87 protein-coding genes and 3 rRNA genes (1 of these 90 running past the window's edge) are annotated in these 115343 nt (G+C 72.7%); 65 read left to right on the top strand and 25 right to left on the bottom strand.

Annotation, left to right across the window (positions count from 1 at the left end):
* Window positions 1-8 precede the first annotated feature (8 nt).
* The 3 genes from OG689_RS14745 (at window position 9) to OG689_RS14735 (ending at window position 5397) form a co-directional block, all read left to right on the top strand.
* Entirely contained in the window at window positions 9-1472 is a 1464-nt protein-coding gene (locus OG689_RS14745; protein WP_266320732.1) for a SidA/IucD/PvdA family monooxygenase, read from the top strand.
* Window positions 1473-1533: 61 nt separating this feature from the next.
* The gene (locus OG689_RS14740; protein WP_266327131.1) at window positions 1534-3276 is read left to right on the top strand and encodes an IucA/IucC family siderophore biosynthesis protein; all 1743 of its coding nucleotides are present in this window, start codon (window positions 1534-1536) and stop codon (window positions 3274-3276) included.
* Window positions 3277-3357: 81 nt separating this feature from the next.
* Window positions 3358-5397, top strand: coding sequence for an ATP-dependent DNA helicase (locus OG689_RS14735; protein ID WP_266327129.1), 2040 nt, complete (start codon window positions 3358-3360; stop codon window positions 5395-5397).
* A 156-nt stretch (window positions 5398-5553) separates the two neighbouring features.
* Here OG689_RS14735 and lexA read toward each other — a convergent pair whose 3' ends face one another.
* The gene (gene lexA / locus OG689_RS14730) at window positions 5554-6345 is read right to left on the bottom strand and encodes a transcriptional repressor LexA (protein WP_266327127.1); all 792 of its coding nucleotides are present in this window, start codon (window positions 6343-6345) and stop codon (window positions 5554-5556) included.
* A gap of 402 nt (window positions 6346-6747) precedes the next feature.
* Between lexA and nrdR the strand changes: the two genes are divergently transcribed.
* The 15 genes from nrdR (at window position 6748) to OG689_RS14655 (ending at window position 24057) form a co-directional block, all read left to right on the top strand.
* The gene (gene nrdR / locus OG689_RS14725) at window positions 6748-7245 is read left to right on the top strand and encodes a transcriptional regulator NrdR (RefSeq protein ID WP_266320730.1); all 498 of its coding nucleotides are present in this window, start codon (window positions 6748-6750) and stop codon (window positions 7243-7245) included.
* 243 nt (window positions 7246-7488) lie between these two features.
* Window positions 7489-10398 carry a vitamin B12-dependent ribonucleotide reductase gene (locus OG689_RS14720; protein ID WP_266320728.1) on the top strand — a complete coding sequence of 970 codons (2910 nt, stop codon included), beginning with the start codon at window positions 7489-7491 and terminating at the stop codon, window positions 10396-10398.
* Window positions 10399-10633: 235 nt separating this feature from the next.
* Entirely contained in the window at window positions 10634-11401 is a 768-nt protein-coding gene (locus OG689_RS14715; protein ID WP_266320726.1) for an NAD(P)H-binding protein, read from the top strand.
* Between the two features lie 49 nt (window positions 11402-11450).
* Complete coding sequence (locus OG689_RS14710) at window positions 11451-11690, top strand: RNA polymerase subunit sigma-70 (protein WP_190213537.1); 240 nt, start codon at window positions 11451-11453, stop codon at window positions 11688-11690.
* A 1-nt stretch (window position 11691) separates the two neighbouring features.
* Window positions 11692-12261 carry a Clp protease N-terminal domain-containing protein gene (locus OG689_RS14705; RefSeq protein WP_266320723.1) on the top strand — a complete coding sequence of 190 codons (570 nt, stop codon included), beginning with the start codon at window positions 11692-11694 and terminating at the stop codon, window positions 12259-12261.
* A gap of 350 nt (window positions 12262-12611) precedes the next feature.
* Complete coding sequence (locus tag OG689_RS14700) at window positions 12612-14249, top strand: ATP-binding protein (RefSeq protein ID WP_266320721.1); 1638 nt, start codon at window positions 12612-12614, stop codon at window positions 14247-14249.
* Entirely contained in the window at window positions 14249-14689 is a 441-nt protein-coding gene (locus tag OG689_RS14695; RefSeq protein ID WP_266320719.1) for a roadblock/LC7 domain-containing protein, read from the top strand. Before OG689_RS14700 ends, OG689_RS14695 begins: the two co-directional genes overlap by 1 nt.
* Complete coding sequence (locus OG689_RS14690) at window positions 14686-15066, top strand: DUF742 domain-containing protein (protein ID WP_266320718.1); 381 nt, start codon at window positions 14686-14688, stop codon at window positions 15064-15066. The genes OG689_RS14695 and OG689_RS14690 overlap by 4 nt, the downstream gene beginning before the upstream one ends.
* A complete protein-coding gene (locus tag OG689_RS14685; RefSeq protein ID WP_266320716.1) occupies window positions 15047-15688 on the top strand; it encodes an ATP/GTP-binding protein in 642 nt (213 codons plus the stop codon). Before OG689_RS14690 ends, OG689_RS14685 begins: the two co-directional genes overlap by 20 nt.
* Window positions 15685-16932: a cytochrome P450 gene (locus OG689_RS14680; RefSeq protein ID WP_266320714.1), complete on the top strand. Its 1248-nt coding sequence runs from the start codon at window positions 15685-15687 to the stop codon at window positions 16930-16932. Before OG689_RS14685 ends, OG689_RS14680 begins: the two co-directional genes overlap by 4 nt.
* A 46-nt stretch (window positions 16933-16978) precedes the next feature.
* Window positions 16979-18181: a cytochrome P450 gene (locus OG689_RS14675; RefSeq protein ID WP_266320713.1), complete on the top strand. Its 1203-nt coding sequence runs from the start codon at window positions 16979-16981 to the stop codon at window positions 18179-18181.
* Between the two features lie 306 nt (window positions 18182-18487).
* The gene (locus OG689_RS14670; RefSeq protein ID WP_266320712.1) at window positions 18488-19861 is read left to right on the top strand and encodes an ABC transporter substrate-binding protein; all 1374 of its coding nucleotides are present in this window, start codon (window positions 18488-18490) and stop codon (window positions 19859-19861) included.
* 230 nt (window positions 19862-20091) lie between these two features.
* Window positions 20092-21099 carry a carbohydrate ABC transporter permease gene (locus OG689_RS14665; RefSeq protein WP_266320710.1) on the top strand — a complete coding sequence of 336 codons (1008 nt, stop codon included), beginning with the start codon at window positions 20092-20094 and terminating at the stop codon, window positions 21097-21099.
* A complete protein-coding gene (locus tag OG689_RS14660; protein ID WP_266320708.1) occupies window positions 21096-22058 on the top strand; it encodes a carbohydrate ABC transporter permease in 963 nt (320 codons plus the stop codon). Before OG689_RS14665 ends, OG689_RS14660 begins: the two co-directional genes overlap by 4 nt.
* A 340-nt stretch (window positions 22059-22398) precedes the next feature.
* On the top strand, window positions 22399-24057 hold the full coding sequence (locus OG689_RS14655) for a DUF4153 domain-containing protein (protein WP_266320706.1): 1659 nt from the start codon (window positions 22399-22401) through the stop codon (window positions 24055-24057).
* A 126-nt stretch (window positions 24058-24183) separates the two neighbouring features.
* Here OG689_RS14655 and OG689_RS14650 read toward each other — a convergent pair whose 3' ends face one another.
* Window positions 24184-25698, bottom strand: coding sequence for an MFS transporter (locus OG689_RS14650; protein WP_266320704.1), 1515 nt, complete (start codon window positions 25696-25698; stop codon window positions 24184-24186).
* A 215-nt stretch (window positions 25699-25913) separates the two neighbouring features.
* Here OG689_RS14650 and OG689_RS14645 point away from each other — a divergent pair, with 215 nt between their 5' ends.
* The 3 genes from OG689_RS14645 (at window position 25914) to OG689_RS14635 (ending at window position 28327) form a co-directional block, all read left to right on the top strand.
* Window positions 25914-26600 carry a TetR/AcrR family transcriptional regulator gene (locus OG689_RS14645; protein ID WP_266320703.1) on the top strand — a complete coding sequence of 229 codons (687 nt, stop codon included), beginning with the start codon at window positions 25914-25916 and terminating at the stop codon, window positions 26598-26600.
* A gap of 238 nt (window positions 26601-26838) precedes the next feature.
* Window positions 26839-27522, top strand: a complete 684-nt coding sequence (locus OG689_RS14640; RefSeq protein WP_266320701.1) for a ribonuclease HII — start codon at window positions 26839-26841, stop codon at window positions 27520-27522.
* A gap of 124 nt (window positions 27523-27646) precedes the next feature.
* On the top strand, window positions 27647-28327 hold the full coding sequence (locus OG689_RS14635; RefSeq protein WP_266320699.1) for a hypothetical protein: 681 nt from the start codon (window positions 27647-27649) through the stop codon (window positions 28325-28327).
* Between the two features lie 132 nt (window positions 28328-28459).
* Here the strand turns inward: OG689_RS14635 and OG689_RS14630 are convergent, their stop codons facing one another.
* Window positions 28460-29095, bottom strand: a complete 636-nt coding sequence (locus OG689_RS14630) for a hypothetical protein (protein WP_266320698.1) — start codon at window positions 29093-29095, stop codon at window positions 28460-28462.
* A 443-nt stretch (window positions 29096-29538) separates the two neighbouring features.
* Window positions 29539-31827 (bottom strand): RecQ family ATP-dependent DNA helicase, encoded by a 2289-nt coding sequence (locus OG689_RS14625; RefSeq protein WP_266320696.1) that lies wholly within the window; start codon window positions 31825-31827, stop codon window positions 29539-29541.
* Window positions 31828-32056: 229 nt separating this feature from the next.
* On the opposite strand from OG689_RS14625, the gene OG689_RS14620 reads away from it, so the two are divergent.
* Window positions 32057-33505: a DUF4192 family protein gene (locus OG689_RS14620; protein WP_266320695.1), complete on the top strand. Its 1449-nt coding sequence runs from the start codon at window positions 32057-32059 to the stop codon at window positions 33503-33505.
* Between the two features lie 166 nt (window positions 33506-33671).
* Here OG689_RS14620 and OG689_RS14615 read toward each other — a convergent pair whose 3' ends face one another.
* Window positions 33672-34985: an alpha/beta fold hydrolase gene (locus OG689_RS14615; protein ID WP_266320694.1), complete on the bottom strand. Its 1314-nt coding sequence runs from the start codon at window positions 34983-34985 to the stop codon at window positions 33672-33674.
* A gap of 772 nt (window positions 34986-35757) precedes the next feature.
* Here OG689_RS14615 and OG689_RS14610 point away from each other — a divergent pair.
* The 7 genes from OG689_RS14610 to OG689_RS14580 all read left to right on the top strand — a co-directional run bounded on the left by OG689_RS14610 (window position 35758) and on the right by OG689_RS14580 (window position 46035).
* Complete coding sequence (locus tag OG689_RS14610; protein ID WP_323189289.1) at window positions 35758-37860, top strand: glycogen debranching N-terminal domain-containing protein; 2103 nt, start codon at window positions 35758-35760, stop codon at window positions 37858-37860.
* A gap of 428 nt (window positions 37861-38288) precedes the next feature.
* The gene (locus OG689_RS14605; protein WP_191291937.1) at window positions 38289-39032 is read left to right on the top strand and encodes an NUDIX domain-containing protein; all 744 of its coding nucleotides are present in this window, start codon (window positions 38289-38291) and stop codon (window positions 39030-39032) included.
* A gap of 279 nt (window positions 39033-39311) precedes the next feature.
* Window positions 39312-40901 carry an ATP-binding cassette domain-containing protein gene (locus OG689_RS14600; RefSeq protein ID WP_266320692.1) on the top strand — a complete coding sequence of 530 codons (1590 nt, stop codon included), beginning with the start codon at window positions 39312-39314 and terminating at the stop codon, window positions 40899-40901.
* On the top strand, window positions 40898-41713 hold the full coding sequence (locus tag OG689_RS14595; protein WP_266320691.1) for a hypothetical protein: 816 nt from the start codon (window positions 40898-40900) through the stop codon (window positions 41711-41713). The genes OG689_RS14600 and OG689_RS14595 overlap by 4 nt, the downstream gene beginning before the upstream one ends.
* Before the next feature lie 144 nt (window positions 41714-41857).
* Complete coding sequence (locus OG689_RS14590) at window positions 41858-42790, top strand: FadR/GntR family transcriptional regulator (protein ID WP_323189288.1); 933 nt, start codon at window positions 41858-41860, stop codon at window positions 42788-42790.
* Between the two features lie 504 nt (window positions 42791-43294).
* Window positions 43295-44893: an RNA polymerase sigma factor gene (locus OG689_RS14585; RefSeq protein WP_266320687.1), complete on the top strand. Its 1599-nt coding sequence runs from the start codon at window positions 43295-43297 to the stop codon at window positions 44891-44893.
* A gap of 227 nt (window positions 44894-45120) precedes the next feature.
* Entirely contained in the window at window positions 45121-46035 is a 915-nt protein-coding gene (locus tag OG689_RS14580) for a serine protease (protein WP_266320685.1), read from the top strand.
* A gap of 285 nt (window positions 46036-46320) precedes the next feature.
* On the opposite strand, the gene OG689_RS14575 is transcribed toward OG689_RS14580, so the two are convergent.
* On the bottom strand, window positions 46321-46554 hold the full coding sequence (locus tag OG689_RS14575) for a hypothetical protein (RefSeq protein ID WP_073924858.1): 234 nt from the start codon (window positions 46552-46554) through the stop codon (window positions 46321-46323).
* A gap of 623 nt (window positions 46555-47177) precedes the next feature.
* Here OG689_RS14575 and OG689_RS14570 point away from each other — a divergent pair.
* The 6 genes from OG689_RS14570 (at window position 47178) to OG689_RS14545 (ending at window position 54547) form a co-directional block, all read left to right on the top strand.
* Entirely contained in the window at window positions 47178-49289 is a 2112-nt protein-coding gene (locus tag OG689_RS14570) for a DNA topoisomerase IV subunit B (RefSeq protein WP_266320683.1), read from the top strand.
* Between the two features lie 199 nt (window positions 49290-49488).
* A complete protein-coding gene (locus OG689_RS14565; RefSeq protein ID WP_266320681.1) occupies window positions 49489-49959 on the top strand; it encodes a CcdC protein domain-containing protein in 471 nt (156 codons plus the stop codon).
* A gap of 91 nt (window positions 49960-50050) precedes the next feature.
* Window positions 50051-51301: a histidine kinase gene (locus OG689_RS14560; RefSeq protein WP_266320680.1), complete on the top strand. Its 1251-nt coding sequence runs from the start codon at window positions 50051-50053 to the stop codon at window positions 51299-51301.
* Entirely contained in the window at window positions 51298-52047 is a 750-nt protein-coding gene (locus tag OG689_RS14555) for a response regulator transcription factor (protein WP_266320679.1), read from the top strand. Before OG689_RS14560 ends, OG689_RS14555 begins: the two co-directional genes overlap by 4 nt.
* A 377-nt stretch (window positions 52048-52424) precedes the next feature.
* A complete protein-coding gene (locus tag OG689_RS14550) occupies window positions 52425-52877 on the top strand; it encodes a DUF485 domain-containing protein (RefSeq protein ID WP_266320678.1) in 453 nt (150 codons plus the stop codon).
* A complete protein-coding gene (locus OG689_RS14545; protein WP_266320676.1) occupies window positions 52874-54547 on the top strand; it encodes a cation acetate symporter in 1674 nt (557 codons plus the stop codon). Before OG689_RS14550 ends, OG689_RS14545 begins: the two co-directional genes overlap by 4 nt.
* 54 nt (window positions 54548-54601) lie before the next feature.
* Here OG689_RS14545 and OG689_RS14540 read toward each other — a convergent pair whose 3' ends face one another.
* The gene (locus tag OG689_RS14540; RefSeq protein ID WP_073924864.1) at window positions 54602-55294 is read right to left on the bottom strand and encodes a response regulator; all 693 of its coding nucleotides are present in this window, start codon (window positions 55292-55294) and stop codon (window positions 54602-54604) included.
* Complete coding sequence (locus tag OG689_RS14535) at window positions 55291-56925, bottom strand: sensor histidine kinase (protein ID WP_266320673.1); 1635 nt, start codon at window positions 56923-56925, stop codon at window positions 55291-55293. The genes OG689_RS14540 and OG689_RS14535 overlap by 4 nt, the downstream gene beginning before the upstream one ends.
* Window positions 56926-57244: 319 nt before the next feature.
* On the opposite strand from OG689_RS14535, the gene OG689_RS14530 reads away from it, so the two are divergent.
* The 3 genes from OG689_RS14530 to OG689_RS14520 all read left to right on the top strand — a co-directional run bounded on the left by OG689_RS14530 (window position 57245) and on the right by OG689_RS14520 (window position 60170).
* Window positions 57245-58132, top strand: a complete 888-nt coding sequence (locus OG689_RS14530) for an ABC transporter ATP-binding protein (protein ID WP_266320671.1) — start codon at window positions 57245-57247, stop codon at window positions 58130-58132.
* Window positions 58122-59003 (top strand): ABC transporter permease, encoded by an 882-nt coding sequence (locus OG689_RS14525; RefSeq protein ID WP_266320669.1) that lies wholly within the window; start codon window positions 58122-58124, stop codon window positions 59001-59003. The genes OG689_RS14530 and OG689_RS14525 overlap by 11 nt, the downstream gene beginning before the upstream one ends.
* Before the next feature lie 105 nt (window positions 59004-59108).
* The gene (locus OG689_RS14520; RefSeq protein WP_266320668.1) at window positions 59109-60170 is read left to right on the top strand and encodes an ABC transporter substrate-binding protein; all 1062 of its coding nucleotides are present in this window, start codon (window positions 59109-59111) and stop codon (window positions 60168-60170) included.
* Window positions 60171-60342: 172 nt separating this feature from the next.
* On the opposite strand, the gene OG689_RS14515 is transcribed toward OG689_RS14520, so the two are convergent.
* Window positions 60343-61245 carry a sucrase ferredoxin gene (locus OG689_RS14515; protein ID WP_266320666.1) on the bottom strand — a complete coding sequence of 301 codons (903 nt, stop codon included), beginning with the start codon at window positions 61243-61245 and terminating at the stop codon, window positions 60343-60345.
* A gap of 142 nt (window positions 61246-61387) precedes the next feature.
* Window positions 61388-63838: a DNA topoisomerase IV subunit A gene (locus tag OG689_RS14510; protein ID WP_266320664.1), complete on the bottom strand. Its 2451-nt coding sequence runs from the start codon at window positions 63836-63838 to the stop codon at window positions 61388-61390.
* A 395-nt stretch (window positions 63839-64233) separates the two neighbouring features.
* On the opposite strand from OG689_RS14510, the gene OG689_RS14505 reads away from it, so the two are divergent.
* From OG689_RS14505 to OG689_RS14495, 3 genes are all read left to right on the top strand, one after another.
* Complete coding sequence (locus OG689_RS14505; protein WP_266320662.1) at window positions 64234-65595, top strand: pitrilysin family protein; 1362 nt, start codon at window positions 64234-64236, stop codon at window positions 65593-65595.
* A gap of 20 nt (window positions 65596-65615) precedes the next feature.
* A complete protein-coding gene (locus OG689_RS14500; protein WP_266327123.1) occupies window positions 65616-66983 on the top strand; it encodes a pitrilysin family protein in 1368 nt (455 codons plus the stop codon).
* Between the two features lie 397 nt (window positions 66984-67380).
* On the top strand, window positions 67381-68592 hold the full coding sequence (locus OG689_RS14495; protein WP_266320660.1) for an RtcB family protein: 1212 nt from the start codon (window positions 67381-67383) through the stop codon (window positions 68590-68592).
* 114 nt (window positions 68593-68706) lie between these two features.
* Here OG689_RS14495 and OG689_RS14490 read toward each other — a convergent pair whose 3' ends face one another.
* The gene (locus tag OG689_RS14490) at window positions 68707-68985 is read right to left on the bottom strand and encodes an HPr family phosphocarrier protein (RefSeq protein WP_266320658.1); all 279 of its coding nucleotides are present in this window, start codon (window positions 68983-68985) and stop codon (window positions 68707-68709) included.
* Window positions 68986-69269: 284 nt separating this feature from the next.
* Here OG689_RS14490 and OG689_RS14485 point away from each other — a divergent pair, with 284 nt between their 5' ends.
* From OG689_RS14485 to OG689_RS14470, 4 genes are all read left to right on the top strand, one after another.
* Window positions 69270-72074 carry a GNAT family N-acetyltransferase gene (locus OG689_RS14485; protein WP_266320657.1) on the top strand — a complete coding sequence of 935 codons (2805 nt, stop codon included), beginning with the start codon at window positions 69270-69272 and terminating at the stop codon, window positions 72072-72074.
* Window positions 72075-72168: 94 nt separating this feature from the next.
* The gene (locus OG689_RS14480) at window positions 72169-72759 is read left to right on the top strand and encodes a DUF5998 family protein (protein ID WP_266320656.1); all 591 of its coding nucleotides are present in this window, start codon (window positions 72169-72171) and stop codon (window positions 72757-72759) included.
* A gap of 41 nt (window positions 72760-72800) precedes the next feature.
* A complete protein-coding gene (locus OG689_RS14475; protein WP_266320654.1) occupies window positions 72801-73988 on the top strand; it encodes a nucleotide pyrophosphatase/phosphodiesterase family protein in 1188 nt (395 codons plus the stop codon).
* A 46-nt stretch (window positions 73989-74034) separates the two neighbouring features.
* Window positions 74035-74688, top strand: a complete 654-nt coding sequence (locus tag OG689_RS14470) for a thymidine kinase (RefSeq protein ID WP_266320653.1) — start codon at window positions 74035-74037, stop codon at window positions 74686-74688.
* 49 nt (window positions 74689-74737) lie between these two features.
* On the opposite strand, the gene OG689_RS14465 is transcribed toward OG689_RS14470, so the two are convergent.
* Window positions 74738-75574, bottom strand: coding sequence for a VOC family protein (locus tag OG689_RS14465; RefSeq protein WP_266320651.1), 837 nt, complete (start codon window positions 75572-75574; stop codon window positions 74738-74740).
* A 180-nt stretch (window positions 75575-75754) separates the two neighbouring features.
* On the opposite strand from OG689_RS14465, the gene OG689_RS14460 reads away from it, so the two are divergent.
* Window positions 75755-76603 carry a sulfurtransferase gene (locus OG689_RS14460; RefSeq protein WP_266320650.1) on the top strand — a complete coding sequence of 283 codons (849 nt, stop codon included), beginning with the start codon at window positions 75755-75757 and terminating at the stop codon, window positions 76601-76603.
* A gap of 86 nt (window positions 76604-76689) precedes the next feature.
* Here OG689_RS14460 and sepH read toward each other — a convergent pair whose 3' ends face one another.
* Window positions 76690-77766 (bottom strand): septation protein SepH, encoded by a 1077-nt coding sequence (gene sepH / locus OG689_RS14455; protein WP_266320649.1) that lies wholly within the window; start codon window positions 77764-77766, stop codon window positions 76690-76692.
* A 515-nt stretch (window positions 77767-78281) separates the two neighbouring features.
* Between sepH and OG689_RS14450 the strand changes: the two genes are divergently transcribed.
* Window positions 78282-79109: a hypothetical protein gene (locus OG689_RS14450; protein ID WP_266320647.1), complete on the top strand. Its 828-nt coding sequence runs from the start codon at window positions 78282-78284 to the stop codon at window positions 79107-79109.
* A 10-nt stretch (window positions 79110-79119) separates the two neighbouring features.
* Here OG689_RS14450 and OG689_RS14445 read toward each other — a convergent pair whose 3' ends face one another.
* Both OG689_RS14445 and OG689_RS14440 read right to left on the bottom strand, forming a co-directional pair.
* A complete protein-coding gene (locus OG689_RS14445; RefSeq protein ID WP_266320646.1) occupies window positions 79120-80436 on the bottom strand; it encodes a D-arabinono-1,4-lactone oxidase in 1317 nt (438 codons plus the stop codon).
* A 103-nt stretch (window positions 80437-80539) separates the two neighbouring features.
* Window positions 80540-81796 carry an MFS transporter gene (locus OG689_RS14440; protein ID WP_266320645.1) on the bottom strand — a complete coding sequence of 419 codons (1257 nt, stop codon included), beginning with the start codon at window positions 81794-81796 and terminating at the stop codon, window positions 80540-80542.
* A 130-nt stretch (window positions 81797-81926) separates the two neighbouring features.
* Here OG689_RS14440 and OG689_RS14435 point away from each other — a divergent pair, with 130 nt between their 5' ends.
* Both OG689_RS14435 and OG689_RS14430 read left to right on the top strand, forming a co-directional pair.
* Window positions 81927-83147, top strand: coding sequence for a ferrochelatase (locus OG689_RS14435; protein ID WP_266320643.1), 1221 nt, complete (start codon window positions 81927-81929; stop codon window positions 83145-83147).
* Between the two features lie 32 nt (window positions 83148-83179).
* Window positions 83180-83995 (top strand): inositol monophosphatase family protein, encoded by an 816-nt coding sequence (locus OG689_RS14430; protein ID WP_266320641.1) that lies wholly within the window; start codon window positions 83180-83182, stop codon window positions 83993-83995.
* A gap of 177 nt (window positions 83996-84172) precedes the next feature.
* Here the strand turns inward: OG689_RS14430 and OG689_RS14425 are convergent, their stop codons facing one another.
* The gene (locus OG689_RS14425; protein ID WP_073924886.1) at window positions 84173-84358 is read right to left on the bottom strand and encodes a hypothetical protein; all 186 of its coding nucleotides are present in this window, start codon (window positions 84356-84358) and stop codon (window positions 84173-84175) included.
* Window positions 84359-84810: 452 nt separating this feature from the next.
* Here OG689_RS14425 and OG689_RS14420 point away from each other — a divergent pair, with 452 nt between their 5' ends.
* The 4 genes from OG689_RS14420 (at window position 84811) to OG689_RS14405 (ending at window position 88847) form a co-directional block, all read left to right on the top strand.
* Window positions 84811-85464, top strand: a complete 654-nt coding sequence (locus OG689_RS14420) for a response regulator transcription factor (RefSeq protein WP_073924887.1) — start codon at window positions 84811-84813, stop codon at window positions 85462-85464.
* Between the two features lie 93 nt (window positions 85465-85557).
* Window positions 85558-86871 (top strand): HAMP domain-containing sensor histidine kinase, encoded by a 1314-nt coding sequence (locus OG689_RS14415; protein WP_266320638.1) that lies wholly within the window; start codon window positions 85558-85560, stop codon window positions 86869-86871.
* 211 nt (window positions 86872-87082) lie between these two features.
* Window positions 87083-88066: an acyl-ACP desaturase gene (locus OG689_RS14410; RefSeq protein ID WP_266320636.1), complete on the top strand. Its 984-nt coding sequence runs from the start codon at window positions 87083-87085 to the stop codon at window positions 88064-88066.
* 481 nt (window positions 88067-88547) lie between these two features.
* Entirely contained in the window at window positions 88548-88847 is a 300-nt protein-coding gene (locus OG689_RS14405) for a DUF4193 domain-containing protein (RefSeq protein ID WP_073924890.1), read from the top strand.
* A gap of 388 nt (window positions 88848-89235) precedes the next feature.
* Here the strand turns inward: OG689_RS14405 and OG689_RS14400 are convergent, their stop codons facing one another.
* Window positions 89236-89682: a DUF3093 domain-containing protein gene (locus tag OG689_RS14400; protein WP_073924891.1), complete on the bottom strand. Its 447-nt coding sequence runs from the start codon at window positions 89680-89682 to the stop codon at window positions 89236-89238.
* Between the two features lie 185 nt (window positions 89683-89867).
* On the opposite strand from OG689_RS14400, the gene OG689_RS14395 reads away from it, so the two are divergent.
* The 6 genes from OG689_RS14395 to rrf all read left to right on the top strand — a co-directional run bounded on the left by OG689_RS14395 (window position 89868) and on the right by rrf (window position 97404).
* Complete coding sequence (locus OG689_RS14395) at window positions 89868-90410, top strand: PaaI family thioesterase (RefSeq protein WP_266327121.1); 543 nt, start codon at window positions 89868-89870, stop codon at window positions 90408-90410.
* The gene (dut, locus tag OG689_RS14390) at window positions 90407-90874 is read left to right on the top strand and encodes a dUTP diphosphatase (protein WP_073924892.1); all 468 of its coding nucleotides are present in this window, start codon (window positions 90407-90409) and stop codon (window positions 90872-90874) included. The genes OG689_RS14395 and dut overlap by 4 nt, the downstream gene beginning before the upstream one ends.
* Before the next feature lie 57 nt (window positions 90875-90931).
* A complete protein-coding gene (locus OG689_RS14385; RefSeq protein WP_266320632.1) occupies window positions 90932-91738 on the top strand; it encodes a DUF3710 domain-containing protein in 807 nt (268 codons plus the stop codon).
* 528 nt (window positions 91739-92266) lie between these two features.
* Window positions 92267-93790, top strand: a 16S ribosomal RNA gene (locus tag OG689_RS14380).
* A gap of 286 nt (window positions 93791-94076) precedes the next feature.
* Window positions 94077-97198, top strand: a 23S ribosomal RNA gene (locus OG689_RS14375).
* 89 nt (window positions 97199-97287) lie between these two features.
* Window positions 97288-97404, top strand: a 5S ribosomal RNA gene (rrf, locus tag OG689_RS14370).
* Together the 16S, 23S and 5S rRNA genes form the textbook arrangement of a ribosomal RNA operon.
* A 179-nt stretch (window positions 97405-97583) precedes the next feature.
* Here the strand turns inward: rrf and OG689_RS14365 are convergent.
* Window positions 97584-98036, bottom strand: coding sequence for a GNAT family N-acetyltransferase (locus OG689_RS14365; RefSeq protein WP_266320630.1), 453 nt, complete (start codon window positions 98034-98036; stop codon window positions 97584-97586).
* A 187-nt stretch (window positions 98037-98223) separates the two neighbouring features.
* Complete coding sequence (locus OG689_RS14360) at window positions 98224-99015, bottom strand: VOC family protein (protein WP_266320628.1); 792 nt, start codon at window positions 99013-99015, stop codon at window positions 98224-98226.
* 259 nt (window positions 99016-99274) lie between these two features.
* On the opposite strand from OG689_RS14360, the gene OG689_RS14355 reads away from it, so the two are divergent.
* From OG689_RS14355 to OG689_RS14345, 3 genes are all read left to right on the top strand, one after another.
* Window positions 99275-101503, top strand: coding sequence for an ATP-dependent RecD-like DNA helicase (locus OG689_RS14355; RefSeq protein WP_266320627.1), 2229 nt, complete (start codon window positions 99275-99277; stop codon window positions 101501-101503).
* A gap of 226 nt (window positions 101504-101729) precedes the next feature.
* Window positions 101730-103028, top strand: a complete 1299-nt coding sequence (locus OG689_RS14350) for a citrate synthase (protein WP_266320625.1) — start codon at window positions 101730-101732, stop codon at window positions 103026-103028.
* 553 nt (window positions 103029-103581) lie between these two features.
* Window positions 103582-104301: an SDR family oxidoreductase gene (locus OG689_RS14345; RefSeq protein ID WP_266320624.1), complete on the top strand. Its 720-nt coding sequence runs from the start codon at window positions 103582-103584 to the stop codon at window positions 104299-104301.
* A 151-nt stretch (window positions 104302-104452) separates the two neighbouring features.
* On the opposite strand, the gene OG689_RS14340 is transcribed toward OG689_RS14345, so the two are convergent.
* Both OG689_RS14340 and OG689_RS14335 read right to left on the bottom strand, forming a co-directional pair.
* Entirely contained in the window at window positions 104453-106744 is a 2292-nt protein-coding gene (locus tag OG689_RS14340; RefSeq protein WP_266320622.1) for a heavy metal translocating P-type ATPase, read from the bottom strand.
* 65 nt (window positions 106745-106809) lie between these two features.
* Window positions 106810-107028 carry a cation transporter gene (locus tag OG689_RS14335; RefSeq protein ID WP_266320621.1) on the bottom strand — a complete coding sequence of 73 codons (219 nt, stop codon included), beginning with the start codon at window positions 107026-107028 and terminating at the stop codon, window positions 106810-106812.
* A 319-nt stretch (window positions 107029-107347) separates the two neighbouring features.
* On the opposite strand from OG689_RS14335, the gene OG689_RS14330 reads away from it, so the two are divergent.
* Entirely contained in the window at window positions 107348-108550 is a 1203-nt protein-coding gene (locus OG689_RS14330; protein WP_266320620.1) for a PP2C family protein-serine/threonine phosphatase, read from the top strand.
* Between the two features lie 107 nt (window positions 108551-108657).
* Here the strand turns inward: OG689_RS14330 and dhaL are convergent, their stop codons facing one another.
* The gene (gene dhaL, locus OG689_RS14325) at window positions 108658-109344 is read right to left on the bottom strand and encodes a dihydroxyacetone kinase subunit DhaL (protein WP_266320619.1); all 687 of its coding nucleotides are present in this window, start codon (window positions 109342-109344) and stop codon (window positions 108658-108660) included.
* A 12-nt stretch (window positions 109345-109356) separates the two neighbouring features.
* Window positions 109357-110352, bottom strand: coding sequence for a dihydroxyacetone kinase subunit DhaK (gene dhaK, locus OG689_RS14320; RefSeq protein WP_266320618.1), 996 nt, complete (start codon window positions 110350-110352; stop codon window positions 109357-109359).
* A 191-nt stretch (window positions 110353-110543) separates the two neighbouring features.
* Here dhaK and dhaM point away from each other — a divergent pair, with 191 nt between their 5' ends.
* Window positions 110544-110936 carry a dihydroxyacetone kinase phosphoryl donor subunit DhaM gene (gene dhaM, locus OG689_RS14315; RefSeq protein ID WP_266320617.1) on the top strand — a complete coding sequence of 131 codons (393 nt, stop codon included), beginning with the start codon at window positions 110544-110546 and terminating at the stop codon, window positions 110934-110936.
* 97 nt (window positions 110937-111033) lie between these two features.
* Here the strand turns inward: dhaM and OG689_RS14310 are convergent, their stop codons facing one another.
* Window positions 111034-112776, bottom strand: coding sequence for a bifunctional 3'-5' exonuclease/DNA polymerase (locus OG689_RS14310; RefSeq protein WP_266320615.1), 1743 nt, complete (start codon window positions 112774-112776; stop codon window positions 111034-111036).
* A gap of 247 nt (window positions 112777-113023) precedes the next feature.
* Here OG689_RS14310 and OG689_RS14305 point away from each other — a divergent pair, with 247 nt between their 5' ends.
* Complete coding sequence (locus OG689_RS14305) at window positions 113024-115048, top strand: M3 family metallopeptidase (protein WP_266320613.1); 2025 nt, start codon at window positions 113024-113026, stop codon at window positions 115046-115048.
* 42 nt (window positions 115049-115090) lie between these two features.
* On the opposite strand, the gene OG689_RS14300 is transcribed toward OG689_RS14305, so the two are convergent.
* A protein-coding gene (locus OG689_RS14300; protein ID WP_266320612.1) for a cellulase family glycosylhydrolase crosses the window boundary here: on the bottom strand, window positions 115091-115343 show its end. The gene runs 1214 nt beyond the window's last position; the window shows 253 of its 1467 coding nt (coding positions 1215-1467); the start codon falls outside the window, past its right edge — the gene reads right to left on this strand; it ends in the stop codon at window positions 115091-115093.

Genomic DNA, 115343 nt, shown 5'->3' with positions numbered 1-115343 from the left:
CCTCCGTCATGGAAACGCCCACCCCCGACCCCTACGACCTGCTCGGCGTCGGCATCGGCCCGTTCAACCTCTCGCTCGCCGCACTGGCGGACCGGGAGGCGGGCCTGCGCACGCTGTTCTGCGAGGCCCGGCCGGAGTTCCGCTGGCACCCGGGGATGCTGGTCGAAGGCGCCCGGATGCAGGTGCCCTTCCTCGCCGACCTGGTCTCGCTGGTCGACCCGACCAGCCCCTGGTCCTTTCTCAACTACCTGCGCGAGCAGGACCGGCTCTTCCCGTTCTACTTCGCCGAGCGCTTCCAACTGCCCCGCCGCGAGTACGACCACTACTGCCGCTGGGCCGCCGAACGCCTGCCCGCCTGCCGGTTCGGTACCGAGGTCACTGCGCTGCGCTGGTCGGACGGCCTGTTCAGGGCCGAGCTGACCGACACCGCGACCGGCGGCGGACGGACGGTACTGGCCCGCAACGTCGTCCTCGGGGTCGGCACCCGCCCGGTGCTGCCGGAGGTCTTCGCCGCACTGGCAGGGCACCCGCGGGCCTGGCACTCGGCGGACCACCTGGACCGCCGGCGCGAGCTGGACGACGCCCGGGACATCACCGTCGTCGGCTCCGGTCAGTCCGGCGCGGAGGTCTTCCTCGACCTGCTGCGCCGGCGCGGCGAGGACGGCACCCGGCTGCGCTGGCTCACCCGCACCCGGGCACTGGCCCCGATGGAGTACTCCAAGCTCGGCCTGGAGCACTTCACCCCCGACTACACCCGTTATTTCCACGGGCTGCCCGCCGGCGTCCGCGACGACCTGGTCACCGCCCAGTGGCAGTTGCACAAGGCCGCCAGCGCCGAGACGCTCGCCGAGATCCACGACCACCTGTACGAGCGGACGATCGGCCGCCCGATCGACTCGGCCGCCGTGGAGATCACCCCCGGCACCGCCGTCACCGACGCCCGGCCGGGCCCCCGCGGCGGCCTCGAACTGAGCTGCCGGCACGTCGACTCGGCCGCCGAGTACGTGCTGCGCACCGACGCCGTGGTGCTCGCCACCGGCTACCGGGCCGCCCGGCCGGCCGCGCTCGGGCCGCTGGCCGCCCTGATCGACTGGGACGAGGCCGGCCGCTACCGGGTCGACCTGGACCACCGCGTCGCCACCCTCCCGGAGTTGACCGGCGGGCTGTACGTTCAGAACGCCGAACTGCACACCCACGGCGTCGGTACCCCCGACCTCGGGCTCGGGGCCCACCGGGCCGCCGTGATCCTCAACGCCGTCGCCGGCCGGACCGTCCACCGGCTGCCCGCCCGCACCGCCTGGACCGGCTTCTCCCCGCCTGCGGCCGCCCCGCGGAGCACGGCCGGCACCTCCGACAGCCCCGGTGCCACCGACAGTCCCGGCGCCACCGACAGTCCCGGCACCACCGCCCCGACCACCACCGGCTTCCCACGACCCCAGGAGTGGCCCCGTGCCGCAGCAGCCAGCCGCTGAGCCGCCGCTGTACCTGCCCCCGCAGCTCACCCCGGAGCACTGGCAGCGGGCCCGCCGGGCGATGCTGGCCAAGATGCTGGGCGAGTTCGCGTACGAGGAACTCATCACCCCGGTCGTCGAGGACGGCGGCGGCCACCTGCTCGCCCTGCCCGGCGCGGTGACGTACCGCTTCACCGCCCGCCGCGGCGCCTACGGCAGCTGGCAGGTCGACCCGGCCTCGCTGCACTGCTCGCACGACCCGGACCTGGACCCGCTGCGCTTCGTCCAGTTCGCCCGCCACGAACTCGGACTCGGCGGCGACACCACCGGCCACCTGGTGCGCGAGCTCACCGCCACCCTGCTCGCCGACGCCCACCAGCTCGCCACCGCGCCGACCGCCGCCGAGCTGGCCGACCTCGGCCACACCGAGCTGGAGGGCCGCCAGGGCGGGCACCCCTGGATCGTCCCCAACAAGGGGAGGCTCGGCTTCTCCGCCGCCGACGCCGCCCGCTGGGCCCCGGAGGCCCGCACACCCCGGCCGCTGCCCTGGATCGCCGTGCACAAGCGGCTCGCCGCCTACCGCGGGGTGCCCGGCCTGGAGACCCCGGAGCAGCTGTACCGGGGCGAGCTGGACGACCCCGCCGCGCTGCGCGCGGTGCTCGGCGACGCGGCCGACGACTACCTGCTGCTGCCGGTGCACCCCTGGCAGTGGGACGAGACCGTGGTGCCGCTCTTCGCCCCCTGGATCGCCGCCGGGGAGATCGTGCCGCTGCCCTCCGACGGCGACCTGCGGCTTCCCCAGCAGTCCATCCGCTCCTTCTTCAACGTCAGCCGCCCGGACCGCTGCACCGTCAAACTGCCGCTCGCCATCCTCAACACCCTGGTCTGGCGGGGCCTGCCGACCGAGCGCACGCTGGTGGCGCCGGCCGTGACCGGCTGGATCCACGGGCTGCGGGACGGCGACGCGTTCCTGCGCGACGAGTGCCGGGTGATCCTGCTCGGTGAGATCGCCTCCGTCACCGTCGACCACCCGGTCTACCGGGAGCTGCCCGAGGCGCCCTACCAGTACAAGGAACTGCTCGGGGCGATCTGGCGGGAGCCGCTCGGGCCTTTCCTGGACCCGGGCGAGCGGGCCCGTACGCTGGCCTCCCTGCTGCAGAGCGGCCGGGACGGCCGGGCGCTGACCGCCGAGCTGATCACCCGCTCCGGGCTCGGCCCGCAGGAGTGGGTGGGCCGGCTGTTCGGCGCGATGCTTCCCCCGCTGCTGCACTTCCTCTACCGCTACGGCACCGTCTTCTCCCCGCACGGCGAGAACGCCATCGTGGTGTTCGACGCGGACGACGTGCCCGTCCGGCTCGCGGTCAAGGACTTCGTCGACGACGTCAACCTCAGCGACCAGGACCTGCCCGAGCTGCGCGGCATCCCCGCCGAGGTGGCCGGGGTGCTGCTGCGCGACCGGCCGGACTTCCTCTGCCAGTTCCTGCACTCCGGCCTCTTCATCGGCGTCTACCGCTACCTCGCGCCGCTGCTCGACCAGCAGCTCGGCCTGCCCGAGGCCGAGTTCTGGGCGCTGCTGCGCGAGGAGATCCTGCGCTACCAGGCCCGCTTCCCGGAGCTGCGCGAGCGGTTCGAGCTCTTCGACCTGTTCCGGCCGGCCATCGACCGGCTCTGCCTCAACCGCAACCGGCTCCTGCTCGACGGCTACCGGGACCGCCCCGAGCGGCCGCACGCGGCCGTGCACGGTCAGGTGCCCAACGCGCTGCACCCCGGTGTGCTGGCGGCGATGCCCGGTCGGCGGAGCCGGATTGTCAGTGCCGCGCCGTAGGGTGGGAGGGCGATGACGAACGACTCCCAACCCCAGCCCCTGCCCGGTGACGACGAGGCCGAGCCCGCCGCCGCACCCGAGGTGAAGCGCTCGCGCCTGCCGGATCTGCTGCACGCCGCCGTGGCCGCGGTCGGCGGCGTGGAGCGCCCCGGCCAGGTCCGGATGGCCGAGGCCGTGGCCGACGCCGTCGACCACGGCGAGCACCTGCTCGTCCAGGCCGGCACCGGCACCGGAAAGTCCCTCGCCTACCTGGTGCCGGCGCTGGCGCACGGCGACAAGGTGGTGGTCGCCACGGCCACCCTCGCGCTCCAGCGCCAGCTGGTGGAACGGGACTTGCCCCGGACGGTCGAGGCGCTGCACCCGGTGCTGCGCCGCCGCCCGCAGTTCGCCATGCTCAAGGGCCGCTCCAACTACCTCTGCCTGCACCGGGCGCACGAGGGCACCCCGAGCGAGGAGGGCGAGGGCCTGTTCGACCCGGTCGAGGCGCTCGGCGGCCCCACCGGCAAGCTCGGCCGGGACGTCCTGCGGCTGCGGGAGTGGGCCGACGAGACCGAGACCGGCGACCGTGACGACCTCACCCCCGGCGTCTCCGACAAGGCCTGGGCCCAGCTCTCGGTCACCTCCAAGGAGTGCCTGGGCGCGACCAGGTGCGCGTACGGGCAGGAGTGTTTCGCCGAGAAGGCCCGCGAGCGGGCCAAGCTGGCCGACGTCGTCGTCACCAACCACGCGATGCTGGCGATCGACGCGATCGAGGGCGCGCCGGTGCTGCCCGAGCACGCGATGCTGATCGTCGACGAGGCGCACGAGCTGGTGAACCGGGTGACCGGCGCGGCCACCGCCGAGCTCACCGTCGGCGCCGTCAACCGCGCGGTGAAGCGGGCCGCCAGGCTGGCCAACGAGAAGGCGGTGGACGCCCTGCAGGCGGCCGCCGAGAGCTACCACGGGCTGATGGAGACGGCCCAGCCCGGCCGGGTCGAGGAGCTGCCCGAGTACCTCTCCTACGCGGTCTCGGCGATCCGGGACGCCGCCCGCCAGGTGATCACCTCGCTGGGGGAGACCAGGGACAAGGCCCTCACCGACGAGGACGCCGTCCGCAAGCAGGCGATGGCCTACGCCGACACCCTGCACGAGACGGCCGAGCGGCTGCTGGCCGAGTCCGAGTACGACGTGGTCTGGATCGAGCGCTCGGACCGCTTCGGCCCGGGCACGGCCTCGCTGCGGGTGGCGCCGCTGAACGTCGCCGGGCTGCTGCGGGAGAACCTCTACAAGGAGCGCTCGGTCGTCCTCACCTCGGCCACCCTCAAGCTCGGCGGGGACTTCAACGGGGTGGCCGGCTCGCTCGGTCTGCCCGGCGAGGGCCGGCTGGCGGACGTCCGCACGCCGCAGGACCCGGAGCTGGAGTTCGGCGAGGACACCCCGCCGTACTGGCGCGGGATCGACGTCGGCTCGCCCTTCGACTACCCCAAGCAGGGCATCCTCTACGTCGCCAAGCACCTGCCGCCGCCGGGTCGCGAGCCCGACCGGCCGGAGATGCTGGCCGAGCTGGAGGAGCTGATCGGTGCGGCCGGCGGCCGTACGCTCGGGCTGTTCTCCTCGATGCGGGCGGCGCAGGCGGCGGCCGAGGCGCTGCGTGAGCGGCTGGACAACCGGATCCTGCTGCAGGGCGAGGACACCCTCGGCGAACTGATCCGCGACTTCGCCTCCGAGCCGGAGGCCTGCCTGTTCGGCACCCTCTCGCTCTGGCAGGGAGTCGACGTGCCCGGGTCCGCCTGCCAGCTGGTGGTGATGGACCGGATCCCGTTCCCGCGGCCGGACGATCCGCTGATGAGTGCCCGGCAGAAGGCGGTCGAAGAGGCGGGCGGCAACGGCTTCATGGCGGTCGCCGCCAACCACGCGGCGCTGCTGATGGCGCAGGGCGCCGGCCGGCTGGTGCGGGCCGTGGACGACCGCGGGGTGGTGGCGGTGCTGGACCCGAGGCTGGCGACCGCCCGGTACGGCAGTTACTTCCGTTCCTCCATGCCGGAGTTCTGGTACACCACCGACCGCAACCAGGTGCGGCGCTCGCTGGCCGCGATCGACGCCTCGGCCCCGGAGCCGCGCCCGGTCGCCAAGCGCGGCTGAGCGGCGGTACCGGGCCTGGTTCTCGGCCGCCGCGGCCGGGCATGACAGAGGGGGCTCCGGCTGCGACCGGAGTCCCCTTCATCTGTGGTGGGTTCAGCTGTTCCCCGCCGCGGGCCGGGTGGGCCGGGCAGCCCGGCGGTGCGCACCGCCGGTGGGTCAGAGCCGGCGCAGCACCGCCACGACCTTGCCCAGGATGGTCGCGTTGTCGCCGGGGATCGGGTCGTACGCCGAGTTGTGCGGCATCAGCCAGATCCGCCCGTCCTCGCGCTTGAGGCGCTTGACGGTGGCCTCGCCGTCGATCATGGCGGCCACGATGTCGCCGTTCTCGGCGACCGGCTGACGGCGGACGGTGACCCAGTCGCCGTCGCAGATGGCGGCCTCGATCATCGAGTCGCCGCGTACGGTGAGGGCGAAGAGCTCGCCTTCGCCGACCAGCTGACGGGGGAGCGGGAAGACGTCCTCGACGGTCTGCTCGGCGAGGATCGGGCCACCGGCGGCGATCCGGCCGACCAGCGGTACGTACGAGGTGGACGGACGGCCCGCCGTCTCGGCGGTGTTGGGCCGGGTGACCTCGACCCCGCGCACCTCGTAGGCCCGCGGGCGGTGCGGGTCGCGGCGCAGGAACCCCTTGCGTTCCAGGGCCATCAGCTGGTGGGCGACCGAGGAGGTGCTGGACAGGCCGACGGCCTGGCCGATCTCCCGCATGCTCGGCGGGTAGCCCCGGCGCTGCACGGAGTCCCTGATGACCTCGATGACGCGGCGCTGGCGTTCGGTCAGCCCGGCCTCGTCCGTGCGGATGCCGGGCGGGCGGCCGGGGAGCGAGCGGGTGGGTGCCGGGTGGCCGAGAGCGGCGTCCTGGGCGCCGGCGTGCTCGATCGGCTGGTCGGGGACGCGGCTCACGTTGGAGACGGCCGGGCCGGCGTGGCGGTGGTCTTCGCTACGGTCCATGCTGTGGTCCACACTCTGGTTCGTGGTGCGCTGCCCCACCTTGAGCTGGGTGTGTTCCTGCACCGGGATGGTGTTGCTTTCGATCGTGTTCACGGCGGCCCCTCTCGACGGATGTCCTCCCCTTTTCCAGCCCAACGGCACCACCTATCGAAAGGTTGCGCCAAACACACGTTCGAGTGAATTATTCGAGAGTTGACACACTCGATCAAGGCTTTGTTGTACATCGATTAAATGTTCGACTGCACAAGTCTAATCCGGGGCGGCGCGCCTGGGTGGCTGGATCCCCCAAAGACCTAGATCTAGTGGCTAGAGTGCTCCTCGGACCCACAAGTTGTGGTCGACCCCCTCGCATCGCGTAGACTCGTCGGGGTCCGCACGTCATGCCAGGGAGGGAATCCTCAGGTGCACTGCCCCTTCTGTAGGCACTCCGACAGTCGCGTTGTCGACAGTCGCACCACCGACGACGGCAGCTCGATCCGCCGCCGCCGCCAGTGCCCCGACTGCAGCCGCCGATTCACCACGGTGGAGACGGCCGCGCTGATGGTCGTCAAGCGCAGCGGCGTCACCGAGCCGTTCAGCCGGGAGAAGGTCATCTCCGGAGTCCGCAAGGCCTGCCAGGGCCGCCCGGTCACCGAGGACGCCCTCGCCCAGCTCGGCCAGCGGGTCGAGGAGTGCCTGCGGGCCAGCGGCAGTGCCGAGCTCTCGACACACGACGTCGGGCTCGCCATACTCGGTCCGCTCAAGGACCTCGACGTCGTCGCCTACCTGCGCTTCGCCAGCGTGTACCGGGCGTACGACGGACTCGAAGACTTCGAGGCCGCCATCGCGGAACTCCGCGCCGAGCAGGCCTTCGCCCTGGTGGACGGTGCCCCGGTGCCGGCCCCCGCCGCCGCGTCCTGACCGGCCGGCACCGCACGACCCGAACCGGCGCGTCCTTCGACGCGGCGGTGTAACACCGACGTACTACAACCGTACCGACCAGCCCTTCGGGGCTGACGCGCGCCCGAAATCTGGGCACAGAACACCACAAACCGTGCGGTAGCAGCCGGCGACCCGGCTGTCCGCACACCAGGAGAAGCGAACCAGCGGCACCCCGGAAGCAAAGGGGCGCCGAGGGCGTTTGCCCAGGAGGAGGAGCGAGAAGTGACAGACACGACGAGCGGTTCCGCACGCGGGTCCAAGTCCGAGAAGGCTGCCAAGGGCGCCGCCGGCAAGGCGACGAAGGGCGGCCTGCGGATCGAGCGCATCCACACCACCCCTGGCGTACACCCCTACGACGAGGTCACCTGGGAGCGCCGCGACGTCGTCATGACCAACTGGCGCGACGGCTCGATCAACTTCGAGCAGCGCGGCGTGGAGTTCCCCGACTCCTGGTCGGTGAACGCCGTGAACATCGTCACCTCCAAGTACTTCCGCGGCGCCGTCGGCAGCCCGCAGCGCGAGTGGAGCCTCAAGCAGATCATCGACCGCGTGGTGCTCACCTACCGCGCCGCCGGCGAGAAGAACGGTTACTTCACCGCCCCGAACGACGCCGAGATCTTCGAGCACGAGCTCACCTACGCGCTGCTCCACCAGGTCTTCAGCTTCAACTCGCCGGTCTGGTTCAACGTCGGCACCAAGCAGCCCCAGCAGGTCTCCGCCTGCTTCATCCTGGCCGTCGACGACTCCATGGAGTCGATCCTCGACTGGTACAAGGAAGAGGGCATGATCTTCAAGGGCGGCTCGGGCGCCGGCCTGAACCTCTCCCGGATCCGCTCCTCCAAGGAGCTGCTCTCCTCCGGCGGCAACGCCTCCGGCCCGGTCTCCTTCATGCGCGGCGCGGACGCCTCCGCCGGCACCATCAAGTCGGGCGGCGCCACCCGTCGCGCGGCCAAGATGGTCGTCCTGGACGTGGACCACCCGGACGTCGAGGCCTTCATCGAGACCAAGGTGAAGGAGGAGGAGAAGATCCGCGCCCTGCGCGACGCGGGCTTCGACATGGACCTCGGGGGGGACGACATCACCTCCGTCCAGTACCAGAACGCCAACAACTCGGTCCGCGTCTCCGACGAGTTCATGACCGCGGTCGAGAACGGCACCGAGTTCGGTCTGCGGGCCCGGATGACCGGCGAGGTCATCGAGACCGTCGACGCGAAGAAGCTCTTCCGCAAGATGGCCGAGGCCGCCTGGGCCTGCGCCGACCCCGGCATCCAGTACGACTCGACGATCAACCACTGGCACACCTGCCCGGAGTCCGGCCGCATCAACGCGTCCAACCCCTGCTCCGAGTACATGCACCTGGACAACTCCAGCTGCAACCTCGCCTCGCTGAACCTGATGAAGTTCCTGCGCGACGACACTGCGTCCAACGGTGGGCAGGGCTTCGACGCCGAGCGCTTCGCCAAGGTCGTCGAGCTGGTCATCACCGCGATGGACATCTCCATCTGCTTCGCCGACTTCCCCACCGAGAAGATCGGCGAGACCACCCGCGCCTACCGCCAGCTCGGCATCGGCTACGCCAACCTCGGCGCCCTGCTGATGGCCACCGGCCACGCGTACGACTCCGAGGGCGGCCGCGCGCTGGCCGGCGCCATCACCTCGCTGATGACCGGCACCGCCTACCGCCGCGGCGCCGAGCTCGCCGGCGTGGTCGGCCCGTACGACGGCTACGCCCGCAACGCGGCGCCGCACCAGCGGGTCATGAAGCAGCACGCCGACGCCAACGCCGCCGCCGTGTCGGTGGACGAGCTGGACGCCCCGGTCTGGGCCGCGGCCACCGAGACCTGGCAGGACGTGCTGCGGATCGGTGCGCAGAACGGCTTCCGCAACGCCCAGGCGTCGGTGCTCGCCCCGACCGGCACCATCGGCCTGATGATGGACTGCGACACCACCGGCGTCGAGCCCGACCTCGCCCTGGTCAAGTTCAAGAAGCTGGTCGGCGGCGGCTCGATGCAGATCGTCAACGGCACCGTGCCGCGCGCCCTGAAGCGCCTCGGCTACCAGCCCGAGCAGGTCGAGGCGGTCGTCGCCCACATCGCCGAGCACGGCAACGTGGTCGACGCCCCGAGCCTGAAGCCCGAGCACTACGAGGTCTTCGACTGCGCCATGGGCGAGCGGGTCATCTCGGCGATGGGCCACGTGCGGATGATGGCGGCGATCCAGCCGTGGATCTCCGGCGCCATCTCCAAGACGGTGAACATGCCCGAGATCGCCACCGTCGAGGAGATCGAGGAGATCTACTTCGAGGCGTGGAAGCTCGGGGTCAAGGCCCTCGCGATCTACCGCGACAACTGCAAGGTCGGCCAGCCGCTCTCCGCCAAGACCAAGACCCCCGCCGCCTTGGCCCCCAAGGCCGAGGCTGCCCCGGTGGTCGAGAAGGTCGTCGAGTACCGCCCCGTCCGCAAGCGCCTGCCCAAGGGCCGCCCGGGCATCACCACCTCCTTCACGGTGGGTGGCGCCGAGGGCTACATGACCGCCAACTCCTACCCCGACGACGGCCTCGGCGAGGTCTTCCTGAAGATGTCCAAGCAGGGCTCGACCCTCGCGGGCATGATGGACGCCTTCTCCATCGCCGTCTCGGTCGGTCTGCAGTACGGCGTCCCGCTGGAGACGTACGTCTCGAAGTTCACCAACATGCGCTTCGAGCCGGCCGGCCTCACCGACGACCCGGACGTGCGGATGGCGCAGTCGATCGTCGACTACATCTTCCGCCGCCTGGCGCTGGACTTCCTGCCCTTCGAGACCCGCTCCGCGCTGGGCATCCACTCCGTCGAGGAGCGCCAGCGGCACCTGGACACCGGCTCGTACGAGCCGCTGGAGGCCGAGGAGCTGGACGTCGAGGGCCTCGCCCAGTCCGCCCCCCGCGCCGCGGAGCCGGTGGCGGCCGCCAAGCCCGTCGCCGTCGAGGCGCCGAAGGCCGCCCCGGCCCAGGCCCACAACTCCACCGAGCTGATGGAGATCCAGCTCGGCCTCAACGCCGACGCCCCGCTCTGCTTCTCCTGCGGCACCAAGATGCGCCGCGCGGGCAGCTGCTACCTGTGCGAGGGCTGCGGCTCGACCAGCGGCTGCAGCTGATTGCGGGCGCGGCCCGGGCGCCACGGCGATGAGCACCGCTCGCCGAGGACACCGGGCCGTGCTCCCCGGCAAGCCGCAAGGTGACGAAGGGCGCCGACCATCGGGTCGGCGCCCTTCGTGCTGCCCGGGTTCCGACCTCCCCCGACCGGCCGAACAGGGCCTCGGCCGGGGGATGTCACGTTCCGGCGGGCCGTCCGGTCGTTCTCCTGATGACGGAAGAGAGAAGGGCAGACCTGTGACGAAGCCGATTCTGGTGACCGGGGGCACCGGCACGCTGGGCCGGGAGGTGGTGCGGCTGCTGCTCGCCCGGGGCTGCGAGGTGCGGGTGCTCAGCCGGCGGGAGCACTCCGGGGGCGGGCACGCCTGGGTGGTGGGGGACCTCGCGACGGGGGCGGGGGTGGACGCGGCGGTCGCCGGCGTCGCGGCGGTGGTCGACTGCGCCACCACCCAGGGGAAGGCGGACGTCACGGCGACGGCGAACCTGGTGGCGGCGGCGCGCCGGGCCATGGTGCCGCACCTGGTGTACATCTCGATCGTCGGCGTGGACCGGGTGCCGCTGGGCTACTACCGGGCGAAGCTGGCGGCCGAGCGGCTGGTCCGGGAGTCGGGGCTGGGCTGGACGGTCCTGCGGGCCACCCAGTTCCACGACCTGCTGCTGTCGGTGCTGCGGGTGACCGCGAAGTCCCCGGTGGTGCCGGTGGCGGCGGGGGTGCGGTTCCAGCCGGTGGACGTCCGGGAGGTGGCGGCCCGGCTGGTCGAGCTGGTGGGCGGGGAGCCGGCCGGGTACGCGCCGGAGCTGGGCGGGCCGAGGGTGATCGGGTACGAGGAGCTGGCGCGGGCGTACCTGCGGGCGGCGGGGCTGCGCCGGGTGCTGCTGCCGGTCCGGCTGCCGGGGGAGACCTTCCGGCGGTTGCGGGCGGGCGGGAATCTGACGCCGGAGCACGCGGACGGGCGGGGGACCTTCGAGGAGGCGCTGGCGGAGCGGTTCGGCGGGTCGGCCTGAAGTGTCAACTTGGGTTGACAGTGCCCGACTGTCAACCTAGGTTGACACTATGAGCGACACCAAGGAACTCGCGGCAGCCGCGAGCAGTCGTGACCCCGCCGTGGGCCTACGGGCGGTCCGAGCCCTGCGCGACCTGGCGGACCGGCTGGAGGACCTCCAGGTCGGCAATGCCCGCGGCCAGGGCTGGTCCTGGCAGGACATCGCGATCTGCCTCGGCGTGAGCCGGCAGGCGGTCCACAAGAAATACGGCCGACGCGGATTCGGGACGGACGAGAAGGACGGAGGCTGAGATGTTCGAACGATTCACCGTTGCCGCGCGCCAGGCGATCGTGCAGGCCAAGGAGGAGGCTTCCGAGCTCCGGCACGACCACGTGGGCACCGAGCATCTGCTGCTCGGCGTCCTCGGGCAGGCCGCGGACCCCTCCGCCCGGGTGCTCGTCGACGCCGGGCTCGACCTGGCCACCGCGCGGGCCGCCGTGGTCCGACTGCTCGGCCCCGGCGACGACGCACAGGCGCTGGCCGCGATCGGGGTGGACCTGGACGCCGTCCGGGAGGCGGTCGAGGCCGCCTTCGGCGAGGGGGCGCTGGACGGGCCGGCGAGGGAGGGGGAGCGCCGCGGCCGGAGCTGGTTCAAGGGCGGCGGCCGCAGCCCGTTCACCGGCCGGGCGAAGAAGACGCTGGAGTTGTCGCTGCGCGAATCGATCCGCCTCGACTCCGGCCACATCGCGGTCGGTCACATCCTGCTCGGCCTGCTGCGCGAGGGGCAGGGCCTGGGGGCCCGGGTGGTCGCGGAGCACGGGCTGGACCTCGCGGCCGTGCGTCGGGCGGTCGAGGTCCGGCTCGCCGAGCCGGCCGGCTGACGGGGCGGTCGCGGGCCGGCCGCGGGCAGGCCGGCCGCAGGCAGGGCGGCCCGGGTGGGGTGCGTCGCGCCCGGGGGCGGCCGGCCCGCCCGGGGTCGGCAGCCCGCCGGTGCCGCCGATCCGGTCGTCGGTCGCCTGTCGGTCGTGCCCGGGTCGGCGCGGACGCCGACCGGTCGAAGCCCGGTGTTCCCGAACCGTCCGTCAACTGGTCGGTTGAGTACATCAAATGAATGGATATGATCTTTCGATCGCGCCTGGCGCGCAACCGCCCGGAGGCCACGGCAGCGTGCCCCCGGGCGGTTGCACGCTGCCCGCCCCGCCGTCGACGCCTGCAGCCGAGGACCGGACTGATGAGAGCACGCACGAGACCCGCCGACGGGCCCCGCCTGCGACCGGCCCCGCGCACCGTCGCCCTGACGGGCGCCGCGGTGCTGCTGGCCGCGGTCGCCGGCCCGGTGGCCGTGACCCGGGCGACCGCCGCCGACCAGCCGCTGACCGCCGCCGCCGTCTGCGCCGTCGTCGTCCTGTGGTGCATAGCCGTCGGACTCGCCGCCGGCGCCACCGAACGGGCCCGCCGCCTCGCCGCCGAACTGGCCACCTGCCAGGACGAACTGGCGGACGCCCGGAACGACACGGCCGGCGCCCACACGCGGACCGCCGAGTCCACCGCCGCCGCCGAGGCCGCCCGCAAGGAGCGCGACACCGCCCTCGCCGCTCTGGCCACCGCCCAGGACGAGCTGGCCCGGGCCGAGAAGGAGGCCGAGAACCGGCACGCCGAACGCCGCGAACTCCTCCGGCTGACCGACGAGATCCTCCCCGCCGTGGTCGAACGGCTGCGAACCGGCGACTCCGTGGACACCGCGCTCGCCGAGCACCGCCGCCACCCGCAGATCGCCGTCCTGCGCACCGTCGCCGAACAGGTCGGGCGCGGCGAGCGGGAGCGGGCGGCCGCGCTCGCGGTCTGCGCCACCGCCGCCGGGCGGGTCCAGGCACTGGCCACCAGCATGCACGCCGACCTGCGCGAGATGCAGCACCGGCACGACGAGGACGTCCTCGGCGACCTGCTGCGGCTCGACCACTCCACCGCCCAGGCGGGCCGGCTGGCCGACAGCATCGCCGTCCTCACCGGCGCCCGCTCCGGCCGCCGCTGGACCAAGCCGATCGGCGTGGAGTCCGTCCTGCGCGGCGCGCTCGGCCGGATCGGCGCCTACCAGCGGGTGCGGCTGCACAACGCCAGCACCGCCGCGGTCGCCGGGTACGCCGCCGAAGGCGTGATGCACGCGCTCGCCGAACTGCTCGACAACGCGGCCAACTTCTCCGCCCCTCCGGCCGAGGTGCACGTCTACGTGGAGGAGGTGCACGCCGGCCTGGTGATCACCGTCGAGGACGGCGGGCTCGGCCTCGGCGACAGCTGGCTGCGCCGCGCGGAGCGGGCGGTCTCCGGCGAGCCCCTCGACCTCGGCGCACTGTCGGCCGGCACCCGGATCGGGCTGGCGGTGGTCGGCTCGCTGGCCCGCAAGCACGGACTGACGATCTCCTTCCGGCCGTCCGCCCGGGGCGGCACGGGCGTGGTGATGCTGATCCCGCAGCAGTTGGTCACTCACCCGCCGGCCGCCGAGCCGCCGCCCGCGGCCCCGCCGGCGCCGCCCGCCCGGCCCGTGCCGGCCGCCGTCCCCGCTCCCGCGCCGGTGCCCGAGCTGGTCGCGGCCGCCACACCCGGTGACACCGCCGGGCGGGGGAGCGGGCCGACGGTCGACGGCGGCCTGCCGCAGCGTCGCCGCGGCCAGACCCTCGCGGCCGCCACGCACGCCGCGGCGGTTCCCGGCGGGACGCTCACCGTCGCGCCGCCGGCGGCCGAGCCGCCGCGGACGGCCGCCCCCGATCGGATCGACGCCGCGCGGGCCGCCCGGTTCGGGGCGTTCCGCAAGGCCCTGCAGGGCCAGGACACATCCGACGATTCCCCCGTATCCCCGAAGGACGACTCCTGATGAGCAGCGCGACCGGCCGTGACCTCGACTGGCTGTTGGAGAACCTGCTGACCGCGACGCCCGGTGCCAGGCACGCCCTGGTGCTCTCGGCGGACGGCCTGAAGCTCTGTCACACCGCTGCCCTGAGCACCGACCAGGCGGACCAGCTCGCCGCCATCGCCTCCGGGATCCAGAGCCTGGCGCACGGCGCCTCGATCGAGTTCGGCGACCGCACCGGCGGCGTCCGGCAGTCGATGACCGAGTTCCACGGCGGCATCCTGTGCATCGTCGCGGCCGGCGAGGGCGCGCACCTGGCCCTGGTCACCGACGACGACGCGGACGTGGGCGTGGTGGGCCACAACATGCACGGCCTGATCGAGCAGATCGGCAGTCACCTGAGCGCCCCGCCGCGGGAGCAGGACGAGGGCGACGGCCGGCCGGCCGGCGTCGGCCCGGCATGAGCGCACGGCCGGTGCCGGCGGGCCGCGACGACGACCCGGACCGGCTCTACACCGTCACCCGGGGGCGCAGCCGTCCGCCGGAGAACGCCTTCGACCTGGTCACGCTGATCGTCGCGGAGTCCGGCCCGACTCCGGGCATGCAGTCCGAGCTCGCCCGGATCCTGCGGATCTGCTCGGCCCCGACGGCGGTGGTGGAGATCGCCGCCGAGCTGAGGATGCCGGTGTCCGTGGTGAAGATCCTGCTCGGCGACCTGGTGGAGGCGGGCCTGATCAGCGCCCGCCATCCGCGGTTCTCCCCGGGCCGGCGGCCGGGCGCCGCCCGGCTGCCCGACCTCGACACGTTGAAGCAGGTGCTCCATGGACTCCAGCAGCTCTGACACCGCGCTCCGCCCGGGGCGCGCGCCGCTGCGCGGGACCGCCGACAACGGCATGAAGATCGTCGTGGTGGGTGGTTTCGCCGTCGGCAAGACCACCCTGGTCGGCGCGGTCAGCGAGATCCGTCCGCTGAACACCGAGGAGACCATGACCCGGGCGGGCGTGGGCGTCGACGACACCTCCGCCGTACCGGACAAGAAGTCGACCACGGTCGCCTTCGACTTCGGCCGGATCACCCTCTCGGACGAGAACGTGCTGTACCTGTTCGGCGCGCCCGGGCAGGAGCGGTTCTGGTTCCTCTGGGACCGGCTGTTCAGCGGTGCGCTCGGCGCGGTGGTGCTGGTGGACACCCGGCGCCTGGAGGAGTCCTGGTACACGATCGACCGGCTGGAGCACCACGGCACCCCGTTCATCGTCGCCCGCAACAACTTCGGCGAGCCGACGCACGGCCTGGACGAGGTCCGCCGCGCGCTCGACCTGCCCGACGACGTCCCGCTGGTGGACTGCGACGCCCGGGACCGCGAGTCGGCCAAGCAGGTGTTGATCGCACTCGTCCGCCATCTGCACACCCGCGTCGAAGCCTCCCAGCGGGAGGGCGCGCCCGAGGAGGAGACCACCCCGTGACCGAGCCCGCCCCGACCCCGCCGCCGGGCTGCCCGGCGCACGCCGACGCGGCCCCGCTGTACGGGCCGCGGTTCCAGACCGACCCGGCCCAGGTGTACCGCGAGCTGCGCGCCGCCCACGGTCCGGTGGCACCGATCGAGCTGGCCGGGGGAGTACCGGGCTGGCTGGTCATCGGCTACCGCGAGCTGCAGCAGGTCACCGGGCAGCCGCAGCTGTTCGGCCGGGACTCGGCCCGCTGGAACGCCTGGCCGTCGATCCCGGACGACTGGCCGATGAAGCCGATGATGGCGCCGGTGCCGTCGATCCTGTACTCCGAGGGCGCCGAGCACCGGCGGCGCTCCGCCGTCGCCGGCGACGCCTTGGCCAGGGTGGACCAGTACGAGCTCAGGAAGCACTCCGAGGAGATCGCCGACCGGCTGATCGACCAGTTCGCCGGGCGCGGCGAGGCGGACCTGGTCGCCGACTACGCGCACCGGCTGCCGCTGCTGGTGCTCTGCCGGCTGTTCGGCCTCCGCGAGGAGGAGGCGCCGGCCCTGATCGAGGGCCTGCTGACGATGCTGGACGGCGGCCCCGACGCGCAGGCCGGGGCGGCGCGCCTGCTGTCCGGTATGGAGCGGCTGGTCGAGGAGAAGCGGGAGTGGCCCGGCTCCGACATCCCGTCCCGGATGATGGCGCACGAGGCCGGGCTCAGCGAGGCGGAGCTGATGCGGGACCTCCGGGTCCTGCTGATCGCGGGTCACCAGCCCACCACCTACTGGATCTCCAACGCGCTGCGGCTGATGCTCACCGACGAGCGGTTCGCGGCCTCGCTCTCGGGCGGGCGGCGCAGCGTCGGCCAGGCGCTGAACGAGGCGCTCTGGGAGGACACCCCGACGCAGATCTTCGCGGGCCGCTGGGCCACCAGGGACACCCAGCTCGGCGGGCAGCGGATCGCGGCCGGCGACCTGGTGCTGCTGGGCCTGGCCGGGGCGAACGCGGACCCGGCGGTGCGCCAGGCGGACGGTACTCCCGCGGAGGGGAACCGGGCGCACCTGAGCCACTCCCACGGCGAGCACGGCTGCCCGGCCCCGGCGCAGGAGGTGGCCGAGATGATCGCGACCACGGCGATCGAGGTGCTGCTGGACCGGCTGCCCGATCTGCGGCTGGCGGTGGCGGAGCACGCCCTGGTGTGGCGTCCCTCGCCCTGGGTCCGCGGCCTGGTGGCTCTGCCGGTCTCGTTCACCCCCGGGTACGTGGCCGGGTGAGCGGTCCTCGCGTCCCGTCGAATTCCCGAACCGAAGGAGTGCGCCGATGACCGCACCGATCGTGCTCGACCCGCTGGCGCGGGACAACGCCGCCGAGGGCGCGCTGCTGCGCGGGGCCGGTGCGGCGGCGGCCGTGGTGCTGCCCGGTGGGGTGGCCGCCTGGGCGGTGACGCGGCACGCGGCGGCGCGGGAGCTGCTGACCGACCCCCGGCTGGTGAAGGACGCCGGGCACTGGGCGGCCTTCCAGCGCGGCGAGGTGCCCCGGACCTGGCCGCTGATCGGCCTCGCGGTGCCCGGCCCGAGCATGGTGACCACCGACGGGGCGGAGCATCGCCGGCTGCGCGCGCTGGTGGCCCAGGCCTTCACGCCCCGCCGGGTGGAGCTGATGCGCCCGCAGGTGGAGGCGATCACGGCGGGACTGCTGGACACCCTGGCGGCGGGGCCGCGCGAGGTGGACCTCAAGACGGCGTTCGCCTTCCCGCTGCCGATGACGGTGATCGGCACGCTGCTGGGGGTGGACGAGGCGGACCACGCGCACCTGCGCGACCTGTACGAGCGGTTCTTCGGCAGCCGGCCCGACCCGGGCGGGATCCAGGCGACGATCGCCGCCCTGAACGCCTTTGTCGGCGGTGTGGTCGCGCAGCGCCGGGCCGCGCCCGGTGACGACCTGACCAGTGCCCTGCTGGCGGCGGACGTGGAGGGCGGCGCGCTCAGCGACGCCGAGGCGGCGGCCACCCTGCGGGTGATCATCGCGGCGGGTCACGAGACCACCGTCAACCTGATCAGCAACGCCGTCCGGGCCCTGCTCACCCATCCGGAGCAGCTGGCGCTGGTCCGGTCGGGGGAGGCGCCGTGGTCGGCGGTGGTCGAGGAGTCCCTGCGCTGGACCCCGCCGACGAGCAACTTCCTGTTCCGCTTCACCACCGAGGACGTCGAGGTGGACGGGGCGGTGATCCCGCGCGGCGAGCCGGTCCTGATCTCGTACAACGCGATCGGCCGGGACCCGGCGCAGCACGGTGTCACCGCGGAGCTGTTCGACGTCACCCGTGATCCGGCCAGGCACCTGTCGTTCGGGCACGGCCCGCATGTCTGCCCGGGTTCGCCGCTGGCCCGGCTGGAGGCGGCGGTGGCCCTGCCGGCGCTGTTCGAACGCTTCCCCGGGCTGGCGCTCGCGGTGCCGGACGGGGAGCTGTCGCCGAGCCCGTCGCTGGTGGTCAACAGTCTGAAGGAGCTGCCGGTCAGGTTCTGAGCGGGTCGGTCGGTCCGGTCACGGCGGGCGGGGCATCCTCGGAAGGGCGGGGGTGTCCCGCCCTCGCCGTCGGCGGTCGTGGCTGGTTCCAGCACAGCTCGGTCACGACTCCGACTCCACCCGATGAAGGTCGAACGGACACCTTGGCGCGAGGTTGCCATTACGTTAACGTCTTCAAGCCAGCTACCGCTGGGTACGGACAGTTCTCGTGTACAGCGCAGTGTTGCTCCGCCATATCGCCGTTGCCCGAAGCCCTGGCCTGGAGGACGCTTTGACCCTCACCCTGACCGCGACCGAGGTGTGCCGATGAACGCCCGCCGACGCCTGCTGGTGGCCCCCGCCGTTCTGGTCCTGGCCCTCACCGCAGCCTGCTCCAACAGTGCCGGCGGTTCCGGCGGCTCGGGCGGCTCGGGCGGAGGTTCGGGGTCGGCGGCCGCGCTGACCGGTGACTGCGCGAAGTTCCAGCCTTACGCGGGCCACTCGGGGACCAAGGTGACCATGTTCGCCTCGATCCTGAGCCCGGAGTCGGACAACCTGGAGAAGTCCTGGGCCGACTTCAGCAAATGTACGGGCATCAAGATCAGCTACGAGGGCTCCAACGACTTCGAGTCCCAGCTGCCCGTGCGGGTGAGCGGCGGCAACGCGCCCGACTTCGCGATCATCCCGCAGCCGGGCCTGCTGGCCCAGATGGTGAAGACCGGCAAGGTGGCGAAGCCGCCGGCCGGGACGGTCGCCAACGAGGACAAGTGGAGCCCGGTCTGGAAGACCTACGGCTCCGTCAACGGCACCTTCTACGCGGCGCCGATGAGCGCCAACATGAAGTCGCTGGTCTGGTACTCGCCGAAGACCTTCAAGGACGCCGGCATCGAGGTGCCGAAGACCTGGGCGGACCTGATGGCCGCCAGCGACAAGCTCGCCAAGGCCGGCGGCGCCAAGCCGTGGTGCGGCGGCATCGGCTCCGGCACGGCCACCGGCTGGCCCGCCACCGACTGGCTGGAGGAGATCGTCCTCGGCTCGTACGGCGGCGAGGTCTACGACCAGTGGGTCGACCACAAGGTGAAGTTCAGCGACGAGAAGATCACCACCGCGATGCAGACGCTGGCCGGCTGGATGCAGAACCCGGCCTGGGTGAACGGCGGCATCGGCGATGTGAAGTCGATCGCCACCACCACCTTCCAGGACGCGGGCGCGCCGATCCTGGCGGGCAAGTGCGCGATGCTCCAGCAGGCGTCCTTCTACCAGGCGCAGTGGCCCAAGGGCACCAAGGTCGCGGCCGACGGTGACGTGTTCGCCTTCCACCTGCCGGCCGTGAACCCGGCGGTCCCGAACCCGGTCGAGGGCGGCGGCGAGTTCCTCGCGGCCTTCTCCGACCGGCCCGAGGTGCAGGCGGTGCAGAACTACCTGTCCAGCTCCGACTGGGCCAGCAGCCGGGTGAAGACGGCCACCGGCTGGGTGTCGGCCAACCAGGGCGTGGACAAGAGCCTGTACACCGACCCGATCGACCAGCTCTCCGCCTCCAAGCTGACCGACCCGACCGCGACCTTCCGGTTCGACGCCTCCGACCTGATGCCGGCGGCCGTCGGCTCCGGACAGGAGTGGAAGTCGCTGACCGCCTGGTTCGCCGAGGGCCAGTCCATCCAGCGGGTCACCGCCGACATCGACGGCGCCTGGCCCCAGTAACCGGCGGTCCGGCAGGCAGCCAGCCGACGTCAACAGTTGAACGGTCGGCCCGCCGGTGTGCACCGGCGGGCCGACCGGCCGAGACCACCTGCCGAGGGCGGTGCGGGGCCACCCACCCGCACCGCCCGCCCCCTACGCCCCACCGGCGCCGCACCTGCCGGCCGTCACCGTCCCTCACCCCGAACGTGCCCCACCGGGGAGGAGCGGGATTCCAGGAAGGACGATCAGTCATGTCCGTCACCAGGGCGCTGCTCGCCGACGGCGCGTGGACCGACGCGAGCGTCAAACTCGGCAACATGGTGGGGGCCGTCGCGGGCTTCCTCGGCATCCTGCTGGTGATCTTCTTCGTCGCCGGCCGGGCCTCCGGGCGGATCGCCCGCCCGCTGGCGGTCGTGGTGTTCCTCGGACCGGCCGTCCTGCTGCTGATCGTCGGGCTGGTCGCACCCCTGGTGCGGACCGTCTACCTGAGCTTCTACAACGACGACGGGACCAAGTTCCTCGGCGGCAGGAACTACGGCTGGGCGTTCACCAGCGACTCCGTCCAGCATGTGCTGCTGAACACCCTGCTCTGGCTCGCGGTCGCCCCGCTGGCCGCCACCGGGCTCGGCCTGATGCTCGCGCTGCTGGTCGACCGGGTGCGCGGGCAGGCCGTCTACAAATCTCTGATCTTCATGCCGATGGCGATCTCGCTGGTCGGCGCGAGCATCATCTTCAAGTTCGTCTACGACGCCAGGGACGTCTCCCAGTCGCAGATCGGCCTGCTGAGCCAGCTGGCCATCAGCCTGGGCTGGCACCATCCGCCGAACTGGATGCTCTCCCAGCCGCTGAACACCTTCCTGCTGATGGTGGTGATGGTCTGGGTGCAGACCGGCTTCGCCATGGTGGTGCTGTCCGCGGCGATCAAGGCGATCCCGGACGAGGTCACCGAGGCCGCCCGGCTGGACGGCGCCGGCGGGGTGAAGCTGTTCTGGTTCGTCACCGTGCCGATGATCCGCACCACCCTGGTGGTGGTGCTCACCACGGTGATGATCACGACCCTGAAGGCCTTCGACATCGTCCGCACGATGACCGGCGGCAACTTCGGCACCCAGGTACTGGCCAACGAGATGTACTCGCAGTCCTTCGTGCAGTTCAACACCGGCCGGGGCAGCGCCCTCGCGGTGATCCTCTTCCTCGGGGTGCTGCCGCTGGTGGCCTACAACATCGTCCAGTTGCGCAAGGAGCGTGCCGTCCGATGAACGAGAACGGCGCGGCCCCGGCCGCCGAACCCGCCGGCGCGAAGCTGCCGGCACCCGTCGCGGGGCCGGTCCGCAAGGCCTTCAGCAGTCCGCTCGCCTCGGGTTTCGTGATCGCCGTGACGGTGCTCTGGACGCTGCCGACCCTCGGCCTGCTGGTCACCTCGCTGCGACCGAAGCAGGATGTGGCCGAGAACGGCTGGTGGACCGTGTTCGCGCACCCCGACCTGGGGCTGTCGAACTACCACACGGTGCTCTTCGAGGGCGGCTTCGGCGTCAGCGGCGGCCTGATGCCGTACCTGGTCAACTCGCTGGCGATCAGCATCCCGGCGACGGTCTTCTCGCTGGTGCTGGCGGCGATGGCGGCCTACGCGCTGTCCTGGGTGCGGTTCCGGGGCAGCGACGTCATCTTCTTCGTGATCTTCGCCCTCCAGGTGGTGCCGCTGCAGATGGCACTCATCCCGCTGCTCCAGCTGTTCTCCGGCGGGGCGCACCTGGGTTCGGTGACGATCATCCCCGCCTTCGACCTGAGCGGGACGTACGCGCCGGTCTGGCTGGCGCACACGATGTTCGCGATGCCGCTGGCGATCTTCCTGCTGCACAACTTCGTCTCCCAGCTGCCGCGGGACCTGATGGAGGCGGCGATCGTCGACGGCGCCTCGCATTTCAAGATCTTCCGATCGATCGTGCTGCCGCTCTGCACCCCGGCGCTGGCCTCCTTCGCGATCTTCGAGTTCCTCTGGGTCTGGAACGACCTGCTGGTGGCGCTGACCTTCGCCGGCGGTACGCCCGAGGTGGCCCCGATGACGGTCCGGCTGGCCCAGCTGTCCGGCTCCTTCGGCGGACGCTGGGAGCTGCTGACGGCGGGTGCGTTCCTGTCGATCATCATTCCGCTGATCGTCTTCTTCAGCCTGCAGCGCTACTTCGTCCGCGGGCTGCTGGCCGGCTCGGTCAAGGGCTGACCCGCTCCTCGTGGCCGCCCGGAGCGCGGCGGCCACGAGGAGCGTCGCGAAGCGGCGCCGGCGGACCGCCCGGTCTGCGCGGTACGCATCCCGTCGACCCTCGGGGAACGCCCCGACGAAGGCCCGGTGGCCGCCCGTTACGGGCGGCCACCGGGCCTTCGCGCGTCCGGGGGCTTGTGTCACAAATCTGCGACACAAGCCCTCCGGGGTGGATTTGAACTTGTTCAGAATGATCGCTCTCCCTAGAGTCTGCGTCATGTCGCGGCGTCGATCCAGCGCCTGCCGGCGGACTGCCCCGTGGGCTGGTTCCGCATGCCCACTGACCAGTTGAGGGTGACTCATGTCCGATTCGTCCATACCCGAGCCGTCGCCCGGCACCCCGCCGCCCGCGGACGCGCAGCCGCCGGTCACCCCGGAGCCGGCCGTCGCCGGGACCCGTCCCGTCGACCCGTTCGCCGCCCCGCAGGGCCCCCAGCCGTTCCGGCCGCAACCGCTGCCGCCGAACCGGCTGATGGCCGAGACCGCGCCCGCCCGGCGGGCACCGGCCACCCTGAGGGTGGTGCTGGCCGCGATCGCCGCAGGTCTGCTCGGTTCCTGGCTGCTGGGGGAGGGCGTCGGCGTCAACCTGCTGATCTGCGCGCTCGCCGCCACCGCGACCGCCGGGCTCGCCGCCAGGGCGGCCGGACGCGAACTCCGGCCCTGGACGGTGCTGTGGAGCGTGCTCGCCGCGGGCGTCCTGGTCGTCCCCGTGCTCTCCGACGCCGGGTGGCCGACCTTCCTGGCCGTCGCCTCATCCCTCGCACTGGCCTCCCTCGCGCTGCACGGCGGGCGCCGCTGGACGGGCGTCACGCTGGCCCTGCCCGGCTTCCTCTGGCACCTGGTGCCTTCGCTCCCGTGGGCGCTGCAGGCCCTGCGCGGCCGGGACTACCCGGCCAGGGACAAGGTCGTGCCGATCCTCAAGGCGACCGCCGTCGCGGTGGTGCTCCTGATCGTCTTCGGCGCCCTGTTCGCCAGCGCCGATGTCGCCATGGGTGACGTGCTGTCCAGCCTGACGCCCACCGTCGAACTCGACGACCTGCCGGCCCGGTTCCTGCGCTTCGTGCTGGGCACCGTCCTGGTACTGGGCTTCGCGCACCTCGCCGCCGGCCCCCGGGTCTGGGACCGCGCCACCACCAAGCCCGGCCGCGAGCGCGGCCGCCTGGAGTGGGCACTCCCGCTGACCGCCCTGAACCTGATGTTCGCCACCTTCACCGTGATCCAGGTGGTGGTGCTGGCCGGCGGTCGCGACGCGATCACCAAGAACACCGGGATGAGCCGCTCCGAGTACGCCCGGCAGGGCTTCTGGCAGCTGATGGTGATCACCGTCCTCACGCTCGGGGTGGTGGCGCTGGCCAAGCGCTGGGCCCCCCGCTCCACGCCCGCCGACCACCGGCTGACCCGGGCGCTGCTCGGCACCCTCTGCGTCCTGACCCTGGTGGTGGTCGGCTCCGCACTGCTGCGGATGTACTACTACGTGGACGCCTCCGGCCTGACCACGCTGCGCCTGTGGGTGCTGGTCGTGGAGATCTGGCTCGGCGTCGTCTTCCTGCTGGTGATCGCCGCCGGCGTGCTGCGCTCGGGATCCTTCCTGCCGCGCGCCGTGGTGCTCAGTGCGGCCGTCACCGCCGCCGTGTACGGGCTGATGGGGCCGGACGCCATGGTCGCCGAGCAGAACGTGGCCCGCTACGAGAACAGCCCGACCAAGCAGATCGACCTGCGCAACGTCCGGGACCTCTCGCTGGACGCCGTGCCGGCCCTCGACCGGCTGCCCGAGGACCTGCGGACCTGCGCGCTGCAGGAGATCGACCGGGCGCTCGCGGACGGTCCGGCGCCCTGGTACGCCACCAGCCTGGCCGAGTCCCGGGCCCGGGAGATCCTTGAGCGGCACCCGATCGGGGACCACCCGGCCGCCTCCTGCTCGGCCGTCGGGTTCAAGTACCGCTATTCGTACGACTACTGACCATCGGCCGGGCGCCCTCACGGTCGGGGGCGTGCCGGGCGCGGCAGTGACGGCGCCGGCCGGGAGCGGAGTGCTCCCGGCCGGCGCCGTGGTTCACGCGATCGAGACGATCGTCGTGGCCGTACGTCAGAGGATCGCGCCGTGCGCCTCCCCGGTGGGCAGGTCGCTCGCCTTGGCCTTGATCACGAAGATCGCGACCAGCAGGGCGACCCCGGCGAGCGCGGCACCCGCGATGAAGCCCTGCGAGATGCCGTACGCCAGGACCTGGTTGCCCATCGCCGTGGCCTGCTCCTTGGTCGGTGCGGCGCCCTTCGGTGCGGCGGCCATCAGCTCGGTGGTCCTGTCGGCCGCGGCCGTCGCGAACACCGTGGTGAGGATCGACAGGCCGAGCGAGCCGCCGATCTGCTGCATCGAGTTGAGCAGGCCCGAGGCGGCGCCGGTGTCCTGCTCGGCGACACCCGCCACGGCGAGCAGCATCACCGGCACGAAGATCAGACCCATCCCGAAGCCGAAGATGACGGTCGGGACGAGCACGCCGTCCACGTAGCCGCTGTCGGCGCTCAGGGTGGTCAGCCAGGTGAGTCCGACGGTGACCAGTGCGGCGCCGCCGGCCATGAACGGCTTGGGGCCGAGCTTCGCCTGGAAGGTCGACGCGATCTGCGCCGCCACGATGATCGCCGCGCTGATCGGCAGGAAGGCGACGCCCGCCCGCAGCGGGCTGTAGCCCAGCGGGCCCTGAACGAACAGCGTGATGTAGAAGAAGATGCCGAACATGGCGGCCGCCAGGCAGAGCATCATCACCAGGCCGCCGGTGCGGTTGCGGTCGGCGAACAGGTGCAGCGGGGTGATCGGCTGAGCGGTGGTCCGCTCGATCACCACGAACGCGGCCACCAGGATCAGGCCCGCGGCGAAGGAGCCCAGGGTGATCGGGTCCGACCAGCCGTCGGAGGCCGCCCGGATGAAGCCGTAGACCAGGGCGACCAAACCGACCGTGGAGGTCAGCGCGCCCGGGATGTCGAAGCGGCCGGTCTGGCGCTCGGACTCGGCGATGTAGCGCGGAGCGGCGAACGCGATCAGGGCCGCGATCGGCACGTTGACGAAGAACACCCAGCGCCAGTCGAGGTACTCGGTGAGCAGGCCGCCGGCCAGCAGGCCGATGGCGGCGCCGGAGCCCGCCACCGCCGAGAAGACGCCGAAGGCCTTGTTGCGTTCCGGTCCCTCCTCGAAGTTGGTGGCGATCAACGCGAAGGCGGTCGGTGAGCAGATCGCGCCGCCGATGCCCTGCAGGGCGCGCGCGGCCAGCAACATGGTGCTGTCCTGCGCGAACCCGCCGAGCAGCGAGGCGAAGCCGAAGAGCAGGGTGCCGATGATGAACACCCGGCGGCGGCCGAGGATGTCGCCCGCCCGGCCGCCGAGCAGCAGCAGCCCGCCGAAGGTGAGGGTGTACGCGTTGATGACCCAGGACAGGTCGGTGGTGGAGAACTTCAGCACGTCCCGGATCTGCGGCAGCGCGATGTTCACGATCGTGGCGTCGAGCACCACCATCAGCTGGGTCGCGGCGATCACGGTGAGCGTGATGCCTTTGCCCCGGCTTTTGCCGAGTGGCGGAGAGTTCTTGCTGAGTGTGTCGGAGATAGCCAAGATGTGCCCCCTGCTGGCTACTGCTTCGTATGCTTTCGGCTGCGGTCCGCGAATGCCTGCCGTGGTCCGGGCATGGTTCGGCGCCTGGTCCGGGCGGTGGGCCGGACCGGTCTGCCGGCCGTGGTCGCGGTCTATGAAGGAACGGTAGCGTTCACTAAGCTGGACGATAGCCGGAGCGTGTTTGTGAACGCAACCGTTCTCTAAGGTTGGTGGCGATGGATCAGGTGAAACGACTGCAGAAGGAGGCCGGCCCGTCGGCCGTGCCGGTGTCGTCCGGTTGCGCGCTGGTCGCCGGCGTCGCGGTCGGCGTCGCGGAGGTCCTCGCCAGGCCGGCCCGCCGGCGCGGCGAGGCGCTGGAGCGGGCGATCTTCGAGGCCACCCTCGACCAACTCACCTCCGGCGGGTACGCGCGACTGACGATGGAGGGTGTCGCCGGCGCGGCACGCACCGGGAAGGCAGCGCTCTACCGGCGATGGGCGTCCAAGGTCGACCTTGTGCTCGACGCCCTGCGCTCCACTCTGCCACCCCCTGACGACATCCCCGACCTCGGGTCCGCCCGAAGCGAGTTGCTGCTGCTCATCGACCGTTTCGGGACGGCTCTGGAGTCCCGGGTGGGGGGAGCGATGAACGCTCTGATGAACGAGCTGGACCACGACCAGGCCCAGGTCTTCAAGGAGTTCGTGGTCGAGCGGGTCTTCGACCCGACCAAGGCGGCCACCCTCGCCATCCTGCGCCGCGGCGAACTCCGCGGGGACGTCCGGCCCGGCGCGGCCAACCCGCTGGTCGCCGACGTCGCCCCGGCGATGCTGATGTACCGGGTGAAGGTCTGCGACGGCCGGCTCGGCGACGGCTTCGGCGTGGACCTCGTGGACCAGGTGCTGCTGCCCATGGTGCGACGGTAGGGGGCCGGGGCCGCCGCTTCCACCCGTTTTCCGGGCCGCCCCGGCCGGCCGCGTGCCGTCCGGGCCGCCCTGGGCGACCCCGAGCGGCCCGGGTGGGCCACCCGCCGGCCGGCGTACACCCTCTGCGGCGACCGCCGGCCGCGCCGCGTCCCCGGGGTCGGCCCGTCCCACCGGGTGACCGGGGCCGCCCGGCGCGCGCCGTAGGCTGGAGGGACTCCTCGTCGAAACGGATGCCCCGATGCCTGTCGTACCCCCGACCCACTCCGTCGAGCGCTCGCTGCGCCGGGCCGGCGCCCAGGTGGTCGTCGGCCTCGACGAGGTCGGACGGGGCTCCTGGGCCGGCCCGGTCACGGTCGGCGCGGCGGTCACCGGACTGCGCAAGCCGCCGGACGGCCTGACCGACTCCAAGCTGCTCACCGTGCGCCGCCGGGGCGCGCTCGCCCCGCTGCTCGCGGACTGGGTCACGGCCTACGCGCTCGGCCACGCCTCGGCGCAGGAGTGTGACGAACTCGGCATGACGGCCGCCCTGCGACTGGCCGCGGTCCGGGCCCTGGAGGCACTGCCGGTGCGTCCCGACGCGGTGATCCTCGACGGGAAGCACGACTACCTCGGCGGCCCCTGGCAGGTGCGGACGGTGATCAAGGGCGACCAGTCCTGCATCTGCGTCTCGGCAGCCTCGGTGCTCGCCAAGGTCCACCGGGACGCCCTGATGGCCGAGATCGGCGAGAGCCACCCCGAGTACGGCTTCGCCGACAACGCCGGGTACCCCTCACCGGTGCACCGGGCCGCGCTGGAGGAACTCGGTCCGACCGAGCACCACCGGCTCTCCTGGTCCTACCTCGACGCGCTGCCCAAGTGGCGCCACCTGAAGCGCGAACGGACCTTCGCCGGCGCGGACGAGCAGCTCACGCTGGGTTTCTGACGGATCCTGCGCCCCGCGCGCCGCCGTCGGCCTCCGCCCCGGCCGGCCCTCCTCCGTGCGCGTCCGGTGTTCAAGGGGTGGGGCGCCCGTGCGCGTTCGAGCGGCATTTGATAGATATCCGGGTATGCCTGTCTTCCCCGAGGAGCCGGAGATTCACGAGAGCATCCCGGGCCCCGGCGTTCCCTTCCCCCGCGAGTCGGACGCACAAGCCCGCCGTACGCCTGCCACCGGCAGCGCGTCCCCTGCCATCAACCCCGCCAACTCCCGGACCGCGGCCGCCGTGCCCGCCGTGCCGGGGCCCCGACCCGGTCCGCCGCGACCGGCACCGCCCCGGGCCGTGAAGCCCGGACCGCCGGCCCGTCCCGGCCGCGGTCCCAAGCCCGGGACGGCCGCCGGCCGCCCCGCACCGACCGTCCAGTACGTCGCCGCCCCCACGGCCGACGCCCTGGAGCGTGCCGACGACACCGTGGACCAACTGCTGGAGTCCGGCCGTCGGCCGGGTGACGTCCTGGTCCTGACCGTCGGTGAACCGCACCCGTGGCAGCAGCACGAACTCTCCTTCGGCGAGGCCCGCTACTGGGCGCAGCTCACCGAGGGCGACGACGTGTTCTACGCGGACGCGGGCCTGACCCGGCCGGCCGGCCGTGAGGTCGTGGTGCTGGTCGTCAACGAAGCCTCCCCCGACCGCGCCGGACTCGCGTTCCAGCAGGCGCTCGGCCGCGCCGGCGCCCTGCTGGTCGTGTGCGGCGAGGCCGAGGCGGTGGGCGCCCCGGGTGCCCCGGAGAGCCGACCGGCCCTGGCCTGACCGTCCCGCCGCCGGGCCTCCTCGCCCGGCACCCGCTCCCACGACCGTCGCCGGCCCGGCCGGCTCGGTCGGATCGTCGGCCGGCCCGCCCGGATCGGCCGTACCCGCCACGCCCGCTGAGGTCTCCGGACCTCAGCGGGCGGCCGTGCGTCTGGCCGGCTCGACGGCGGGCACCGCGGGCTGCCCCCAAGACCGCTCGGCCGCCCGCTCCTCACGGGCGGAGCGAGGCGGCAGCTCCGTGACGGTGTGCACCGGACCGTCGGCCCAGGAGCCCGAGTGCGGGCTGCGCCCGCCGCGACCGTCGCCGAGGGTCTGCCATCCTGCCGGCGTCAGCGCGATGTACGAGCCGCAGCGCAGGCCGTGCAGCGCCGCCGCGTCGCGCAGCGCCCACATCCAGGCCCCGTCCTGTTCCGTCCAGCCGGCCAGGCCGTCCCGGCAGCGCAGCAGCACCGCGGTCCTGGCGGGGGCGGCCCGTCGGAGGTCGTGCGGGATCACCTGGCGCAACTGGGCGAGCAGCGCGTTGCGGTGCTGCCAGCCGTCGCTGACGTGCGGGCGCGGCGTGAAGGAGGCCGACGCGACGACATGCTGCACCACGTCCAGCACGCTGATCACCACGGTGCCGGGCTGGGGCAGGTGGCGCCGGTGCAGCTCGGTCACGAACTCGCGAGGATCGCGCAGCAGCGGCACGCCGACCGCGGCCCAGCTCTCCAGATCCAGACTGCGTCTGCCGTCCGCACCCCGGGTGAAGGGATTCCGACCTCGGTCCATACCGTTGATCACGATCCTCCTTCCCTGCCCCGGCGAGTGTGCGGGTGCGCGCGTACGCCGAAGCCCGGTCCGTCGGACCAGGCATTTGGGTACGCTCCAATTCTCCCGGTAAAGAGGCCGGACCGGCAACGATGAAATGACGAACGCCGCCCGAAAGTCGACGTTCTGCCGGATATATTCCACCGGGGCGGTACGGCCATTCGGCTGAGGCCGAGACTGTCGCCCGGCGACGGCGGGACTTCGACCGGCGGCCCCCACCACCGCTGCCGGGGCCGCGCCGGCCACTGCCGTCCCCGGTGCCCCGCACACCCCACGCGCCCCTGGGTGCCGCCCCTCCCGCCGCTCCGAGCGGGTTCCCCCGGCCTACCGCGGGTCATCCTTTCGGGTCTCCCGCCGCGGCGCCCACCGGCCTGCGGGCCGGTGCCCCGGCCCGCAGGCCGTGGTCACCCCTGGACGGCCAGCACCAGCGGCAGGACGGCGCTCGCCCCGGCCCGGCGCAGCAGTCTGGCCGCCACGGTGACCGTCCAGCCCGAATCGACCAGGTCGTCGATCAGCAGCACCGGCCCGGCGGCCTCGGCGAGCGCCTCCGCCAGCCCGGGCGACAGCACCAGCGCCCCGGCCAGCGAGTGCAGCCGCTGCGCGCTGTTGCTCCGCCCGCCCTGCGGCGCGTGGCCGGCGGCGTACTCGATCCCGCCGAGCAGCGGCAGCCGGCCGATCGAGGCGATCTTCGCGCCGAGGCTCCCGACGAGCTGCGGCCGGCCCGACGAGGCCATGGTGACCACGCCGACCGGCCGGTCGAGCCGACCGCCCTCGGACGTCGCGGGGCCGGCCCAGCCGCCGGGGCCGCGGGCCCAGTCGGCGAGCACCGAGACCAGGGCGTTCACCGCGTCGTCCGGCACCGGCGAGTCCGGGGTCTGGTCGGCCAGCATCGCGCGCAGCCGGTTGCCCCAGCCGATGTCGGAGAGCCGGCCGAGCGCGCGACCGGTCTCGGCCTGCTCGCCGGCCGGGATCCGGCCCTTGAGCGGCACCCCGAGCGCGTCCATCCCGGTCGGCCACAGCCGGCGCGGCTCGAAGGTCACCCCCGGGCGGCCCAGCGCCGCGCGGGCGGCGTCCAACGCGGCGTCGGAGACGTCGGCGCTGTGCCGGGGCCCCGCGCAGTTGTCGCAGCGGCCGCAGGGCACGGCCTGGTCGTCGTCCAACTGCCGGCGCAGGAACTCCATCCGGCAGGCGGAGGTCGAGGCGTACTCCCGCATCGCCCGCTGCTCGGCCTCGCGGGAGGCCGCGACCTTGGCGTACCGGGCCGTGTCGTAAGCCCAGGCCTGCCCGGTGGCCGTCCAGCCCCCCTTGACCCGCCGCACGGCGCCGTCCACGTCCAGCACCTTGAGCATGGTCTCCAGCCGGGCCCGCCGCAGGTCGACCCGGGGCTCCAGGGCGGCCGTGGACAACGGACGCCCGGCTTCGGCCAGGGCGTCGATGGTGCGGCGGACCTGCTCCTCCGGCGGGAAGGCCAACGAGGCGAAGTACCGCCAGATCGCCTCGTCCTCGCGGCCGGGGAGCAGCAGCACCTCCGCCCGGTCCACGCCACGGCCCGCGCGGCCGACCTGCTGGTAGTACGCGATCGGGGAGCCCGGTGAGCCCAGGTGCACCACGAACCCGAGGTCGGGCTTGTCGAAGCCCATGCCGAGGGCCGAGGTCGCGACCAGCGCCTTGACCCGGTTGGCCAGCAGGTCCGCCTCGGCGCTGCGGCGCTCGGCGTCCTCGGTCCGCCCCGAGTACGAGGCCACCGCGAAGCCGCGCTCGCGCAGGAACGCCGTCACCTCGTCGGCCGCGGCCACCGTGAGGGTGTAGACGATGCCGGAGCCGGGCAGCCGGTCGAGGTGGTCGGCCAGCCAGGCGAGGCGGTGCGCGGGGTCGGGCAGGGACAGCACCCCGAGCGAGAGGCTCTCCCGGTCGAGCGGGCCGCGCAGCACGAGCGCGAGTTCGTCCGAGGTGCCGGTGCCCAACTGCTCGGCGACGTCGGCGGTGACCCGGGCGTTGGCCGTCGCGGTGGTGGCGAGCACCGGGACGCCCGGCGAGAGGTCGGCGAGCATGGTGCGCAGCCGGCGGTAGTCGGGGCGGAAGTCGTGCCCCCAGTCGGAGATGCAGTGCGCCTCGTCGACCACCAGCAGTCCGGTGGAGGCGGCCAGTTTCGGCAGCACCTGGTCGCGGAAGTCGGGGTTGTTCAGCCGCTCGGGGCTGACCAGCAGGATGTCCACCGCCCCGGCCGCCACCTCGGCCTGGATCTCGTCCCACTCCTCGGTGTTGGCGGAGTTGATGGTGCGGGCCTTGATGCCGGCCCGGGCGGCCGAGTCCACCTGGTTGCGCATCAGGGCCAGCAGCGGCGAGACGATCACGGTGGGGCCGGCGCCACGGCCGCGCAGCAGTGCGGTGGCGATGAAGTAGACCGCGGACTTTCCCCAGCCGGTGCGCTGGACGACCAGTGCGCGCCGGTGGTCGACCACCAGTGCCTCGATCGCCAGCCACTGGTCCTCACGCAGTGTCGCGGCCGGGCCGGCCAGCTCGCGCAGGACCTCCTCGGCCCGCCCCCGGACCGCGGCCCGCTCGGCCGCCGTGGCGCCGGACCGCGCCACGGCCGGACCGCCGGGTACGGGTGCGCCGCCGGGGGCGTCGGGACCGGGGAAGGCGGCGGAGGCGTCGTCCTGCGGGCTGGTGTGGGTCTCGGGCTGATCCATGCGTCCATGTAACAGTGCCGGGCCGACAAACCGCGAACGCCCTGGACGGCAGACCGTCCGCTCTTTCGCCGCAAGGGCCTTTCGGTTAAACTGACCTGACGTCAAATCCCGCTCGTGCGAGTGATTTTCATGTGCGCCGGACGGGTGACAAGATATCCACAGGCGGGGTTTGTCCACAGGAAATGACGAATTCCGGGCGGCTGACAATCCGCGCGCCATTCTTCGGTCCATGAACGAAGAACACGGCACACCGCACCCGGACCCGATCCCCGGTCACCTGCCGGTCAGGATGCGCGGCCCCGCCGACATGGCCGAGCTGCTCCCCTACCTGTTGGGCTTCTTCCCCGACGACAGCATCGTCGCGGTCGGCCTGCAGGGCGCGGACCTGCAGCAGGGCGGGGTGATCCGGGTCGACATCCCCGAAGCACCCGCGGACTGGCCGCGGGCGGCGGCCGAGACGGCCGCGCTGCTCGTCCGGCTCTCCGAACGGCGCGACCACCGGCCCGCTCAGGTGCTGCTCTACCTGTGCCGTGATCCCGAGGAGGGGGACGCCCGGCCGGTGCTCGGCACACTCGGCCCGCTGGCGGAGGCCCTGCGGACGGCCTTCGAGGCGAGGGGCGTGAGCGTCAAGGAGTCGCTGTGCGTCTCCGGCGGCCGCTGGTGGTCCTTCCTGTGCCGACGGGCGGGCTGCTGCGAGCCCTCGGGCAACCCCGTCCACCGGACTCGGGGGCCGGGCCCGGTGGTCGCCGCGGCCACCTTCGCCGGCCTCGCCCCCCGCGGCAGCCGCAAGGCGATCGTGGCCGGCCTGGCGCCGATCGGCGAGCCCGGCGCGGAGACCCAGCGGCTGGCGATCGAGCAGGCGCTGCGGCAGCCGGGCGCCGACGCCGGGGCGGCCCGCGAGCGGTCGGGGGAGCTCCTCGACGAGGTGATGGCGGAGTTCCGGGCGGGCGCGCGGGAGCTCGACGAGCGGCGGACGGCCCTGCTGCTGGTGGGGCTCCAGGACAAGCTCCTGCGCGACCGCGCCGCCGAGTACGCCGAACCCGCCGAGCTCGGGGCGGCCCAGCGGCTCTGGCGGTTCCTCGCCAAGCGCTGCGTGATCCCCTTCGACGGCTACGCGGCGGCGCCGCTGACCCTGCTGGCCTGGACGTCCTGGCTGGCGGACGACACCGCGACCGCCCGGGTGGTGCTGGGCCTGGTGCTCCGGCTCGACCCGGACTACCTGCTGGCCCAGCTGCTCCACGAGTCCCTGAACGGCGGCCTCGCCCCGGAGCAGCTGCTGGAGGGTGTACGGGCCGAGCGGGCCAGGAGAGCGGTCGCCCTGCCGGGCCCGGCGGCCGGGAACGGCCCCGCCGCGGGGGAGCGGCGCCCGCCGTCGGGGCGCCGACCGGTACCGGAGCCCGGCGCCGGGTCGGCGGCAGCGTACGAGGAGGAGCCGCCGTCGCCCGGGCCGGACGACGATCGGGGGCCCGGGCCCGCCCCAGGTCGGTCGGTGCGGGCCGGGCGGCCGCAGGCCCCGGGGCGGCCGCTCCCCGGGCGGCAGCTGTCGGCCCGCACCAGGGCGGCGGTCCGACGGCGGCGCCGGGCCGCCGAGGTCCCGCCCGGCCCCGGGGACGGCCTTCGGGCCTGGGACGGCCCCGGACACCGGTGCAGGGCCCGTGGCACCGCGGCGGGGTCGTGACGTGCGCCGGGCCGGGGCGGTGTCCCGCACCGCACGGACGGATCGTGGATCGCGTACAGGTCCGTGGCCTGCCCGGCGCAGGCCCCGGCCCGCGCACGGGCCGCCGGGCCGCCACCGGGCTCCAGGGCTCGCCGGGACCAGGGGCCGGGCCCGGCGGGCGGGCCGTTCAGAGCTCGCCGCGTGCCAGCCCGATCAGGCGGTCCAGCACCTTGCCGCCGCTCGCCCGCAGGCCGTCGTGCTCCCACTCGTTGGTGATCCACGGCTGCAGGCCGCGGACGGCGCGCGCGGTCGCCAGGGAGTCGGCGGTGTCCACGTACATGTCGTCGTGGTAGACGGCGGCGGCCACCGGCACCTCGTTGGCGGCCAGCCGCTCGAGGCTGTAGAGGTCGGGCCAGTCGGTGCGGTCGGCGAGCAACTGGGCCGTCTCCGCGAGCGGGCGCAGGGCGGGGTCGGTCTCGAACATCCAGGGGTAGATCATCTCGCCGGTGAAGAGCACCGGCGCCTCGGACCTCAGCGCGGCCCGGGCGTCGAAGCCGGGGAACTCCTTGCGAACCCGCTCGGCCGCCCAGGCCGTCCCGGCCGCGTCCACCGAACGCTGGCCGTAGATCGACTCGTGCAGCACCGCGTACAGCGGATTCTGTGCGAAGGACAGCTTGGCCTGGGCCTCCGCCAGGAAGGTGTCGGAGAGCTCCGGTCCGGCCGGTCCTTCGACCCAGGCCTCCTCCAGCAGGTAGTGCAGGACGTGCGAACCCGCGCCCGAGCCGAGCATCATGCCCAGGGCCTGGAACGCCTCGACGGTGAGCAGCCCGCCGTCCGGGAGGGTGGCGGGGGAGTCGGCCAGGCGGGCGGCGATCCGCCGGGCGGCGGCGACGTCCCCCGGGTAGCGGGCGTAGTGCGCCTCGTTCTTGCCGGCCACCCGTGGGTAGGCCGAGCGGTACACGTCGTCGGCGGAGCTGCGCAGGCCGGCCAGGCCGCCGGTGATGAAGACCTCTCGCAGGCCCTCCGGCGCCAGCGAGAGGTAGGTGAGGGCGCAGAAGCCGCCGAAGCTCTGCCCGAGCAGGCTCCAGCGCCGCTCCTCGCCCAGCAGCAGACGGCGGACGTGCTCGGCGTCCCGGACGATCGAGTCCGCCCGGAAGTGCGCGAGGTGGTCGGCCTGCGCCTGCGGTCCGCCGCGGCGGGCCAGGGTCTGCCGGGTGGCGGGTGTGGAGCGGCCGGTCCCGCGCTGGTCCAGCAGCAGCACCCGGTAGTCGTCGAGGGCCCGGACCAGCCAGCCGTCACGGCCGAGCGGCCGCCCGGCCTTGCCGCCGGGGCCGCCTTGGAGGAAGAGCAGCCAGGGCAGGTCGTCGCCCTCGCGGCCGGCCGCGACCACCTCCCGGGCGTACACCTCGATCCGCTCGCCCTGGGGCACGGAGTGGTCGAGCGGCAGGTGGAAGACGTGATCGGTCGTGACGATCCCGGGCAGCCGGCTGGCGGTGGACATACAACTCCTCGGTATGTGCTGGTCACAGCTGTCATGACCACCGCCCACGGTGTTGCCGGTGCGGAGGCCACGACCCCCGCACCGTATCCTGGCGGCGGCCGGGCACCGGTTCCGCGGCCGCACCACATCGGCTCGGGGCAGCCGGAGCACGGCCGGGGCCGATCCGGTCCCGTCCGCCTGGCGTGCTCGTGGCTCCACCCGACGGGCCACCGTCCCGCGACCGGACGGCACCACCGGTGCGCACCGGACGACCACCGCGGCGCACCGATGGCGTGACCTGTTGAGGGTCCACGGCGTTCATCCTGGGGAATATCGGCACCGGGGCGGTACACGGCCGGTCCGACGCGGTACCGCCGGCGGCAGGGGGCTGCCGGCAGCAGACGTCCGGGCTGCGGCCGGGAGACTCGACGGGGAGTCACCGGCCCGACCGGGGCGGACCGACGGCCCCGACCGGCCGGTCCGGCAAATCGGTTCGGCAAGGCAGCACAGGGCGGCGAGGCGGGAGCGCCGCCCGGTACGGGCCGCCCGCACGACGAAGCAGTCGGGCACGACGAGGTGCCGGTACGGAGCAGTGCCGGCGCACCGCGGCGCCGGAGTACGGCCCGGCACTCGCCAGTGCCACCCAGTAGTGCCATCCAGCAGTCCGACAGAAGCAGTCCGACGGCCCGGCGGAGCAGCAGTCCACCGGGACCGGACGCACCAGATCGCGATCGAACACGCTCGCGGCCGCCCGGCCCACAGCCGGGCGGACCGCCGAGGGGAGGAGAGTCCGGTGACCGCCACGAGGCCACCCCAGGCCGCGCCGGCCGAGAGCGTGGTCGGCGCACCGAGACCCGCCGGCCGGCCCGACCACACGCCCAGGCCGGCCGCCGGCCCGGCACGCCCCCAGCCCCCCGCCGCCCATCACGCGGTGGTCTGCGTCAACGCACCGGCGATGGCGGCCTCCGGCCCGGACGGCCAGCTGCGCGGCCACGGCCTGCACGGCTTCTACCGCTCGGGCATCCGCGTCCTGGCCCGTCTGGAACTGCGGCTCGGCGGTATCGAGCCGCTGCCGCTCCAGGGCACCCTCACGTCGGCTGCCGAGGCCCGCTTCCTCGGTGCGGTCCGCCTCCCCGGCGACCCGGACCCGGATCCGGCCCTGACCGTCGAGCGGCTGCGGCACGCCGACGGGGTGGAGACCGTAACGGTCCGCAACAGCGGAAGCCGTCCGGCCCGGCTCCCGCTGGAGCTGGCGATGGGCACCGACCTGGGCCCGATGACCGAGATCGCCGCCGGCCTGCGCTCACCCGACCTCCCCAGCCAGGTGCAGTCCGCCGGGCTCCGCTGGGCCGGCCCGACGCACAGCGCGACGGTGACGGCCAAGCCCTCGCCGCACGCGGTGCTGGCCGGCGCCGGTGTCCTGCGCTGGGACCTCGAGGTCCAGCCGGGAGCGAGGTGGTCCGTCGAGCTCCGCACCGAGCTCGAGATCACCGGCCCGGGCCCGCGGCCACCGGGCGGCCGGGGGACGGGCGTGCCGCTGCCCTGGGCCGAGGCCGAGGTGCGCTGCGACGACCCCCGCGCCGAACTGCTCGTCCCGCGTTCCCTGGACGCCCTGGGCCGGCTGCTGCTGGCCGACCCCGACCGCCCCACCGACCTGTACGCCGCGTCCGGCGCGCCCTGGCGGTTCGGCCTCGCCCCCGCCGACGCCCTGTGGGCGGCCCGGCTGACCCTGCCGCTCGGCACCCGGCTCGCGGCCGGCACTCTCCGGGCGCTGGCCCGCCGTCAGCAGCCCGCCGGCGGGCCCGGCCAGCGCCCCGAGGGTCTGCTGCCCGGCGCCCTGCGGCACGCCGGCCCCGAACTGCCGCCCTCCTGCACGGCGACCGAGGCCACCCTGCTGTTCGTCACGGTGCTGGCCGAGGCCTGGCGCTGGGGCCTGCCCCGGCAGGAGGTGGCCGAGTTGCTGCCGGCGACCGAGCGGGCGCTCGGCACGCTGCGGGCCGGCCTCGTCGACGGCTTCGTCACGGACCTCAGCCGCCCGGTGGAGGACCGCTCGGCGAACCCCCCGGCGGCCCGGGGCGAGGTGCAGGCCCAGGCCTTGCGGGCCGCCCTGCACGGCGCGGAGCTGCTGGAGGCCTTCGGTAGGCCGGGTGCCGGCGAATGGCGCGACTGGGCGGCGGCCCTGCGGTCGCGGTTCCGGGAGAAGTTCTGGATCGACGACCTCTCCGGCGGCCGCCCCGCCGCCGCGCTGGCCGTCGGCGGCCGCCCGCTGCCCGCGGTGGCGTCCTCCCTCGTCCACCTGCTGGACCTCGGGCTCTCCTCGGACGGCGGCCGGCACGAGGGTCTGCTCGACCGCGAGCAGACCCGGATGGTGGCGCAGCGGCTCGCCGCGCCGGAGCTGGACTGCGGCTGGGGTCTGCGCACGCTCAGCGCCAAGTCGGCCCGCTTCAACCCGCTGGGCCACCGCAGTGGCGCGGTGCGGGTCCACGAAACGGCTCTCGCGGTCGGCGGTCTGGCCGAGGCCGGCTTCGAACGGGAGGCCGGCGCGCTGCTCGAAGGCCTGCTCGGCGCCTCCGCGTACCTGGAGGGCCGGCTCCCCGAGATGTACGCGGGCGAGCAGCGGATCCCCGGCTGCCCACCGGTGCCGCACCCGGCGGCCTGCCGCCCGGCGGCGGTCTCCGCGGCGGGGGCGGTCCATGCCGTACTCACCCTGGCCGGCGTCCGCCCCGACGTCCCGGCCGGCCGGGTGCTGGTCAGGCCGGCCAGCACGGCGCCCCTGGGCGAGCTGCAGCTGACCGGCCTGCGGGTCGCGGGGGAGCCGTTCTCGGTGCGGGTGAGCCGGATCGGTGTCGCGGTCGTGGAGGAGGCGTCGGCCGACCTGCAGCTCGGCGCCCGCTGAACCAGCTGCGGCTGCGGCTGCCGGGCCCGCGGAACCGGCCGGGGCGCGGGGCCGCCGCGTCCGCGCCCGGAGCGCCCGGAGCGCCCGGCAACCGGCCTGCCGGGTGTCCGGACGGCTGCCCCGCCAGCACTACCTGCCAGCAACACCGGCCCGGACACGCCCGCCCGGACACGATCACCCGGACACGATCACCCGGGTGACGCCCGCCCCGACATGCCAGCCCGGGCGCGGGCGTCGCCGGCACGGGTGGATGTGGCCGCCCGACCGTCTGCGCCCGGACGCCTGTCCCGGGCAGCCCGGGCCCGGAGGCCGGAGCGCGGCCGCCCGCACCCGGACGTCAGCGCCTCGGGGCCCGTGTCCCGGAGCGGCCGACGTCACGGACGCGAGGCCCTGTGCTTATCGTCAGAGAGACGACTATGATCGTCGCCATGTCGCGTTATGACCCGTCGGCCTTCCCCCCGTTCGCTGTCACGGTCGACCTGGTGGTGCTGACGGTGCGGGACCACGCGCTCTGTGCCCTGCTGGTGCGACGGGGCGAGCCGCCCTTCCAGGGGTACTGGGCGCTGCCCGGTGGCTTCGTGCGCCTCGACGAGGGCCTGGCCGAGGCTGCGTCGCGGGAGCTGGCCGAGGAGACCGGCCTGCGGGCCCACTCCGCCCCCGAACACGGCTCGGTCGGGGCCCACCTGGAGCAGCTCGCGACGTACGGGCACCCGCAGCGCGACCCCCGGATGCGGGTGGTCAGCGTCGCCTACCTGGTCCTCGCGCCCGACCTGCCGACCCCTCGCCCGGGCGGGGACGCCAGCAGCGCGCGCTGGGCGCCGGTGGCCGAACTGCTCGGCGGCAACCCCGCCGACGGCGTGCCGCTGGCCTTCGACCACGGGCTGATCCTGGCGGACGGGGTCGAGCGCGCCCGGTCCAAGATCGAGTACTCCTCGCTGGCGACCGCCTTCTGCTCGACCGAGTTCACCGTGGGCGAGCTGCGCCGGGTCTACGAGGCCGTCTGGGGCGTCTCCCTGGACCCGCGCAACTTCCACCGCAAGGTCACCGGTACGCCGGGCTTCCTGCTGCCCTCCGGCGGCACGACGACCCGTCAGGGCGGCCGCCCGGCGCAGCTGTTCACCGCCGGGGGTGCCACCGACCTCAACCCGCCGATGCTGCGCCCGGAGTCCTGACCTCCGAGCCCTCCCCCCAAGTCCTGACTGCCGGGCCCCGGCATCCGAAGCCCGAACTCCGCACCCGGTCCCGCCCGTCCGCCCACCCGGGCCGGTGCGTCCGGGGGATGCCCGAGGTGGGATTTTCCCCTGATCGGGTGAGGTGTGCGGACTTGTGCCCGACGCCGCTTCCGTAATGCCCGAAATCTCCGACTGCGGCACCTAGTGTGCTGGCGCGGGGACGTCCGGGGAGGCCCGTGCCGTGGACCCGGCCGGTCGAGGTAATGGGAGCAGCCAGCGATGATCCAGATCACCGGACTGACCAAGGTCTACCGCCGGGGCCGGCCACCGGCCCTGCTCGACCTCACCTTCGATGTCCGCCCCGGCATGGTCACCGCCCTGCTCGGCCCCGAGGAGTCCGGCAAGAGCACCGCGCTGCGGCTGATGCTCGACCTCGAACGCGGCCAGGGCGTCACCCTCTTCGGCGGCCGCACCTACCGCACGCTGCGCAGGCCGGAGCGCGAGGTGGGGGTCGTCCTGCCGACCGTCGGGGCGATGGCCGGCCACCCGGGCCGGACCGCCCGGGGCCACCTGCGGATGCTCGCCGCCGCCGCGGGCGTGCCGACCGGGCGCGCCGACGAACTCCTGGAGCAGACCCGCCTCGCCACGGTCGCCGGCCACCGGCTGCGGGTCTTCTCCCCGGGTATGAACCGCCGTCTGATCCTCGCCGGAGCTCTCCTCGGGACGCCGGGCACCCTGGTGCTCGACGCGCCGACCGAGGGTCTCTCCCCGCGCAACATCGAGTGGTTCCACTCCTTCCTGCGCTCGTTCGCCGTCGCCGGCGGCTCGGTCCTGGTGACCACCCGCGCCCCGCAGGAGGCGGCCCGGCTCGCCGACCGGGTGGCCACCCTGGAGCAGGGAAGGTTGGTCGCGGACCAGCCGGTCGCCGACTTCCGCCGCACCCGGCTGCGCCCCGAGGTGTCCGTCCGGGGCCCGCAGATGGCCCGGCTCGCGGACCTGCTGCTCGGCCAGGGCGCGCTGGTCCGCCGGGACGGCGCCGTGGGCCTGGCGGTCTCCGGGATCGGCCGGACGGAGATCGGCGAACTCGCCTACCGGCACGGAATCCTGCTGCACGAGCTGGCCGAACGGGTGGTCGAGCAGCCGGCGCCACGCGCCGCACTGCCCGCCTCCTCGGGCCGCTCGGGCCAGGTCCAACTGCACAAGGCCCGCCGGGCGCCCGACGGGCAGCCGTCGCCGGCGTCCCCGGTCGTCCCCGGTCCGCAGACCGCTCCGATCCCACAGGCCGCACACCCCCCGCAGGTGTCACCGGCCCGGCAGGCCGCACTGACCGCACCGGCCCACCGGTCGCCGCAGGCCGCTCAATCCTCGATGTCGGAACCGGCCCTGACACCGTCTCTGGCGCCGGCTCAGGTATCGGCTCCGGGTCGACCCCTGCCGCCCACCCAGGCGCTGCCGGTGATGCAGGCCCCGTCGGGATCCACCCCCTCGCACCTACCGCCGTCCCCGCTGGCGCAGCAGCCGCCACCCGCCCAGCAGGTCCCCCAGGGGCGTCAGTCGTCCGAGCCCGGCTACGCCCTGCGCGCCGCCTCCGCCGGCAGCACGGGCGCCGGCACCACCAGCACGGCCGCCACCGGTGCGCCCACCGCCGGTACACCCGCCTTCGACACACCCGCCTTCGGTACGCCTTCCATCGGTTCCCCCTCCATCGGCTCGGCCGCCACCGGCACAGCCTTCACCAGTACGCCTTTCACCGGAGCGACCTCCGGTGCGAGCGCCCTCTCCAGGGCCGGCGCCCACGCCCGGCCGAGCGACCCCGCCACCCCCGCCACCCCCGCGCCCCTCACCGGGCCCGACCACCGGAGCGAGTGACCGTGCGCGTACTGGCCTACGAGGCACGCCGGCTGAGCGGCCTTCGTTCGACCTGGATCGTCCTCGCCACCGTCCTGCTCTGCGACGCCGCGGTGGCCGCCCTGCTGGCCCGCCAGGCCGTGCCCGGCCCGCTGGGCGTCGATGCCGCCGTCCGGTCGGTGACCGCCGCCGTCCCGTTGCTGCCGCTCCCGATCGCCGCCATCGGCGCCGGCGTTCTGGGCGCCCTCTCGTACGGGCACGAGGTGCGCCATCCCGGACTGGCGGCCTCGCAGGTGGGGTATCTGCGGCGGGTCCGGCTGCTGTTCGGCAAGGTCGTCGTGGTCGGTGCGCTGTCGGCGGTGCTCGCCGCGACCACGGTGCTGCTGGACGCGGTGGTGACCCGGCTGGCGCTGGGGCCCGCCGTGGACGCCTCCCGGGTCTTCACCCGGGGCGTCCTGGCGTCGGGCGGTCGACTGCCGGTGGCGCTCGCGGTGTTCGCCGTCCTCGTGGTGGCGGCCGGCGGCGCCGGGGTGCTGACCGCTTCGCTCACCCGTAGCGCGTCGGCCGGGATCCTGCTGCTCTGCGCCCTGCCCGTCCTGCTGGAGGCGGGCCTGGCCCTGTTCCTGCGGCAGACCGGGGCGGTCCGTGCGGACGTCGCGGACGGAGTGCTGCCGCTGCAGTACGGCTTCGACTGGGTACGGGCCGGCTCGGGCCCGGCCGTCGGAGGCCCGCTGGATCTCGCCGATCCGGCCCTGCTCGCGGTGCTGGCCTCCCCCGCGGTGCTGCTGGTGCTCGTCTGCCTGATGGTGCAGGTGCGGCGCCGAGCGCTCTGAGTCGGGCCGACCTGCGGCCACCGGGCCGGCGGCACTCGAACGCCTGCGGGCCGGTGTCATGACGATCAGTCAACAGGTGACCGTAATGCGAGGTTCTTCCTGATAAGAAGTCAATTATCCAGTCACGGGCGATCACCCTTTCGTGTGCTTTTCACGAGAATTCTCAAGCTGGGCCCGCCGATCGCCGACAAAGGACGTGTGAGTACCCTTGCGCACCCCACCATGACCGCCGCCCGCCCCGCCGATGGCGCCGCCTCCGGCCCCGGTGAGCTGGATCGCTTCTCCTACACCGACCGGCCGACCCCGCCCCTGCCCCGCTGGGAGGGCGTCGACTCCGACCTCGTCCGGGTCGGCCGCAAGACCACCAGCAGCCGTGGCCGAGGCCTGCACGGCCAGCTCGTCCAGCAGCTCGGCCAGATGATCGTCTCCGGCGACCTCGGCGCCGACCGCCCCCTCGTCCCCGAGGAGATCGGCCAGCGCTTCGAGGTCTCCCGCACCGTCGTGCGCGAGTCGCTCCGCGTGCTGGAGGCGAAGGGCCTGGTGAGTGCCCGGCCCAACGTGGGGACCAGGGTCCGCCCGGTCGCCGACTGGAACCTGCTCGACCCCGACATCATCGAGTGGCGCGCCTTCGGCCCGCAGCGCGACGAGCAGCGCCGCGAGCTGTTCGAGCTGCGCTGGGCGATCGAGCCGCTGGCGGCCCGGCTGGCCGCCGGCCACGGCCGTGAGGACGTCCAGCAGCGGCTGGTCGAGCTGACCGAGATCATGGCCCACGCCACCGCCCAGGCGGACCAGGTCACCTTCACCCGGGCCGATGCCGAGCTGCACGCGCTGATCCTGCAGATGGCCGGGAACCGGATGCTGGAGCACCTCTCCGGGATCGTCTCCTGCGCCCTGCAGGTCTCCGGCGGTCCGGCCACCTCCTGCGAGCGTCCGTCGGAGTCCTCGGTCAGCCTGCACATCCGCCTGGTGGACGCGCTCGGTACCGGTGACGGCACCGCCGGTGAGGCCGCGACCCGGGCCCTGCTCACCGTCCACCCGGAGATCGAGCCCTCCGTCCCCGCTCCCCGCGAGCACTGAGCGCGGGTCCGGCCAGCGACCCCGACGAACGACATGAGGACGCGGTTCCCCGGCCCGCCGGCCGCCTCGTAGGAGCGACCGGCGGGCCGTGTCCACCACTCGGGCCGACCACCCGGCACAGCGGTCCGGCCTGGCGGCGGGCGGCCCCGGGAGGGCGTCCCGGAGCAATTCCGCGGGACGGGATCGAAAGAGACGAACCGCAGGTGGGAGGCGGCCGGGACGGGCATCGGACCCCGGAACCCGGAGGGTGTGACCCGCGCCACCAACGGCATGCGTAACACTTGACTGGTGGCAGCGATGTGTACGGAGCGGAAGCAGCTCCGGAATACCACCACCATGTCAGAATGCTGTGTTGGTCTGCGGCGCTGCTGCCGTCCTGCAAACCCAGTCCTCAAGCCCGAGTCGGTCGGAATCGACGCCGCGTGCAGTCACGCGTGATCCTTCCCCGCCCGCTCGGGCGGCCCGGTACGGGTTCGAGTCCACTCATCGTCCGAGAGGTTGTTCGTGTCGGCCAGCACATCCCGTTCGCTCCCCCCCGAGATCGCCGAGTCCGCGGCTCTGCTGGCGCTCATCGAGCGGGGCAAGGCCCAGGGGCAGATCGCCGGTGACGACGTGCGTCAGGCTTTCGAGGCGGACCAGATCCCGGTCACCAAGTGGAAGAACGTCATGCGCAGCCTCAATCAGGTTCTGATTGAGGAGGGCGTGGACCTCATGGTCAGCGCGGCCGAGCCGGCCGCCGCCAAGCGCAAGAGTGTCGCGGCCAAGAGCACCACCAAGCGCACCGCGACCAAGGCGGTCACCACCCGGACCCCGTCCGCCCCCACCAAGCCCCCGGTGCGGATCGCGCCCGGCGCGCCCGTGGCCCCGTCCGTCCCGGTCGCCGTCGCGGCCCTGCCGGCGGACGGTTCCGCCGTGGCCGCCGCCGACGAGCCGAAGGCCGCCGTGGCGAAGAAGGCCGCCGCGCCGGCCAAGAAGGCCGTGGCGAAGAAGGCCGCCGCGCCCGCCAAGAAGACCGCCGCGAAGAAGACCGCCGCCAAGGGCGGCGAGGAGCTGCTCGGCGAGGAGGAGTCGGTCGAGGACGCCGCGCCGGGTGCCAAGGGCGAGGAGGCGGAGCCCGAGGAGGAGTCGCAGGGCTTCGTGCTCTCCGACGACGACGAGGACGACGCGCCGGCCCAGCAGGTCGCCGTCGCCGGTGCCACCGCCGACCCGGTCAAGGACTACCTGAAGCAGATCGGCAAGGTCCCGCTGCTCAACGCCGAGCAGGAGGTCGAGCTCGCCAAGCGGATCGAGGCCGGCCTCTTCGCCGAGGACAAGCTGAGCGCCGCGGACAAGCTGGCCCCCAAGCTCAAGCGCGAGCTGGAGATCATCGCCGAGGACGGCCGCCGCGCCAAGAACCACCTGCTGGAGGCCAACCTCCGCCTGGTGGTCTCGCTGGCCAAGCGCTACACCGGCCGCGGCATGCTGTTCCTGGACCTGATCCAGGAGGGCAACCTCGGTCTGATCCGCGCGGTCGAGAAGTTCGACTACACCAAGGGCTACAAGTTCTCCACCTACGCGACGTGGTGGATCCGCCAGGCGATCACCCGCGCGATGGCCGACCAGGCCCGCACCATCCGTATCCCGGTGCACATGGTCGAGGTCATCAACAAGCTGGCCCGCGTCCAGCGCCAGATGCTCCAGGACCTGGGCCGCGAGCCCACCCCGGAGGAGCTGGCCAAGGAACTCGACATGACCCCCGAGAAGGTCATCGAGGTCCAGAAGTACGGCCGCGAGCCCATCTCGCTGCACACCCCGCTCGGCGAGGACGGCGACAGCGAGTTCGGTGACCTGATCGAGGACTCCGAGGCGGTCGTGCCGGCCGACGCGGTCTCGTTCACCCTGCTCCAGGAGCAGCTGCACTCGGTGCTGGACACCCTGTCCGAGCGTGAGGCCGGCGTGGTCTCGATGCGCTTCGGCCTCACCGACGGCCAGCCGAAGACGCTGGACGAGATCGGCAAGGTCTACGGGGTCACCCGCGAGCGGATCCGCCAGATCGAGTCCAAGACGATGTCCAAGCTGCGCCACCCGTCGCGCTCCCAGGTGCTGCGCGACTACCTGGACTAGCAGCCGGCCCGGACGGGACCGACCCGGCCCCGCACCAGCCGCCGCCGAGAGGCCCGGAGCACTTCGCTCCGGGCCTCTTCGCGTCGGGCTCCGGGGCCGCTCCACGTCAGCCTGTCGCCAGCCGCCGTCGCTCGTCCGGGTGTCTTGCACCCGCGCGGTGATAGCTCACCGTGCTTGATCGACTACGCTGTGCCGGTTGCCTGCCACCGATTCAACCTGGAGACACGGTGCTGCCCAACCCGGACACGCGGGACGCCCAGTCGGACACCACCGCACCGGAGGGCACGGTGCCGGCCGAGCCGGTGGGTGCGCGCCCGCGTCGGCGACGGCGGACGGCCCTGCTGGCTCTGCTGGTCGCCCTGCCGGCGCCGCTGGTCGCCTCCGGTCAGCCGGCCTCGGCCGAGCCGCACCGCCGGATCGTCGGCGGGACGGCCACCGTCACCGGGGAGCACCCCTGGGTGGTGGCCCTGTCCAGCCGGCAGCAGTTCGGCGCCGGCCGGTCCGGCCAGTTCTGCGGGGGCGCCCTGGTCACCCCCACCAAGGTCGTGACGGCCGCGCACTGCTTCTACGACGAGATCAAGGGGCGCCGGGTGGACCGCCCGGGGCTGCGGGTCCTGGTCGGCCGGGACGATCTGCGGGGCACGGCGGGCCGGGAGGTGGAGGTCGAGAACATCTGGCTGCACCCCGACTACTCCTTCGTCGCCAACATGAACGATGTCGCGGTGCTCACGCTCGCCGCGCCGCAGACCGACCGGCCGGTGATCGAACTGGTCGGCCAGGGGGAGACGGAGCCGTACGCCGTCGGCACCCGGGCCCAGGTCTACGGCTGGGGCGACACGGTCGGGGACGGTCACTACTCGTCCACGCTCCGTGGTGTGGAGGTGCCGATCGTGGCCGACGAGACCTGCGCCCACGCCTATCCGGGCGGCCCGGACGGGCACTTCGACGCGCGCGGCATGGTGTGTGCGGGGGAGTCCGAAGGGGGGCGGGACGCCTGCCAGGGCGACAGTGGCGGTCCGCTGGTGGTCGCCGGACGACTGGCGGGCCTGGTGTCCTGGGGTACCGGCTGCGCGGAGGCGGCCCAGCCGGGCGTCTACACCAGGATCGCCTCGGTGGCGGACGCGGTGCACGGCAGAATGTGACCGGGTGGTCGCTCCCGGTGGCCGCGGCTCGCGAAATCGCCCGGGCAGCAGGGGTGGAGGGGTTTCAACTGGGCTCGCGTTCGGCGCGGGCCCGCGAGGGACGCGCAGTGACCGCCGCCCGACAGAGCGTCAGAACGTGGTCGCCGGATCACTCGCAGTCGCAGGATCGAAGAACCGGTGAACGCGAAAGCCGGACGACCGGCCCCTGGCTGGGGCCTGTCGTCCGGCTCGTCCGACCAGTCGGTCGGTGCGGTCCGATGCGGGTTCGTCCGTGGAGCGCCTGGGTCAGCGTTCGTCGTCGGAAGCCGTGGCGGTGGCCGTGGTCGTGAGACGACCGCTCTCGTCCTGTATCTCAACGGCGATCTTCTTGAGCTCAGGCTCGAACTTCCGCCCGTGGTGGGCGCAGAAGAGCAGCTCTCCGCCGCTCGCGAGTACGACGCGCAGGTATGCCTGGGCGCCGCAGCGGTCGCAGCGGTCAGCCGCGGTCAGCGGGCTCGCAGGTGTCAGAACAGTAGTCACGTCGCCTCTTCTCTAGCTCGACGAGCTGTCGTACCAGGGTCAACATCCAACCAGGCCGAAAACGTTCCCGCTCGTGGCTTTTCTTCTTTGAGGATTCTGCTTGTGTTGATGAGGACGTGCCCCGGGGGCCGGTGGTTCATGCGTACCGGTTCCCAGGATCCGCCCGCGGCTCGAACGCCCGATCGGACCGGGGGTCGAGGTCCGCGTAGCATAATCCTCTGCTGGGTTGGAGCATAAGCCCCGTCCCAGCCACCGGTAGCCTGCATCTCGGCAGTTCCAGAGCCTGCACTCGTCCCCACGGTCCGCCAGGGCCGGTGATTTCGGGAGGAGATGGCGCTCCGCTGCTCCGGATCGACCGGAAGTCGTGTTCGCGCAGCGCGTACAGGCTGCGCGGACCGGGCCCGGCATGCAGAGGCCCCGGCGGGGCGTGTGCGTACCGAGCGAAGGGGAGCGCACACGGAGTGGAACGGCTGTCGGTCCGGTGTGATGCACTGGCCGGGCCCGGATGTGACCGACGAGACAGAACTTCACCGAGGAGAGCACCGCGTGAGCGAGCGGAGCGAGCGAACCAGCAACAGGTGTGCGGTGCGGCAGGTGCCTGCCGAGGGCATCGGGGCGCGGGCATGAGCGCCGGGAAGAACGCCTCGGCCGCCCTGTTGTCCGGGGACGACGGATCCAACTACACCGCTCGGCATCTGCTCGTCCTGGAGGGCCTGGAGGCGGTCCGCAAGCGCCCGGGCATGTACATCGGGTCGACGGACAGTCGCGGTCTGATGCACTGCCTGTGGGAGATCATCGACAACTCGGTCGACGAGGCCCTCGGCGGCCACTGCGACCGTATCGAGGTCGTCCTGCACGACGACTCCTCGGTGGAGGTCCGCGACAACGGTCGCGGCATCCCGGTCGACGTGGAGCCGAAGACCGGTCTGTCCGGCGTCGAGGTCGTGATGACCAAGCTGCACGCCGGCGGCAAGTTCGGCGGCGGCTCCTACGCGGCCTCCGGCGGCCTGCACGGTGTCGGCGCCTCGGTGGTCAACGCCCTCTCGGCCCGGCTGGACGTCGAGGTGGACCGCAGCGGCCACACCCACGCGATCAGCTTCCGCCGGGGCACCCCCGGCATCTTCACCGAGCTCAGCCCGGACGCGCCGTTCGAGCCCGCCAACGGCCTGACCAAGGCCCGCAAGGTCCCCAAGGGCCGCACCGGCACCCGGATCCGCTACTGGGCCGACCGCCAGATCTTCCTCCGGGAGGCGAAGCTCTCCCTCGAAGGCCTGCACAGCCGGGCCCGGCAGACCGCCTTCCTGGTCCCCGGCCTCACGATCGTGGTCCGTGACGAGCGCTTGACGGAGAGTGAGAAGGTCGAGGAGTCGACCTTCCGCTACGACGGCGGGATCAGCGAGTTCTGCGAGTTCCTCGCCCCGGACAAGCCGGTCTGCGACGTCCTGCGGCTGCACGGCGAGGGCACCTTCAAGGAGACCGTCCCCGTCCTGGACGAGCTCGGCCACATGACCCCCACCGAGGTCACCCGCCAGCTCGGGGTGGACATCGCGCTGCGCTGGGGCGCCGGCTACGACACCACCCTGCGCTCCTTCGTGAACATCATCGCCACCCCCAAGGGCGGCACCCACGTCACCGGCTTCGAGCGCTCGCTCGCCAAGACGGTCAACGAGGCGCTGCGTTCGGCGAAGCTGCTGCGGGTGGCGGAGGACGACGTCACCAAGGACGACGCCACCGAGGGCCTCACCGCGGTGGTGACGGTCCGGCTGGCCGAGCCGCAGTTCGAGGGGCAGACCAAGGAGGTGCTCGGCACCTCGGCGGCCAACCGGATCGTCGCGGCGGTCGTCGCCAAAGAGCTCAAGAACTTCCTGACCTCCGCCAAGAAGGACGACAAGCTCCAGGCCCGGGCCGTCCTGGAGAAGGTCGTCGCGGCCGCCCGTACCCGGGTCGCGGCCCGCCAGCACAAGGAGGCCCAGCGTCGCAAGACCGCGCTGGAGACCTCCTCGCTCCCCGCGAAGCTGGCCGACTGCCGCAGCGACGACGTCGAGCGCAGCGAACTCTTCATCGTCGAGGGCGACTCCGCCCTCGGTACCGCGAAGCTGGCCCGCAACTCCGAGTTCCAGGCCCTGCTGCCGATCCGCGGCAAGATCCTGAACGTCCAGAAGGCCTCGGTCTCGGACATGCTCAAGAACGCCGAGTGCGCCGCCATCATCCAGGTCATAGGGGCGGGTTCGGGGCGCACCTTCGAGATCGACCAGGCCCGCTACGGGCGGGTCATCTTCATGGCCGACGCCGACGTCGACGGTTCGCACATCCGCTGCCTGCTGCTGACGCTCTTTCAGCGCTACATGCGGCCGATGGTGGAGCAGGGCCGGGTCTTCGCGGCCGTCCCGCCGCTGCACCGGATCGAGCTCACCAACCCCAAGCGTGGGCAGGAGAAGTACCACTACACCTACTCGGACGCCGAACTGCGCAGCACCCTGCTGGAGTTCCAGCGCAAGGGGCAGCGCTGGAAGGACCCGGTCCAGCGGTACAAGGGCCTCGGTGAGATGGACGCCGACCAGCTGGCGGAGACCACCATGGACCCGCGCCACCGCACCCTGCGCCGGATCAACCTCGGCGACCTGGAGCAGGCGGAGCGGATCTTCGACCTGCTGATGGGCAACGACGTCGCCCCGCGCAAGGAGTTCATCGTCGACTCCGCCGCCACCCTGGACCGTTCCCGGATCGACGCCTGAGCCTTCGGCTCCGCAGGACGGACCAACCTCCGGCCACGCCGGACGGCCGGTAGCGGTACCCGCACGGCGCGGGGGCTCTCCACCCACGGGTGGAGAGCCCCCGCGCCGTGGTTCCACCCCGGCTCCGATCCCGCCGGGCGGCCCGATCCGTAGCGTCGAAGAGGTCAGCAGACCTCCCCGACCGGCTACGGAGTGACCGATGAGCGGCCTCGTCAACATCCTCGTGATCATCGCGGTGCTCGCCCTGGTGGTCCGCCGCCAGCTGCGCCCGCAGCGGATCGACACCGAGCGACGTTTCTGGGTGGTTCCCGCGGTGCTGGCGGTGATCGCCCTGCGCGACCCGCACCTGCTGGACCCGGCCCACCGGGCCGGGGCGGTCGCCCTGCTGGCCGGGTCGCTGCTGGTGGTGGCGGCGATGGGCACGGTCTGGGGCTGGACGGTGCGGATCCGCCGGGAGCCGGACGGCAGTGTCTGGGTGCGGGGCACCAGGGCCACCGCGGCCGCCTGGGGCGGGATGATCGCCCTCCGGCTGGGCCTGTACGGCCTCGCGGCCGCCCTGCACATCCACCAGAGCACCGATGCGCTGCTGCTCAGCCTCGCGGTGCTGCTGCTGGTCAGGGGCGCCGTGGTGAACTGGAGGGCGCGCGATCTGTTGCACGCGCCGGGCTGATCCACCGACCGCACGGGCCCGCCCCTCCCTCCGGCCCGTCCGTGCCGCGCCCGGGACGACCGGTCCGGCACCCGAACAGGAAGGCCGTCCGTTGCGCTCGGAGACCTGGACCCGCTGGCCGGCCCGTGAGGGGCTGGTCAGGGAGCCGTTGACGCCCGCCCGCCGGACGCTCTCGCTGATCGGCCGGGCGGTGCTGGTCGGGGTGCTGGTCTGGGGCACCTTCGCACCCGGCGACCACCACGGGTGGGGGGCGGTCGCCGCCGCTCTCGGCCTGGTCGCGGCACTCGCCCAGGCCGCCGCCTTCCTGCGGGCCGGCCGCGAGCAGTGGCTGCGGTCCTCGCTGGTGCTGGCGGCGACGCTCCTGGCCACGGCGTGGGCCGCCGATCTCGGGCACGCCCACCTGCTGGCGAACTTCCTCTGGTGCGGCCTCGGGCTGACCGCCCTGATCAGGCTGCCGCTGGCGGCCGCCCTGCCGGTGACGGTGCTGGGCCTCGGGTCCTACGCGCTGGCGAGCGGGGACAGCTGGCCGGGCGTCTCGGCGACGGTCGGCGGCCTCGCGCTGTTCGGCTACCTGCTGCGGCTGGACGGCGAGTCCCGGGGGGCGGCGGCCCGGCTACTCCGGCAGGAGCGCGCGGCGCGCGCGGCCGAGGCGCAGAGCGCGGCGCTCGCCGAGCGGGCCAGGATCGCCCGGGAGATCCACGACGTGCTGGCACACAGCCTCTCCGCGCAGCTCGTCCATCTGGAGGCGGCCCGGCTGATGCTGGACGCGGGCGCCGATCGGGCCCGGGTGCGGGAGCGGGTGGTGGCCGCGCGGCGGATGGCCCAGGACGGGCTGACCGAGACTCGGCAGGCACTCTCCGCGCTGCGCGGGGAGTTCACGCCGGTCGGCGAGTACCTGGTCGCGCTGGCGGAGGGCGAACGCGCCGGACTGACCGTCACGGGCACGCCCCGCCCGCTTGCCGCGGAGGCCGGCCTGGCGGTCCGCCGTACGGCGCAGGAGGCGCTCACCAACGTCCGCAAGCACGCGCCCGGCGGCCGGTGCACTCTCGAACTGCGCTACCAGCGGGACGTGGTGGAGCTGGAGGTCCGCAACACGCCGCCCCGGCCGGCGAGCGCCGAGCAGCCCGAAGGCCAGGGCGTCGGCCGGGCCGCCGAGCAGGGTGCCGAGCAGGGTGGTCAGGAGGGCGTCGGGCCGCGCGTCGAGCCGATCGCCGGGCTGGCGGAGAGCGGCAGCGGGTACGGTCTGCTGGGGATGCGCGAACGCGCCGAACTGCTCGGCGGCACCCTGCTGGCGGGCCCCGACGAGGGAGGATGGCGCGTGTTGCTGCGGATGCCCGGATGACGGAAGGCACCTTCGGCCGGGGCGGCGGGGACGGCACGGCCGGCGGCCCCGGGGCGGACGGGCGACCCACCCGGGTGCTGGTGGCGGACGATCAGACCGTGGTGCGCGAGGGGATCGTGATGCTGCTGGGGCTGCTGCCGGGGATCGAGGTGGTGGGAGCGGCCGCCGACGGCGAGGAGGCCGTCCGGCTGGTCGCCAGGTACGACCCCGATGTCGTCCTGATGGATCTTCGGATGCCGCGGTGCGACGGCGTCGAGGCGACCCGCCGGATCCGCGCCGACCACCCCGGCACCGAGGTGGTGATCCTGACCACCTACGCCGACGACGAGTCGCTCTTCCCCGCGCTGCAGGCCGGGGCCCGGGGCTACCTCACCAAGGACGCCGGCGGCGAGGAGATCGCGCGGGCCGTCGCCGACGTGCGCTCGGGTGCGGCCGGGCTCTCTCCGCAGATCCAACGCCGGCTGCTGGAAAGGCTGTCGGCGACGGTCTCCGAGGAGCGAGCGCCCGAGCGGGAGCCGCGGGCGCTCCCCTCGGTCCTGCCGGACGGGCTGACCGTCCGGGAGGCCGAGGTGCTGGCCCTGATCGCCGAGGGCCTGTCCAACAGCGAGATCGCCGAGCGGCTGTTCGTCGGCCCCGCCACGGTGAAGACCCACATCAACAACCTCTTCGCCAAGACCGCCGTCCGCGACCGGGCCCAGGCCGTCACCTACGCCTTCCGGCACGGGATCGCCGGGCCGTCGTCCTGAAGGGCTCGAAACCCTTCTCACGAGCCGGTGGTGAGGGAGTGTCATCCGCCGAAGGACCGGTCTAGGCCTTCCGGGCTGATTCCTCACCTCATTGAGTGAACGTATCTGCAAACGGGCGTGGCCCGGGGCGAGGGCGCGACCATCATGGTCCGGTCAGAGGTGCGCCGGGCCCAGGAGCAGCAGTGCCACAACAGCACACGAGCAGTCCCGACCAGGGGGAGCGGTTCGACTGGTGGGCCGCACGGCCCGCCGGGCCGGCCCGTGCTGTTCCGAAGTCCCGCCGGACACCGCGGCAGCCGGCCCGGCCGGCCCAGCCCGCCCGGTCCGCGCAGCCGGTGGCTCCGGCGCCGGGACAGGCGGTACCGGCGCCGTCGGTCGTGCCCACGGAACCCGCGCCCGCTGCCCCACCGGCCCCTGCCGCCCAGGCGTTCCGGACGGCCCCCGCCGACGCCGCTCCCGCCCCCGCCGCTCCCACTGACCCCGCCCCGGCCCCCGAGGCGCCGGCCGCCCCCGCCGACGCGGCCGAGGTCTACCGCGCGGTGCAGGAGAGCGCGGCGTTCCAGGAGATCCGCAGGAGCTACCGGGCCTTCGTCTTCCCCGCCGTGGGCGCCTTCCTGGGCTGGTACCTGCTCTACGTGGGCGCCCAGGCGGCCGCTCCCGCGCTGATGCGCAGCCGGGTCGCCGGGCCGCTCAACGTGGCCTGGGTGCTGGGACTGCTCCAGTTCGCCTCCACCTTCCTGCTGACCTGGCTGTACGCCCGGAACGCCCGCACCCGGCGCGACCGAGCCGCACTGGAGCTCCGCTGGAGCACCCAGGACCAGCTCCGATGAGCGCCGCCGCCACCGTCACCTCGGCCGTCGGCTCCGCCGCCGGTGCGGCCGCCCCGGCGCCCGCTCCCGCGGGGGAGCACCACGGCCTCGCCGTCGCCCTGTTCGCGGTGGTCGTCCTGGTCACCCTGGCGATCACGTTGTGGGTCGGCCGGCGCGGCCAGGCCGCCGAGGACTTCTTCGCCGGCGGGCGGGACTTCAGCCCGCTGCAGAACGGCTTCGCGCTCTCCGGCGACTACCTCTCGGCCGCCTCCTTCCTCGGCGTCGCCGGCCTCATCGCGCTCTACGGGTACGACGGCGTGCTGTACAGCATCGGCTTCCTGGTGGCCTGGCTGGTGGTGCTGATGCTGGTCGCCGAACTGGTCCGCAACGCCGGGCGCTACACCCTCGCCGACGTGCTGGCGCTACGGATGCGCCACCGCCAGGTGCGGGCGGCGGCCGGCAGCGCCAGCATCGTGGTCACCCTGCTGTACCTGATCGCGCAGATGGTCGGCGCGGGCAGCCTGGTGGCGCTGCTGCTGGGCACGGACAGCGGGCAGGCGAAGACCTGGACGATCGTCGGGGTCGGCGCGCTGATGATCGTCTACGTGACCGTCGGCGGGATGCGGGCCACCACCTGGATCCAGATCGTCAAGGCCTTCCTGCTGATCGCCGGGTCCGTGCTGCTCACCGTCCTGGTGCTGGTCCGCTTCCACGGCGACCTGGCCGACCTGATGCGCACCGCCGCCGAGGGCAGCGGCGCCGGGCAGCGGTACCTGGAACCGGGCCTCAAGTACGGGACGGGCCTGACCAGCCGGCTCGACTTCTTCAGCCTCGGGCTGGCCCTGGTGCTCGGCACCGCGGGTCTGCCGCACATCCTGTCCCGCTTCTACACCGTGCCCACCGCCCGGGCCGCCCGGCGCTCCACGATGTGGGCGATCGGGCTGGTCGGCGCCTTCTACCTGATGGCCGTCGTGCTGGGTCTGGGCGCCACCGCCCTGATCGGCTCGCCGGCCGTGCGGGCGGCGAACCCGGCGGGCAACACCGCCGTCCCGCTGCTCGCCTTGAACCTCGGCGGTGGCGAGGGCAGCACCTGGGGGATCATCCTCTTCGCACTGATCTCCGCCATCGCGTTCGCCACCATCCTGGCCGTGGTCGCGGGGCTGACCCTGGCCTCCTCGGCGGCCTTCGCGCACGACCTGTACGCCCGGGTCTGGCGCCGGGCGGGCGGCGGGCGGCCGGTGACCGAGCAGCAGGAGGTGCGGGTGGCCAGGGTGGCGGCGGTGGCGATCGGGGCGCTGGCGATCGTGCTGAGCCTGTTCGCCCAGCAGCTGAACGTGGCCTTCCTGGTCGGCCTTGCCTTCGCCGTCGCGGCCTCGGCCAATCTGCCGGTGCTGCTGTTCAGCCTGTTCTGGCGGCGCTTCACCACCCGGGGCGCGATCTGGTCGGTGTACGGGGGGCTCGTCCCGGCGGTGCTCCTGGTGGTGTTCTCGCCGGTGGTCTCGGGCGGCCGGACGGCGGTCTTCCCCGGTCTGGACTTCCACTGGTTCCCGCTGGAGAACCCCGGCCTGGTCTCCATCCCGCTGGGTTTCCTGGCCGGCTGGCTCGGCACGCTCACCTCCCGGGAGCTGCCCGACCCCGACCGGTACGCGGAGCTGGAGGTCAGGGCGCTGACCGGCACCGGGGCGGCCTGAGCGGTCGACCTCCGGGGTCGGCCCAGGCCCAGGACCCGCACGGGGGCGCCGAGCTCAGCGGCGCTCGGCGGGCAGCACGTACCGGTGCTCGGGCCGGCCGGTGTCGCCGTAGCGCAGGCTCAGCCGCAGCCGGCTGTCGCGCTCCAGCTGCTTGAGGTAGCGCTGGGCGGTGGAGCGGCTGAGGCCGGTGGCGTCCGCGACCTCCTGGGCGGAGAGCGGGCGCCCGGCCCGGCGCAGCTCCCCGAGCACCAGGTCGGTGGTCGGCGCGGAGTGCCCCTTGGGCAGCGTCGCCATCGGCGAGGCGGCGCTGCGCAGGGTGGCGAACATCCGGTCGACCTCGTCCTGGCAGGCCTCCCGGGCGGCCGGTCCTGCCAGGGCGTGCCGCAGGTCGGCGTAGGCGACGAGCTTCTCGCGCAGCCCGGCGAAGGTGAACGGCTTGACCAGGTACTGCAGCGCGCCGTGCTGCATGGCGGCGTGCACGGTCGAGACGTCGCGGGCGGCGGTGACCATCATGACGTCGCAGCCGATCTGCCGCTCGCGCATGCTGCGGACCAGTTCGAGGCCGGTCCGGTCGGGCAGGTGGTGGTCGAGCAGCAGGAGGTCCACCGGCCGGCGCTCCAGCGCGGCCAGCGCCTCGCCCGCGCTGTGCGCGGTGCCGACCACCCGGAACCCGGGCACCTTGGCCGCGTACGCGGCGTGCACGTCGGCGACCCGGAAGTCGTCGTCCACCACCAGGACGTCGATCACGGCGCTCCCTCCAGGGCTGGTTCCACGACTGCCTCCGCGAGGGCCGCGGGGTGCAGGGCCTCCGGCAGTTCGACGGTGAAGCGGGCGCCGCCGAGCGGGCCCCGGTCGACCGCGATCCGTCCGCCGGCCCGTTCGACCAGGCGGCGCACCATGGCGAGGCCGAGGCCGCGCGGGCGGTGCGCGGGGGCCTCCTTGCTGGTCCAGCCCTCGTCGAAGATCCGGGTCCGCAGGTCGGGGGGCACGCCCGGGCCGTTGTCCTCGACGCCCAGCAGCAGGGTCGAACCGGACGTGAGCGCGGTGACCTCGACCGTTCTGCCGGCCGCGGCGCCAGGGGCGCCGAGCGCGTCGACGGCGTTGTCGATCAGGTTCCCGAGCACCGTGACCAGCGCCCGCGGGTCCAGGGCGGCGTCCGGCAGATGGCTGCCGGGGGTGACCGCCAGCCGTACGCCGCGCTCGGCGGCCACCGCGGCCTTGCCGGCCAGCAGCGCGGCCACGTGCGGGTCCTGCACCTGCTCGGCGATCTTCGCGGCGACCGCGGCGTGCGAGCCGGACTGCTCCGAGATGAACGCCACCGCCTGTTCGTGCAGGCCGAGCTCCAGCAGGCCGAGCAGGGTGTGCATCCGGTTGGCGTGCTCGTGGTCCTGGGCGCGCAGGGCCTCGGTGAGGGTGCGGGTGGTGTCCAGCTCGCGGACCAGGGACTCCAGCTCGGTGCGGTCGCGCAGGGTCACCACCGCGCCGTCCTGCTCGGTGGTGGTGCGGTTCACCACCAGCACCCGGTCGCCGAGCACGGCCGGCAGGTCGGCGCCCTCGGTCCGCCCGGCCAGCACGTCGGCGAGCCGGCCGGGCGGCAGCACCGCGTCGACCGGCCGCCCCACGCAGTCCGCGGGCAGCGCCAGCAACCGGAAGGCCTCGTCGTTGGCCAGCCGGATCCGGCCCCGCCGGTCCAGCGCCACCATGCCCTCGCGGATGCCGTGCAGCATCGCCTCCCGTTCGACCAGCAGCGCCGAGATGTCGGCCAGCGCGATGTTGCGGGTGCGCCGCTTCAGCCGGCGGGCCAGCAGCAGTGTCGCGGCCAGGCCCGCGGCGAGGCCGGCGCCGGCGCAGAGCAGGATGCCGGGCACCATGCCCAGCATCCGCCGGCGGATCGAGTCGTCGCTGATCCCCACCGACACCTCGCCGACGATCCGGCCGTCCGCCAGCCGCAGCGGGACCTTGCCGCGGGCCGTGCGGCCCAGCGTGCCCTCCTGGATCGCGGTGACGCTGCGCCCGCTCAGCGCGGGCTCCGGGTCGGTGCTGACCCGGTGGCCGATCCGGGCGGGGTCGGTGTGCGAGAGCCGGATGCCGTCCAGGTCGGTGACCACCACGAAGCTGGCGCCGGTGGCCAGCCGGATCTGCTCGGCGTCCCGCTGGGCGGCGACGGAGTCCCGGTCCTGGGCGGCCAGCGCGATGTTCTCGTCGGCGGCGGTGGACTGGGCGATGGACAGGGCCCGCTGCATCGCGTCGCGGTCCAGCTCCGAGCTGACCGGGGCGAGGAACAGCCCGGCGGTCACGGCGGTGACCCCGACGGTCACCACGGTCTGGCTCAGCAGCAGCTGGGCGAAGACCCGGCGGGGCCAGTGCGGGCGCTTCAACGGGTGCTCCTCTCCGGTGCCGGGCGGGGCGCTGGGCGGGCTCTGGGCGGGCTCTGGGCGGGATGGACGGGTCCGCCGGCCGGCCGCGGGGCCGGTTCCGGCCGGCGCGGACGTGGCGGCGGGTCGGCACACCCTACGTTTCGGCCGTGTTTCTGTCAGCCGCGCCCCCGCAGTTGTAGCGGAAGCAAAACGAGCAGAACACCCCTCAACGCGCGGAAGCCGCAGTACGCCGACAAGGCTCCCGCCATGGCGTACGCCGCTCCTAACCTCCGGAGCACAGCACAGAACCCCGGCGACGGAGCCGGACCTCGGAGGTCTCATGAGCGAGCAATTCAAGCCGGTCACCGGAGGGGGCACCGGCCCCCGGCGGGACGGCGGCGAGCGGCCCGCGGGGCCGTCCACGGCCGTCCCGGCGATCGAGCTGACCAACGCGACCAAGCGGTTCAGGACGCCCTCGGGGGCTCTGCACACCGCCGTCCGCGACCTGGACCTCACGGTCGCCCAGGGTGAGTTCGTGGCCGTGGTCGGGCCGACCGGATGCGGCAAGTCCACCGCGTTGACACTGGTCAGCGGCCTGGAGGAGCCCACCGAGGGCGAGGTGCGGGTGCAGGGGCAGCCGGTCGCCGGGATCAGCGACCAGGTCGGGTTCGTGTTCCAGCAGGACGCGGTCTTTCCCTGGCGCACCGTCCTGTCGAACGTGATGGCCGGCCCGCGCTTCCGCGGGGTGCCCGCGGCGCAGGCCCGCGAACGGGCCCGCGACTGGCTGGCCCGGGTGGGTCTGGCCGCCTTCGAGGACCGCTACCCGCACCAGCTGTCCGGCGGCATGCGCAAGCGCGTCGCGCTGGCCCAGACCTTCGTCAACGACCCGAAGATCCTGCTGATGGACGAGCCGTTCTCGGCCCTCGACGTGCAGACTCGCGCGCTGATGTCGGACCAGCTGCTCGACCTGTGGGCCGGCACCGGCTCCTCGGTCGTCTTCGTCACCCACGACCTGGACGAGGCGATCGCGCTGGCCGACCGGGTGGTCGTGATGACGGCCGGCCCGGCCACCGTCAAGGAGGTCTTCACCGTCGACCTGCCGCGGCCCCGCACGGTCGAGGCGGTCCGGCTGGAGCCCCGGTTCATCGAGATCTACCGCGAAATCTGGGCGTCCCTCGGCGAAGAGGTCCGCATCACCCGGGAGAGAGGAGCGGGCAATGCCGCTTGACAGTACGTTGGACACCGGGGTGCCCGCCGCCCCCGCCGCCGCGCCGCCGGCCACCCGTACCGAGGCCCGCGAACGGGCCGCCCGGCACCGGAGGTTCACCGTCCTCGGGGCCCGGGTGGTGGTGCTGGCGCTCTTCCTGGGGCTCTGGGAGATCTGCGCCCGCACCGAGGTCGTCGATCCGTTCAACTTCTCCCAGCCGTCGCGGATCTGGAACCAGATCTGGCAGTGGATCACCCACGGCACCGCGCAGGGCTCGCTCGGCGAGCAGATCGCCTACACCCTGTACGAGGCCCTGACCGGCTGGGTCATCGGCGTCGTCGGCGGGGTGCTGCTGGGCATCGCGCTCGGCCGGATCCGCTTCCTGGCGGACGTCCTCGGCCCGTACATCAAGGTGCTCAACGCGATCCCCCGGATCGTGCTCGCGCCGATCTTCCTGATCTGGTTCGGCCTCGGCCCGGCCTCCAAGGTGGCCTCCGCGGTCGTCCTGGTCTTCTTCCCGGTCTTCTTCAACGCGTTCCAGGGGGCGCGCGAGGTGGACCGCAACCTGGTCGCGAACGCCCGGATCCTGGGCGCGGACAACCGCAAGGTCACCCTGCAGGTGGTCATCCCCGCCGCCACCACCTGGATCTTCACCAGCCTGCACGTCAGCTTCGGCTTCGCGCTGATCGGCGCCATCGTCGGCGAGTACATCGGCGCCACCAAGGGTCTCGGCCTGCTGGTCGCCGCCGCCCAGGGCACCTTCAACGCGGCCGGCGTGTACGCCGCCATGACGATCCTCGCGGTGGTCGCCCTGCTCACCGAGGGCGTGCTCACCTTCGCCGAGAAACGGCTGTTCCGCTGGAAGCCGGCCGACGCCGGCGACGGCCGCTGACCTCGCGCCGCACGCCCCACCCGCCCCGCGAAGAAGCAGAACCCGCCCGGAAGCAGAACCCCGTAGAAGCAGAACCCCGCAGAAGCAGAAAGAGGCCCCCACCTCATGCGCAGAACCGCCGTAGCCGCCGTCGCCGCCGCGCTGCTCGCCTCCCTCACCGCCTGTGCCAACGACGCCGCCTCCACCTCGCACAGCGGCGCCGCCCCGGCCGGCCAGTCGGTCGACGGGCCCAAGGTCAAGATCATGGTCGGTGGCCTGGACAAGGTCATCTACCTCCCCGCCATGCTCACCCAGCGCCTCGGCCACTTCGCCGAGGCCGGTGTCAACGTCGAGCTGATGAGCGAGCCCGCCGGCGTCAACGCCACCACCGCCCTGCTGGCCGGGGACGTCCAGGGCGCGGTCGGCTTCTACGACCACACCATCGACCTCCAGGCCAAGGGCAAGTCCGTCGAGTCGGTGGTCCAGTTCTCGCAGGCGCCCGGCGAGGTCGAGGTGGTCTCCAGCAAGCAGGCGGACGCCGTGAAGTCCGGCGCCGACTTCAAGGGCAAGAAGCTCGGCGTCACCAGCCTCGGCTCCTCCACCGACTTCCTCACCAAGTACCTGGCCGTCAAGAACGGTGTCGCCGTGAGCGAGTTCAGCCCGATCGCGGTCGGCGCCGGCCAGACCTTCATCGCCGCCCTCCAGCAGGGCAGCATCGACGCCGGCATGACCACCGACCCGACCGTCGCCAACATCCTGGCCAAGGACCTCGGCAAGGTGCTGTACGACATGCGCACCCCCGAGGGCTCCCGGGCCGCGCTCGGCGGCCTCTACCCCTCGTCCTCGCTCTACATGAACACCGACTGGGTCGAGAAGAACAAGGACACCACCCAGAAGCTCGCCAACGCCTTCGTGAAGACGCTGAAGTGGATGTCCAGCCACTCGCCCGAGGAGATCGCCGCCAAGATGCCGGCCGACTACGGCCAGGGCGGCGCCGAGCAGTACGCGGCCGCGATCAAGGCGACCCTGCCGATGTTCACCACCGACGGCGTGATGCCCGCGGACGGCCCGAAGACGGTGCTCTCGGTGCTCGCCGCCTTCCACCCGGACGTCCAGGGCAAGGAGTCCTCGATCGACCTGGCCAAGACCTACACCACCGAGTTCGTCGGCAAGGCCGCGGCCGGCTGACCCGCGCGGCGGGCCCCGGACCGGGGCCCGCCGGCACCCGGGGCGCGACGCGGCCGCCAGGCCGCCCCCCTCGTCGCGCCGCCGGGTCGCGGCCCCGCACCTCCCGGACAGCGGGTGCGGGGCCGCCGCAGTGCCGCCTCGGCCCCGCACCCGTACCACCCGATGCCGGCGGTCAGAGCGCCCGCAGCCCCGTCACGTCCATCCGGGCCGGCCGCGCCGCCGCCTTGCCGCAGCTCTCCGGACGCGGCGGCCCACTCGCCCCCTGGGTGACCTCGGCCTCCCAGGCCCGGCCGTCCGCGTGCCGTACTCCGACCAGCCAGCGGCCCTCGCCGGCCGGCCGCTGGGCCACCGTCAGCACGTCCACCCGGGTCTCCCCGGTCAGCTCCCGCACCACGTGCTCGGCGGCCTGGCCCGGCCGGTCCCAACCCGAGCAGCCCCGCGACAGCTCGGGCACCATGTGCCCCGCGGCCGTCGCCGCCAGCACCTCCTTGGCGCTCTCCGGCGTCAGCCGCCCGTACGCGTACCCGTACGGCAGCACCAGCATGGTGGGGGAGAAGCGGTGACCGCCCAGGTGGGTGACCTCCCAGACCTCGCTGTGCCCGGCCGCCGCCAGGTCCGCCGCCAGCGGCCGCCCCAGCAGCGCGCAGCAGCGGTCCCGCCGCCCGTTGGTGCACACCAGGGCCAGCGGCCCACCCACGTGCTCGGTGCCGAAACCCTGGTGGTCGCCCGCCCCGAGCCCGCCGAAGTCCAGCGCCAGCAGCTCGGCCGGATCCGCCACCGAGGTGCGCCGCACCCAGGAACGGCCCGGCACCGTGTGTGCGACGACCACCTCGCGCCGGGTGTCCGGCAGGCAGTCCGCGTGCCGTCCCGGCCGCCGGATCAGCGCCACCCGCACACCCGTCCCCTCACAGGCGGCGTCCAGCGCCCGGCCGAGCGAGGGATCGAAGTGGCTCTCGGTCAGTGCCTTGGCACCCCACGGGCCGGCCTGCTCCACCAGCAGCCAGGTGGTCGCGGTCGCCGCGGTGGCGGCCAGCGGCTCCGACAGTTCCAGCGACGCCGTCGCACAGGTGCTCACCCAGCTGAGCCTACCTTTGCCAGGGACCGGCGACCCGGCAGGCGCCCCCGGCCCGCACCCGTCGCCGGACCGGCCGCGCGGGGCCGTCCAACGCCGGGAGGGGGCGCCGACCGGCACCCCCTCCCGTCCGTACCGCGAACCGCTACACCGGCCCGGCCACCGCCGCGATCGGCGTGGTCACCGGCACCCCCGAACCGTCCCGGCGCGGGTCGCGCTCCGGCAGCTCCACCGGCGCGCCCTTGTCCGTCGCCGCCCGGGCCGGCGCCGCACCCGCCCAGGCGAACGCCAGCGCGTCCTCACCGCGCAGGAAGCGCTGGCAGCGCACCCCGCCGGTGGCCCGGCCCTTGCGCGGGTACTGCTCGAACGGGGTGACCTTCCAGCTGCTCTGCGCCTCGCCCGTCAGCGTTCCCGACGCACCCGCGACCGACACCACCACCGCGTCCACCGCCGGATCCACCGCAGTGAACGACAGCACCCGCGCCCCGTCCGTCAGCTTCACACCGGCCATGCCGCCGGCCGGGCGGCCCTGCGGACGCACCTGCCCCGCCGGGTAGCGCAGCAGTTGGGCGTCCGAGGTGATGAAGACCAGGTCCTCCTCGCCGGTCCGCAGCTCCACCGCGCCGACCAGTTCGTCACCGTCCTTGAGGGCGATCACCTCGAACTCGTCCTTGTTCGCCGGCCACTCCGGCACCACCCGCTTCACCACACCCTGCAGCGTGCCCAGCGCCAGGCCCGGCGAGGACTCGTCCAGCGTGGTCAGCGCGATCGCCCGCTCACCGGTCTCCAGCCGCAGGAACTCCGACACCTGCGCCCCGCCCGCCAGCGTCGGCGAAGGCGTCGGCGGCAGCCCCGGCAGATCGATCACCGGCAGCCGCAGCACCCGGCCCGCCGAGGTCACCACACCGACGTCGGCCCGCGCCGTCGCCGGCACCGCGGAGACGATCACGTCGTGCCGGCCACGCGACTCCGCGGGCTCCAGCGGCTCCCCGTCCGCGGTCCGGGCCAGCAGACCGGTCGACGACAGCAGCACCCGGCACGGGTCGTCCGCCACCTCCAACGGCACCGACAGGGCCGCTGTCGGCACCGAACCGGCCTCCAGCAGCACCGTCCGCCGCTCGGTGCCGAACTGCTTCGACACCGCACCGAGCTCCGCCGACACCACGCCGCGCAGCTTGGTGTCCGACTCCAGGATCCCGGTCAGTTCCGCGATCTCCGCGTTCAGCTTCTCCTGCTCCGACTCCAGCTCCACCCGGTCGAACCGGGTCAGCCGCCGCAGCGGGGTGTCCAGGATGTACGAGGTCTGCGTCTCCGACAGCGAGAAGCGCTCGATCAGCCGGTCCTTGGCCTGCGTCGCGTTCTCGCTCGACCGGATGATCGCGATGACCTCGTCGATGTCCACCAGGGCCACCAGCAGGCCCTCGACCAGGTGCAGCCGCTCCTGGCGCCGGCGCCGCCGGAACTCGCTGCGCCGGCGGACCACCTCGAAGCGGTGGTCGACGTAGACCTCCAGCAGCTCCTTCAGACCCAGCGTCAACGGCTGACCGTCCACCAGGGCCACGTTGTTGATGCCGAAGGTCTCCTCCATCGGCGTCAGCTTGTAGAGCTGCTCCAGCAGCGCCTCCGGCACGAAGCCGTTCTTCACCTCGATCACCAGCCGCAGCCCGTGCGCGCGGTCGGTCAGGTCCTTGACGTCCGCGATGCCCTGCAGCTTCTTCGCGTTGACCAGGTCCTTGATCTTCGCGATCACCTTCTCCGGCCCCACCGTGTACGGCAGCTCCGTCACCACGATGCCCTTACGGCGGGCCGTGACGTTCTCCACCGTGGTGGTGGCCCGGATCTTGAAGGTGCCGCGGCCGCTCTCGTACGCGTCCCGGATCCCCGACAGGCCGACGATCCGCCCGCCGGTCGGCAGGTCCGGGCCCGGTACGAAGCGCATCAGGGTGTCGAGGTCCGCCGTCGGATGCTTGATCAGATGCCGGGCCGCCGCCACCACCTCGGCCAGGTTGTGCGGCGGCATGTTCGTCGCCATCCCGACCGCGATCCCCGAGGTGCCGTTCACCAGCAGGTTCGGGAACGCGGCCGGCAGCACCGACGGCTCCTGCTCGCTGCCGTCGTAGTTCGGACCGAAGTCGACGGTGTCCTCGTGGATCGACTCCACCAGCGCCATCGATGCCGCCGTCAGCCGCGACTCGGTGTACCGCATCGCGGCCGGCGGGTCGTCGTTGCCCAGCGAACCGAAGTTCCCGTGCCCGTCGATCAGCGGCAGCCGCATCGAGAACGGCTGGGCCATCCGCACGACCGAGTCGTAGATGGACGCGTCGCCGTGCGGGTGCAGCCGGCCCATCACCTCGCCCACCACGCGGGCGCACTTCACGTGCGCGCGGTCCGGACGCAGGCCCATCTCGTTGGCCTGGTACAGAATCCGCCGGTGCACCGGCTTCAGACCGTCCCGCGCGTCCGGCAGCGCACGCGAGTAGATCACCGAGTAGGCGTACTCCAGGAAGGAGCCCTGCATCTCGTCCACGACATCGACGTCGAGGATCCGCTCCTCGAAATCTCCGGGCGGCGGGGTAGGCGAACTGCGGCGGGCCATCGCGGCGGGGCTCCCTTGCGTCTGTCGGCTTCGTCTGCCGCCCCGGACCAGGGGCCCGGACGGCGCTGTGCTCTTGGACTTCTCTGTGTTCGGCTCTGTGTTCGGCGGACTGCGTCCGCAGGACGGGGGACTGCCCCGTGCCCGCGGACCCTTCGGCGCTCCGGGCGACTGTCGGCCAGTCGTTCAGCGCCCCCATTGTGAACCCTACGGCCGACAGACCCCGCCAAGGGCCGCCACCCACCCACCGGGACGCACCTCCCACCCGCTCCGCCGGCGCTTCCGCCCGTGGCGAACGCCCCGTCCGCGCGGACACATCCACGGCCTTCACGCGTTGCACCACAATGGGGATCACTCAACGAACCCCGGACCCTCGACGACGGGAAGGACCCGAGCGCATGGCCAACCCGGCCCCCGCAGCCGCCTCCACCGGAGGCACTGGCGCTGCCATCGCCATCACCGAACACCGCCTGGCCAACGGCCTGCGCGTGGTGCTCTCCGAGGACCACCTCACCCCGGTGGCCGCCGTCTGCCTCTGGTACGACGTCGGCTCCCGCCACGAGGTCAAGGGCCGTACGGGTCTCGCCCACCTCTTCGAGCACCTGATGTTCCAGGGCTCCGCCAACGTCTCCAACAACGGGCACTTCGAGCTCGTCCAGGGCGCCGGCGGCTCGCTCAACGGCACCACCAGTTTCGAACGCACCAACTACTTCGAAACCATGCCGACCCACCAGCTCGAACTCGCCCTCTGGCTGGAGGCCGACCGGATGGGCTCGCTGCTCTCCGCGCTCGACGACACCTCGATGGAGAACCAGCGCGACGTCGTCAAGAACGAGCGCCGCCAGCGCTACGACAACGTGCCCTACGGCACCGCGTTCGAGAAGCTCACCGCGCTGTCCTTCCCCGACGGCCACCCCTACCACCACACCCCCATCGGCTCGATGGCCGACCTGGACGCCGCCACGCTGGAGGACGCCCGCGCGTTCTTCCGCACCTACTACGCGCCCAACAACGCCGTGCTGTCCGTCGTCGGCGACATCGACCCCGAGCAGACCGTCGCCTGGATCGAGAAGTACTTCGGCACCATCCCCGGCCACGACGGCAAGCAGCCCCCGCGCGACGGCAGCCTCCCCGACACCATCGGAGCCGAGACCCGCGAACTCGTCGAGGAGGACGTCCCCTCCCGCGCCCTGATGGCCGCCTACCGCCTCCCGCACGACGGCACCCGCGAGGCCGACGCCGCCGACCTCGCCCTCACCATCCTCGGCAGCGGCGAGTCCAGCCGCCTCTACAACCGGCTCGTCCGCCGCGACCGCACCGCCGTCGTCGCCGGCTTCGGCCTGCTGCGCCTGGCCGGCGCCCCCTCGCTCGGCTGGCTCGACGTGAAGACCTCCGGCGAAGCCACCATCGCCCAGATCGAGAGCGCCGTCGACGAGGAGCTCGCCCGCTTCGCCGCCGAGGGCCCCACCGCCGAGGAACTCGAGCGCGCCCAGGCCCAGATCGAGCGCGAATGGCTCGACCGGCTCACCACCGTCGCCGGCCGCGCCGACGAACTCTGCCGCTACGCCGTCCTGTTCGGCGACCCCAAGCTGCTGAACGACGCCCTCCCCAAGGTCCTCGACATCACCGCGGAGGAGGTCAAGGCGATCGCCGAGGCCCGCCTGCGCCCCGACAACCGCGCCGTCCTCGTCTACGAGCCCACCGACGACACCGACGACACCGCTACGGCCGACGACACCGAGGAGGAGACGGCCGCATGAGCACCGACCCCACCCCCGCCATGACGTTCCACCCCCAGCCCGAGCCCGGCACCCCCAGCCCGTGGGCGTTCCCCCGGCCGGACCGCACCACCCTCGCCAACGGCATCACCGTCCTGTACTGCGACCGCCCCGGCCAGCAGCTGGTCGCCGTCGACGTGCTCCTCGACGCCCCGCTCGCGGCCGAGCCCGAGGGCCTCGACGGCGTCTCCGGCATCCTCGCCCGCGCCCTCAACGAAGGCACCGACACGCTCACCGCCGAGCAGTTCGCGGCCGAGCTGGAGCGGACCGGCGCCACCCTCGACGCGCACGCCGACCACCCCGACATCCGGGTCTCCCTGGAGGTCCCGGCCTCCCGGCTGCAGCGCGGACTCAGCCTGCTCGCGGACGCCCTGCGCGCGCCCGCCCTGCCCGAGAACGAGATCGAGCGCCTGGTCGCCAACCGCCTCGACGAGATCGTCCACGAGCAGGCCAACCCCGCGCGCCGCGCCGCGAAGGCCCTCTACGCCGACCTCTTCGACGGCGCCGACCGGCTCTCCCGCCCCCGCGGCGGCACCGCCGACACCGTCAAGGCCATCGACCGGCCGGCCGTGAAGGCGTTCTACGACGCCCACATCCGCCCCGCCACCACCACCGTCGTGGTCGTCGGCGACCTCACCGGCATCGACCTGCCGGCGCTGCTCGAAGCCACCCTCGGCGCCTGGACCGGCACCGCGGCCGCGCCCAGCGTGCACGCCCCCGTCACCGCCGACGACACCGGCCGCGTGATCATCGTCGACCGCCCCGGCTCCGTCCAGACCCAGCTGCTCATCGGCCGGATCGGACCGGACCGCCACGACGACGCCTGGGCCGCCCAGATCCTCGGCACCTACTGCCTCGGCGGCACCCTCACCTCCCGCCTGGACCGCGTCCTGCGCGAGGAGAAGGGCTACACCTACGGCGTCCGGGCCTTCGCCCAGCCGCTGCGCTCCGCCGCCGACGGCTCCGGCCGCGCGATGCTCGCCATCAGCGGCTCGGTCGACACCGCCTCGACCGCCCCGGCCCTGGCCGACACCTGGACCATCCTGCGCACCCTCGCCGCCGAGGGCCTCACCGACGCCGAGCGCGAGGAGGCCGTCCAGTTCCTGGTGGGCGTCGCCCCGCTGAAGTACGAGACCGCGGGCTCCGTCGCCGGCACCCTCGCCGACCAGGTCGAGCAGTACCTCCCCGACGACTACCAGTCCGAGGTCTACCGGCAGCTCGCCGAACTCGGCACCGCGGCCGCCACCGAGGCCGTCGTCGCGGCCTTCCCGCCGGACCGCCTGGTCACCGTGCTGGTCGGCGACGCCGCCGTGATCGCCGACCCGGTCAAGAAGCTCGGTATCGGCGAGGTCACCGTCGTCACCTCCTGACGGACCGGCCTCCCGCGCGCACGGGACGGGGGCCCGGCGGAGCATCGGCTCCGCCGGGCCCCTTCGCGTCCGCCCGGGGATTCGCGTCCGCCCGGAGATTCACGTCCGCGCGGAGAAATTCCCTTGCCCTGCCCGCCGCCCCCGTGGGTAGATACACCCCGCAGCCGAACGTGCTGCACAGGTGCCGAGGCGACGGAAGGAGGCGGTCACCATGCGGGTCGAGCCCACCCTGCGCCCCACCGGCGCGCAGCGCTCCCCGAGACTGCCCCGTCCCGCCTCGCGCCGACGCCGCAGCTCCTGAGCGCCGCGTCCAGGACGTACCCGAGCCACGCCGGAAGCTTCGCGCGGCACCCCCCGAACTAGCATGGAACCAGTCGACCCCGGAGGTCGTTCAGTCATGTCGCAGACCGCAGTACCAGCCCCGTACGAGATCGCCGGAGCCCGCGTCCCGATCCGGATGTGGACCGACCCGGCCACCGTCGAGGGCCAGGCCATCCAGCAGTTGCGCAACATCAGCACGCTGCCGTGGCTGCACGGGCTCGCCGTGATGCCGGACGTCCACCTGGGCAAGGGCGCGACCGTCGGCTCGGTGATCGCCATGAACGGCGCCGTCTGCCCGGCGGCGGTCGGCGTCGACATCGGCTGCGGGATGAGCGCGGTGAAGACCTCGCTCACCGCGAAGGACCTGCCGGACGACCTGTCCCGGCTGCGGTCCAAGATCGAGCAGGCCATCCCGGTGGGCCGTGGACTCCACACCGACCCGGTGGACCCGCAGAGGCTCCACGGCTTCGGCGCGGCCGGCTGGGACGACTTCTGGGAGCGGTTCGACACCGTCGCGCCGGAGGTGAAGTGGCGGCGCGAGCGGGCGATGCAGCAGATGGGATCTCTCGGGTCCGGGAACCATTTCATTGAGGTTTGTGTCGATACATCCGGTTCGGTCTGGCTGATGCTGCACTCCGGATCGCGCAACATCGGCAAGGAGCTGGCGGAGCACCACATGGGCGTCGCCCGCTCGCTCCCGCACAACCAGGGGCTGGTCGACCGCGATCTCGCGGTCTTCATCGCGCAGACGCCGCAGATGGATGCCTACCGGCAGGACCTCTTCTGGGCCCAGGAGTACGCCAAGAAGAACCGTGCGGTGATAATGGGGCTCTTCCAGGACGTGGTCCGCCGCGAGTTCGCGAAGGCGCGGGTCGGCTTCGACCAGGTGATCAGCTGCCACCACAACTACGTCGCCGAGGAGCGGTACGACGGCGTCGACCTGCTGGTGACCCGTAAGGGCGCGATCCGGGCCGGCTCCGGCGACTTCGGGATCATCCCGGGCTCGATGGGGACCGGTTCGTACATCGTCCGCGGTCTGGGCAACGAGGCGGCCTTCAACTCGGCCTCGCACGGAGCGGGCCGGAAGATGAGCCGGACGGCCGCCAAGAAGCGGTTCACCACGAAGGACCTGGCCGAGCAGACCAAGGGCGTCGAGTGCCGCAAGGACAGCGGCGTCGTCGACGAGATCCCGGGTGCGTACAAGCCGATCGAGAAGGTCATCGCCCAGCAGAGGGACCTGGTCGAGGTGGTCGCCCACCTCAAGCAGGTGGTCTGCGTCAAGGGCTGACGGCATGGGCGGGGCGGGGCCGCGGCGGTGCCGGGGCCCCGCCTTCGCCTACCGCCCGGCACGCCGGAGGGGTGCGCCGTCCCGCTGTGGCGCACCCCTCCGGCAGGCGACGGCTCAGGCCGCGGGCAGCTCGTCGAGGCCTTCGTGGACGAGCTTGGCGACGCGGTCCAGGGCGCTGTCGGCGCCTTCGGCGTCGGAGGCGAGGACGACCTCTTCGCCGCCCTCGGCGCCGAGGCCGAGCAGGCCGAGCATCGACGCGGCGTTGACGGGCTTGCCGTCGGGCTTGGCGATGGTCATCGGCACGCCCGTGGCCGTGACGGCGCGGACGAAGATGGAGGCGGGACGGGCGTGCAGGCCCTCGGCCCAACCGATGGTGACGCGGCGCTCAGCCATGAGACGTGCCTTTCGGTGTTGCTGGCCATGTTACGTAGACGGCCATGTTGTCTAGACCAGTGTCGCATGAGTGCCGGACTGCTTCACCGCCGCTCGCGGCCACGGAACGCGTCTGACCGGGCACGGAGCCCTTCCGGCCGGCCTCCCGGACCTGGTCCGCCCGGGTCCGCGGCCCCGGTCGGAAGGGTCGCGAGAGTCTTTGCCCACAGGGGTGGGCGCCCCTCCACAGTGCCGTGGGCGCGTGGCCGGCGCCATCCGGCCCGCTGCCCGATAACCTGACGAACGTGGACGACTCTCGGGTACCGCAGGCGAAGCCGACCGACGAGCAGGGCTACCCCCGGCACTGGGAGGCGGACGTGCTGCTGCGGGACGGCGGCACCGCCCGGATCCGGCCGATCACCACGGCCGACGCGGCGCGCCTGGTGGAGTTCTACGAGCAGGTGTCCGACCAGTCGAAGTACTTCCGGTTCTTCGCGCCCTACCCGCGGCTGTCCGACAAGGATGTCCGGCGCTTCACCCACCACGACTACGTCAACCGGGTGGGCCTGGCCGTGGTGGTCCGTGACCGCTTCATCGCGACCGTCCGCTACGACCGCATCGACGAGAGCGGCCGCCCCTCCGAGGACGGCACCGACGCCGAGGTCGCCTTCCTGGTGCAGGACGCCCACCAGGGCCGGGGTGTCGCCTCCGCCCTGCTGGAGCACATCGGGGCGGTCGCACAGGAACGTGGCATCCGGCGGTTCGTCGCCGAGGTGCTCCCGGAGAACCGCAAGATGGTCAAGGTCTTCACCGACGCCGGCTACACCCAGCACCGCAGCTTCGCGGACGGCGTCGTGCACCTGGAGTTCGACCTGGAGCCCACCGCGGCCTCGCTGGCCGTGATGCGGGCCCGCGAGCACCGCGCGGAGGCCCGGTCGGTGCAGCGGCTGCTCACCCCGCGCTCGGTCGCCGTGGTCGGCGTCTCGCGCAACCCGCAGACGGTCGGCCGGGCGGTCCTGCGCGACCTCGCGGGCTTCCGGGGGCCGGTGTACGCGGTGAACCGCAACGTCCCGCCGGGTGGCGAACTGGACGGGGTGCCGGTCTACCGCTCGGTGCTGGAGATCCCCGGGCCGGTGGACCTCGCGGTGATCACCGTGCCGGCCGCCGCGGTGCCGGCCGCCGTCGCGGACTGCGGCGCGCACGGGGTGCAGGGCCTGGTGGTGGTCACCGCCGGGTACGCCGAGACCGGCCCGGACGGCCGCGACCACCAGCGGGCGCTGGTCCGCCAGGCCCGGGCGGCGGGCATGCGGGTGATCGGCCCGAACGCCTTCGGCCTGGTGAACACCGACCCGGAGCAGCCGCTGAACGCCTCGCTGGCGCCCGTCCTGCCGGAGCGCGGCGGCTTCGGGATCTTCTGCCAGTCGGGCGCGATCGGTGTGGCCCTGCTGGAGGCCGCACACCGTCGCGGCCTGGGCGTCTCCTCCTTCGCCTCGGTCGGCAACCGGTCCGACGTCTCCGGCAACGACCTGCTGCAGTACTGGGAGGAGGATCAGGCCACCGACGTGGTGCTGCTGTACCTGGAGTCCTTCGGCAACCCCCGCAAGTTCACCCGGATCGCCCGCCGGCTCGCCACCGTCAAGCCGGTGGTGGTGGTCAAGGGCGCCCGGCACACCGGCAGCCTGCCGCCCGGCCACGCCGTCCAGCCGGCCGCCAGCGGCCTGCGCGACGCCACCGTGGACGCGCTGTTCCAGCAGGCCGGGGTGCTGCGGGTGGACACCATCACCGAACTCTTCGACGCCGGCGAGCTGCTCGCCCGCCAGCCGCTGCCGCCCGGTGACCGGGTGGCCGTGGTCGGGAACTCCGACTCGATGGGCCTGCTCACCCATGACGCCTGCCTGGGCGCCGGGCTGCGCCCGCGCACCCCGGTGGACCTGACCACCGCCGCCACCGGGGAGAACTTCCGGATAGCCCTGGACACCGCGCTCGCGGACCCGGCGGTGGACGCGGTGATCGCGGTGGCGATCCCGCCGATCGGTACCGCGGCGCACGCCTTCACGGGCGGCCGGCTGCATGCGGACGACCCGGGCCAGGACCATCCGGAGATCGCCGACGCCCTGCTCGAATCGGCTGCCAGGGCGAAGGAGTTGGGCAAGCCGCTGCTGCTCGCCCATCTGGCGCTGACCGATCTGACCGACCGGCTTCGGGAGGGCGGCCTCCCGGCCTACCCGGCGCCCGAGCGGGCCGTGCACGCGCTGGCGCACGCCGTCCGGTACGCCGACTGGCGCCGCCGTACCGCCGAGGCGGAGGAGACCGCGCGGGTCCCCGAACTCGACCGGATCGACGAGGGCGCGGCCCGCACGCTGGTCGAGGCGGCGCTCGGCACCCGGGCCGCCGCCGCGGCCCGCCTCCAGCCCGGCGGCGCCCGGATCACCCTGGCGGAGGCCGAGGGGAACGCGCTGCTCGCCACCTACGGCATCGAGGTCCACCCGACGATCCAGGCGCCCGACGAGGAGAGCGCGGTACGGGCCGCCGCCGTCCTCGGCTACCCGGTCGCGCTGAAGGCGACCGCTCCGCACCTGCGCCACCGCCCCGACCTGGGCAGCGTCCGGCTGGACCTCACCGGGGAGCCCGGGCTGCGCCGGGCCCACCGGGAGCTGGACGCGCTGCTGGGCGGCGCCGCCCAGGCGCGGCTGGTGGTGCAGCGTCTCGCGCCGCGCGGGGTGGACACGGTGATCGGCGCCACCGTCGACCCGGCGGTGGGCACCATCCTGTCCTTCGGCCTGGCCGGGGCCCCGGCGGAGCTGCTGGGCGACGTCGCCCACCGGCTGGTGCCGGCCACCGACCAGGATGTGGCGAGTCTCATCCGGGAGGTTCGGGCGGCCCCGCTGCTCTTCGGCTGGCGGGGCTCGGACCCGGTGGACACCGCGGCCCTGGAGGAGCTGCTGCTGCGGGTGTCGTGCCTGGTGGACGACCTGCCGGAGGTTGCCGCGGTGGATCTCGAACCGGTGGTCGTGGCCCCGCACGGACTGGCGATCCTGGGTGCCCGGGTGCGGATCGCGCCGCTGCCCGTGCGCAGTGATCTGGGCCCGCGCGCCATGAGCAGCCTGTAACCTTCCTTGGTTGCGCCCCATCCGGGGTGCCCGTACGCCGGGATCCCGGCGTCGTGCCGCCCGCTTCGTCGGCGGACCATGCCAGGATGGAGCTATGGCCAAGACCGGTACCACCACTCAGGACCTGCGCTCGGCGATCGAGCGCAGCGGCTACTACCCGGCCCTGGTGTCCGAGGCGGTCGAGTCCGCGGTGGGTTCCGAGCCGATCAGCTCTTACCTGGTGCACCAGGAGACCACCTTCGACGCCAACGAGGTGCGCCGGCACGTCACCGTGCTGGTCCTCACCCAGACCCGTTTCGTGGTGAGCCACACCGACGAGCAGTCCGGCGACGCCAACAGCCCGGTGCCGTTCGCGACCACCTCGACGGAGTGTGTCCGGCTGGACCGGATCGGTTCGGTCGTGCTCAGCCGGATGGTCTCCAACCCGGAGACGTACACCCCGGGCACCCTGCCGCGCGAGGTCGTGCTGACCATCGGCTGGGGCGCGGTGCAGCGGCTGGACCTGGAGCCGGCCGGCTGTTCGGACCCGAACTGCGAGGCCGACCACGGCTACACCGGTTCGGCCACGGCTGACGACCTGTCACTGCGGGTGAGCGAGGCCGGCGACGGTCCGGAGACGGTCGCGCAGGCGCTGGTCTTCGCCCGGGCGCTGTCCGAGGCGACGATCAGCAGCGGCCGGCCCTGACCCCCGGCTCCCGGAAAGCCCAGGAAACAGACACCTTCACGATGACTCTCGCACCCGCCGACGGCTACGACTCCTTCGAGATCCTGGACCCGGCCGACGCCCCCGCGCCGCTCTACGGCAGTGGGTCGCTCAGCGACCTGCTGCCCTCGGTCGCGGCCGGCCTCGGCGTGGCCGGCTTCACGTCCACCCTGCCGGTCGAGCCGGCCGACCGGGTCTGCGTGTTCCTGGTCGACGGGCTGGGCTGGGAGCTCCTGCTGCGCCACCCCGAGTACGCGCCGTTCCTCAGTTCGCTGATCGGCAGCTCGCTCGGGAACACCGGCCGCCCGCTGACCGCCGGCTTCCCGGCGACCACCGCGACCTCGCTGGCCTCGGTGGGCACCGGCCTGCCGCCGGGCCTGCACGGCCTGGTGGGGTACACCGTGGCGGTGCCGGGTGCCGGTTACCTGATGAACCAGCTGCGCTGGCAGCCGCCGACCGAGCCGCGGGTCTGGCAGCCGTACCCGACGGTGTTCGAGCAGGTGCACGCGGCGGGCGTGGCGACCTGCCAGGTCTCCTCGCCGCTGTTCTCGACCACCCCGCTGACCAGGGTGGCGCTCTCCGGCGGCAGCTTCCTCGGCCGGACCACCGGCGAGGAGCGGATGGATCTGGCGGCGCGCTGGCTGGCCGAGCACGACCGGGCGCTGGTCTACACGTACGTGAGCGAGCTGGACGGCGCCGGCCACCGTTTCGGGGTCGACTCGGACGACTGGCGCATGATGCTGAACACCGTCGACCGGCTCGCCCGTCGGCTGGCCGAGCAGCTTCCGCCGCGGTCGGCGCTGTACGTCACCGCCGACCACGGCATGATCGACATCGCGCCCGAGGACCGGATCGACTTCGACGAGGACTGGGAGTTGAGCGCCGGCGTCGCGCTGCTGGGCGGGGAGGGCCGGGCCCGGCACGTCTACGCGGTGCCGGGGGCGGCGGCCGATGTGCACACCGTCTGGAGCGAGGTGCTCGGCGACCGGATGTGGGTGGCCACCCGTGAGCAGGCGATCGCGGCGGGCTGGTTCGGGCCGTCGGTGGACGACCGGGTCTACCAGCGGATCGGCGACGTGGTCGCGGCGGCCCGGGACGACGTGGCGGTGATCGCCTCCCGCAACGAGCCGGGCGAGTCCACGATGATCGGGCTGCACGGGTCGATGACCCCGGTCGAGCAGCATGTGCCGCTGCTCGAAGTCCGCGGCTGAACCCCCTCGAACCGCCCACCTCAAGTGAAGGGCCTCTGCACCACCCATGGCTGAACTGGTGTTCTTCTCGGGGACGATGGACTGCGGCAAGTCGACGCTCGCGCTCCAGCTGGACCACAACCACGCCGCGCGCGGCCGGCAGGGGATCATCTTCTCCCGGCACGACCGGGCCGGTGCCTCCACCATCTCCAGCCGGCTCGGACTGCGGGCCGAGGCGGTGGAGGTCACGGACGCCTTCGACTTCCACGCCCATGTGGTCCAGTTGCTCTCGGCCGGCGGCCGGGTGGACTACCTGATCTGCGACGAGGCCAACTTCTACGCCGAAGGGCAGGTCGACCAGCTGGCCCGGGTGGTCGACGAGCTCGGTATCGACGTCTTCACCTTCGGCATCACCACCGACTTCCGCACCCGGCTGTTCCCCGGCTCGCAGCGCCTGATCGAACTCGCCGACCGGGTGGAGGTGCTCCAGGTCGAGGCGCTCTGCTGGTGCGGCGCCCGGGCCACCCACAACGCCCGGACGGTCGGCGGCGTGATGGTGGTCGAGGGGGCGCAGGTGGTCGTCGGCGACATCTCGGTCAGCGAGGACGAGATCGGCTACGAGGTGCTGTGCCGGCGCCACCACCGCCGCCGGCTGACCGCGGCCACCGCCCGCGCCTCGGTACTCTCCCCGGACGTCCTGCCCTTCGAGCAGCAGGCCTGACGGCCCCCGGCCGGGCATCGGCTGCCCGCCGGCCCCCGGCCGGCGCCGGTCAGCCGGCCTCGACCACGGAGAACAGGCCGCCGCGCGGGTCGGCCAGGTGCACGACCCTGCCACCGGCGCCGCGGTACCCGCCGCCGTCCGTGTCGCCGGCGCCGTCCCGGCGGGCGCCGCCCGCCGCCGGCTGCCCGGGCGGTGCCACCACCCGGCCACCGGACCGCACGGCCAGCGCGGTCGTCCGGGCGGCGTCGGCGACGGTGAAGCAGGTCCGCCAGCGGGCCGGGGCCGGCCCTTCGCCACGCCGGATCCGGGCCACCGTCCGGCCGCCGGCGACCAGTTCGCACCCGTCGCCGGCCTCCGTCGGCCCGCCGTCCGGGGCCGCCGGCCCGCGGACCTCGTCCGCCAGCACCGCGCGGTAGAAGGCGGCGGCGACCGGCGGCTCGCAGGTGAGCAGTTCGGTCCGGCCCGGGGTGCCGGGCTCGCCGGCCGCCTCCCAGCCGAGGAGTTCCTCGCCCTGCCAGAGCCCGAAGGCCGCCCCCGCGAGGTCGGCGGCGATGGCGAGCCGCCCGGACCGTCCGGCCTGCACCGGTCCGACCGCCACCGTGCCGCCGCACTCGCGCACCCGCTGCGAGACCTCGTCGGCGTGGTCCACCGCGAAGTACGTGGTCCAGCCGACCGGGCGGCCCGGCGCCCCGGGCGACACCCCGAGGCCGGCCACCAGGGCGCCGCCGGCGCGGGCTCGGACGTACCGGCCGGGCCGGTCCGGGCCGGGGGAGAACTCCCAGCCGAACAGCCGGCCGTAAAAGGCCCGGGCGCCTTCCAGGTCGTCGGTCAGCAGGCTCGTCCAGCAGGGTGAGCCCTGGGCCAGACGGAGTGTCACCGCGGGCATGGGCAGGTCTCCTCAACGAGGCGTCGGGGCGGTCGACGCGGACGGTCGGCGCGGCAGGTCCGCGCGTAGGGGGTGATGCTCGCACCACCGGTGCGGCGGAGGCGGGCGGCCGCGCGGGGGAGCCGGGCAAAGAAGGGACAAAGAGCTGCCGGCGGCCCGCCCTGCGCAAGAATGGCGCCCATGGATACTGCGCAGGACTCCCCGCTGATCTCCGTCCCGGACCTGGAGACGGCCCTCGCCTCCCCCCGGCCGCCGGTGCTGCTCGACATCCGCTTCCAGCTGGGCAGCACGTCCAGCCGCGGCGAGTACGAGGCCGGGCACATCCCCGGCGCGTACTTCGTGGACCTGGACACCGAACTGGCGGCCCCGCCCGGCACGGCGGGCCGGCACCCGCTGCCCGATCCGGAGGTGCTCGGCGCCGCGCTGGGCCGAGCGGGCGTCAGCGCGGAGCGACCGGTGGTGGTCTACGACGCCGGCCCGGCGATGTCCGCGGCCCGGGCCTGGTGGCTGCTGCGCTGGGCCGGGCACCCCGACGTGCGGGTGCTGGACGGGGGCCTGGCCGCCTGGCAGGCCGCCGGCCTGGCGCTCAGCTCCGAGCTGCCGCCGCCGGGGGAGGGCGACTTCAAGCCGGTGCCCGGCCTGCTGCCGACCCTGGACGCGGACGGCGCGGCCGCGTTCGCCCGGACCGGACTGCTGCTGGACGCCCGCGCCGGCGAGCGCTACCGCGGTGAGGTGGAGCCGATCGACGCGAAGGCCGGGCACATTCCGGGTGCGGTGTCGGCGCCCACCACGGAGAACGTCGGCTCGGACGGGCGCTTCCTGCCGGCCGCCGCGCTGGCGGCCCGCTTCGGCGGGCTCGGCGCCGGCACCCATGAGGTGGCCGTCTACTGCGGTTCGGGGGTGACGGCGGCCCATCAGATCCTGGCCCTGGAGGTGGCGGGGCTGTCGGCCACGCTCTACCCGGGCTCGTGGAGCGAGTGGTCCCGGGACCCGCAGCGGCCGATCGCCACCGGCGCCCAGCCGGGCTGACCGCCCGTCACCACCCGGCACGCGCGCGGGCGGCCGCCCCCTGGAGGGAGCGGCCGCCCGCGCGGTACCGCCTGGTGCTGCTGCCGTTACTCCTGCTTCTTGCGCCGGCTGCCGAAGACGATCTCGTCCCAGCTGGGCACGGTGGCGCGTCGCCCGGGGCGTACGCCGTCCGCCTCGGCCTGCCGGTCGGTGGTGCCGACCAGGCGCTCGCGGTGCGGCGCGACCGCGCGCGGCATCAGGATGTCGGCGTAGGCCGAGCCCGCGCCGATGCCGGCCGCGGGCGCCGCCGGCTCCTCGACCTCTTCGACGACCTCGGCCACGGCGGGTTCCACCGGGGCCGGGCTGCCGACCGCGAGGTCGCCGCGGAAGGCGGGTACCACGTCCAGCAGGCTGGTCAGCGAGTCCCGCGCGTCGGCCGTGGCCTCCCGCGACTCCCGGACCTCACGGGCCGACATGATGCGGTCCGCGGAGGGTCGGTCGATCATCGGGCGCAGCGGCCGGTCGTGCGGCAGCCTGGCGATCCGCGGGATGAACGGGAAGACCTGCTCGTCCTCGCGCTCGACGTTCTCGCCGATCAGCGCACGGGCCTCGTCGTCGTTGGGCTGTACGAGCCGCCGCGGCGGGTCGTACGTCCAGCTGGCGGAGCGGCCCTCGCCGTCGGCGCGGTACCCGAGGACGACCTCCCAGGTGCCGTCGTCGCGGCGCCAGGAGTCCCAGCGCTCGGTGTCCTTCTCGGCGCCGCGCAGGGCGAGCCGTTCGGCGACGGCCTCGCCGAGCTGGGGCCCGGTGGACTCGCCGTGCCGGCGGATGGCGGTCTTGCGGGCGCGCTCGGCCATGAAGGCGCGCTCGGCGAGCACGGGCCCCTCGAAGCGGCGGACCCGGTCGACGGAGATGCCGGCGGCCTGGGCGACCTCCTCGGCGGAGGCACCAGCTCGTATCCGCGCCTGGATGTCGCGGGGGCGGAGGTGGCTCTCGACCTCGATCTCGATCTGGCCGAGGCGTGGCCGGTCCCCGCGGATGGCGGCGCGCAGCCGCTCGTCGATGGGGAGGGTGTACTCCGTGCTGTCGGCAGCCTTGAGCACCAGCCGTGTGCCGTCGTTGCTGACGGCCACGACGCGCAGTTCGGGCACGGTTACCTCCCGGGTGGTGCCTGCCGACGTCACCTGCGTCGCTGCTCCCGTACTGAGTGTGGCCTGCCCACTGGCGGCTGGCCACAACCTTGCTGAGTTCCCCGGCGTGTCGGGCTTCTGCCCGGGCACGCCGCTGTGGCACGGTTGCCTTTTTGCCACGTCACCGGTCGACGTCGCGCCTGGGTGTCCCGGCCGTCCTCGCACATGGCGTGACGCGACGATCCGGGACGGGCGCCGCCGTGCGTACCTGCTCCGTGATCGTCGGGCGATCTGCCGGTTGATGGGCAGTCGACAAGTCGACCGAAGGCTCAGGCTCCACGAACAGTACTCCATTCGTGGCATCCAGCGGGGCGGCTCGCCGCTCAAGTCTCCCGCGATTCACGGGAATCTCAAGAGTGGCCACCTCAACGGCGGGCCGTTGGCAGCCGCACGGTGATCATCTTCACATATATCGACAGCGAAGAACCGGACATTCGCCCCTTGTGTCCTTCTTTGGGCACGATGGAATGACTTGTTCCAGGAGCAGTCGAACCGACCAGGGGATGTTGATGCCGGAGCAGAAGCCCGTCGAGGCGGCGGAGAAGGGCGGGAAGCGGATCGATCTGAGCATGGCTCAGGTCGTCGCGAGCGCGCTCGCCACCATGGTGGGTGCCTTGCTCGCCTCCGAACTCGGGGTGGCCGGCACCGTCATCGGCGCGGCGGTGGTCAGCGTCGCGGCCACCACCAGTACGGCCGTGTTCCACCACATCTTCCGCCGCACCGGCGACCAGCTGCGGGTGGCGGCCGACCGGGGCCCGGGCACCGGCGCTGCCGCGCCCTCGTCCGCCCGGCCGTCCGTCGGGCTGCCGCCCTCCTCGGACTGGAACAGCTCCAAGGTGCTGCGGGCGCGCCGTCGGCGGTCCTGGCGGTCCGCCCTGGTGCTGCCGGGGCTGGTCTTCCTGCTGGCGATGGTGCCGATCGTCGCCTTCGAGCTGGTGACGGGCCAGCCGGTCTCGGCGACCGTCCAGGGCGGGACCGGGCAGGGGACGTCCTTCGGCGGGTCGGTGCACGGCACGCCCTCGACGAAGCCGGCCGGCTCGCCGTCCCCCGCTCCTTCGTCCGCCTCGCCCTCGCCCTCGTCCGGCGCGGACGGCCCGTCCGCGCGGCTGGGTACGGCCGCACCCTCGGCGGGGCCCTCCACCGCGCCGCCGGCCGGGCAGGCCTCCGGGTCGTCCGGCCGGCCCTCCGCCGGAGCGTCGCCGTCCGGCCAGGCCTCCCCGGGGGCCGCCACTCCCGCGCCGGGCGGAGCGACGACGGCACCCGGCGAAACCCCGGCCACCGGCACCACCGCGAACCCGGGTGCCGACCCGGGCGCGGGCGCGCCGGCCACCCCGTGAGCACGCGCGGTCAGGCCCCGAGCACCCGCCGCAGATAGTCGTTGCCGAACAGCCGCTGCGGGTCGACCTTGTCGCGCAGCGCCGTGAACTCGCCGAAGCGCGGGTAGACCTCCGACAGGTACTGGGCGTCCCGGGTGTGCAGCTTGCCCCAGTGCGGACGGCCTTGGTGGGCGGTCATCAGCTTCTCCACCTCGGTGAAGTAGCCCTGCTCGGCGGTGCCCCGATAGAGGTGGACGGCGATGTAGACGCTGTCCCGTCCGCTCGCCGTCGACAGCCAGAGGTCGTCGGCGGGCGCGAACCGCACCTCGACGGGGAAGCTGATCCGCCAGTGCGAGCGCTCGACCAGCGCCTTCAGCTCGCGCAGCACGGTGGCGGCCGCCTCGCGCGGCACCGCGTACTCCATCTCGGTGAAGCGGACCGTGCGGGGGCTGGTGAACACCTTGTACGCGACGTCGGTGTACGTCCGCTCCGACCAGGCCCGGCTGGCGACGGCCGCGATCGACGGGACCGACCCGGGGAAGCGCCGTCCCACCCGGCAGGCACCCTCCCAGACCGTGTTGGAGAGGAACTCGTCGTCCAGCCAGGCCTTGAAGCGGGGCAGCGGGGCGGCCGGTCCCTGGCTTCGGTTGTTGCGCTTGGTGGAGCAGCGGTCGGTGTGCGGGAACCAGTAGAACTCGAAGTGCTCGTTGACGGCCGTCAGGTCGTCCAGCCGCCCGAGCACCTCGTCGAAGCGCATCGGCTGCTCGTGCGCGGTCAGCAGGAAGGTCGGCTCCACGCCGAAGGTGATCGCGCTGATCACGCCGAGGGCGCCCAGGCCGAGCCGGGCGCCCTGGAACAGCTCAGGATTCTCGGTCGGCGAGCAGTGCTGCACGCTGCCGTCGGCGAGGACGATCTCCAGCGCGCGGATCTGCGCGGCCAGCGAGCCGGACTCGCGGCCGGTGCCGTGGGTGCCGGTGCTGGTGGCGCCGGCAACCGTCTGCACCTCGATGTCGCCCATGTTGGTCAGCGACAGGCCCGCGGCCTCCAACAGCCGGTTCAGTCGGGAGAGCGGCAGGCCGGACTCGACGGTGACGGTGCCGGCCTCGCGGTCCAGCTCGCGGACGGCGGTGAGCGCGTCCGGGCGGATCAGCAGGCCGTCGCCGGCCGAGGCGATCGCGGTGAAGGAGTGTCCCGACCCGACGGCCTTGACCGTGCGGCCGGCCTCGGCGGCCCGCCGGACCAGCTCGCCCAGTTCGGCCGGCGAGGCGGGCGTGGCCACCTCGGCGGGCCGGGCGCTCTGGTTGCCGGCCCAGTTGGTCCAGCGGCCGGCGGTGATGGCCTGGGGCATTGCGCTGCCTCCTGCTCCGTGGCCGAACGGTGTCGGCGGTGTCCGGGATCGCGCGGCGAGCCGGACACCGGACCGCTACCCGTGGGTAGGGAGCGTAGCCAGTTCAACGCCCCAGGTCTACGGTCTGCGGGGCCCCTTCGCCGCCGGCCCCGGCGGGCAGTCCGGCGTGCAGCCGGCCGAGGCCGGCCAGTGCGGTCAGCGCGCCGAAGGCGGCGGCGGCCACCGGCACCCAGTACCCGGCGGGGGCGCCGGCGGCGTCCACCACCCAGCCGGCCGTCGAGGAGCCGAGGGCCACGCCGAGGGCGAGGCCGGTGGTGGTCCAGGTCATCCCCTCGGTCAGCTGCGCGGCCGGCACCAGCCGCTCGACCAGGGCCATCGCGGTGATCAGGGTCGGGGAGATGGAGGTGCCGGCGACGAACAGCGCGCCGCCGATGGCCACCATCCCGGCCGTCCCGGTCACCGTCTGCCCGACGATCACCAGGGGCACCATGCTGACCGCCATCACGGCGACCCCCAGGATGAACCGGCGGGCCATCGACCCCTTGAGCTTCAGCGTCCCGAACACCACACCGGCCAGGCAGGAGCCGAGCGCGTAGACGGCGAGCACCAGGCTGGAGGTGGTGACGTGGCCCTGCGCCTTCGCGAAGGCCACCGTCACCACCTCCACCGAGCCGAAGATCGCCCCGGTCGCGACGAAGGTCAGTACCAGCACCTGGAGCCCCGCGTTGCGGATCGCCGAGCTGCTGCTGTGGTGCGCCTCGGGGTGCAGCGGCGGCTCGGTGCGGCGCTGCGCGGTGAACAGGGCGATGCCGACCGCCAGGAAGACCCCGGCCAGCAGGACGCCCGCCTCCGGGAACACGGTGGTCGCCAGGCCGATGGAGAGGATCGGGCCGACGATGAAGCAGATCTCGTCGACCACCGCCTCCAAGGAGTAGGCGGTGTGCAGCCTGGGGGCCTCGTCGCGGTACAGGTGGGCCCAGCGGGCGCGGACCATCGCGCCGGTGCTGGGCATGCCGCCCATGGCGGCGGCGCAGACGAAGAGGGTCCAGTCCGGTGCGCCGAGGCGGGCGCAGAGCAGCAGCCCGGTCGCGGCGGCGAGGGTGATCGCGGTCGCGGGCAGGGCCACCCGGCGCTGCCCGTAGCGGTCCACCAGCCGGGAGACCTGCGGGCCGGCTACCGCGGCCGCCAGCGCCAGCACCGCCGACACCGCGCCGGCCAGCCCCCAGGAGCCGCGCAACTCCGCCAGCATCGTGACGATGCCGATGCCGGTCATCGAGATCGGCAGCCGGGCGACGAACCCGGTCGAGGAGAAGGCCAGGCTGCCGGGGGCGGCGAAGATCTGGCGGTAGCTGGACAGCACGGGGGCTCCGCAGGGGGTAAGGAACATGGCTGGCAAACACAGCTTACGTACCTTGGCGAACGAGATATACCGGACATCCGGCTGCGGGCCTGCCCGCGGGCCCGACCCCGGCAGTGGCAGGATCAGTCCCATGTCCGACGCGCGCAAACCCTCACTCCCCGGCGCCGGGGCCGCTGTCACCCACGCGGCCGACCCGGCCGGAACGGCCACCGGGTCCGGCGGGGCCGGTGCGGCCGGTCCGGCCGCCCCCTACGACGCCCTGCTGCTGCTCTCCTTCGGCGGGCCCGAGGCCCCCGACGACGTGGTGCCCTTCCTGGAGAACGTCACCCGGGGGCGCGGCATCCCGAAGGAGCGCCTGAAGGAGGTCGGCAAGCACTACTTCATGTTCGGCGGCGTCAGCCCGATCAACGAGCAGAACCGCGAGCTGCTCGCCGCCCTGCGCAAGGACTTCGCCGACCACGGCCTGGACCTGCCGGTCCACTGGGGCAACCGGAACTGGGCCCCCTACCTGGTCGACACCCTGCGCGAGATGGCCGCGGACGGCCACCGCCGGATCGCCGTCCTCGCCACCAGCGCCTACGCCGGCTACTCCGGCTGCCGCCAGTACCGCGAGAACCTCGCCGACGCCCTCGGACAGCTCGCCGCCGAGGGCCTGCCCGCCCTGCGGGTCGACAAGCTGCGGCACTTCTACAACCACCCCGGCTTCGTCCGTCCGATGATCGACGCGACCCTCGCCGCCCTCGCCGAGCTGCCCGAGGCCGTCCGGCCCGGCGCCCGGCTGGCCTTCACCACCCACTCCGTCCCGGACACCATGGCCGAGACCTCCGGCGCCCCCGACGACCCGGCCCGCGGCGCCCCCGGCGGCGCGTACGTCGCCCAGCACCTGGACCTCGCCCGGCAGATCGCCGACGCCGTGGCCGAGGCCACCGGGGTCGCCGAGCGCCCCTGGGAGCTGGTCTTCCAGAGCCGCAGCGGCGCCCCGCAGACCCCCTGGCTGGAACCGGACATCTGCGACCACCTGGAGACCGTGCACGCGGCCGGCGCCCCGGCGGTGGTGATGGTGCCGATCGGTTTCGTCTCGGACCACATGGAGGTCAAGTACGACCTCGACACCGAGGCCCGCGCCAAGGCCGCCGACCTCGGCCTGCCGGTCGCCCGGGCCGCAACCGTCGGCGCCGACCCCCGGTTCACCGCCGCGGTGCGCGAACTCGTGCTGGAGCGGGCGGCCACCGAGCGCGGCGCGGCCCCCGCCCGCTGCGCCCTCGGCGCGCTCGGTCCCAGCCACGACGTCTGCGCCGTGGCCTGCTGCCCCAACCCGAGGGCCCCCCGCCCGGCCGCCGCCGAGGCGTGAGCGCCCGCCCACCCGTCGAGAGGACCGACCCCGTGCCCGACCCCGCGCCCAGCCCCGACCTGCTCGACGAGCTGCTCTCCGTCGCCCTGGAGGCCGCCGACCTGGCCGGCGCCCTGCTGCGCGACGGCCGACCCGCCGACCTCGGGGTGGCGGGCACCAAGAGCAGCCCGGTGGACGTGGTCACCGAGATGGACCTGGCCTCCGAGAAGCTCGTCCTGGAGCTGATCACCGGCCGTCGCCCGGACGACGGCTACCTCGGCGAGGAGGGCGCCGACCGGCCCGGCCGCAGCGGTGTGCGCTGGGTGGTGGACCCGCTCGACGGCACGGTCAACTACCTCTACGGCCTGCCCTCCTGGGGGGTCAGCGTGGCCGCCGAGCTGGACGGCCGGGCCGTGGTCGGCGTGGTCGCGGTCCCGGCCCGGGGCGAGGTCTTCCAGGCCGTGCTCGGCGGCGGCGCCCGGCTCGACGGGCGGCCGATCCGGACCCGCCCGGCCGCCCCCTGGGGCCAGGCGCTGATCGGTACCGGGTTCAACTACGTCGGCCCGGTGCGGGTCCGGCAGGCCGAGGTGCTTCTCGCGCTGATGCCCGAGGTCCGGGACATCCGCCGGGCCGGCGCCGCCGCCGTCGACCTCTGCGACCTCGCGGCCGGCCGGCTGGACGGTTTCTACGAGCGCGGCCTGCAGCCCTGGGACCGCGCGGCCGGCCTGCTGATCGCCACCGAGGCGGGCGCCCTGTGCGGCGGCCGCCCGGGCCGGCCGGCCGACGGCCTGCTGACCGTGGCCGCCGCGCCCGGGGTGTTCGAGCCGTTGCAGGCCCGCCTGGAGGAGCTCGGCGCCTGGCGCGACTGACGTGCCCGTGACCGACGGCCTGCGGCCGGCCCCGTGAAGCGGTGGCCGGCCGCGGGTGGTCGGGGACGGCGAAGAGCCCTGGCGCGGGGGCACCAGGGCTTGGGTTTCGCGGACCGCTGCGGGTCGGACCGGACGGGCCGGCGGGGTCGGGCAGCGGTGGACGGTGCGGTGGTGGTGTCAGGCAGCGGCGCGGTGCCGCTCCAGCACGGTGTCGACGCCGTGGTCGGCGGCGAGCCGGCGGAGATCGTCCAGCTCGGACTGCTCGACCTCGGCCAGGAACTCGTCCCCCGACTCGATAGCGCGGTGCAGATCCTGTTCGGCGTTCTGTATGCGCTGCAGGATTCCGGCGGTGAAGGCGTCCATACGGGCCCCCTTACTGTGTCGGACGTGCACGGTCGTGAGTTCCCCGGCCAACGGGTCCGGTGCCAACGAAAGCGTCCGGAACCGGGGCCTGTATTTCTCCGGTCGGGCGCGGAGACGGCCTACGGCCGCTCCCGGTGACGTCCCAGCCCCCAGGCCGGTGCGGATGAACGCACGGCGGGTGGGTGCGACCGGCCAACAGCCAGATCGCGGGTGTGCACGTGTCCTCCCCCGCCCCTGGCGGGGGAAACCTCCCCGCCGAAGAAAGTTGCCCGCGTCATGGTCCAACCGGAGCGCGACCCTCGGACTTACCCCTGCTTTACCGCACCACCAGGCAGGATGGACACACCGTCGGAGTCGTGCGTCCGCTCCCGGTGGACCTCGGCCGCGCGCCCGCGCAGCCTGCCCTGCGGGCGGTCCACGGTGGGGCGGGGCCTGGAGAAGGGACAACCATCGTGCGGGTACTCGTCGTGGAGGACGAGCAGCTGCTCGCCGAAGCCGTCGCCACCGGGCTGCGCCGCGAGGCGATGGCCGTGGACGTGGTCTACGACGGGGAGGCCGCGCTCCAGCGGATCGCGGTCAACGACTACGACGTCGTCGTCCTCGACCGGGACCTCCCCCTGGTGCACGGCGACGACGTCTGCCGCAGCGTGGTCGACCAGGGCCTGGCCACCCGGGTGATCATGCTGACCGCCTCCGGTGACATCAGCGACCGGGTCGAGGGTCTGGAGATCGGCGCGGACGACTACCTCCCCAAGCCGTTCGCCTTCAGTGAACTCGTCGCCCGGGTCAGGGCCCTCGGCCGCCGCGCGACCGTACCCCTGCCGCCGGTGCTGGAACGGGCCGGCATCTCGCTCGACCCCGGCCGCCGCGAGGTCATCCGCGACGGGCGGCCGATCCAGCTCGCCCCCAAGGAGTTCGCCGTCCTGGAGGTGCTGATGCGGGCGGGCGGCGCCGTCGTCTCCGCCGAGCAGCTGCTGGAGAAGGCCTGGGACGAGCACACCGACCCCTTCACCAACGTCGTCCGGGTCACCGTGATGACCCTGCGCCGCAAGCTCGGCGACCCGCCGGTGATCATCACCGTGCCCGGGTCCGGCTACCGGATCTGATCCCCGCCGGACCACCCACCGGGCCCGCGGCCCGGTCCACCGCCTCGTACACCCCGCTCGTACACCCCGCTCGTTCACCCCGAGAGGACCATCATGACCACCCCGCCCCCGGCCGGCGGGTCCTCCGGCGCGCCCGCCGGCGGCCCGCGCGCCGTACCGCCCCGTCCGGCCCAGCCGCCGCGCGCGCCCATGATCCAGTCGCACCCGTCCCAGCAGATCTACACGCCCGGCGACGGCCTGCTGGCCTGGATGCCGTTCCGGCCGACCATCCGGATGCGGCTCACCCTGCTGTACGGCGGCATGTTCCTGATGGCCGGCGTCGTCCTGCTGATGCTGATGTACTTCTTCATCCAGCAGGCGTTCCACGACGCGGCGCCCCCGAACCTGCAGATCGGCCCGGGCGTCTCGATCCTCACCCCGGACAACCAGAGCGTCACCGCGCAGACCTTCAACCAGTGGTTCAGCCACTACCAGGCGGGTCAGTCCCAGCGGGCGCTGGACACCCTGCTGCGCAAGTCCCTCACGGTGCTGGTCTGCCTCGCCGTGATCGCCTTCGCGGCCGGCTACGCGATGGCCGGCCGGGTGCTGCGCCCGCTCGGCCGGATCACCCGCACCGCTCGCGAGGTGGCCAGCTCCGACCTGCACCGCCGGATCGAGCTGGACGGTCCGGACGACGAGCTGAAGGAGCTCGCCGACACCTTCGACGACATGCTGGACCGGCTCGACCGCTCCTTCGACTCGCAGCGCAAGTTCGTCGCCAACGCCTCGCACGAGCTGCGCACCCCGCTGGCGATCAACCGGACCCTGCTGGAGGTCCAGCTCTCCGACCCGGCGGCCTCGCCGGACCTGCAGCAGCTCGGCAAGACCCTGCTGGCCACCAACGAGCGCAGCGAGCAGCTGGTCGAGGGCCTGCTGCTGCTGGCCCGCAGCGACAACGAGCTGATCGACCGCCGGCCGGTCGAGCTCTCCGAGGTGGCCACCAGGGCGCTGGAGCAGATCCGTCCGGAGGCGGCCCGGCGGGAGGTGGAGATCAAGGCCGAGCTGACGCCGGTGGTGGTCTCCGGCAACGGCGTCCTGCTGGAGCGGATCGCCCTCAACCTGATCCAGAACGCGGTGCGCTACAACGCGGCCGACGGCTGGGTGGAGATCACCACCGCCCTGGTGCCCGGCGGTGGCGGCGAGCTCGTGGTGAGCAACACCGGGCCGGTGGTCCCGGGGTACGAGCTGGAGCACATCTTCGAGCCGTTCCGCCGGGTCAAGGGCGCCGACCGGACCCGCAGCGACAAGGGGGTCGGACTCGGCCTCTCCATCGTCCGATCGGTGGTCCGGGCGCACGGTGGTGCCATCGAGGCCACTCCGCGCGCCGGAGGCGGCCTGACCATGAGGGTGCGCATTCCGGGAGCCTGATCCTCCTCGCGGGCCGGTAGGCGCCCGCACACGCCCTCGGGTGCTTCCGCGCTCCGTGCGCAGACCATCCCCGCCGCCCCCGCCGGCCGTGTCAGGACGACATAAGTGCTGGCGGGGGCGGCTTGTCATTTCCGGTCCGAGCAACTTACGGTGTCGTAACCTACGCATCCGTAAGTGTGCCCCGCGTGCCCGTCCCTCAGGAGCAAGAGCCGTGACCATCGCCCCCGTGCAGCGCACCGCATCGACCGGTTCGAGCGCCTGGACCGACGCGCGTCTGATCCTCGCCCTCGAAGAGGTGGTGGAGACCGAACTCAACCGCCACCTGAAGGTCGCCAAGGAGTGGATGCCCCACGAGTACGTCCCGTGGAGCCAGGGCCGCGACTTCGACGGTGTGCTCGGCGGCGAGGCCTGGGAGCTGAGCCAGTCCAAGGTGACCCCGCTCGGCCGGGTCTCGCTGGTGGTCAACCTGCTGACCGAGGACAACCTCCCCAGCTACCACCACGAGATCGCCACCATGTTCGGCCGCGAGGGCGCCTGGGGCACCTGGGTGCACCGCTGGACCGCCGAGGAGGGCCGCCACGGCATAGCGCTCCGCGACTACCTGCTGGCCACCCGCGCCGTCGACCCGGTCGAGCTGGAGCGGGCCCGGATGATGCACATGTCGGAGGGCTTCGAGTCCGACAACTCGCACAGCATGCTGCACTCGGTCGCGTACGTGGCCTTCCAGGAGCTCGCGACCCGCATCTCGCACCGCAACACCGGCCACTTCGCCGGCGACCCGCTCTGCGAGCAGCTGCTGGCGAAGATCGCCAACGACGAGAACCTGCACATGGTCTTCTACCGCAACCTGCTGCGCGCGGCCCTGGAGATCGCACCGGACCAGGCCATGCGGGCGATCGCCGACGTGGTGATCAACTTCCGGATGCCCGGACACGGCATGCCCGGCTTCGAGCGCTCCGCCGCCCAGATCGCCATCGGCGGCATCTACAACCTCCGGATCCACCACGACGACGTGCTGCAGCCGGTGCTGCGCCACCTCAGGGTCATGGAGATCTCCGGCCTCGGCCCGGAGGGCCTGCAGGCCCAGCAGGAGCTCGGCCTCTTCCTCGGCGGGCTGGACGCCCAGGCCACCAAGTTCGACGAGCGACAGGCGGCGCTGCTGGCCCGCCGGGCCGCCAACGCGGCGAAGAAGTAGCCCGCGAGAGGCGCTGAGGGGGCGCTCACGGTGGGTGGATTTCCAAGAGTTTGCCCGAAAAATTCGTAACGTGAGCAAGGTCACATCCGATAGCGCCACACGATCGGGCGACCCCGTAGGGTGATCATGGCGCACGCCGCTCCGATCGCTCTCCGTCACCGTTTCGGAAGTGCGGGTGGGGCGAGGGGAGCGGCGGTCGCCCCAGGTCGGGCGGGTGATAGGCGGTGCTCCGCCCGTTCCCCGATCACCGAGGGTGCCCGATCGCAAGGGGTGCGGACCCGCCCTTGATGGCCCTGAGTGAGGCCCCGCAGGCCCGATCGGATCACCCCGACGGGCCCTGGGCTGAGTGTCGATTGAGTAACAGGGCTTGAAGTAAGGCAAAATCTCCGCCTCGGGTCGGGCACAACACCGGCCCCCCGTGCGTTACGTGCGCTGGAGATACCGCACACACCGCAGACACCCGGAGGGGGAGAGCGAACAAATGGCAACGGACTACGACACCCCACGCAAGACCGATGACGACCTCAACGAGGACAGCATCGAAGAACTGAAGGCTCGTCGGAACGAGAAGTCGACCAGCTCGGTCGACGTCGACGAGTTCGAGGCGGCGGAGGGCCTGGAGCTCCCCGGTGCCGACCTCTCGAACGAGGAACTCTCCGTCCGGGTGCTCCCGCGCCAGGCCGACGAGTTCACCTGCATGAGCTGCTTCCTGGTGCACCACCGCAGCCAGCTCTACAGCGAGAAGAACGGCAACCCGATCTGCCGGGACTGCGGCGCCTGAGCACCGGGCGGTCACGGCCCGGGTCCCACGGCTTCCGTGGGCTCGGTACACCGCCCCGTCCGGCCCCGGGCAGCGGGGCCGGAGGCAGATCCGGCGGCCGTTCCGTCGGTCGCACCGGCAGGCTGGTCCTGCAGAACACAGCAGTAACAGCACCACCGGCGGTACCTGCAGCAAGCGCGGTCGCGGAAGCGGCCGTGGCACCGGTGCGAGCGGCGTCATCGGCAGCGGCAGCACTGGAAACAGGAGGGACGGTCCCGCAGCAGCGGAACCGTCCCTCCTCCGTGTTTCAGGGCCGCGGCCGGTGCGGGCCGCCGGCGGCCCGTCCGCCGGGGCGCCAGGCCTCGCCGGGGTGCCCGTACGGGGGGTGCGGCCGCGCCGCCCCGCGGGCTCAGGCGGTGCGCCGCCGGGCCTCGGCCAGCGCCGCCGCGAGCCGCTCGGGTGAGCGGGTCGACAGGTACAGGTACGGCGTCGGGTCGGCCGGGTCGGTCACCTCGACCCGCAGCGCGGTCGGGACGTAGCTGCGCAGCAGCATGAACGCCCGCGGGTCCGCCTTGACCCCGCGCCAGGCGACCGCCTCCACCGGGGTCAGCGGGTGCGCCTCGCCGAGCGCCTCGACCGGGATCCGGGCCTGGCCGGCCACCAGTGAGCCCTGCACCACCCGGATCCGGGCGGAGCCGTAACTGTTGACGGCCGCCGCCCCGGCGGCGATGCCGATCACCAGTCCGATCAGCGCGGCCACCCCGCCGACCCGCAGCAGGATCAGCGCGAGCGTCAGCCCGAGCGCGACCGGGAGGAGCCACCAGGAGCGAGGTGCGGTGAGGCGTTCGTCGTACATACCTCCATTGTGGTCACCGGCCCCGGCGGGCCGGGACGGCGCCCCCGGCACACCTCTTGCTACCGGTCGGTAGGGTTGTTTTCGTGACCGGATCCATAACCTCGCAGCCGGCGCCGAAGGGCTCCGAGCAGCCCGCCGAGCGCCCAGCCGCCCAGCTCTCGCCCACCACGCCGCCGCAGGACGCCGTGCTCCCGCCCCGGGCGCCCGAGGCCCCGGCCCCGGGAACGCTGGTGGGCTCGCACTACGACCACTGCTTCGGCTGCGGTCCGCAGCACCCGGCCGGGTTGCGGATGACCGTCGTGGCCGGCGAGGGCTTGGACGTCACCGCCGAGTTCACCGTCGGACCGGGCCACCAGGGCGGCCCGGGGCTGGCCCACGGCGGCCTGCTGACGACGGCGATGGACGAGACTCTCGGCTCGCTGAACTGGCTGCTGCACTCCGCCGCCGTGACCGGCCGCCTGGAGACCGACTTCGTCCGACCGGTACCGGTGGACTCGGTGCTGCACATCCGCGCGCGGATCACCGGCGTGCACGGCCGCAAGATCTACAGCGCGGCGGAGGGACGGATCGGCGGCCCCGACGGACCGGTCGCGATCAGGGCGCAGGCGCTCTTCATCCAGGTGAAGCTGGAACACTTCACCCAGCACGGTCGTCCCGAGGACATCAAGAAGGCCTTGGACGACCCTGACCTGTTCAAGCGCGCCAGAGCCTTCGAGGTGAATCCGTGAGCACCACCGCCCGCCCGCCGGTAGACGTCCTGATCAGGCGAATCGACCCCGAGCTGCCCCTGCCCGCCTACGCGCAGCCCGGCGACGCGGGAGCCGACCTGCGCACCACGGTCGACGCGGAGCTCGCACCCGGGGAGCGGATCGTCCTGCCGACCGGTGTGGCCATCGCGCTACCCGACGGCTACGCGGCGTTCGTGCACCCGCGTTCGGGTCTGGCAGCTCGTTGCGGAGTTGCCCTTGTGAACGCCCCAGGGACGGTCGATGCCGGGTACCGTGGGGAGATCAAGGTGATCGTCGTCAATCTGGACCCGCGCGAGGGTGTCAGCTTCCGCCGTGGGGACCGAATCGCCCAGCTGGTCATCCAGCAGGTCGAGAAGGCCCGCTTCCACGAGGTGGCCGAACTGCCCGGGTCGGCACGTGCCGAGGGTGGGTTCGGGTCGACCGGTGGCCATGCCGCGGTCTAGGCTGCCCGCGGCCGAGCAGGTATTCGTGTCGGTCTTGGACCGGGAAGGACAGTGACCGTGTTCCGTCGTCGCCAGAAGAGCGAGGACGCTGTCGAGCAGCTCGCCGACGACGCCATCAGCGCCGACGAGCCGGCCGATGACGTCGAAGGTTCCGCCGACTCCGAGAGCGAGAACAACACCGAGCTGGACCCGGCGGAGCGGGTCGGCCTGCCGCCGGCCCCCCGCCCGGACGGTCCGTGGGACCACTCCGAGCTGGAACAGCCCGAGGAAGGCCGGGTGGACCTCGGAGGTCTGCTCGTCCCCGGAGTCGAGGGTATGGAGCTGCGGGTCGAGGTGGCAGGTGACTCGATCGTCGCCGCCACCCTGGTCCTCGGCAACAGCGCCATTCAGTTGCAGGCTTTCGCCGCCCCGAAGTCCGAGGGCATCTGGGGCGAGGTCCGCGAGGAGATCGCCAACGGCATCACCTCGCAGGGCGGCCTCGTCGAGGAGGAGGAGGGCCCGCTGGGCTGGCACCTCCGTGCCCAGGTCCCGGTCCAGCTTCCGGACGGCACCCAGGGTGTCCAGCTGGTCCGCTTCGTCGGCTGTGACGGCCCGCGCTGGTTCCTGCGCGGAGTGATCTCCGGTCAGGCTGCCGTGCAGCCTGAGATGGCCGGAATTCTGGAGCAGGTCTTCCAGCAGACCGTCGTCGTCCGCGGCGAGGTCCCGATGGCTCCCCGCGACCCGATCGTGCTGAAGCTGCCGGAGGACGCCCAGATGGTCGCCGACGGTGGTGCCGCACCCACCGAGGACGGTGCCGGCGCCCGGTTCGGCACCACCGCGCTGGACCCGTTCGCGCGTGGCCCGGAGATCACCGAGGTCCGCTGAGCCGCAGCTCAAGGCACCGATCGCCCCCGCCCGGGATACCGCGGCGGGGGCGATTTGCTTGTGCCGCCCGACCCCCGTACAGTTCTCCGGGTTGCCCCAGTGGCAGCACGCTTCACCCGCAGGGATTCGGATTCAGGTTCGGATTCGAGAGGGAAAAGCAGCCCGAGAAACTCTGGTAGAGTTCGGGAGCGCCGAAAGGCCAAAAGCAAATCGGATGAACGAAGCCCCGGAAAACGGAGCGGAAAACATCTGATAAGCTGGAAACACGAAAGAACGAAGCGCCCGGAGAGTTCACGAGAGTGACTCGAAGGAAGTGTCCGTTCCTTGAGAACTCAACAGCGTGCCAAAAGTCAACGCCAGATATGTTGACATCCCCGGCCTGGATCACTCGATCCGGGTTGGAGATTCCTTTAGTAACAAAACACTAGCGAGGACGCAGTGCGCGGGACCGCCCTATTCCGGTTGGTTGCCGTGCCGCTCAACGCGAGTGCCGGCCCGCGCTTTTAATTAAGCACTGTCGGGCAGACATTCACGGAGAGTTTGATCCTGGCTCAGGACGAACGCTGGCGGCGTGCTTAACACATGCAAGTCGAACGGTGAAGCCCTTCGGGGTGGATCAGTGGCGAACGGGTGAGTAACACGTGGGCAATCTGCCCTGCACTCTGGGACAAGCCCTGGAAACGGGGTCTAATACCGGATATGACCTTCCTCCGCATGGGGGTTGGTGTAAAGCTCCGGCGGTGCAGGATGAGCCCGCGGCCTATCAGCTTGTTGGTGGGGTAATGGCCTACCAAGGCGACGACGGGTAGCCGGCCTGAGAGGGCGACCGGCCACACTGGGACTGAGACACGGCCCAGACTCCTACGGGAGGCAGCAGTGGGGAATATTGCACAATGGGCGAAAGCCTGATGCAGCGACGCCGCGTGAGGGATGACGGCCTTCGGGTTGTAAACCTCTTTCAGCAGGGAAGAAGCGCAAGTGACGGTACCTGCAGAAGAAGCACCGGCTAACTACGTGCCAGCAGCCGCGGTAATACGTAGGGTGCGAGCGTTGTCCGGAATTATTGGGCGTAAAGAGCTCGTAGGCGGCCTGTCGCGTCGGATGTGAAAGCCCGGGGCTTAACCCCGGGTCTGCATTCGATACGGGCAGGCTAGAGTGTGGTAGGGGAGATCGGAATTCCTGGTGTAGCGGTGAAATGCGCAGATATCAGGAGGAACACCGGTGGCGAAGGCGGATCTCTGGGCCATTACTGACGCTGAGGAGCGAAAGCGTGGGGAGCGAACAGGATTAGATACCCTGGTAGTCCACGCCGTAAACGTTGGGAACTAGGTGTTGGCGACATTCCACGTCGTCGGTGCCGCAGCTAACGCATTAAGTTCCCCGCCTGGGGAGTACGGCCGCAAGGCTAAAACTCAAAGGAATTGACGGGGGCCCGCACAAGCAGCGGAGCATGTGGCTTAATTCGACGCAACGCGAAGAACCTTACCAAGGCTTGACATATACCGGAAACGGCCAGAGATGGTCGCCCCCTTGTGGTCGGTATACAGGTGGTGCATGGTTGTCGTCAGCTCGTGTCGTGAGATGTTGGGTTAAGTCCCGCAACGAGCGCAACCCTTGTTCTGTGTTGCCAGCATGCCTTTCGGGGTGATGGGGACTCACAGGAGACTGCCGGGGTCAACTCGGAGGAAGGTGGGGACGACGTCAAATCATCATGCCCCTTATGTCTTGGGCTGCACACGTGCTACAATGGTCGGTACAAAGGGCTGCGATGCCGCGAGGCGGAGCGAATCCCAAAAAGCCGGCCTCAGTTCGGATTGGGGTCTGCAACTCGACCCCATGAAGTTGGAGTTGCTAGTAATCGCAGATCAGCATGCTGCGGTGAATACGTTCCCGGGCCTTGTACACACCGCCCGTCACGTCACGAAAGTCGGTAACACCCGAAGCCGGTGGCCTAACCCGTAAGGGGAGGAGCCGTCGAAGGTGGGACCAGCGATTGGGACGAAGTCGTAACAAGGTAGCCGTACCGGAAGGTGCGGCTGGATCACCTCCTTTCTAAGGAGCACATGGCAGCTTCGGGCGAATGTCCTGAAGTGCTAGCTCATGGGTGGAACGTTGACTATTCGGCACACGAGGTCTGTCAGGCCTCCCAAGTACTGCACTTCGGTGCGTGGAACGGGTTTCTGGCGGGTCTGGTGGGTCGGGCACGTTGTTGGGTCCTGAGGGAACGGCCGTATGGTCGTTGCTTCAGTGCCGGTCCTGCTTGAGGTCGCCCTGGTGGTGTCCGATGGTGGGTGACTGGTCGTTGTTTGAGAACTGCACAGTGGACGCGAGCATCTGTGGCCAAGTTTTTAAGGGCGCACGGTGGATGCCTTGGCACCAGGAACCGATGAAGGACGTGGGAGGCCACGATAGTCCCCGGGGAGCCGTCAACCAGGCTTTGATCCGGGGGTTTCCGAATGGGGAAACCCGGCAGTCGTCATGGGCTGTCACCCATACCTGAACACATAGGGTATGTGGAGGGAACGCGGGGAAGTGAAACATCTCAGTACCCGCAGGAAGAGAAAACAACCGTGATTCCGGGAGTAGTGGCGAGCGAAACCGGATGAGGCTAAACCTGATACGTGTGATACCCGGCAGGGGTTGCGTATGAGGGGTCGTGGGAAAGTTCTTCAGTCGTCTGCCGGCGGCTGGGTGAGTCAGAAACCGTTGGTGTAGTCGAAGGACATGCGAAAGGTCCGGCGTAGAGGGTAAGACCCCCGTAGACGAAACATCAGCGGCTCACTTGAGCTTCTCCCAAGTAGCACGGAGCCCGAGAAATTCCGTGTGAATCTGGCGGGACCACCCGCTAAGCCTAAATATTCCCTGGTGACCGATAGCGGATAGTACCGTGAGGGAATGGTGAAAAGTACCGCGGGAGCGGAGTGAAATAGTACCTGAAACCGTGTGCCTACAAGCCGTGGGAGCGTCGGACAGTGGGCTTGCCCGTCTGTCTCGTGACTGCGTGCCTTTTGAAGAATGAGCCTGCGAGTTTGCGGTGTGTAGCGAGGTTAACCCGTGTGGGGTAGCCGTAGCGAAAGCGAGTCCGAATAGGGCGATTGAGTTGCATGCCCAAGACCCGAAGCGGAGTGATCTAGCCATGGGCAGGTTGAAGCGGAGGTAAGACTTCGTGGAGGACCGAACCCACCAGGGTTGAAAACCTGGGGGATGACCTGTGGTTAGGGGTGAAAGGCCAATCAAACTCCGTGATAGCTGGTTCTCCCCGAAATGCATTTAGGTGCAGCGTCACGTGTTTCTTGCCGGAGGTAGAGCACTGGATAGGCGATGGGCCTCACCGGGTTACTGACCTTAGCCAAACTCCGAATGCCGGTAAGTGAGAGCGTGGCAGTGAGACTGTGGGGGATAAGCTCCATGGTCGAGAGGGAAACAGCCCAGAACACCGACTAAGGTCCCTAAGCGTGTGCTAAGTGGGAAAGGATGTGGAGTCGCAGAGACAACCAGGAGGTTGGCTTAGAAGCAGCCACCCTTGAAAGAGTGCGTAATAGCTCACTGGTCAAGTGATTCCGCGCCGACAATGTAGCGGGGCTCAAGCACACCACCGAAGTCGTGTCATTGCAGCAACAGGGCCAACGCCTGCTGTGATGGGTAGGGGAGCGTCGTGTTCCGGGTGAAGCAGCGGAGGAATCCAGTTGTGGACGGGACACGAGTGAGAATGCAGGCATGAGTAGCGATACAAGAGTGAGAAACTCTTGCGCCGATTGACCAAGGGTTCCTGGGTCAAGCTGATCTGCCCAGGGTAAGTCGGGACCTAAGGCGAGGCCGACAGGCGTAGTCGATGGACAACGGGTTGATATTCCCGTACCCGCTTTGAAGCGCCAACGTCGAACCTCTGAATGCTAAAGCCGCGAAGCCGGCCTGGAGTCTTCGGACGAAGGGACGTGGTGGAGCCGCTGACCCAACAGGGTAGTAGGTGAGCGATGGGGTGACGCAGGAAGGTAGTCCAGCCCGGGCGGTGGTTGTCCCGGGGTAAGGGTGTAGGCCGAGTGATAGGCAAATCCGTCACTCATTGAGGCTGAGACCTGATGCCGAGCCGATTGTGGTGAAGTGGATGATCCTATGCTGTCGAGAAAAGCCTCTAGCGAGTTTCATGGCGGCCCGTACCCCAAACCGACTCAGGTGGTCAGGTAGAGAATACCGAGGCGTTCGGGTGAACTATGGTTAAGGAACTCGGCAAAATGCCCCCGTAACTTCGGGAGAAGGGGGCCGGAACTGGTGATGAGTCTTGCACTCTGAGCTGGGGCCGGCCGCAGAGACCAGCGAGAAGCGACTGTTTACTAAAAACACAGGTCCGTGCGAAGCCGTAAGGCGATGTATACGGACTGACGCCTGCCCGGTGCTGGAACGTTAAGGGGACCGGTTAGTCGAGATTCGTCTCGGCGAAGCTGAGAACTTAAGCGCCAGTAAACGGCGGTGGTAACTATAACCATCCTAAGGTAGCGAAATTCCTTGTCGGGTAAGTTCCGACCTGCACGAATGGCGTAACGACTTCTCGACTGTCTCAACCATAGGCCCGGTGAAATTGCATTACGAGTAAAGATGCTCGTTTCGCGCAGCAGGACGGAAAGACCCCGGGACCTTTACTATAGCTTGATATTGGTGTTCGGTTCGGCTTGTGTAGGATAGGTGGGAGACTTTGAAGCAGCCACGCCAGTGGTTGTGGAGTCGACGTTGAAATACCACTCTGGTCGTGCTGGATGTCTAACCTGGGTCCGTGATCCGGATCAGGGACAGTGTCTGGTGGGTAGTTTAACTGGGGCGGTTGCCTCCTAAAGAGTAACGGAGGCGCCCAAAGGTTCCCTCAGCCTGGTTGGCAATCAGGTGTTGAGTGTAAGTGCACAAGGGAGCTTGACTGTGAGACCGACGGGTCGAGCAGGTGCGAAAGCAGGGACTAGTGATCCGGCGGTGGCTTGTGGAAGCGCCGTCGCTCAACGGATAAAAGGTACCCCGGGGATAACAGGCTGATCTTCCCCAAGAGTCCATATCGACGGGATGGTTTGGCACCTCGATGTCGGCTCGTCGCATCCTGGGGCTGGAGTAGGTCCCAAGGGTTGGGCTGTTCGCCCATTAAAGCGGTACGCGAGCTGGGTTTAGAACGTCGTGAGACAGTTCGGTCCCTATCCGCTGTGCGCGTAGGAATATTGAGAAGGGCTGTCCCTAGTACGAGAGGACCGGGACGGACGAACCTCTGGTGTGCCAGTTGTCCTGCCAAGGGCATGGCTGGTTGGCTACGTTCGGGAGGGATAACCGCTGAAAGCATCTAAGCGGGAAGCCTGCTTCGAGATGAGTATTCCCACCTCCTTGAGAGGGTAAGGCTCCCAGTAGACGACTGGGTTGATAGGCCGGATGTGGAAGCCCTGTAAGGGGTGGAGCTGACCGGTACTAATAGGCCGAGGGCTTGTCCTCAGTTGCTCGCGTCCACTGTGTTGTTCTGAAACAACGACCCCACTTTGCCCTGGTCACGGGTGGGTGGTGCGGTGACAGTTTCATAGTGTTTCGGTGGTCATAGCATGAGGGAAACGCCCGGTTACATTCCGAACCCGGAAGCTAAGCCTCATTGCGCCGATGGTACTGCAGGGGGGACCCTGTGGGAGAGTAGGACGCCGCCGAACAATCATTGTGGAGAAGCCCTGCCGGGTAACCGGCGGGGCTTCTCTGCGTTTCCGGACCGACGGGATTCCGCCGCGACGGCGAAGAGACTTCACCGGAACGGTCCGGAAACGCCCGCCGGCGGGTCGCCGGTCCCGCGGACGGGGCCGACCGGACGCGCAGGCCGATTCCGAGGCCCGGATCAGAGCTGAAGCTTGAATCCGAGGTGCGAGGCGGTGAACCCGAGGCGCTCGTAGAAGCGGTGGGCGTCGGTGCGGCTGGCGTCCGAGGTGAGCTGGACGAGGTCCGCCCGCTGTTCGCGGGCGGTGTCCACGGCCCACTCGATCAGCTGGGTGCCCAGCCCGCCGCCGCGCTCGTCGGCGTGCACCCGGACGGCCTCGATGACTGCCCGGGTCGAGCCCTTCCGGGAGAGTCCGGGGATCAGCGTCAGCTGCAGGGTGCCGACCGTCCGGCCGTCGCGCACGGCGACCATCAGGTGCTGCTGCGGGTCCTCCTCGATCCGGCGGAACGCGGAGCGGTAGGGCGTCAGGTCGTCGGGGGACTCCCGGACGGCACCCAGCGGGTCGTCCGCCAGCATGGCCACGATGGCGGGCAGGTCGTCGGCGGTCGCACGGCGGATCTGGAGATCGTTCATGGGCTCAGGGTAGGCGAGTGGCAGCGTCCTCCCGCTGATGGGCCGACAAGGGCCGGCAGGGGGCAGCAGCGGACGCCGTGGCGCGTTCCGGGCCTCCGAGCAGCGCAGGCCGCTCCCGTGCGGCCGTCGCGCCGTCCAGGGCGGGTTCCGGGGCGGCCGTACCCGCTCCCGTCCGGGTGACGGGGCCTCACTGCCCGGGCTGAGCGCTCCTGATGACGGCGAGGACCGCGCCGTGCGGGTCGACGATCTGGGCGAGCCGGCCCACGCCGTGGAAGTCCGTGGGCGGGATCCGGACGGTCGCGCCGAGCCGCTCGGCGGTGGCGGCGCAGGCGTCCGGGTCGAGGACCTCGAAGTAGGGCAGCCAGTGCGAGGTGGTGCCGGCGGCGGTCTGCTCCGGGCCCAACTGCATGATGCCGCCCTGTCCGTCGTCGGTGCCGCCGCCGGCCGGGGTGAGCACGGTGTAGGTGACGTCGCCGAACGGCACGTCCTGCTCCTGCCAGTCGAACACGGCCCGGTAGAAGGTCTTCCCGGCCTCGGCGTCGGTGCTGTAGCACTCCGTCCAGCAGAGCGTCCCCGGGTCGGTGACGGCGTCCAGGCCGACGGTGTCCTGCGGCTGCCAGACGGCGAAGTCGGCGCCGGTCGGGTCGGTGTAGCCGGCCATCCGTCCGTTGGTGAAGACGTCGAAGGGCGCGAACCGGACCTTGCCGCCGGCCCGCTCCACCGCGGCGGTGGTGCGGTCGGCGTCGGTGGTCCTGAAGTAGATCGTCCAGGCGGACGCGGCGCCCTCCTCGGTGAGCGGGCCGAGCGCGGCGACCGTCCGGCCGTCCTGCTGGAAGAAGCCGTAGCCGCCGGCGGCCGGGCCGGCGGAGGCGAAGGTCCAGCCGAGCAGGGAGCTGTAGAAGGCGGCGGAGGCCGCGGTGTCGGGGCTGCCGAGGTCGAGCCAGTTGGGGGAGCCGGGCACGTAGTCGGTGGTGAGCATGGTCGGGACTGCTCCTTGCGCGGGCCCGCCGGGGACGGGGACGGATGGGTTCCCCCCTGCGCTCCCCAGCCTTCCACCGGTGCCGGGCGCCCGCAGTGCGGGCGCCCGCCGGCGCCCCCGTCCGGCGGTGCCGGGGTGGCCTTCCGCGGGTCTCCTCGCGGGGGCGCCGGCCGGTTCGGGCGCCGCCGAATGTCCGGGTTGTCGGAGCCGGACGGTACGGTGCGTGGCGGATGGTCACCCGAATCGGCAAGGAGGTCCCGTGGCCACGCAGCAGCAGCCCGCGGTGCCGCGCCAGCTCGCCCAGGTGGAGGGGGTGCTGGAGCGGATCACGTACGCCAACGAGGAGACCGGCTACACCGTCGCCCGGGTGGACACCGGTCGGGGCGGCAACGACCTGCTGACGGTGGTGGGCGCGCTGCTGGGGGCGCAGCCGGGGGAGTCCTTGCGGCTGCACGGGCGGTGGGGCTCGCACCCGCAGTACGGGAAGCAGTTCGTGGTGGAGAACTACACCACGGTGCTGCCGGCGACCATCCAGGGCATCCAGCGGTATCTGGGGTCGGGCCTGATCAAGGGGATCGGGCCGCGGTTCGCGGAGCGGATCGTGGAGGCCTTCGGGGTGGACACCCTGGAGGTGATCGAGACGGCGCCTGGCCGGCTGATCGAGGTGCCCGGGCTGGGGCCGAAGCGGACCAGGAAGATCGCCGAGGCCTGGGAGGAGCAGAAGGCCATCAAGGAGGTGATGGTCTTCCTGCAGGGGGTGGGGGTCTCGACGTCGCTGGCGGTGCGGATCTTCAAGAAGTACGGGGACAGTTCGATCGGGGTGGTGAAGAACGAGCCGTACCGGCTGGCCTCGGACGTGTGGGGCATCGGGTTCCTGACGGCGGACCGGATCGCGCAGGCGGTGGGCATCCCGCACGACAGTCCGGAGCGGGTGAAGGCGGGGCTGCAGTACGCGCTCTCGCAGAGCAGCGACCAGGGGCACTGCTACCTGCCGGAGGAGCGGCTGATCGCGGACGGCGTGAAGCTGCTGCAGGTCGACGTGGGGCTGGTGATCGACTGCCTGGCCGAGCTGGTCGCCGAGGAGGGCGTGGTCCGGGAGGCCCTTCCGGGGGAGGGCGGGCAGCCGGTGACGGCGGTCTACCTGGTGCCGTTCCACCGGGCGGAGATCTCCCTGTCGAACCAGTTGTTGCGGCTGCTGCGGGCGGATTCCGACCGGATGCCGGGGTTCGCCGGTGTGGACTGGGCGGCGGCGCTGGGCTGGCTGGCGAAGCGGACGGGGGCGGAGCTGGCGCCGGAGCAGGAGCAGTCGGTGCGTCTCGCGCTGACCGAGAAGGTCGCGGTGCTGACCGGCGGGCCGGGCTGCGGGAAGTCCTTCACGGTGAAGTCGATCGTGACGCTGGCGCTGGCGAAGCGGGCGAAGGTGGTGCTGGCGGCGCCGACCGGCCGGGCGGCGAAGCGGCTGTCCGAGCTGACGGGGGTGGAGGCGTCGACCGTGCACCGGTTGCTGGAGCTGCGGCCGGGCGGCGAGGCGGCGTACGACCGGGACCGGCCGCTGGAGGCCGACCTGGTGGTGGTGGACGAGGCCTCGATGCTGGATCTGATCCTGGCGAACAAGCTGGTCAAGGCGGTGGCGCCGGGGGCGCACCTGCTGTTCGTGGGGGATGTGGACCAGCTGCCCTCGGTGGGCGCGGGCGAGGTGCTGCGGGACATGCTGGCGGCCGGGAGCCCGGTGCCGTCGGTGCGGCTGACCAGGATCTTCCGGCAGGCGCAGGAGTCCGGGGTGGTGACCAACGCGCACCGGATCAACGAGGGTCTGCCACCGCGGACGGAGGGGTTGGCGGACTTCTTCCTCTTCGTGGAGGACGACGCCGAGCGGGCGGCCGGGCTGACGGTGGATGTGGTGGCGCGCCGGATCCCGCAGAAGTTCGGGCTGGACCCGCGCCGGGACGTCCAGGTACTGGCGCCGATGCACCGGGGGCCGGCCGGCGCGGGCAACCTGAACACGCTCCTCCAGGCGGCGGTCACGCCGGGGCGCGAGGGGCTGCCCGAGCGCCGCTTCGGTGGGCGCACGTTCCGGGTGGGGGACAAGGTCACCCAGATCCGGAACAACTACGAGAAGGGGCAGAACGGCGTCTTCAACGGCACGGTGGGGGTGGTGACCGCGATCGCGGTGGACGACCAGCGGCTGACGGTGCTGACGGACGAGGACGAGGAGATCGGCTACGACTTCGACGAGCTGGACGAGCTGGCGCACGCGTACGCGGTGACGATCCACCGTTCGCAGGGCAGCGAGTACCCGGCGGTGGTGATTCCGGTCACCACCTCGGCCTGGACGATGCTCCAGCGAAATCTGCTCTACACGGCGGTGACCAGGGCAAAACAACTGGTTGTACTGGTGGGGTCACGCAAGGCGATCGGACAGGCCGTTCGGACGGTCAGTGCAGGTCGTCGGCACTCCGCGCTGGACCACCGGCTGGCGACTGGATGATGCTCCAACGGGATCCTTGCCTCTAGAGTTCTCTTGACGTGAAGAGATTTAGGGCAGAGCCTGGTGCGGTGCCGATCTTGTCCGGTTCATACCGGCTGCGGCGACGGGTTTTGTAGGGGAGGGCCCTTTCGGGCCACCCCGGGTGCGCAACTGTCCGCCAGATGGGGGATGGTAGAGACAGTCAGGGCACCTTGGATGAGGATTCATTTCGTCGGTGAGGAAGAGCGTGAGCGAGAACAGTCCAGACGCTGTAGTACTGCGGTACCAGGGCGGCGAGTACGAGTACCCCGTCGTCCCGAGCACTGCGGGCAACGCCGGCTTCGACATCTCGAAGCTGCTCCCGCAGACCGGCCTGGTGACCCTGGACAACGGCTTCGGCAACACCGCCGCCTACAAGTCCGCGATCACCTTCGTGGACGGCGACAACGGCATCCTGCGCTACCGCGGCTACCCGATCGAGCAGCTGGCCGAGAAGGCCAGCTTCATCGAGACCGCGTACCTCCTGATCAACGGCGAGCTGCCGAACGCCGACCAGCTGGCGATCTTCAGCAACGAGATCACCCAGCACACCCTGCTGCACGAGGACGTCAAGCGCTTCTACCAGGGCTTCCCCCGGGACGCGCACCCGATGGCGATGCTCTCCTCGGTGGTCGGCGCCCTGTCGACCTTCTACCAGGACAGCCACAACCCGTTCGACGCCGGCCAGCGCCACCTGTCGACCGTCCGCCTGCTGGCGAAGCTGCCGACCATCGCGGCCTACGCCTACAAGAAGTCGGTCGGCCAGCCGTTCGTCTACCCGCGCAACGACCTCGGCTACGTCGAGAACTTCCTGCGGATGACGTTCGCCGTGCCCGCCGAGGACTACGAGCTCAACCCCGTCGTCGTCAACGCGCTCGACAAGCTGTTCATCCTGCACGCGGACCACGAGCAGAACTGCTCGACCTCCACCGTGCGCCTGGTGGGCTCCAGCCACGCGAACCAGTTCGCCTCGATCTCGGCCGGCATCTCGGCGCTCTGGGGCCCGCTGCACGGCGGCGCCAACCAGGCCGTCCTGGAGATGCTGGAGCAGATCCAGAAGGACGGCGGCGACGTCGACTCCTTCATCCGCAAGGTGAAGAACCGCGAGGACGGCGTGAAGCTCATGGGCTTCGGTCACCGCGTGTACAAGGCCTTCGACCCGCGCGCCGCGCAGGTCAAGATCCTGGCCCACGAGGTGCTCGCCCAGCTCGGCAAGTCCGACGAGCTGCTGGAGATCGCCCTCAAGCTGGAGGAGCACGCGCTCAACGACGACTTCTTCGTCTCGCGCAAGCTCTACCCGAACGTGGACTTCTACACCGGCCTGATCTACCGCGCCATGGGCTTCCCGACCAGCATGTTCACCGTGCTGTTCGCGCTCGGCCGGCTGCCCGGCTGGATCGCCCACTGGCACGAGATGATCAACGACCCGACGAGCCGTATCGGCCGTCCGCGTCAGATCTACACCGGCACCGCGATCCGCGACTACGTCGGTCTCGACGCTCGCTGACCCCGCCTGCCGGCAGTCGCAGAGGGCCCGGTCGCACCACTCTTCCCGAGGGGTGCGACCGGGCCCTCGCGTTTGTCCGGTGCGGTTCGTCCGGTGCGGTCGACCGGGTGCTGGGTACGGCGCACGACGTCCGGGGGCGGCCGCGGTCAGGGGCGGCCGCTCAAAGCGCCCCTGACCCGCCGCACCCCGGCGTCGTGCGCGAAGACCGCCGAGCAGTCGACGGCCGTCCCGGGGCCCGCCGGAGCCCCGCCGGCGACAGCCATGGCCGTGCGGAGGCATGGCGGATGTCCGCCCTGTCGCCGCGCGCCGAAAAACTGCCGCACTACAAAGCTAAGACGTATCAGGGCGCTCAAAGTTACGCCCGGGGGGTGTGAGCTGTCTCTCGCCACGCTCCGTGTGTGCCCGACCGCGGGCTCATACCACATCATCAACGGCGGTCGACGTCACCCTCCCCGCAGTCACGGCGACCCAGCGTGATAAGAATCGTGGCATTCCGGTACGGACCGCCCGCACATCGGCAGCGGAGTGGCCGGACCGGGGAGGGAGTGCGCAGATGGCCAGGAACGTCGTCGTCACCGGGGGTGGCACGGGCATCGGGTACGAGGTCGCGCGGAGATTCGCCGAGGCGGGCGAACGGGTCATGATCGTCGGACGCCGGCGGGACGTGCTGGAGAAGGCCGCCGCCGACCTCGGCCCCCGGGTCACCCCCCTGGTCTGCGACCTCGCCGACCCCGACGCGGTCGAGCACGCCCTCGGCGGACTGCCGGCCCGGATCGACGTCCTGGTCAACAACGCGGGCAGCCGCGAGACCGTGATCGGCGCCGGACCGCACGCCCTGCTGGCCCGCTGGCGCGGCGACTTCGAACGCAACGTGCTGACGGTGGTGCTGCTCACCGAGTCCGTCCGGGACCGGCTCACCCAGGGCTCCGGCCGGGTCGTCACGGTCAGCTCGATCGCGGCGCTGCGCGGGGCCGGCTCGTACGGCGCCGCCAAGGCCTCGCTGCACGCCTGGAACAACTTCCTCGCCGCTCAGGTCGGGCCGTCCGGGATCACCGCCAACATCGTCGCGCCCGGGACGGTCGCGGGCACCGAGTTCTTCGGGCCGCGGCTGGACGAGGCCGAGGTCTCCCGCCGGGCCGCCCGCACCCTGCTCGGCCGGATCGGCGAGACCGGCGAGGTGGCGGCCGCCGTCTACTTCCTGGCCTCGCCCGAGGCCGGCTTCATCACCGGCGAGATCCTGCACTGCAACGGCGGGGAGCTGCTCGGACGCTGAGCGCGCCGCGGGTCCGCACCGGGGTCGGCGGCCGATGGAACCGGGGCCCGTGAACGACGGCGCGGACGACCGTCGCACGACGCGCCGCCCCGCCGGAGGGGATCCGGCGGGGCGGCGGCGGGGGGCGTCCGGGCCGTCGGGACGCGGCTGCTCAGGCGGCCTGGAAGCGCCGCAGCCGCAGGCTGTTGGTCACCACGAAGACCGAGGAGAAGGCCATCGCGGCGCCCGCCACCACCGGGTTCAGCAGTCCGGCGGCGGCCAGCGGGATCGCCGCCACGTTGTAGGCGAAGGCCCAGAAGAGATTGCCCTTGATGGTGGCCAGCGTACGGCGGGAGAGCCGGATCGCGTCCCCGGCGGAGCGCAGGTCGCCCCGGACCAGGGTCAGGTCGGCGGCCTCGATCGCGGCGTCGGTGCCGGTGCCCATCGCCAGTCCCAGGTCGGCCTGGGCCAGCGCGGCCGCGTCGTTCACGCCGTCCCCGATCATCGCCACCGACCGGCCCGCGGCCTGAAGGGCGCGGACGGTGGCGACCTTGTCCTCCGGGAGCACCTCGGCGAACACGTCCGCCGGGTCGATGCCCACCTCGGCCGCGACCGACTGCGCCACCGCCCGGTTGTCCCCGGTCAGCAGCACCGGCCGCAGGCCCAGCGCGCGCAGCTCGGCGATCGCCCGGGCGCTGGTGGGCTTCACCGTGTCGGCGACCTCCAGCACCGCCCTGGCCGCGCCGTCCCAGCCGACCGCGACGGCCGTCCGGCCGGCTGCCTCGGCCGCCGCCTTGGCCTCGGCCAGGACGTCCGGCAAGGGCTGGGCGGCGGCCGCCAGCAGTGCCTCGCGGCCGACCAGCACCGAACGGCCCTCGACGATGCCCCGGACGCCGAGTCCGGGCACGTTCTCGAAGCCCTCCACGGGCGGCAGGGCGCCGACCCGCTCGGCGGCGGCCGCGGCGACGGCGGCGGCGACCGGGTGCTCGGAGGCGTGCTCCAGCGCGCCGGCCAGCCGCAGCGCCTCCTCCACCGGGACTCCGGGGACGGTGTGGACGGCGGTGAGGGCCATCCGGCCGGTGGTCACCGTGCCGGTCTTGTCGAGCACCACGGTGTCCACCCGGCGGGTGGTCTCCAGCACCTCGGGTCCCTTGATCAGGATCCCCAGCTGGGCGCCGCGGCCGGTGCCGACCATCAGCGCGGTGGGCGTGGCCAGTCCCAGGGCGCAGGGGCAGGCGATGATCAGGACGGCCACGGCCGCGGTGAACGCCTCGGTGGGGCTGTCGCTGACCAGCAGCCAGCCGACCAGGGTGCCGAGCGCGATCAGGATGACGACGGGGACGAAGACCGCCGAGATCCGGTCGGCCAGGCGCTGGGCGGCGGCCTTGCCGTTCTGCGCCTCCTCGACGAGTTTGGCCATCCGGGCCAGCTGGGTGTCGGCGCCGACCCGGGTGGCCTCGACCACCAGGCGGCCGCCGGCGTTGACGGTGGCGCCGGTGACCGGGTCGCCGACCGCGACCTCGACGGGTACGGACTCCCCGGTGAGCATCGAGGCGTCCACCGCGGAGGCGCCCTCGGTCACCACGCCGTCGGTGGCGATCTTCTCGCCGGGCCGGACCACGAAGCGGGTGCCGACCGTCAGCCGGGCCACCGGCAGCCGCACCTCGCGACCGCCCTCCAGTACCGCGACGTCCTTGGCGCCCAGGTCGAGCAGGGCGTGCAGGGCGGCGCCGGCGCGGCGCTTGGAGCGGGCCTCCAGCCAGCGGCCGAGCAGGATCAGCACGGTGACGGCGGCGGCGGTCTCCAGGTAGAGGGAGGAGGAGGCGTCGCCGCGGGTCACCGCGAGCGAGAACTCGTGCTTCATGCCGGTCATCCCGGCGTGGCCGAGGAAGAGCGCCCAGAGCGACCAGCCGAAGGCGGCCAGGGTGCCGAGCGAGACCAGGGTGTCCATGGTGGCGGCGCCGTGCCGCAGGTTGGTCCAGGCCGCGCGGTGGAACGGCAGCCCGCCGTACACGACGACCGGGCCGGTCAGGGCGAGGGCCAGCCACTGCCAGTTGTCGAACTGCAGGGCGGGGATCATCGAGAGCAGCACCACCGGGACGGTGAGCACGGTGCTGATCAGCAGCCGGTCACGGGCGGCGGTCCGGTCCGGGTCCGGGGCGGCGGCGACGTCGGGGGCCGTTTCGGCGGCCGGCGGCGGGGTGGGCGGTTCGGCCGTGTAGCCGGTGCGCTCCACGGTGGCGACCAGGTCGGCCACGCTGACGCCGGGGCCGAAGTCGATCCGGGCCCGTTCGGTCGCGAAGTTCACGACGGCCTCGACGCCGTCCATCCGGTTGAGCTTCTTCTCGATCCGGGCCGCGCAGGAGGCGCAGGTCATCCCGCCGATTGACAGTTCGACGCGCTCGCCCGCCGTCGCGGGGGCGGAGGGGCCGGTGCGCGGGGTCCCGGGGGTGGTGGTGCTCATGTCGTCTCCTCCATGTCGGAGAGCGTACGGCGGGGGCCGGTGCCCCGCCCCCGCCGTACCGGACCTCAGGCCGAGCGGCCGACGAGCTCGTAGCCGGCCTCGTCGACGGCGGCGCGCACCTGGCTGTCCTCCAGCGGGGCGGCCGAGGAGACCGTCACGGTGCCGGCCTTGGCGTCGGCGGCCACCTCCGTCACGCCGGGGAGGGCGGAGACCTCGGAGCTGACCGACTTCTCGCAGTGGCCGCAGCTCATGCCGGTGACGGTGTAGGTGATGGTGCTGGACATCGGGACCTCCGGGGGGTGGCTGCCACGGGCGGGTGCCCGTGCTGCTGTCTGCTCACAACACCATACCCCCACTGGGTATTTCGGAAGGTGGGGATTCCTGTGTCGTGGGTCGCATCGGGCGAGCGACTCGATTGCAGAGAGTATGCGTCCGGGTACGTTCCGTCCGAATTGCCGCCGTGCCGTGTCCCGCCCGGCGTGTCCCGCTCGCCCGCCCGCCCGGGGGTCTCGGTCGGCGAGCACTGCCGCCGTCGGGCGAGGGGTGCCGCCGTCGGGCGGAGTGGCGGGGCGCAGGAACAGATCGTCCGATATGTTCGGACATGTGTTCCGGATCCGTCGAGCTCGGTCGACCGCGGACCTGACGGCCGCCGTGCTCCCGCCGGCCCGACGGCGCAGCGCGCTGCTCGCCGTCGACCTCCTGGACATCCCCTGGTACAAACGGGCGACGCCGGCCCTGACGGCCATTGCGCTGGTCGCGCTGGCCGACTTCCTCTCCGGCAAGGACCGCTACCTGGCGCCGCTGATGACGGTCGTCCCGTCGATCGCGGCCCTCACCCTCAAACCCCGGGAGCTGCTGCTGGTCTGCTCCCTCGGCCTGCTGACGGTGTTCGGTCTGAGCCACTACGACGAGGTCGACAACGTCAACGACCGGCGCTTCCTGTTCGGAGCCATGGTCAGCTACGTCGTGCTGACCCTGTTCAGCGCCTGGGTCGCCCGGATCAGGATGCGCCGCGCCGCCGCGTACGCCGCCGTCAGCTCCGTCGCCGAGGCGGCCCAGCGTGCCCTGTTGCGACTGCCCGGGCCGACGGTCGGCCCGCTGCGGCTGGCCGTGCGGTACGCCTCGGCCGCTGACGACGCCCGGATCGGCGGTGACCTGTACTCGGTGCTGGAGACCCCGCACGGCACCCGGGTGCTGGTCGGCGACGTCCGCGGCAAGGGCCTCGGCGCGGTGCAGACCGCGGCCGTGGTGCTGGGCGCCTTCCGGGAGGCCGCGTACGACGAGAGCCGGCTGCGCGGCGTCGCGGACCGGATCGAGGCCAGCGTGGAGCGCCATGTGCCGGACGGCGAGTTCACCACCGCGCTGTTCGCCGAGTTCCGAAGACCCGGCGTCGTCGAGCTGCTGCACTACGGCCATGTCCCGCCTGTCCAGGTCATGGCGGACGGGACGGTACGGGTGCTGGAGCACCCCGACCCGTGGGTGCCGCTGGGCCTGGGCCGGCTCGTCCCCGGCGAACCGGACAGCTGGGACCTGCCGTTCGGGCAGGGCGACGTGCTGGTGCTCTGCACCGACGGCGTGGTCGAGGCCCGGCGCGACGGCTCGGGGGACTTCTACCCGCTCGCGGAGCGGGCCGGCCCGCTGGTGCACGGCGCGGCCCGCTCGGCGGCCGAGCTGGAGGCGGCGGTCGGGCGGCTGTACGCGGACCTGCTCGCGCACACGGGCGGCGCCCTCGGCGACGACGCGCTGCTGCTGCTGATCAGCCGCACCGACCCGGGCCCCGGGGCGTTCGACCGCACGCCCGCCTGACCGCGGCCGCAGCTGGCGACCGCTGCGCCCCGGACGACGGAAGCGCCCCGTGGGACCGCTGTCCGGGGCGGTCGCGCCACCCCGGGCCGGGGGCGGCGGCAGCGGAGTCATCCGGTGACGTCGGCGAGCGTCCGGAAGAGCAGCGCGGTGGAGGTCGCGCCCGGGTCCTGGTGGCCGATGCTGCGCGGGCCCAGGTAGGAGGCCCGGCCCTTGCGGGCCTGCAGCGCGGTGGTCGCGCGCATGCCCTGCTCGGCCGCCTCCGCCGCGGCCGAGGCGGCGCCGGCCAGGTCGCCGCCGGCGGCGACCGCCTGCTCGAAGGCGGCCAGCGCCGGGGTGTACGCGTCCACGAGGGTCTTGTCGCCGGGTCCGGCGCCGCCGAGCTGCCGCACCGCAGCCAGCCCGGCCGCCAGCGCCCCGGCGAACTCCGCGGGCGTCGCGGGGGACGGCGGCAGGGCCGCGCCCATCGCGCGGAAGGCGCTGCCGTACAGCGGGCCGGAGGCGCCGCCGACCTTGGAGATCAGGGTGCTGCCGGTCCGCCCGAGGACGGCGCCGGCGTCGGCGGGCTCCAGGGTGTCCAGGACGGCGAGCACGGCGGTGAAGCCGCGGTGAAGGTTGCTGCCGTGGTCGCCGTCGCCGATCGCGGAGTCCAGGTCGGTCAGCTCCTGCCGGTGGGTGTCCACGGCGGCCGCCAGGGCGCGGATCCAGGCCTCGGCGAGCGGGGCGTCCAGAGTGCGGTGATCCGTCGGGGGTCCGGTGTTCGGAGCGGTGCCGGCACCCGGGGTGTCCTGTTCCATCGCGCGCCCCCGTCAGGACCGGTGCAGGGCCGGGGTCGCCACCGGGGCGTCCCAGAGCTCCAGCAGTTCGGCGTCGGCCTTGGTGAGGGTGAGCGAGAAGCCCGCCATGTCCAGGCTGGTGACGTAGTTGCCGACCAGGCTGCGGGCAATGGTCACCCCACGCTCGGCCAGCCGGGCCGCGACCTCCCCGAAGACGATGTACAGCTCCAGCAGCGGTGTGCCGCCGAGGCCGTTCACCAGCGCGACGACCTCGTCGCCGGCCGCCAGGTCGTGGTCGGCGAGGACGGTGTCGACCACCTCCGCGGCCAGCTCCCGGGCCGGACGGAGCTTCTCCCGGCGCCGGCCCGGCTCGCCGTGGATGCCGACGCCCACCTCGATCTCGTCCTCGGGCAGTTCGAAGCCCGGCCTGCCCGCCGCCGGGACGGTCGCGGCGGTGAGCGCCACCGCGAAGGAGCGGGAGGCCGCGTTGACCCGCTCGCCGACGGCGGCGACCTCCGCCAGCGGTGCGCCGCGCTCGGCCAGCGCGCCGGCGATCTTCTCCACCAGGACGGTGGCACCGGTGCCCCGGCGGCCGGCCGTCCAGGTCGAGTCCTCCACCGCCACGTCGTCGTCCACCAGCACCGTGCGGATCTCGATGCCCTCCTCGGTGGCCAGGTCGGCGGCGAGCCGGAAGTTCATCACGTCGCCGGTGTAGTTCTTCACCACCAGGACCACGCCCGCGCCGCTGTCCACGGCCCGTACGGCGGTCAGCACCTGGTCCGGCACGGGGGACGTGAACACCTCGCCCGGGCAGGCCGCGTCGAGCATCCCCGGCCCGACGAAACCGCCGTGCAGCGGCTCGTGCCCGGACCCGCCGCCGGAGACCAGCGCGACCTTCGGCGCGGCCGGGCGGACGGCCCGGGTGATCACCCGGTTCGGGACGTCCACCGCCAACTCCGGGTGCGCTGCGGCCACCCCGGCCAGCGCATCCTCCAGGACGCTCTCGGGGGTGTTGATCAGCTTCTTCACGACGCGCTCCCTCGGGCCACGGACGCTCCTGCCGCCGACGCTACGCGAGAGCGGCGCGGTCGGCCGGGATTGCCGCAGGCCCGGTCGAACTCGCCGACAGGGTGCGGTCGGTGCCGCGGGAACGGCCCCGCCGGCCGGCGCCCCGCGCGGCGGCCCCGGCAGGATGCGGGACCCGGGGCTAGGGTCGGGACATGACCGGACCCGTAGGTGTCGTCCTCGTCTCGCACAGCCCGGCGATGGCCGCCGGCCTGCGCGAGCTGCTGCGTGAACTCGGCTCGGGCGTTGTCCCGGTGGTGCTCGCGGCGGGCACCGAGGACGGTTCGCTCGGCACCAGCTACGACCTGGTCGTGCGAGCCGTCGCGGAGGCCGACCACGGCGCCGGCGTCGTCGTGCTGCCCGACCTGGGAAGCTCCGTGCTGACCGCCGCCACCGTGCTGGCCGACCACCCGAGCTCGGACGTGGTGCTGGTGGACGCGCCGTTCGTGGAGGGCGCGGTGGCCGCCGTGGTGACCGCCTCCGCCGGGGCGGCGCTGGCCGAGGTGGTCACGGCGGCCCAGGACGCCCGCGGCTTCCGGAAGTTCTGAGCAGGCACCGCGGCCCGCCGCCGCCACGCCGAGCCGCCACGTTCGGCCGTACCGCCTGAGGTCCGCCGGGCCGTACCGGGCGAGCTCCGCGCTGCCGCTACTTCGCGTCGGCGTAGCAGTCGACCACGGCGGTGCTGAGCGGGAACCGCACCGGGGTGTCGCCGAACACCAGGGCCCGGGCCTCCTCCGCCGCCTCGGTGACGGCGGCCGCCACCTGGTCGGCGAGGTCCGCAGGGGTGTGCACCACCACCTCGTCGTGCTGGAAGAACACCAGGTGCGGCCGGTCACCGGGGGTCGCCGCCAGCCCGGCCAGCCGCCGGCGCAGCGCCGCCAGCAGGGCCAGCGCCCAGTCGGCCGCGCTCGCCTGGATGACGAAGTTGCGGGTGAACCGGCCGCGGGCCCGGGCCGAACGGGCCCCGGCGTCGGCCGCGCCGTCCGCGTCCTCGGCGGCGTCCTGCCAGTCGGCGGAGGGCGGCGGGCAGACCCGGCCCAGCCGGGAGCTGACCACGCCGCCGTCCTCGCCGGTGCGGGCGGCCGCCTCCACGTAGCCCATCGCGGTGGGGTAGCGGCGGCGCAGGGTGGCGAGCAGCGGGCCGATGTCGCCGCTGGTCTGCCCGTACATCGCGCCGAGCAGACCGAGCTTGGCCTTGTCCCGGTCGCCCTGGAAGGCGGTGGCGGCGAGGGCCGCGTACAGGTCGCCCTCGGCGGCGGAGCGGGCCATGCCGGTGTCCTGGGAGAGCGCGGCCAGTACCCGGGGCTCCAGCTGGGCGGCGTCCGCGACGACCAGCAGCCAGCCCGGGTCGGCGACCACCGCGCCGCGCAGGATCCGCGGGATCTGCAGCGCGCCGCCGCCCCGGCTCGCCCAGCGGCCCGACACCACGCCGCCGACCACGTACTCGGGGCGGAACCGGCCGCCGCGGGCCCAGGCGTCCTGCCAGGCCCAGCCGTGCGCGGCGTGGATCCGGGACAGCTCCTTGTAGCGGATCAGCAGGGTGGCCGCCGGGTGGTCGACCCCGCGCAGTTCCCAGGAGCGGGTGGAGCCGAGGTGCACGCCCTGGTCGGCGAAGGCGCGCAGCACCTGGGTGTGCGAGTCGGGGTTGAACGGGCGGCCGCCGAGGGCCTGCTGGAGCTCGGTGGCGAGGTCGGCGAGCCGCTTGGGCTGGGTGCCGGGGATCTGCGGGCGGGGGCCGAGCAGGTCGGTCAGCAGCCGGTCGTGGATGTCGGAGCGCCAGGGCAGGCCGTCGTGCGCCATCTCGGCGGCGGCCAGCGCACCGGCCGACTCGGCGGCGACCAGCAGGCGCAAGCGCGCGCGGGCGGCGGAGCCGGCGGTGTCGGCGGGCCGGCCCGTCGGGGGAGCGGGGTCGGTGACGGCCTGGATCCGGCGCTGCTGGTCGGCGTGGACGGCGACGACGGCCGCCAGCGGGTCGGTGGCGGGCGGCAGCTGGAGGCGGTCGGGGGCGAACAGGCTGTCCTGGTCGTCGTGGCCGCCGGAGTCGGGCAGGTCGGCCGGGACGGGCAGCCGGTGGAGCCGGGCCCAGGCGGCGCCGAGCGAGCGCGGTTGCCCGTAGCGGCCTTCGTGGGACAGCAGCAGGGCCTCGACCAGGCGCAGGTCGTGGCAGCGGGCCAGCCGGCCGGGCAGCTCGGGCAGCAGCGGGGCGTAGGCGCTGTCGGCGGTGGCCCAGACCCAGCGCGGGTGCGAGGCCGCTTCGTGTTCGGCGACGGCGGCGGCGAGGTCGGTGGCGTGCACCGGGGCGCCGAGGGGGGTGCCGGCGTCGTCGAGCGGCTGGAGGCGGCCGCCGGGGCCGTGCGGGTCGGGGGCCAGGGCGATCCGGGGTGGCACGCGGTCTTCTCTCGGGTGTTCGGGTGGTGTGTTCGACGGTAGCGGTGAGGTCCGACAGTACGGGGGAGGCGCCGGTCCGGGGTGGGGTGTGGCGGGTGAGCGGGCCGTTGGGTCCGGCGGCCGGCGGCCGGCGCGGCGGGATCGGGGCGGCTCCGACCGGCGCGGCCGCCTCCTTCGGCGCGGCCGCGACCGGCCGTCCGCCGACCGACCGTAGGCAGCGTGAATGCCACCGCGTAGGGTCGGCGAAATGAGCGACAATCCCTTCTTCGAGCCCAGCACCCTGGTCTACGAACTGCCGCCCTTCACCGCGATCCGGGAAGAGCACTACCTGCCCGCCTTCGAGCGCGGCATGGCCGACCAGCTGGCCGAGATCGCGGCGATCACGGCCGACCCGCAGCCGCCGACCTTCGACAACACCCTGATCGCGCTGGAGCGTTCCGGCGCCCTGCTGCGCCGGGTCGGCGCGGTGTTCCTCAACCAGAGCTCCGCCGACACCAACGACCTGGTGGACGCGGTGGACGCCGAGATCAGCCCCCGGCTGGCGGCCCACCAGGACGCGATCCACCTGGACGCGGCCCTCTTCGCCCGGATCGAGGCCCTCCACGAGCGTCGCGACAGCCTGGGTCTGGACGCCCAGTCGCTGCGGCTGCTGCAGCGTCACCACACCCGGTTCGTCCGGGCCGGCGCCCGCCTCGGCGCGGCCGAGCAGGCCAGGCTGCGTGAACTGAATGCCGAACTGGCCTCCGCCGCCACCGCGTTCCAGCAGAACGTGGCAGCCGACACCCGGGCCCGGGCACTCGTGCTGGACAGCGCCGAGCAGCTCGACGGCCTCTCCGCGGACGCGGTCGCGGCCGCCGCCGAGAACGGCCGGGCGCTCGGCCACGACGGCACCTACGTGCTCAGCCTGAAGAACTTCTCCAACCAGTCCGAACTGGCCCAGCTCACCGACCGCTCGGTGCGCGAGCGGCTGCTGGCGGCCTCGGTCGGCCGGGCCGCCTTGACCAACGGCCCGCTGGCGATCCGGATGGCCGGCCTGCGGGCGGAGCGGGCCGCCCTGCTCGGCCACCCGAGCCACGCGGCGTACGTCGTCGAGGACGAGACGGCGGGCACGGTCGGGGCCGTCGACGCCCTGCTGGCCCGGCTGGTGCCGCCCGCGGTGGCCAACGCCGAGCGGGAGGCCGCCGAGCTGGCCAAGCTGGCGGCCGCCGACGGGATCGACGAGATCGCCGCGCACGACTGGGCGTTCTACTCGGAGCGGGTGCGCCGCACCTCGTACCAGGTGGACGCGGCGGTGCTGCGCCCGTACTTCGAGCTGGAGCGGGTGCTGCACGACGGTGTCTTCTTCGCGGCGAACCTGGCCTACGGCCTGACCTTCACCGAGCGGCCCGACCTGGTCGGGTACCACCCCGACGCACGGGTCTTCGAGGTGTTCGAGGAGGACGGCGGCTCGCTCGGCCTCTTCCTCGGCGACTTCCACGCCCGGGCCTCCAAGCGCGGCGGCGCCTGGATGGACGAACTCGTCTCGCAGTCCACGCTGCTGGACAAGCGGCCGGTGGTGCTGAACAACCTCAACATCGCCCGCCCGGCTCCCGGCGAGCCGGTCCTGCTGACCTGGGACGAGGTGCGGACCCTGTTCCACGAGTTCGGGCACGCGCTGCACGGGCTCTTCTCGGCCGTCCGCTACCCGCTCTTCTCCGGCACCGAAGTCCCCCGGGACTTCGTGGAGTTCCCCTCGCAGGTCAACGAGATGTGGATGACCTGGCCCGCCGTCCTGGCGAACTACGCCAAGCACCATGTGACGGGGGAGCCGCTGCCGGCCGACCTGGTCGAGCGGATGACCGCAGCCGAGGGCTTCGGCCAGGGCTTCCGGACGGTCGAGTACCTGGCGGCCGCCCTGCTGGACTGGGCCTGGCACACCGTGCCGGTGGGCCTGGAGATCGCGGACGCCCAGGAGTTCGAGGCGCGGGCGCTGGCCGAGGCCGGCCTGGCGGTGGCCGCGATCCCGCCGCGCTACCGCAGCACCTACTTCAACCACATCTTCGCGAGCGGCTACAGCGCCGGCTACTACGCCTACATCTGGTCCGAGGTGCTGGACGCCGAGACCGTCGAGTGGTTCCGGACCAACGGCCGTACCGTCCGGGAGAGCGGCGAGGTGTTCCGTGCCGAACTCCTCTCGCGCGGCGGCAGCGTGGACGCGCTGGAGTGCTTCCGCGCGGTGGTCGGGCGCGACCCGCGGACCGGGCCGCTGCTGGCCCGGCGCGGGCTGGCCTGACAGCTCGGCCGCGGTACGGAGGGCGCGGCCCGGGCCCGGGCCTCAGCGCGGGGTCACGGTGACGGTGACCGGCGTGCCCGGCCGCGCCCGCGGCAGCCGGAACCGCACGCTGCCGGCCCGGCCCCGCTCGGGCTGGTCGATGTCCACCAGGGCGGCCGGCGTGCCCTCCACGGTGACCCGGACTCCGGTCGGGTAGGCGTCGGCGGGCAGGGCCAGTTCGGTCGGGCCGCCGGCGCTGCCGGCGGCCCAGCCCAGCCGGTAGGTGGCGGTGGCGGTGGTCCAGTGCGAGCTGAGC

This window comes from Kitasatospora sp. NBC_00240 (assembly GCF_026342405.1).
Lineage (GTDB): Bacteria > Actinomycetota > Actinomycetes > Streptomycetales > Streptomycetaceae > Kitasatospora.
Note: the sequence above shows the minus strand (reverse complement) of the source record. Positions and strands in the feature narration are given on the sequence as shown.

Excerpts from the sequence above, each read along its gene's own strand:
- OG689_RS14630 (WP_266320698.1), bottom strand. The coding sequence starts at position 29,095 with ATGGACCGAGGTCGGAATCCCTTCACCCGGGGTGCGGACGGCAGACGC.
- OG689_RS14335 (WP_266320621.1), bottom strand. The coding sequence starts at position 107,028 with ATGTCCAGCACCATCACCTACACCGTCACCGGCATGAGCTGCGGCCAC.
- OG689_RS14555 (WP_266320679.1), top strand. The coding sequence starts at position 51,298 with ATGACGGAAGGCACCTTCGGCCGGGGCGGCGGGGACGGCACGGCCGGC.
- OG689_RS14490 (WP_266320658.1), bottom strand. The coding sequence starts at position 68,985 with ATGGCTGAGCGCCGCGTCACCATCGGTTGGGCCGAGGGCCTGCACGCC.
- OG689_RS14665 (WP_266320710.1), top strand. The coding sequence starts at position 20,092 with ATGTCCGTCACCAGGGCGCTGCTCGCCGACGGCGCGTGGACCGACGCG.
- OG689_RS14480 (WP_266320656.1), top strand. The coding sequence starts at position 72,169 with ATGGCCAAGACCGGTACCACCACTCAGGACCTGCGCTCGGCGATCGAG.
- OG689_RS14435 (WP_266320643.1), top strand. The coding sequence starts at position 81,927 with ATGTCCGACGCGCGCAAACCCTCACTCCCCGGCGCCGGGGCCGCTGTC.
- OG689_RS14365 (WP_266320630.1), bottom strand. The coding sequence starts at position 98,036 with ATGAACGATCTCCAGATCCGCCGTGCGACCGCCGACGACCTGCCCGCC.
- OG689_RS14505 (WP_266320662.1), top strand. The coding sequence starts at position 64,234 with ATGGCCAACCCGGCCCCCGCAGCCGCCTCCACCGGAGGCACTGGCGCT.
- OG689_RS14475 (WP_266320654.1), top strand. The coding sequence starts at position 72,801 with ATGACTCTCGCACCCGCCGACGGCTACGACTCCTTCGAGATCCTGGAC.
- OG689_RS14460 (WP_266320650.1), top strand. The coding sequence starts at position 75,755 with ATGGATACTGCGCAGGACTCCCCGCTGATCTCCGTCCCGGACCTGGAG.
- OG689_RS14305 (WP_266320613.1), top strand. The coding sequence starts at position 113,024 with ATGAGCGACAATCCCTTCTTCGAGCCCAGCACCCTGGTCTACGAACTG.
- OG689_RS14615 (WP_266320694.1), bottom strand. The coding sequence starts at position 34,985 with ATGTCCACCGCCAGCCGGCTGCCCGGGATCGTCACGACCGATCACGTC.
- OG689_RS14710 (WP_190213537.1), top strand. The coding sequence starts at position 11,451 with ATGAGCGACACCAAGGAACTCGCGGCAGCCGCGAGCAGTCGTGACCCC.
- OG689_RS14625 (WP_266320696.1), bottom strand. The coding sequence starts at position 31,827 with ATGGATCAGCCCGAGACCCACACCAGCCCGCAGGACGACGCCTCCGCC.
- OG689_RS14360 (WP_266320628.1), bottom strand. The coding sequence starts at position 99,015 with ATGCTCACCACCGACTACGTGCCCGGCTCCCCCAACTGGCTCGACCTC.
- OG689_RS14620 (WP_266320695.1), top strand. The coding sequence starts at position 32,057 with ATGAACGAAGAACACGGCACACCGCACCCGGACCCGATCCCCGGTCAC.
- dhaM (WP_266320617.1), top strand. The coding sequence starts at position 110,544 with ATGACCGGACCCGTAGGTGTCGTCCTCGTCTCGCACAGCCCGGCGATG.
- OG689_RS14685 (WP_266320716.1), top strand. The coding sequence starts at position 15,047 with ATGGACTCCAGCAGCTCTGACACCGCGCTCCGCCCGGGGCGCGCGCCG.
- OG689_RS14495 (WP_266320660.1), top strand. The coding sequence starts at position 67,381 with ATGTCGCAGACCGCAGTACCAGCCCCGTACGAGATCGCCGGAGCCCGC.
- OG689_RS14545 (WP_266320676.1), top strand. The coding sequence starts at position 52,874 with ATGAGCGCCGCCGCCACCGTCACCTCGGCCGTCGGCTCCGCCGCCGGT.
- OG689_RS14690 (WP_266320718.1), top strand. The coding sequence starts at position 14,686 with ATGAGCGCACGGCCGGTGCCGGCGGGCCGCGACGACGACCCGGACCGG.
- OG689_RS14740 (WP_266327131.1), top strand. The coding sequence starts at position 1,534 with ATGCTGGCCAAGATGCTGGGCGAGTTCGCGTACGAGGAACTCATCACC.
- OG689_RS14405 (WP_073924890.1), top strand. The coding sequence starts at position 88,548 with ATGGCAACGGACTACGACACCCCACGCAAGACCGATGACGACCTCAAC.
- OG689_RS14415 (WP_266320638.1), top strand. The coding sequence starts at position 85,558 with ATGACCACCCCGCCCCCGGCCGGCGGGTCCTCCGGCGCGCCCGCCGGC.
- OG689_RS14705 (WP_266320723.1), top strand. The coding sequence starts at position 11,692 with ATGTTCGAACGATTCACCGTTGCCGCGCGCCAGGCGATCGTGCAGGCC.
- OG689_RS14520 (WP_266320668.1), top strand. The coding sequence starts at position 59,109 with ATGCGCAGAACCGCCGTAGCCGCCGTCGCCGCCGCGCTGCTCGCCTCC.
- OG689_RS14345 (WP_266320624.1), top strand. The coding sequence starts at position 103,582 with ATGGCCAGGAACGTCGTCGTCACCGGGGGTGGCACGGGCATCGGGTAC.
- OG689_RS14640 (WP_266320701.1), top strand. The coding sequence starts at position 26,839 with ATGCCTGTCGTACCCCCGACCCACTCCGTCGAGCGCTCGCTGCGCCGG.
- OG689_RS14745 (WP_266320732.1), top strand. The coding sequence starts at position 9 with ATGGAAACGCCCACCCCCGACCCCTACGACCTGCTCGGCGTCGGCATC.
- OG689_RS14605 (WP_191291937.1), top strand. The coding sequence starts at position 38,289 with ATGTCGCGTTATGACCCGTCGGCCTTCCCCCCGTTCGCTGTCACGGTC.
- OG689_RS14600 (WP_266320692.1), top strand. The coding sequence starts at position 39,312 with ATGATCCAGATCACCGGACTGACCAAGGTCTACCGCCGGGGCCGGCCA.
- OG689_RS14470 (WP_266320653.1), top strand. The coding sequence starts at position 74,035 with ATGGCTGAACTGGTGTTCTTCTCGGGGACGATGGACTGCGGCAAGTCG.
- OG689_RS14660 (WP_266320708.1), top strand. The coding sequence starts at position 21,096 with ATGAACGAGAACGGCGCGGCCCCGGCCGCCGAACCCGCCGGCGCGAAG.
- lexA (WP_266327127.1), bottom strand. The coding sequence starts at position 6,345 with ATGGACCGTAGCGAAGACCACCGCCACGCCGGCCCGGCCGTCTCCAAC.
- OG689_RS14655 (WP_266320706.1), top strand. The coding sequence starts at position 22,399 with ATGTCCGATTCGTCCATACCCGAGCCGTCGCCCGGCACCCCGCCGCCC.
- OG689_RS14465 (WP_266320651.1), bottom strand. The coding sequence starts at position 75,574 with ATGCCCGCGGTGACACTCCGTCTGGCCCAGGGCTCACCCTGCTGGACG.
- OG689_RS14700 (WP_266320721.1), top strand. The coding sequence starts at position 12,612 with ATGAGAGCACGCACGAGACCCGCCGACGGGCCCCGCCTGCGACCGGCC.
- OG689_RS14450 (WP_266320647.1), top strand. The coding sequence starts at position 78,282 with ATGCCGGAGCAGAAGCCCGTCGAGGCGGCGGAGAAGGGCGGGAAGCGG.
- OG689_RS14675 (WP_266320713.1), top strand. The coding sequence starts at position 16,979 with ATGACCGCACCGATCGTGCTCGACCCGCTGGCGCGGGACAACGCCGCC.
- OG689_RS14400 (WP_073924891.1), bottom strand. The coding sequence starts at position 89,682 with ATGTACGACGAACGCCTCACCGCACCTCGCTCCTGGTGGCTCCTCCCG.
- OG689_RS14525 (WP_266320669.1), top strand. The coding sequence starts at position 58,122 with ATGCCGCTTGACAGTACGTTGGACACCGGGGTGCCCGCCGCCCCCGCC.
- OG689_RS14445 (WP_266320646.1), bottom strand. The coding sequence starts at position 80,436 with ATGCCCCAGGCCATCACCGCCGGCCGCTGGACCAACTGGGCCGGCAAC.
- OG689_RS14670 (WP_266320712.1), top strand. The coding sequence starts at position 18,488 with ATGAACGCCCGCCGACGCCTGCTGGTGGCCCCCGCCGTTCTGGTCCTG.
- OG689_RS14695 (WP_266320719.1), top strand. The coding sequence starts at position 14,249 with ATGAGCAGCGCGACCGGCCGTGACCTCGACTGGCTGTTGGAGAACCTG.
- OG689_RS14500 (WP_266327123.1), top strand. The coding sequence starts at position 65,616 with ATGACGTTCCACCCCCAGCCCGAGCCCGGCACCCCCAGCCCGTGGGCG.
- OG689_RS14565 (WP_266320681.1), top strand. The coding sequence starts at position 49,489 with ATGAGCGGCCTCGTCAACATCCTCGTGATCATCGCGGTGCTCGCCCTG.
- dhaL (WP_266320619.1), bottom strand. The coding sequence starts at position 109,344 with ATGGAACAGGACACCCCGGGTGCCGGCACCGCTCCGAACACCGGACCC.
- OG689_RS14425 (WP_073924886.1), bottom strand. The coding sequence starts at position 84,358 with ATGGACGCCTTCACCGCCGGAATCCTGCAGCGCATACAGAACGCCGAA.
- OG689_RS14340 (WP_266320622.1), bottom strand. The coding sequence starts at position 106,744 with ATGAGCACCACCACCCCCGGGACCCCGCGCACCGGCCCCTCCGCCCCC.
- OG689_RS14570 (WP_266320683.1), top strand. The coding sequence starts at position 47,178 with ATGAGCGCCGGGAAGAACGCCTCGGCCGCCCTGTTGTCCGGGGACGAC.
- OG689_RS14635 (WP_266320699.1), top strand. The coding sequence starts at position 27,647 with ATGCCTGTCTTCCCCGAGGAGCCGGAGATTCACGAGAGCATCCCGGGC.
- OG689_RS14645 (WP_266320703.1), top strand. The coding sequence starts at position 25,914 with ATGGATCAGGTGAAACGACTGCAGAAGGAGGCCGGCCCGTCGGCCGTG.
- OG689_RS14510 (WP_266320664.1), bottom strand. The coding sequence starts at position 63,838 with ATGGCCCGCCGCAGTTCGCCTACCCCGCCGCCCGGAGATTTCGAGGAG.
- OG689_RS14530 (WP_266320671.1), top strand. The coding sequence starts at position 57,245 with ATGAGCGAGCAATTCAAGCCGGTCACCGGAGGGGGCACCGGCCCCCGG.